General features: G+C 62.9%; 107 protein-coding genes (2 of these 107 only partly in view). 52 read left to right on the top strand and 55 right to left on the bottom strand.

The features are described from left to right. Together AC57B1_RS26765 and AC57B1_RS26760 are read right to left on the bottom strand one after the other, a co-directional pair. Window positions 1–154, bottom strand: partial view of a hypothetical protein gene (locus tag AC57B1_RS26765; RefSeq protein WP_496419170.1) — the 5' portion only. 293 nt of this gene lie to the left of the window's left edge; 154 of the gene's 447 nt are visible here — the first part of the coding sequence; its start codon is at window positions 152–154; the stop codon falls past the left edge of the window. A 227-nt stretch (window positions 155–381) separates the two neighbouring features. Continuing rightward, the gene (locus tag AC57B1_RS26760; protein WP_496419169.1) at window positions 382–546 is read right to left on the bottom strand and encodes a hypothetical protein; all 165 of its coding nucleotides are present in this window, start codon (window positions 544–546) and stop codon (window positions 382–384) included. Between the two features lie 130 nt (window positions 547–676). Here AC57B1_RS26760 and AC57B1_RS26755 point away from each other — a divergent pair, with 130 nt between their 5' ends. Genes AC57B1_RS26755 through AC57B1_RS26725 form a run of 7 tightly spaced genes read left to right on the top strand, consistent with a single transcriptional unit; the run spans window position 677 to window position 8693 of the window. Beyond that, a complete protein-coding gene (locus tag AC57B1_RS26755) occupies window positions 677–1510 on the top strand; it encodes a fused MFS/spermidine synthase (RefSeq protein WP_496419168.1) in 834 nt (277 codons plus the stop codon). Window positions 1511–1530: 20 nt separating this feature from the next. Continuing rightward, window positions 1531–3540: a hydrogenase 4 subunit B gene (gene hyfB, locus AC57B1_RS26750; RefSeq protein WP_496419167.1), complete on the top strand. Its 2010-nt coding sequence runs from the start codon at window positions 1531–1533 to the stop codon at window positions 3538–3540. Then, window positions 3537–4487 carry a respiratory chain complex I subunit 1 family protein gene (locus AC57B1_RS26745; RefSeq protein WP_408348169.1) on the top strand — a complete coding sequence of 317 codons (951 nt, stop codon included), beginning with the start codon at window positions 3537–3539 and terminating at the stop codon, window positions 4485–4487. Before hyfB ends, AC57B1_RS26745 begins: the two co-directional genes overlap by 4 nt. Then, entirely contained in the window at window positions 4488–5147 is a 660-nt protein-coding gene (locus AC57B1_RS26740) for a formate hydrogenlyase (RefSeq protein WP_496419166.1), read from the top strand. It abuts the gene before it with no gap. Further along, window positions 5140–6600 carry a hydrogenase 4 subunit F gene (locus tag AC57B1_RS26735; protein WP_408300865.1) on the top strand — a complete coding sequence of 487 codons (1461 nt, stop codon included), beginning with the start codon at window positions 5140–5142 and terminating at the stop codon, window positions 6598–6600. Before AC57B1_RS26740 ends, AC57B1_RS26735 begins: the two co-directional genes overlap by 8 nt. 3 nt (window positions 6601–6603) lie before the next feature. Continuing rightward, window positions 6604–8166 carry a hydrogenase large subunit gene (locus AC57B1_RS26730; RefSeq protein ID WP_496419165.1) on the top strand — a complete coding sequence of 521 codons (1563 nt, stop codon included), beginning with the start codon at window positions 6604–6606 and terminating at the stop codon, window positions 8164–8166. Continuing rightward, window positions 8166–8693, top strand: coding sequence for an NADH-quinone oxidoreductase subunit B family protein (locus tag AC57B1_RS26725; RefSeq protein WP_408348161.1), 528 nt, complete (start codon window positions 8166–8168; stop codon window positions 8691–8693). Before AC57B1_RS26730 ends, AC57B1_RS26725 begins: the two co-directional genes overlap by 1 nt. Window positions 8694–9147: 454 nt before the next feature. On the opposite strand, the gene AC57B1_RS26720 is transcribed toward AC57B1_RS26725, so the two are convergent. Beyond that, on the bottom strand, window positions 9148–9642 hold the full coding sequence (locus tag AC57B1_RS26720; protein ID WP_496419164.1) for a universal stress protein: 495 nt from the start codon (window positions 9640–9642) through the stop codon (window positions 9148–9150). Window positions 9643–9989: 347 nt separating this feature from the next. On the opposite strand from AC57B1_RS26720, the gene AC57B1_RS26715 reads away from it, so the two are divergent. Continuing rightward, window positions 9990–10322 carry a hypothetical protein gene (locus tag AC57B1_RS26715; protein WP_091808781.1) on the top strand — a complete coding sequence of 111 codons (333 nt, stop codon included), beginning with the start codon at window positions 9990–9992 and terminating at the stop codon, window positions 10320–10322. 148 nt (window positions 10323–10470) lie between these two features. Here the strand turns inward: AC57B1_RS26715 and AC57B1_RS26710 are convergent, their stop codons facing one another. Together AC57B1_RS26710 and AC57B1_RS26705 are read right to left on the bottom strand one after the other, a co-directional pair. Continuing rightward, window positions 10471–11832 (bottom strand): ATP-binding protein, encoded by a 1362-nt coding sequence (locus AC57B1_RS26710; protein WP_496419163.1) that lies wholly within the window; start codon window positions 11830–11832, stop codon window positions 10471–10473. A 2-nt stretch (window positions 11833–11834) separates the two neighbouring features. Continuing rightward, window positions 11835–12494 carry a response regulator gene (locus AC57B1_RS26705; RefSeq protein ID WP_091802624.1) on the bottom strand — a complete coding sequence of 220 codons (660 nt, stop codon included), beginning with the start codon at window positions 12492–12494 and terminating at the stop codon, window positions 11835–11837. Between the two features lie 142 nt (window positions 12495–12636). Between AC57B1_RS26705 and AC57B1_RS26700 the strand changes: the two genes are divergently transcribed. The 4 genes from AC57B1_RS26700 to AC57B1_RS26685 all read left to right on the top strand — a co-directional run bounded on the left by AC57B1_RS26700 (window position 12637) and on the right by AC57B1_RS26685 (window position 16887). Further along, entirely contained in the window at window positions 12637–13104 is a 468-nt protein-coding gene (locus AC57B1_RS26700; protein ID WP_496419162.1) for a PepSY domain-containing protein, read from the top strand. A gap of 108 nt (window positions 13105–13212) precedes the next feature. Beyond that, a complete protein-coding gene (locus AC57B1_RS26695) occupies window positions 13213–13683 on the top strand; it encodes a DUF2271 domain-containing protein (RefSeq protein WP_496419161.1) in 471 nt (156 codons plus the stop codon). An 8-nt stretch (window positions 13684–13691) separates the two neighbouring features. Then, window positions 13692–15908, top strand: coding sequence for a PepSY domain-containing protein (locus AC57B1_RS26690; RefSeq protein WP_496419160.1), 2217 nt, complete (start codon window positions 13692–13694; stop codon window positions 15906–15908). Further along, the gene (locus tag AC57B1_RS26685) at window positions 15889–16887 is read left to right on the top strand and encodes an FAD:protein FMN transferase (protein ID WP_496419159.1); all 999 of its coding nucleotides are present in this window, start codon (window positions 15889–15891) and stop codon (window positions 16885–16887) included. Before AC57B1_RS26690 ends, AC57B1_RS26685 begins: the two co-directional genes overlap by 20 nt. On the opposite strand, the gene AC57B1_RS26680 is transcribed toward AC57B1_RS26685, so the two are convergent. Continuing rightward, window positions 16859–19519: a cation-translocating P-type ATPase gene (locus AC57B1_RS26680; protein ID WP_496419158.1), complete on the bottom strand. Its 2661-nt coding sequence runs from the start codon at window positions 19517–19519 to the stop codon at window positions 16859–16861. The genes AC57B1_RS26685 and AC57B1_RS26680 overlap by 29 nt on opposite strands. Before the next feature lie 244 nt (window positions 19520–19763). Between AC57B1_RS26680 and AC57B1_RS26675 the strand changes: the two genes are divergently transcribed. Next, on the top strand, window positions 19764–20822 hold the full coding sequence (locus AC57B1_RS26675; RefSeq protein ID WP_496419157.1) for an AI-2E family transporter: 1059 nt from the start codon (window positions 19764–19766) through the stop codon (window positions 20820–20822). 82 nt (window positions 20823–20904) lie between these two features. On the opposite strand, the gene AC57B1_RS26670 is transcribed toward AC57B1_RS26675, so the two are convergent. Further along, window positions 20905–21855 carry a universal stress protein gene (locus AC57B1_RS26670; RefSeq protein ID WP_496419156.1) on the bottom strand — a complete coding sequence of 317 codons (951 nt, stop codon included), beginning with the start codon at window positions 21853–21855 and terminating at the stop codon, window positions 20905–20907. A gap of 659 nt (window positions 21856–22514) precedes the next feature. Between AC57B1_RS26670 and AC57B1_RS26665 the strand changes: the two genes are divergently transcribed. Together AC57B1_RS26665 and AC57B1_RS26660 are read left to right on the top strand one after the other, a co-directional pair. Continuing rightward, window positions 22515–24086, top strand: a complete 1572-nt coding sequence (locus AC57B1_RS26665) for an AMP-binding protein (protein ID WP_496419155.1) — start codon at window positions 22515–22517, stop codon at window positions 24084–24086. 63 nt (window positions 24087–24149) lie between these two features. Next, window positions 24150–27065, top strand: coding sequence for an AMP-binding protein (locus AC57B1_RS26660; protein WP_496419154.1), 2916 nt, complete (start codon window positions 24150–24152; stop codon window positions 27063–27065). Window positions 27066–27286: 221 nt separating this feature from the next. Here the strand turns inward: AC57B1_RS26660 and AC57B1_RS26655 are convergent, their stop codons facing one another. Next, window positions 27287–28324, bottom strand: coding sequence for a LysR substrate-binding domain-containing protein (locus AC57B1_RS26655; protein WP_408348152.1), 1038 nt, complete (start codon window positions 28322–28324; stop codon window positions 27287–27289). Window positions 28325–28425: 101 nt separating this feature from the next. Here AC57B1_RS26655 and AC57B1_RS26650 point away from each other — a divergent pair, with 101 nt between their 5' ends. The 6 genes from AC57B1_RS26650 to AC57B1_RS26625 all read left to right on the top strand — a co-directional run bounded on the left by AC57B1_RS26650 (window position 28426) and on the right by AC57B1_RS26625 (window position 34782). After that, entirely contained in the window at window positions 28426–29502 is a 1077-nt protein-coding gene (locus AC57B1_RS26650) for an ABC transporter ATP-binding protein (protein ID WP_091802646.1), read from the top strand. Between the two features lie 75 nt (window positions 29503–29577). Continuing rightward, window positions 29578–30291 (top strand): HAD-IA family hydrolase, encoded by a 714-nt coding sequence (locus AC57B1_RS26645; protein ID WP_091802649.1) that lies wholly within the window; start codon window positions 29578–29580, stop codon window positions 30289–30291. A 4-nt stretch (window positions 30292–30295) separates the two neighbouring features. Continuing rightward, the gene (locus AC57B1_RS26640) at window positions 30296–31633 is read left to right on the top strand and encodes an NAD(P)/FAD-dependent oxidoreductase (RefSeq protein ID WP_496419153.1); all 1338 of its coding nucleotides are present in this window, start codon (window positions 30296–30298) and stop codon (window positions 31631–31633) included. Next, on the top strand, window positions 31630–32538 hold the full coding sequence (locus AC57B1_RS26635) for an ABC transporter permease (RefSeq protein ID WP_408348146.1): 909 nt from the start codon (window positions 31630–31632) through the stop codon (window positions 32536–32538). The genes AC57B1_RS26640 and AC57B1_RS26635 overlap by 4 nt, the downstream gene beginning before the upstream one ends. After that, entirely contained in the window at window positions 32535–33329 is a 795-nt protein-coding gene (locus tag AC57B1_RS26630; protein WP_408182148.1) for an ABC transporter permease, read from the top strand. The genes AC57B1_RS26635 and AC57B1_RS26630 overlap by 4 nt, the downstream gene beginning before the upstream one ends. Window positions 33330–33354: 25 nt before the next feature. Next, entirely contained in the window at window positions 33355–34782 is a 1428-nt protein-coding gene (locus AC57B1_RS26625; protein ID WP_091802660.1) for an aldehyde dehydrogenase family protein, read from the top strand. 107 nt (window positions 34783–34889) lie between these two features. Here AC57B1_RS26625 and AC57B1_RS26620 read toward each other — a convergent pair whose 3' ends face one another. The 4 genes from AC57B1_RS26620 to AC57B1_RS26605 form a co-directional block, all read right to left on the bottom strand. Continuing rightward, the gene (locus tag AC57B1_RS26620; protein ID WP_496419330.1) at window positions 34890–36569 is read right to left on the bottom strand and encodes a GMC family oxidoreductase; all 1680 of its coding nucleotides are present in this window, start codon (window positions 36567–36569) and stop codon (window positions 34890–34892) included. 119 nt (window positions 36570–36688) lie between these two features. Further along, entirely contained in the window at window positions 36689–37747 is a 1059-nt protein-coding gene (locus tag AC57B1_RS26615) for an ABC transporter substrate-binding protein (RefSeq protein WP_408182155.1), read from the bottom strand. A gap of 328 nt (window positions 37748–38075) precedes the next feature. Next, window positions 38076–38492, bottom strand: a complete 417-nt coding sequence (locus AC57B1_RS26610) for a rhodanese-like domain-containing protein (protein WP_408348468.1) — start codon at window positions 38490–38492, stop codon at window positions 38076–38078. Window positions 38493–38624: 132 nt separating this feature from the next. Beyond that, window positions 38625–38930 carry a hypothetical protein gene (locus tag AC57B1_RS26605; protein ID WP_496419152.1) on the bottom strand — a complete coding sequence of 102 codons (306 nt, stop codon included), beginning with the start codon at window positions 38928–38930 and terminating at the stop codon, window positions 38625–38627. 151 nt (window positions 38931–39081) lie between these two features. On the opposite strand from AC57B1_RS26605, the gene AC57B1_RS26600 reads away from it, so the two are divergent. Continuing rightward, a complete protein-coding gene (locus AC57B1_RS26600) occupies window positions 39082–40383 on the top strand; it encodes an NRAMP family divalent metal transporter (protein WP_496419151.1) in 1302 nt (433 codons plus the stop codon). A gap of 64 nt (window positions 40384–40447) precedes the next feature. Here AC57B1_RS26600 and AC57B1_RS26595 read toward each other — a convergent pair whose 3' ends face one another. The 3 genes from AC57B1_RS26595 to AC57B1_RS26585 form a co-directional block, all read right to left on the bottom strand. After that, window positions 40448–40885 carry a response regulator gene (locus AC57B1_RS26595; protein ID WP_496419150.1) on the bottom strand — a complete coding sequence of 146 codons (438 nt, stop codon included), beginning with the start codon at window positions 40883–40885 and terminating at the stop codon, window positions 40448–40450. A gap of 367 nt (window positions 40886–41252) precedes the next feature. Then, the gene (locus AC57B1_RS26590) at window positions 41253–41765 is read right to left on the bottom strand and encodes a phasin family protein (protein WP_408348135.1); all 513 of its coding nucleotides are present in this window, start codon (window positions 41763–41765) and stop codon (window positions 41253–41255) included. A 176-nt stretch (window positions 41766–41941) separates the two neighbouring features. Next, window positions 41942–42826 (bottom strand): manganese catalase family protein, encoded by an 885-nt coding sequence (locus tag AC57B1_RS26585; RefSeq protein ID WP_091802678.1) that lies wholly within the window; start codon window positions 42824–42826, stop codon window positions 41942–41944. A 527-nt stretch (window positions 42827–43353) separates the two neighbouring features. Here AC57B1_RS26585 and AC57B1_RS26580 point away from each other — a divergent pair. Together AC57B1_RS26580 and AC57B1_RS26575 are read left to right on the top strand one after the other, a co-directional pair. Then, a complete protein-coding gene (locus tag AC57B1_RS26580; protein WP_496419149.1) occupies window positions 43354–45423 on the top strand; it encodes a putative bifunctional diguanylate cyclase/phosphodiesterase in 2070 nt (689 codons plus the stop codon). A 121-nt stretch (window positions 45424–45544) separates the two neighbouring features. Continuing rightward, window positions 45545–46351: a hypothetical protein gene (locus AC57B1_RS26575; RefSeq protein ID WP_496419148.1), complete on the top strand. Its 807-nt coding sequence runs from the start codon at window positions 45545–45547 to the stop codon at window positions 46349–46351. A gap of 109 nt (window positions 46352–46460) precedes the next feature. Here the strand turns inward: AC57B1_RS26575 and dapA are convergent, their stop codons facing one another. After that, window positions 46461–47384, bottom strand: coding sequence for a 4-hydroxy-tetrahydrodipicolinate synthase (gene dapA, locus AC57B1_RS26570; RefSeq protein ID WP_496419147.1), 924 nt, complete (start codon window positions 47382–47384; stop codon window positions 46461–46463). A 381-nt stretch (window positions 47385–47765) separates the two neighbouring features. Here dapA and AC57B1_RS26565 point away from each other — a divergent pair, with 381 nt between their 5' ends. After that, complete coding sequence (locus AC57B1_RS26565) at window positions 47766–49058, top strand: aspartate carbamoyltransferase (protein ID WP_091802691.1); 1293 nt, start codon at window positions 47766–47768, stop codon at window positions 49056–49058. A 51-nt stretch (window positions 49059–49109) separates the two neighbouring features. Here the strand turns inward: AC57B1_RS26565 and AC57B1_RS26560 are convergent, their stop codons facing one another. Next, window positions 49110–49961, bottom strand: a complete 852-nt coding sequence (locus AC57B1_RS26560; protein ID WP_408348124.1) for an alpha/beta hydrolase — start codon at window positions 49959–49961, stop codon at window positions 49110–49112. A gap of 181 nt (window positions 49962–50142) precedes the next feature. After that, window positions 50143–51024, bottom strand: coding sequence for an aldo/keto reductase family oxidoreductase (locus AC57B1_RS26555; RefSeq protein WP_496419146.1), 882 nt, complete (start codon window positions 51022–51024; stop codon window positions 50143–50145). A 104-nt stretch (window positions 51025–51128) separates the two neighbouring features. Between AC57B1_RS26555 and AC57B1_RS26550 the strand changes: the two genes are divergently transcribed. Together AC57B1_RS26550 and AC57B1_RS26545 are read left to right on the top strand one after the other, a co-directional pair. Further along, window positions 51129–52031, top strand: coding sequence for a LysR family transcriptional regulator (locus tag AC57B1_RS26550; RefSeq protein ID WP_408348118.1), 903 nt, complete (start codon window positions 51129–51131; stop codon window positions 52029–52031). A 149-nt stretch (window positions 52032–52180) separates the two neighbouring features. After that, window positions 52181–53398: a sensor histidine kinase gene (locus AC57B1_RS26545; RefSeq protein ID WP_091802703.1), complete on the top strand. Its 1218-nt coding sequence runs from the start codon at window positions 52181–52183 to the stop codon at window positions 53396–53398. 145 nt (window positions 53399–53543) lie between these two features. Here the strand turns inward: AC57B1_RS26545 and AC57B1_RS26540 are convergent, their stop codons facing one another. The 3 genes from AC57B1_RS26540 to dld form a co-directional block, all read right to left on the bottom strand. Beyond that, window positions 53544–53891 (bottom strand): hypothetical protein, encoded by a 348-nt coding sequence (locus AC57B1_RS26540; RefSeq protein ID WP_408182180.1) that lies wholly within the window; start codon window positions 53889–53891, stop codon window positions 53544–53546. Between the two features lie 11 nt (window positions 53892–53902). Next, the gene (locus AC57B1_RS26535) at window positions 53903–54916 is read right to left on the bottom strand and encodes a hypothetical protein (RefSeq protein WP_408182182.1); all 1014 of its coding nucleotides are present in this window, start codon (window positions 54914–54916) and stop codon (window positions 53903–53905) included. 261 nt (window positions 54917–55177) lie between these two features. Continuing rightward, complete coding sequence (gene dld, locus AC57B1_RS26530) at window positions 55178–56917, bottom strand: D-lactate dehydrogenase (protein WP_496419145.1); 1740 nt, start codon at window positions 56915–56917, stop codon at window positions 55178–55180. Between the two features lie 156 nt (window positions 56918–57073). On the opposite strand from dld, the gene AC57B1_RS26525 reads away from it, so the two are divergent. Then, window positions 57074–57973 (top strand): LysR family transcriptional regulator, encoded by a 900-nt coding sequence (locus AC57B1_RS26525; protein ID WP_496419144.1) that lies wholly within the window; start codon window positions 57074–57076, stop codon window positions 57971–57973. A 211-nt stretch (window positions 57974–58184) separates the two neighbouring features. Here the strand turns inward: AC57B1_RS26525 and AC57B1_RS26520 are convergent, their stop codons facing one another. The 9 genes from AC57B1_RS26520 to AC57B1_RS26480 all read right to left on the bottom strand — a co-directional run bounded on the left by AC57B1_RS26520 (window position 58185) and on the right by AC57B1_RS26480 (window position 67864). Further along, window positions 58185–58769 (bottom strand): hypothetical protein, encoded by a 585-nt coding sequence (locus tag AC57B1_RS26520; protein WP_408348105.1) that lies wholly within the window; start codon window positions 58767–58769, stop codon window positions 58185–58187. Window positions 58770–59295: 526 nt separating this feature from the next. Continuing rightward, complete coding sequence (pcaF, locus tag AC57B1_RS26515; protein ID WP_091808795.1) at window positions 59296–60498, bottom strand: 3-oxoadipyl-CoA thiolase; 1203 nt, start codon at window positions 60496–60498, stop codon at window positions 59296–59298. Between the two features lie 456 nt (window positions 60499–60954). Continuing rightward, window positions 60955–61935, bottom strand: coding sequence for a D-erythronate dehydrogenase (gene denD / locus AC57B1_RS26510; RefSeq protein ID WP_496419143.1), 981 nt, complete (start codon window positions 61933–61935; stop codon window positions 60955–60957). Between the two features lie 17 nt (window positions 61936–61952). Next, a complete protein-coding gene (gene otnI, locus AC57B1_RS26505; protein ID WP_496419142.1) occupies window positions 61953–62741 on the bottom strand; it encodes a 2-oxo-tetronate isomerase in 789 nt (262 codons plus the stop codon). Between the two features lie 69 nt (window positions 62742–62810). After that, a complete protein-coding gene (locus tag AC57B1_RS26500; RefSeq protein WP_496419141.1) occupies window positions 62811–64145 on the bottom strand; it encodes an MFS transporter in 1335 nt (444 codons plus the stop codon). Between the two features lie 72 nt (window positions 64146–64217). Then, a complete protein-coding gene (gene otnC / locus AC57B1_RS26495) occupies window positions 64218–64880 on the bottom strand; it encodes a 3-oxo-tetronate 4-phosphate decarboxylase (protein WP_408348090.1) in 663 nt (220 codons plus the stop codon). Then, window positions 64877–66187, bottom strand: a complete 1311-nt coding sequence (gene otnK, locus AC57B1_RS26490; RefSeq protein WP_496419140.1) for a 3-oxo-tetronate kinase — start codon at window positions 66185–66187, stop codon at window positions 64877–64879. Before otnK ends, otnC begins: the two co-directional genes overlap by 4 nt. 14 nt (window positions 66188–66201) lie before the next feature. Next, a complete protein-coding gene (ltnD, locus tag AC57B1_RS26485) occupies window positions 66202–67092 on the bottom strand; it encodes an L-threonate dehydrogenase (protein ID WP_496419139.1) in 891 nt (296 codons plus the stop codon). 67 nt (window positions 67093–67159) lie between these two features. Further along, a complete protein-coding gene (locus tag AC57B1_RS26480; RefSeq protein WP_091802741.1) occupies window positions 67160–67864 on the bottom strand; it encodes a FadR/GntR family transcriptional regulator in 705 nt (234 codons plus the stop codon). Between the two features lie 207 nt (window positions 67865–68071). Between AC57B1_RS26480 and AC57B1_RS26475 the strand changes: the two genes are divergently transcribed. Further along, a complete protein-coding gene (locus tag AC57B1_RS26475; RefSeq protein ID WP_408348080.1) occupies window positions 68072–68896 on the top strand; it encodes an IclR family transcriptional regulator in 825 nt (274 codons plus the stop codon). Between the two features lie 54 nt (window positions 68897–68950). Here AC57B1_RS26475 and AC57B1_RS26470 read toward each other — a convergent pair whose 3' ends face one another. Together AC57B1_RS26470 and AC57B1_RS26465 are read right to left on the bottom strand one after the other, a co-directional pair. Then, a complete protein-coding gene (locus tag AC57B1_RS26470) occupies window positions 68951–70252 on the bottom strand; it encodes an MFS transporter (protein WP_496419138.1) in 1302 nt (433 codons plus the stop codon). An 83-nt stretch (window positions 70253–70335) separates the two neighbouring features. Beyond that, entirely contained in the window at window positions 70336–71526 is a 1191-nt protein-coding gene (locus tag AC57B1_RS26465) for a M20 aminoacylase family protein (protein WP_408182208.1), read from the bottom strand. Between the two features lie 134 nt (window positions 71527–71660). Between AC57B1_RS26465 and AC57B1_RS26460 the strand changes: the two genes are divergently transcribed. Then, on the top strand, window positions 71661–72569 hold the full coding sequence (locus AC57B1_RS26460) for a LysR family transcriptional regulator (RefSeq protein WP_091802750.1): 909 nt from the start codon (window positions 71661–71663) through the stop codon (window positions 72567–72569). A 6-nt stretch (window positions 72570–72575) separates the two neighbouring features. Here the strand turns inward: AC57B1_RS26460 and phnN are convergent, their stop codons facing one another. Genes phnN through phnF form a run of 3 tightly spaced genes read right to left on the bottom strand, consistent with a single transcriptional unit; the run spans window position 72576 to window position 74535 of the window. Next, window positions 72576–73055, bottom strand: a complete 480-nt coding sequence (phnN, locus tag AC57B1_RS26455) for a phosphonate metabolism protein/1,5-bisphosphokinase (PRPP-forming) PhnN (RefSeq protein WP_496419329.1) — start codon at window positions 73053–73055, stop codon at window positions 72576–72578. 5 nt (window positions 73056–73060) lie between these two features. Beyond that, the gene (locus AC57B1_RS26450) at window positions 73061–73780 is read right to left on the bottom strand and encodes a DUF1045 domain-containing protein (RefSeq protein ID WP_496419137.1); all 720 of its coding nucleotides are present in this window, start codon (window positions 73778–73780) and stop codon (window positions 73061–73063) included. Further along, the gene (gene phnF, locus AC57B1_RS26445) at window positions 73777–74535 is read right to left on the bottom strand and encodes a phosphonate metabolism transcriptional regulator PhnF (protein WP_496419136.1); all 759 of its coding nucleotides are present in this window, start codon (window positions 74533–74535) and stop codon (window positions 73777–73779) included. The genes AC57B1_RS26450 and phnF overlap by 4 nt, the downstream gene beginning before the upstream one ends. 181 nt (window positions 74536–74716) lie before the next feature. Between phnF and phnG the strand changes: the two genes are divergently transcribed. From phnG to AC57B1_RS26410, 7 genes are all read left to right on the top strand, one after another. Then, window positions 74717–75214, top strand: a complete 498-nt coding sequence (phnG, locus tag AC57B1_RS26440; protein ID WP_496419135.1) for a phosphonate C-P lyase system protein PhnG — start codon at window positions 74717–74719, stop codon at window positions 75212–75214. Then, a complete protein-coding gene (gene phnH / locus AC57B1_RS26435) occupies window positions 75214–75837 on the top strand; it encodes a phosphonate C-P lyase system protein PhnH (RefSeq protein ID WP_408348062.1) in 624 nt (207 codons plus the stop codon). The genes phnG and phnH overlap by 1 nt, the downstream gene beginning before the upstream one ends. Continuing rightward, entirely contained in the window at window positions 75837–77015 is a 1179-nt protein-coding gene (locus AC57B1_RS26430; RefSeq protein ID WP_496419134.1) for a carbon-phosphorus lyase complex subunit, read from the top strand. Before phnH ends, AC57B1_RS26430 begins: the two co-directional genes overlap by 1 nt. Next, window positions 77012–77935 (top strand): alpha-D-ribose 1-methylphosphonate 5-phosphate C-P-lyase PhnJ, encoded by a 924-nt coding sequence (locus AC57B1_RS26425; protein ID WP_408348056.1) that lies wholly within the window; start codon window positions 77012–77014, stop codon window positions 77933–77935. Before AC57B1_RS26430 ends, AC57B1_RS26425 begins: the two co-directional genes overlap by 4 nt. After that, complete coding sequence (gene phnK, locus AC57B1_RS26420; protein WP_496419133.1) at window positions 77932–78702, top strand: phosphonate C-P lyase system protein PhnK; 771 nt, start codon at window positions 77932–77934, stop codon at window positions 78700–78702. Before AC57B1_RS26425 ends, phnK begins: the two co-directional genes overlap by 4 nt. 8 nt (window positions 78703–78710) lie before the next feature. Continuing rightward, a complete protein-coding gene (gene phnL, locus AC57B1_RS26415; protein ID WP_091802773.1) occupies window positions 78711–79475 on the top strand; it encodes a phosphonate C-P lyase system protein PhnL in 765 nt (254 codons plus the stop codon). A 96-nt stretch (window positions 79476–79571) separates the two neighbouring features. Continuing rightward, a complete protein-coding gene (locus tag AC57B1_RS26410; RefSeq protein ID WP_408299651.1) occupies window positions 79572–80705 on the top strand; it encodes an alpha-D-ribose 1-methylphosphonate 5-triphosphate diphosphatase in 1134 nt (377 codons plus the stop codon). A 69-nt stretch (window positions 80706–80774) separates the two neighbouring features. Here the strand turns inward: AC57B1_RS26410 and AC57B1_RS26405 are convergent, their stop codons facing one another. From AC57B1_RS26405 to AC57B1_RS26385, 5 genes are all read right to left on the bottom strand, one after another. Continuing rightward, complete coding sequence (locus AC57B1_RS26405; protein WP_408182226.1) at window positions 80775–81221, bottom strand: lytic transglycosylase domain-containing protein; 447 nt, start codon at window positions 81219–81221, stop codon at window positions 80775–80777. Window positions 81222–81279: 58 nt separating this feature from the next. Further along, window positions 81280–81621, bottom strand: a complete 342-nt coding sequence (locus tag AC57B1_RS26400; RefSeq protein WP_496419132.1) for a hypothetical protein — start codon at window positions 81619–81621, stop codon at window positions 81280–81282. An 11-nt stretch (window positions 81622–81632) separates the two neighbouring features. Then, on the bottom strand, window positions 81633–81941 hold the full coding sequence (locus AC57B1_RS26395) for a hypothetical protein (RefSeq protein ID WP_408299690.1): 309 nt from the start codon (window positions 81939–81941) through the stop codon (window positions 81633–81635). Window positions 81942–82263: 322 nt separating this feature from the next. Then, entirely contained in the window at window positions 82264–84075 is a 1812-nt protein-coding gene (locus AC57B1_RS26390) for a diguanylate cyclase domain-containing protein (protein ID WP_408348047.1), read from the bottom strand. Next, the gene (locus tag AC57B1_RS26385) at window positions 84075–85211 is read right to left on the bottom strand and encodes an ABC transporter substrate-binding protein (protein ID WP_408348044.1); all 1137 of its coding nucleotides are present in this window, start codon (window positions 85209–85211) and stop codon (window positions 84075–84077) included. The genes AC57B1_RS26390 and AC57B1_RS26385 overlap by 1 nt, the downstream gene beginning before the upstream one ends. A 502-nt stretch (window positions 85212–85713) precedes the next feature. On the opposite strand from AC57B1_RS26385, the gene AC57B1_RS26380 reads away from it, so the two are divergent. The 3 genes from AC57B1_RS26380 to AC57B1_RS26370 all read left to right on the top strand — a co-directional run bounded on the left by AC57B1_RS26380 (window position 85714) and on the right by AC57B1_RS26370 (window position 88523). Then, window positions 85714–85956, top strand: a complete 243-nt coding sequence (locus tag AC57B1_RS26380; RefSeq protein WP_496419131.1) for a hypothetical protein — start codon at window positions 85714–85716, stop codon at window positions 85954–85956. Window positions 85957–86377: 421 nt separating this feature from the next. Next, window positions 86378–87160 carry an ABC transporter substrate-binding protein gene (locus AC57B1_RS26375; RefSeq protein ID WP_091802793.1) on the top strand — a complete coding sequence of 261 codons (783 nt, stop codon included), beginning with the start codon at window positions 86378–86380 and terminating at the stop codon, window positions 87158–87160. Window positions 87161–87407: 247 nt separating this feature from the next. Continuing rightward, entirely contained in the window at window positions 87408–88523 is a 1116-nt protein-coding gene (locus AC57B1_RS26370; protein WP_091808806.1) for a succinylglutamate desuccinylase/aspartoacylase family protein, read from the top strand. 86 nt (window positions 88524–88609) lie between these two features. On the opposite strand, the gene AC57B1_RS26365 is transcribed toward AC57B1_RS26370, so the two are convergent. After that, window positions 88610–89416, bottom strand: a complete 807-nt coding sequence (locus AC57B1_RS26365) for a MetQ/NlpA family ABC transporter substrate-binding protein (protein ID WP_091802796.1) — start codon at window positions 89414–89416, stop codon at window positions 88610–88612. 296 nt (window positions 89417–89712) lie between these two features. Here AC57B1_RS26365 and AC57B1_RS26360 point away from each other — a divergent pair, with 296 nt between their 5' ends. From AC57B1_RS26360 to AC57B1_RS26325, 8 genes are all read left to right on the top strand, one after another. Further along, entirely contained in the window at window positions 89713–90876 is a 1164-nt protein-coding gene (locus AC57B1_RS26360; protein WP_408348038.1) for a porin, read from the top strand. A gap of 186 nt (window positions 90877–91062) precedes the next feature. Beyond that, window positions 91063–91629 carry a TetR/AcrR family transcriptional regulator gene (locus tag AC57B1_RS26355; RefSeq protein WP_408348035.1) on the top strand — a complete coding sequence of 189 codons (567 nt, stop codon included), beginning with the start codon at window positions 91063–91065 and terminating at the stop codon, window positions 91627–91629. A 157-nt stretch (window positions 91630–91786) separates the two neighbouring features. Continuing rightward, window positions 91787–92215: an organic hydroperoxide resistance protein gene (locus tag AC57B1_RS26350; protein WP_408299641.1), complete on the top strand. Its 429-nt coding sequence runs from the start codon at window positions 91787–91789 to the stop codon at window positions 92213–92215. A 46-nt stretch (window positions 92216–92261) separates the two neighbouring features. Then, entirely contained in the window at window positions 92262–93281 is a 1020-nt protein-coding gene (locus tag AC57B1_RS26345) for an alpha/beta hydrolase (protein ID WP_091808809.1), read from the top strand. A gap of 154 nt (window positions 93282–93435) precedes the next feature. Next, entirely contained in the window at window positions 93436–94116 is a 681-nt protein-coding gene (locus AC57B1_RS26340; protein WP_408348032.1) for an alpha/beta hydrolase, read from the top strand. A gap of 160 nt (window positions 94117–94276) precedes the next feature. Continuing rightward, window positions 94277–94666 (top strand): DUF6232 family protein, encoded by a 390-nt coding sequence (locus AC57B1_RS26335; RefSeq protein ID WP_496419130.1) that lies wholly within the window; start codon window positions 94277–94279, stop codon window positions 94664–94666. Window positions 94667–94844: 178 nt separating this feature from the next. Further along, window positions 94845–95186 carry a hypothetical protein gene (locus tag AC57B1_RS26330; RefSeq protein ID WP_408348026.1) on the top strand — a complete coding sequence of 114 codons (342 nt, stop codon included), beginning with the start codon at window positions 94845–94847 and terminating at the stop codon, window positions 95184–95186. 251 nt (window positions 95187–95437) lie between these two features. Then, entirely contained in the window at window positions 95438–96529 is a 1092-nt protein-coding gene (locus AC57B1_RS26325) for a hypothetical protein (RefSeq protein WP_496419129.1), read from the top strand. A gap of 108 nt (window positions 96530–96637) precedes the next feature. Here the strand turns inward: AC57B1_RS26325 and AC57B1_RS26320 are convergent, their stop codons facing one another. After that, window positions 96638–99091 carry a glycogen/starch/alpha-glucan phosphorylase gene (locus AC57B1_RS26320; RefSeq protein WP_091802822.1) on the bottom strand — a complete coding sequence of 818 codons (2454 nt, stop codon included), beginning with the start codon at window positions 99089–99091 and terminating at the stop codon, window positions 96638–96640. Window positions 99092–99824: 733 nt separating this feature from the next. On the opposite strand from AC57B1_RS26320, the gene AC57B1_RS26315 reads away from it, so the two are divergent. After that, a complete protein-coding gene (locus tag AC57B1_RS26315) occupies window positions 99825–101192 on the top strand; it encodes an MFS transporter (RefSeq protein ID WP_496419128.1) in 1368 nt (455 codons plus the stop codon). A gap of 99 nt (window positions 101193–101291) precedes the next feature. On the opposite strand, the gene ltaE is transcribed toward AC57B1_RS26315, so the two are convergent. From ltaE to AC57B1_RS26300, 3 genes are all read right to left on the bottom strand, one after another. Further along, complete coding sequence (gene ltaE / locus AC57B1_RS26310; RefSeq protein WP_091802825.1) at window positions 101292–102299, bottom strand: low-specificity L-threonine aldolase; 1008 nt, start codon at window positions 102297–102299, stop codon at window positions 101292–101294. Window positions 102300–102449: 150 nt separating this feature from the next. Beyond that, window positions 102450–103220 (bottom strand): peptidoglycan DD-metalloendopeptidase family protein, encoded by a 771-nt coding sequence (locus AC57B1_RS26305; protein ID WP_408348014.1) that lies wholly within the window; start codon window positions 103218–103220, stop codon window positions 102450–102452. 175 nt (window positions 103221–103395) lie between these two features. Further along, the gene (locus AC57B1_RS26300) at window positions 103396–103707 is read right to left on the bottom strand and encodes a cupin domain-containing protein (RefSeq protein ID WP_408348011.1); all 312 of its coding nucleotides are present in this window, start codon (window positions 103705–103707) and stop codon (window positions 103396–103398) included. Window positions 103708–103953: 246 nt separating this feature from the next. On the opposite strand from AC57B1_RS26300, the gene AC57B1_RS26295 reads away from it, so the two are divergent. Beyond that, entirely contained in the window at window positions 103954–104274 is a 321-nt protein-coding gene (locus tag AC57B1_RS26295) for a hypothetical protein (RefSeq protein WP_011491138.1), read from the top strand. Between the two features lie 214 nt (window positions 104275–104488). Here the strand turns inward: AC57B1_RS26295 and AC57B1_RS26290 are convergent, their stop codons facing one another. The 8 genes from AC57B1_RS26290 to AC57B1_RS26255 all read right to left on the bottom strand — a co-directional run bounded on the left by AC57B1_RS26290 (window position 104489) and on the right by AC57B1_RS26255 (window position 110067). Next, complete coding sequence (locus tag AC57B1_RS26290) at window positions 104489–104806, bottom strand: DUF4148 domain-containing protein (RefSeq protein ID WP_091802832.1); 318 nt, start codon at window positions 104804–104806, stop codon at window positions 104489–104491. A 265-nt stretch (window positions 104807–105071) separates the two neighbouring features. Continuing rightward, window positions 105072–106481: an NADP-dependent phosphogluconate dehydrogenase gene (gene gnd / locus AC57B1_RS26285; RefSeq protein WP_091802836.1), complete on the bottom strand. Its 1410-nt coding sequence runs from the start codon at window positions 106479–106481 to the stop codon at window positions 105072–105074. Window positions 106482–106626: 145 nt separating this feature from the next. After that, entirely contained in the window at window positions 106627–107259 is a 633-nt protein-coding gene (locus AC57B1_RS26280; protein WP_496419127.1) for a DUF938 domain-containing protein, read from the bottom strand. A 14-nt stretch (window positions 107260–107273) separates the two neighbouring features. Beyond that, window positions 107274–107879: a pyridoxamine 5'-phosphate oxidase family protein gene (locus tag AC57B1_RS26275; RefSeq protein WP_408483158.1), complete on the bottom strand. Its 606-nt coding sequence runs from the start codon at window positions 107877–107879 to the stop codon at window positions 107274–107276. A gap of 42 nt (window positions 107880–107921) precedes the next feature. Then, on the bottom strand, window positions 107922–108791 hold the full coding sequence (locus AC57B1_RS26270; RefSeq protein ID WP_091802846.1) for an NAD-dependent protein deacetylase: 870 nt from the start codon (window positions 108789–108791) through the stop codon (window positions 107922–107924). Window positions 108792–108841: 50 nt separating this feature from the next. Beyond that, complete coding sequence (locus AC57B1_RS26265) at window positions 108842–109066, bottom strand: oxidoreductase-like domain-containing protein (RefSeq protein WP_408299625.1); 225 nt, start codon at window positions 109064–109066, stop codon at window positions 108842–108844. Between the two features lie 78 nt (window positions 109067–109144). After that, complete coding sequence (locus tag AC57B1_RS26260; protein ID WP_496419126.1) at window positions 109145–109909, bottom strand: SDR family oxidoreductase; 765 nt, start codon at window positions 109907–109909, stop codon at window positions 109145–109147. A 23-nt stretch (window positions 109910–109932) separates the two neighbouring features. Continuing rightward, window positions 109933–110067 (bottom strand): hypothetical protein, encoded by a 135-nt coding sequence (locus AC57B1_RS26255; RefSeq protein ID WP_496419125.1) that lies wholly within the window; start codon window positions 110065–110067, stop codon window positions 109933–109935. Between the two features lie 255 nt (window positions 110068–110322). On the opposite strand from AC57B1_RS26255, the gene AC57B1_RS26250 reads away from it, so the two are divergent. Further along, window positions 110323–111180: a polysaccharide deacetylase family protein gene (locus AC57B1_RS26250; protein WP_496419124.1), complete on the top strand. Its 858-nt coding sequence runs from the start codon at window positions 110323–110325 to the stop codon at window positions 111178–111180. A gap of 84 nt (window positions 111181–111264) precedes the next feature. Here AC57B1_RS26250 and AC57B1_RS26245 read toward each other — a convergent pair whose 3' ends face one another. Together AC57B1_RS26245 and AC57B1_RS26240 are read right to left on the bottom strand one after the other, a co-directional pair. Then, window positions 111265–112677, bottom strand: a complete 1413-nt coding sequence (locus tag AC57B1_RS26245) for a DUF2252 domain-containing protein (protein WP_496419123.1) — start codon at window positions 112675–112677, stop codon at window positions 111265–111267. A gap of 98 nt (window positions 112678–112775) precedes the next feature. Next, window positions 112776–113789, bottom strand: coding sequence for a hypothetical protein (locus AC57B1_RS26240; protein ID WP_408347988.1), 1014 nt, complete (start codon window positions 113787–113789; stop codon window positions 112776–112778). 421 nt (window positions 113790–114210) lie between these two features. Here AC57B1_RS26240 and motA point away from each other — a divergent pair, with 421 nt between their 5' ends. After that, window positions 114211–114447: the 5' end (the start) of a flagellar motor stator protein MotA gene (motA, locus tag AC57B1_RS26235; protein ID WP_408182281.1), read on the top strand. It continues 633 nt past the right edge of the window; the window shows 237 of its 870 coding nt (coding positions 1–237); it begins with the start codon at window positions 114211–114213; its stop codon lies beyond the right edge, outside the window.

Genomic DNA, 114447 nt, shown 5'->3' with positions numbered 1-114447 from the left:
TGTCGCAGATGTCGGAGAACCGGTACAGCATCTGGAATCCCCGCTCGCCCGCCCTGCCCACACCAATGACAATCAGTCCGTGACGGCCCATCAGGTCTCGCAAGAACCGGTGCGTGTAGTCGTGGGACAAAAGCGAAATACTGGTGTCAATCACGTCAATCTCCCCTCAAACGCAGCGCCCCCGTCTCGCACGATCCCCGCATTCAGGTTCGAAAACACAAAGGGCGTGCCGGTCAATAACCAGCATTATTATTGTAACGCACTCTAATGATGATCTTATTATCATAATATGTGCGTCCGTGTCAGGCAGACCGTTTCCATCCTGATGGTGGCTTCGGGCGCGGCGAGCGGGGCGTCACGAAGCCGCAGCCAGCTATTGCGCTAGCGGTCGAGCCAATAGATCCGTCCGCGCAGATCGTCGATCAGCGGCACGATCGCCAGCGCGATCGACAGTGCCGCGAGCGGAAATAGTCTGCTGGCATCAGGTATCGACTCCTGTTTGCATGCATCGAGCCGTGCCGGCGCATGCAGGAGCCGGAGCGGCATCGGTGGAACCATCTCAACAAAGCTGCTAGGATGATAATGACATTATCATAAACTGGTAACCCGATGCACCTTCCAGCCTGGCAGATTCAACGCACGCACCCGGCCCAGGCAGTTTCCGGAGACGATTGATTTGTCGGCCAATCACCATCACTTCAGGCAGGCGCTGGCGGAACTGTTGAATGGCCCGCCCGGAAATCCCGTGCCCGTGGTAAGCGACGGGTTGCGCACACGGTCGCTGCGCTTCGGTCCATTGGGCATACAAAGCTCGATGCGCAGGCGCGACCCGTTCGAGCTCGACCTCCCGTACACACGGGCCATGATGATCTTCGGGCTCTTCCACCACGCCCCACGAGACATCCTGATCGTCGGGCTGGGCGGAGGATCGTTGTCGAAATACTGCTTCCAGAAGTTTCCGTCGGCGCGGGTCACTACGGTCGAAATCGACGCGAATGTGATCGCGTTGCGTGAATTTTTTTTCGTCCCGCCCGATTCGGAAAGATTCCACATCGTGCATGCCGACGCGGCCGCGTATCTTTCACACAGGACGGGAATCGCCGACGTGATCCTGCTCGACGGCTTCGACGCAACGGGTCTGCCCGCTGCGCTGTCCAGCCAGTTGTTTTACGATTCCTGCCGTGCGGCGCTGCGCGACAAAGGGGTTCTCGTGTCAAACCTGCTGAACAATGACGCCCGGCTCGCCACGCACCTCGCCCGGATGCGCCGGGCGTGCGACGCAAACCTGCTCCGCACCACGGCGCAGTGCGGGGCAAACGTCATCGCCGTCGGCTTCAAGCGGAGAACCGTGCCGGGGTGGGACGACCTCCATGCCCGCGCGAAGGTCTTGACGACATCGCTGGGTCTCGACCTGTGTCGTCACGTCAAACGAATGGAACATCATCACCGGGAGGAGTCTGATTCGGAGTACCCTTCGTCCGGCGAGCCTGCCGTCGAACACGACATCTGACAGCCCCGGAGACAACGGCGATGGAACACCTGCTGGTCATCCACTACGTGCTGCTGGTCGTCGCGGGCTGGCTGATCGTCAGCGTTCTGGGACTCGCCAGCCTGCGACGGACACGGGTGGTTGCGCACGGGCTGTTTCCGGTCGGCGCAGTGTTTGGCCTGGCTCTGTTCGGGCTGGGCCTGACCGGCGTTTTCGCCGGTCCTCAGGAAATCATCCTGCCGCTCGGGTTGCCCGACCTCCCCTTTCATCTTCGGCTCGATGGACTGTCGGCGTATTTCCTGGCTGTGCTCGGCGTGGTAAGCACGGGCGTCAGCGCGTTCTCCGCCGGTTATTTCCGCAAGGGTGAAGGCACGCCGCCCGGCTTACTCTGCTTCGAATATCACGTGTGCCTCGCGAGCATGGCGACGCTGTTACTCGCGGACGACGCGTACAGCTTCATGGTCGCATGGGAAACGATGACCGTGTCGGCAGTTTTTCTTGTCATGACCAATCACCGCATCGCGGAGATCCGTCGAGCCGCTTACCTCTACTTCCTGATCTCCCATGTCGGCGCGCTGGCGCTCCTGTTGTGTTTCGGCCTGCTGCAAGCCAATACCGGCGACTATACGTTTGCCAACATGCGCGAACAGCACCTCGACGTATTCTGGGCCTCCGCCGCATTCCTGCTGGCGCTATTCGGCTTCGGCGCAAAGGCGGGTGTCTTCCCCTTGCATGTGTGGCTACCCGAGGCCCATCCGGCTGCGCCGTCACCCGTGTCCGCCCTCATGAGCGGCTTTATCCTGAAGGCGGGCCTGTACGGCATTCTGCGCACGGTGTTCGACTTGCTGCATGTCCAGTTGTGGTGGTGGGGAGTCTTCGTGCTGGCGCTCGGACTCTTCACCGCCCTGTTCGGCGTCGTGTTCAGCGCGATCCAGACAGACATGAAACGGCTGCTCGCCTATTCGTCGATCGACAACATCGGGCTGATGTTCGTCAGCATGGGACTGGCGATCCTGTTTCGCGCGTACGGAATGAACAGTCTCGCCGCGCTCTCGTTGACTGCGCTGTTCTACCAGATCGCCAGCCACGCAACGTTCAAAAGCCTGCTGTTTCTCGGCACGGGTTCCGTGCTGCATGCCACCGGCGAACGCAATCTCGGCCGTCTGGGCGGATTGATCCGCGTGATGCCGTGGACCGCATGGGTGGCGCTCGTGGGCGCATTTGCGAGCGCCGGACTGCCGCCGTTGAGCGGGTTTGTCTCCGAATGGCTGTTGCTGCAGAGCTTTCTGTTCACGCCGGGCTTGCCGAACCCGTTCCTGAATATGGTGGTGCCGCTGGTCGCGGCGCTGATCGCGCTCGTGGCCGCGCTGGCAGGCTATACGATGGTGAAGTTCTTCGGCATCGTCTTTCTGGGTCAACCGAGAGAGACGAAGCTGGCGCAAGCACGCGACGCGAGCCATTGGGAGCGCATCGGCTTCGTCTGGCTGGCGGCGATATGCGTATTGCTCGGGCTGCTGCCGGTGCAGTTCGTGGCCGTGCTGGACCGCGTCACCCGAACGCTGGTGGGAACCGGTATCGGCGAGGCCGTCGCGCGCAATGGCTGGCTGCTGCTCGCGCCCACCAGCGTAGGCCGGGCCAGCTATATGCCGGCGGTTTTTCTGCTGTTCTTCTGCGCGTGCTGCGGGCTCGCCTGGTTACTGGTTCGTCGTCTCTACCACGGGCGCCTGAGGCGCGCGGCGCCGTGGGCCTGCGGCTATCCGTTCGTGACCGCGCGGATGCAGGACACCGCGGAAGGGTTCGGGCAACCCATCCGCGAAATTTTCACGCCGCTATTCAAGATCGAGCGCCGGCTTCCTTCGCCGTTCGACCAACACCCGGAGTACAGCGTCACCGTGACGGATCGCGCGTGGAGCCTGATCTATGCTCCGCTGGAACGGCTGATCATGCGCATCGCGGCATTGGCCGGACGGCTTCAGACCGGCCGCATTGCCATGTATCTGATGCATAGCTTCATTGTGCTGATCGTGCTGCTGATGCTGGTGAGACGATGATCACGCTTTCCGGACTGATCTCGCAGGGGCTCGAAATCCTGCTCGCACTCGCGGCCGCTCCGCTGCTCACGGGCTGGGTCAACATGTGCCGCGCCCGCTTACAAAACCGCCGCGCGCCGAGCATCTGGCAGCCTTACCGGATGCTTCACAAGCTGTTCAACAAGGAGTCCGTGGTCGCTAGCCATGCAAGCCCGATATTCCGTGGCGCGCCTTATGTTGTCTGGGCGTGCATGACGCTCGCCTGCGCGATCGTGCCGACGCTCTCGACCGACCTGCCGCTCTCGCCTGCCGCGGACGCAATCGCGCTGGTCGGCCTCTTCGCGCTGGCACGTGTGACGCTTTCGCTGGCCGCTATGGATATCGGCACCGCGTTCGGCACGCTCGGCGCGCGCCGCGAGATGCTAGTGGGTTTCCTCGCCGAGCCCGCCTTGCTGATGGTCCTGTTCTCGGCATCGCTCATCACGCAGTCCACCTTGCTGACCAGCATCGTCGCCACGCTCAGTCACCGCGAACTGGCAATCTATCCGAGCCTTGCTTTCGCGGGCATCGCGTTCACGATGGTGTCGCTCGCCGAGAACGCGCGTCTGCCGGTCGATAACCCGACTACCCATCTCGAACTCACGATGATCCACGAGGCATTGATCCTTGAATATTCGGGCCGGCATCTCGCTCTGATGGAATGGGCCGCGAGTCTCAAGCTGTTCGCGTACTCCTGCATCGGCGTTGCCCTGTTTATTCCGTGGGGCATTGCCGAAGCCGGCAATCCGACTGCGCTGCTGTTCTCCATCCCCGCGCTCTTCGTCAAGCTTCTGGTGGGCGGCGCGGTGCTCGCGATAGTCGAGACGAGCAACGCGAAGATGCGCATTTTCCGCGTCCCTGAGTTTCTCGCCACGGCCTTCCTGCTGGCCGTCATCGGGATGCTCGTTCATTTTCTGCTGGGGGCATGAATGCACGGATTCGCCACGCAGATCATCAACTTTCTGGCCGCCATCCTGCTGCTATTGTCGTTTGCGATGTTGAGCCAGCGCCGGATCCTGTCACTGATCCACCTCTACACGCTGCAGGGCCTGACGCTCGTATCCGCCAACCTGGTGCTCGGATACGTGACCGCCGACTCGCACCTCTACATTTCCGCGATGCTGACCCTCGTGCTCAAGGTCGGCCTGATCCCCTGGATTCTCTACAAGCTCGTGCAGCGGCTCAATGTCAGGACGGATGTCGAACCGCTCCTCAATATTCCCGCCACACTGCTGGTGGGCATCGTGCTCGTGATCATCGCGTTCAATCTCGCCTCGCCGATCAGCCAGCTCGCCTCGTCGGTCGCGCGCGGCACGCTCGGCATTGCGCTCGCCTGCGTGCTGCTGTCGTTCATGATGATGATTACGCGTGCGAAAGCAATCCCTCAGGTGATCGGCTTCCTGTCGATGGAAAACGGCCTGTTTTTCGCCGCGGCCGCAGCCACTAACGGCATGCCGATGATCGTCGAACTCGGCATTGGACTCGATGTGCTGGTGGGCAGCCTGATCCTCGGCGTGTTCATGTTCCAGATCCGGGAGCAGTTCGACAGTCTGGACATTCATCACCTGGAAAAACTCAAGGATGACTGAAGCCTGGGTACTGCTGCTGGTTTTCGGGATCCCGCTTTTCGCGGGCGCATGTCTGGCGCTCGTGGGACAACACCGTGTCGCGGCGGAACTCAACGTCGGGTTCAGTTTCCTCACGTTCGCGGCCGCCGCGCTGCTTGCCGTGCAAACCGTGGCACACGGGCCTGCGTTCGCGCTGGGCAAACTGTTCTTCGTCGATCCGCTCAATGTGTTCCTCGTCGCCCTGACGGCCTTTGTCGGCTGGACCACTTCGATCTTTTCGAGGCCGTACATGCGCATCGAGCGGGACCGGGGCAAGATGACCGGCCCTCGCATGCGCCTCTACCACAGCATGTACCAGCTGTTCATCTTTGCGATGCTGCTCGCGCTGCTCACCAACAACATGGGCATTCTGTGGGTCGCCATGGAAGCCGCCACGCTCGCGACCGTGCTGCTGGTCAGCGTATATCGCACCGCAGCCAGCCTCGAAGCCGCGTGGAAGTACTTCATCCTGTGCGGTGTCGGCATCGCCCAGGCGCTGTTCGGCACGATCCTGCTCTATCTTGCCGCGAGCCGGCAACTCGGCGGCGACGAGGCACTGCTCTGGACGAGTCTGAATGCGGTCAAGGGCAGTCTCGACCCGACCATCATTTCGCTCGCGTTCGTGTTCCTGCTGATCGGCTACGGCACCAAGGTCGGCCTCGTGCCGATGCACAACTGGCTGCCCGACGCGCATGCCGAAGGCCCCACACCGATTTCCGCCGTGCTGTCCGGCCTGCTGCTCAATGTTGCACTCTATGCGGTGCTGCGCTGCAAGGTGCTGGCCGATGGCGCACTCCATAACGGCCTGCCGGGAAACCTGCTGGTTGGCTTCGGATTGGTCTCGGTGCTGGTCGCCACCTTTTCGCTGTTCCGGCAAAAGGACGTCAAGCGGCTTTTTTCGTATTCGTCGATCGAGCACATGGGTCTGATGACGTTCGCCTTCGGACTCGGCGGCCCCATTGCGACCTTTGCGGGGCTGCTCCACATGACGGTGCATTCGTTGGTGAAGTCGGCCATTTTCTTTACCGTGGGGCATGCGGCCCAGAAGGCTGGTACCCAGGCGATCGACGACATCCGAGGTTTGTTGCGTGTGAGCCCAACCGTCGGCTGGGGCATGATGCTCGGCGCGCTCGCGATCCTCGGCATGCCGCCATTCGGCGTCTTCGCGAGTGAGTTCCTGATCCTGACCACCGCGATGAGCAAGCTGCCGTGGGCCACGCCCTTCCTGTTGCTCGCGCTTGCTGTAGCCTTCGCGGCTATCTTCGTGCGCGTGCAAGGCATGGTGTTCGGCGACACGACGGCCAAAGTTCTTGAACACCCACCGGCGTTGCTGCCCGTGTTCGTCCATCTCGGCGTCGGGTTGATGCTGGGAGTCTACATTCCGCCCTATCTTGCAACGTGGTATCGGCAGGCGGCGGCCATGATCGTGGGGTGACACATGCGCATTGAGGCATTCGGGTTTTCCGACCTGGCTCGCCTGTCCGTGTTTGCGGGCAGGTCCTCGGCTTTTCTCGCACGTGTCGATTTTGACACCTGGAGCCGCACCGCCGGCACCGTGCGCGAGACGGGTGGCCGTCTGATCTCCCTGTGGGGTGCCGAAGAGACTCCGGGCACATTCACTATCTCTGTCGCTTACGCGCTGGAAGACGGCATCTTGTGGCTTAAGTTGCCGGTAGGCGACGGGCATGGGGGCAGCGACGGATACCCGGATATATCGGCGCTCTTTCCGTGCGCGACACGCATGCAACGGACCGTCTATGATCTGGTCGGGCTGCGCGCGATCGGCGCCGACGATACACGGCCGTGGCTGAATCACGGCAACTGGCCTGCCGATTACTTCCCGTTGCAGAAATTGTCTTCCGGGACCGAGCAGTTTCAGATCCAGGAAGCGGACTATCCGTTCGTCCGCGTCGATGGTGACGGTGTCCACGAGATTGCCGTCGGTCCGATTCACGCCGGCGTCATCGAGCCCGGACACTTCCGCTTCTCGGTCGTCGGCGAAAAGGTGTTGCGCCTCGAGGAGCGGCTGGGCTATGCGCACCGGGGAATCGAGCGGCTATTCGAACACATGCCCGCGCTCGACGGACACCGTCTCGCAGGACGCATCGCCGGAGACACCACGGTCGCCTTTACGTGGGCCTATTGCATGGCGGTCGAGCGCGCGTTGAATGGACGGATTCCGCCACGCGCGCAGTGGCTGCGTGCGCTATTGCTCGAGCGCGAGCGCATTGCCAATCACCTGGGCGATCTTGGCGCGCTCGGCAACGACGCGGGGTTCGCGTATGGTCTCTCGCAGTTCTCCCGTCTGAAGGAAGACTGGCTACGCCTGAACAATCTGGCTTTCGGGCATCGCTATCTAATGGACCGGATCGTTCCCGGGGGCTTGTCAACGGACCTCGATGCGCGCTTCGTCACCTCGATGCTGACGCAGTGCGATCAGATCGACACACAAGTCCGCGTCATGCAGCGCATCTACGAGGATCAATCGGGACTGCAGGATCGCTTTGCAGGTACGGGCATACTTTCCGCAAAATTGGCGGAGCACTTCGGTGTGTGCGGGCCGGTCGGACGTGCGAGCGGCCGGAAAATCGACGTGCGTATCGATCACCCTTACGCGCCCTACCACGAGGTTCAGGTGCAGATGGTCAGCGATGACCGGGGCGATGTGGCAGCCCGGACCGCCGTCAGGTTCAACGAAATCTACGAGTCCACTCGGTTGATCCGGACCCTCCTCGCCGATCTGCCTGGTGGTGACATCGTCTCCCGGGTCGAATACAGTGGCTCGCCATCCTGCGGGGTCGGTTGGATCGAAGGCTGGCGGGGTGATGTATTCATCGCACTCGAGACCGGGCCAGACGGAACCATTTCGCGCTGTCACTGCCATGACCCGTCGTGGCAGAACTGGCCGGCTCTGGAGCACGCGATCATCGGCAATATCGTTCCGGATTTCCCGCTGATCAACAAGTCGTTCAATCTGAACTACGCGGGACACGACCTGTAATGTGGCAACTTCTCAAACAGATCGCGACAACCGGCACACCGACTCAACGCCTGCCCGAGGGCGATGAAGCATGGCGGTCCGAAGGCCACCGTATCCAGCAGGAAATACTCGACGTGCTGGGTCGGGCGCTATGCATTCGCGAGATTGATGCGGGCTCCTGCAACGGCTGCGAACTGGAAATCCATGCGCTCAACAATCCGTACTACAACATCGAAGGTCTGGGTATCAAGTTCGTCGCGAGTCCCCGTCACGCCGACATGCTGCTCGTCACTGGCCCGCTGACACTGAACATGAAGGAAGCAGTGCTGCGGGCCTACGAGGCAACGCCGCATCCGAAGCTGGTCGTCGCAGTTGGCGAGTGCGCCTGCACCGGAGGCATGTTCAAGGAAAGCTACGCCGTGTGCGGACCGCTCTCGAAACTTTTTCCTGTCGACGTCACGGTGCCGGGTTGTCCGCCGCCCCCCATCGATATCCTGAGAGGCATTCTCGCCGCGCTTCGTGTGAAACGCACGTTGCTCAAGCCATGATCACCAGCCGTGACATACGCCGCTGACAGTGTTCGTGGTTGAGGGTTCCGCGCGGGATCCATGTGTGATGACGACTCCAGTACGCCACGCTGATGTTTATAAGGACCGTGGAACAGCAGTCGAAGCCCGCACCCGGTGCGCTTTTGCATCGGGCCCGCCATACAGAAGTAACTTCAGATCCAGCGTTGGCATGGTCAAGCGTCTTGACCCAGTGGGGCTCCTGCGCGATCTTTCTGGTAATTGTCGCGGTGTGGGGGCTGGGCAGCGCACGTGCCGACTGAATCCCGAACCCGCGCAGCGCGTCAGTCGACGTTTCCCGCGCATGGGTGAAAACCTGAAGTCCACAGTCACCGTAACCGGCCATCGCAGCGGTTCAGGCTATGGGGAAAACACGCACCGGGAAGGCTGCGACCAAGGCATGGGCTACGATGTACGTCCGGAGCGGAGAAGGCTTTTATTCAGACGGCTGCCTGCTGGATTCCACAACATGGCCCGCACCGGTCTGCGTCGGCTCCCGGACGACGAGGACCGGGATCCGACAGTGCGTCAGCACCTTCAGGGTCTCACTGCCGAGCAATAAGGCACGCATGCCGCCTCGGCCATGGGACGCCATGACAATGAGATCACAGCTTCGTTGCGCTGCCACGCTGACAATCGCCTCATACGGGTGAGCGTGGTTTCTGGTAACCGTATCGCACTCGACACCGGCCTGGGTAGCCGCTTTTGTGACGGCCAGCAGATAGTTATCCGCATGCTGTCGGGTAACCTGAATGACCCGATCCTCCGTGTCGGCGATCATTTCGGTGCCATACGCGAGGACATGGAATTCTGGAATGACATGGAGCCCGGTGATCTTTGCGCCGCTTTCCGTGGCAAGCGTCACCGCCATCTGGATGGCAGCGTCAGAAAGTGTCGAACCATCGGTTGGCACCAGCAGATGCTTGAACATACGTTTCTCCCCGCGGCCAGGTCTGCTCGTCTTGAAGTCCTGCCAGAGCACACCGCTTGAGCCGGGCACACCTGAATCGAGGTGACTCCTTTCAGTATAGTCAGCTTTAGGAAGCCTGCCAGGTCGACTGATTCTGTGGCAAAGTGCCGCGCGACGACCTTACCGAAGTCAGATACATTCGACAGGCATCCGGCGTCGTTCCGGGTTCGCTCAGCGCGCACCAGATGCTCGGCCTGCGGCTTGTCGCAGGCCGTCCCGCCACTCGGCTGCTTCCTGCCGATGCGATGCACCAGATCAAACGTTGGGTCAGCCCGGTCGTGGCTCAAGCATCTTCCCGAAAATCTGCAATGACGCCCATCAAGTTCATACTCCGCTACACGGCTGTGCCGTTCATGGCAATCGTCGCCGTCGTATCTTGGGCCTCACTTCACTCGTCTGCCGAAATCGATGCCCGACAGTACGCGGCATTATCGGGCGCCTATGCAAGCTTCCCGGTGGATCTCCGACGAGATATCAGACAGGCGCTGCAATCGGGGAAGCTGAGCAAGTGGGATTATTCGTCGCTGGTACGGGAATCCCTCAACGATGGAGTTGTTCTCGACTGGCCGTCCGACGATAAGGAGGACGTCGCTACCGAGCGGGAAAAGCTGGCTGCGCTCGTCAAGGCGGACCGACCCTGAACCGCGCCACCCACTGACTTATCAGTATAGATACACCACGCTCGTTGTCTGGGATGGCACCCCGTTTTATTGATAAGGCATCCATATTTATAGAAAGTGGCTTGGCCAGACCTGCTGTTTGCAGCAGTGGCCTTGATTTCAGCCTTGGCTAGCGGACTCTCTCGCGAAAGACTGGTGGCGAATCAGGTATTGCCAGTCCCTCCACGACGGCTTCAAAGCCGTCCGGCATGCCGGCGGCTGGCGAACCTAGCGTGAGTCGTGCGCCCGCCGCCTGGGCGATCGCATTGACGATCGCTAGCCCGAGGCCGCTTCCCTTCGCTGTCGTGGTCCCGCGTTCGAACGGCTGGCTCAGGCGCGCGAGCGTCTCCGAGGGTACGACAGGCCCTCGGTTCCGGACGCTCAAGGTGCCGCCGCTCGTGAGCATGATACGAACGGCCGTTGCGTCCGTACCGTGCTTGACGGCGTTTTCAATAAGGTTGCGCGCGAGAATGGCGAAAGCGTCCTGGTCGATGCGCGACAATACGGGTTCATCGGGCAGGCTCAGTGCGAGTTCATTAGATCGTGCAATGCGCCGGACATCGTCGACCACGAGTTGAAGGACGGGCCGCAAGTCTTGCGCGATATCAGAGAGGACGCGGGCGCCTTCTGCCCGGGCCAGTTGCATGAGCTTTTCGCCGAGTCGCACGAGCGTCTGCAAAGTGATCTCGACGTTTCGCGCACGTTGCTCGATTGGCGTGCCTTGTGCCTCGGCTATCAGGCGTTGCGTTTGCGCAAGTGCTGCGGCAATCGGCGTGCGAAGCTCGTGTGCGCTGTTGGCCGTGAAGCTGCGCTCGGCGCTCAGTGCCCGGTCAAGCCGCTGCATCAGGTCGTTGACCGCGTCAGCTATTGGCTCGATTTCCGTAGGCATGCCGGCCTTGGCGAGCGGAGTGAGATCGTCGCGACCTCTAGAGGCAACACCCTCGCAAAACCGGCTGATCGGACGCAATCCTGTCTTCACGATCAGCCACGTGCCGACGAGGCCAAGCAAGATGAGAACAAGGAGCGGCTCGATCACCGCAAGTGCCGCCCGGGTGCTGACGTGACGGCGCTCAACCAGGGGTTCCGCAATCGCGAGCAGGACCGTTCCTTGCAGGACCGTTTCCGTATAAATCCGGTGGCTGGCCGTCGACGTGAAGCCTGCCTTCAGATCAGCCGGGAAGACCCCAGGGTCCGCATCATGAGACTGCAGGACGGTCTTGCCGGTTTGGTCGCGCACGATATAGGTGAGCAACTCGTCGTGCGCGCGTACGGCCGCTACGCGCTGTCCGGTGCTGCCTTGCGTACTTAGATCAAGGATATCCGTGACGGCCAGCGGCACGAGCCGCTGCGCCGTCTCCTGCAAGGCGCTATCCGAGATCCGGTCGATTTCGTCTTGCAGGACATGAAACGCCGCTGCTCCTACAAGGAGCGACAGTGCGGCCAGGCCAACGGCAAGCGCTACTGCGAGGCGCGCCTGGAGGCTGTGCAGCATCGCTAGCACTGCCTGAGTTTGTAGCCGAGGCCACGCGCCGTCTCGATTAGGTCGCCCCCCAGCTTCTTGCGCAGCCGGCTCATGTGCACCTCGATGGTGTTGCTGCCGATTTCGGCGTTAAACGAGTAAAGACGCTCTTCCAGCTGCGCCTTTGAAAGAATCATGCCCTGTCGCTGAATGAATGCCTCGAGCAATGCCCATTCGCTGGCGGTAAGGGAAATGGAACGGCCTTCTCGACGGATGCTGTGGGCGGCCAGATCGATCTGCAAATTGCCCAGTGTGACAAATGGGTTGGGATTACCTGAATATCGGCGCGCAACGGCGTTGACGCGCGCGGTGAGCTCGGATAGATCGAATGGCTTGACAAGATAGTCGTCGGCGCCAGCGTTTAATCCGGCGATGCGGTTGGCGACCTGGTCGAGCGCAGTCAGGATCACCACGGGTACCGAAGAGCCGGATACACGCAATTCACGCAGAAAATCGATTCCCTTGCCGTCCGGCAGCAGCAGGTCCAGCAGGATCAGATCGTAGTTCGCGGCTTGCACGTAGCGCCGGGCGTCGCCCAGGGTCGTGACGTAGTCGGTGGAATGTCCGTCCCGCGTGATCTGATCCCGAACGGCTTGGCCGAGCAGCGGATCGTCCTCGACAAGCAGTACTCTCATGCGATAGTCCCGGCGGTTGTTATCGCAAACTGTGCTACGCCAAGCTTACGCCAGGCTGAAGAAAAATCTTTTCGTTCGCAAGGCTGGCTTCAGGTATGGGCCGCATTGTAGAGCCTGTCAGGACAAAACCACACGCCCCGTCATGAAACGACCACCGCTCCGAAGAAGCATTGCCATCGTATCCCTTGTCGCGCTATGCGCCGGCGTCGCCCAGCTGGCGCAGGCGGACGACGACTGCACCGCACCGCTCACGAATTGGAAACCGGTCAGCGAGATCGATGCGCTCGCCAGAAAACAAGGCTGGAACGTGAGTCGGGTCAGGACGGATGACGGTTGCTACGAGATCCGTGGACTCGACGCGCAGGGGCGGCACTTCAAAGCCAAAGTCGATCCGGCCACGCTCGCGATCATCCGGCTGAAGACCGATGGCGACGCCCGGGACGAGCGCCACGGAGAAGACGACGGTGAGCACGAGGACCGGAGCGGCCCGCGACCGGGTGCGGCAGGACCGCGCACGCCCAACGATAAACCGGGTAACGCGGCAAGCGGCGCGCAGCCATCCAATGGGCTATTGACCCCGGGGAGCCGGCCGCAGGTTCAGATCCGCTGACCTGCGAAAACCGTCGTCGCAACACACTTTCGTCATACGCAAATCAACGCTGACGCAGGGTAAGTGCGCCGTCTCGCCCGGCGTAGCCACTATTGAAGAGGACAGGTCATGAAATACACATTCCCTATTGCTGCGCTTGCCGGTGCACTCGCGATTCCCTCGCTGGCGTTCGCCCGCCCCGTCACGATTGAAGCGCAATTGACCAATTACGGCGGTGACGGTGCGTACGTGGTGATGTACGTCACCGACCGGGCTGGCCGTTATCAGGGCACGCTGTGGATGGCAGGCGAGAAGGCGAAGTACTACAGGCACCTGAGCGCCTGGTACCGGATAACGGGAAATGGCGCGGCAAGGATCGACGGCATTACGGGTGCGAGCGTTGGTGCCGGCAGGACGCTGAAGGCAACGCTCGATCTTGCCGATACGCTAATCGACGCCGGCTACGAAATTCACGTGGATACCGCAGTGGAGAACATGAACGAGAACCCGTCCGAGGTGGTCGTTCCATTGACGACATCGGGAACCGGAAAGTCCGTCAGAGGGCGCGGCTATGTGAAAGCGTTTCGCTACACGTTGTGAGGAATGACATGCTTCGCAAGCTTCATTCGTTGCCCGGACTGATCGCCGCCCTCGTCCTGATGGTCACGGCGATCTCCGGTGCGATGCTGTCTCTGAACCCTGCGATTGAACGCGCAGGTGTAGTTCAGGTTAGCCAGCATTCGCTCGACGCCGCGACGCTCGCCGCACGTGTGAAGGCCCATTACCCCGGCCTCGAGAAAATCGTGCGAAAGCCCTCGGGCGCCGTCATTGCCTATTACTCTTCAGGCGGCGAGTCTGGCGCCGCCAGCATCGATCCCGTGACAGGTGACGGTATCGAACCTTATACGCCATCGACCACCATGCGCTGGCTGACCAATCTGCACCGCAAGCTGCTCATAGGCGATGCCGGGCGCGTCGCAACCGGCGTCGGGGCAGGTTTGATGGTGCTGCTGGCCGCATCCGGCCTTGCGCTACTCGAACGCCGTATGGGCGGATGGGCGAAGCTGTCCGGCCGCATTCGGGGTAGCGGTCTGCAGCGAATCCACAATGAGGTTGCCCGCGTCGCCATTCTCGGGCTGACGCTCTCGGCTGCAACAGGGCTCGTCCTGTCGTTGACGACCTTCGAGGTGATCCCCGAACGAGCCACGGCGCAACTTCCGTTTCCGGCCTCCGTGAGCACCGGCGCCCCGCTTGCAGTGAATCGCGTTGCTGCGCTCAGGAACGTCGATGTAACCGACCTGCGTGAACTGATGTTGCCCTCCCCCCAGAACCCGGGCGATGTCTACGCGTTGCGGACATCGAGCGGCACCGGTTACATCGACCCGTCGTCAGGGAAATGGCTCGCGTGGCAGCCCAATGACGCTTGGCAGCGTTTTCACGAGGTCGTGTTCATGCTGCATACGGGCGAGGGACTGTGGTGGCTCGCGCTGATCCTCGGGCTTGCGAGCGCGTCGGTGCCGGTTTTGGCGATTACTGGAGTATGGCTATGGGTGCGGCGTCGCCGCGCGACGGTAAAAGTTCCAGACAAAGTGAGCGCGGGTCAGGCCGATACGGTCATTCTCGTGGGAAGCGAAGGAAACAGCACCTGGGCGTTCGCTGCCGCAATTCATCAGGCGCTGACGCGCGCGAATTTTCGCGTGCATATAGCGCCGATGAACGATCTTTCGTCACGCCACTGCAAGGCGCAACGCCTGATCGTACTGACTTCGACGTATGGCGATGGTGAGGCACCGTCCAACGCCACGCAGTATTTGAGCAAGCTCGCGAGCATGAACGACTATGTTCCACCAACGTTTGCCGTCCTCGGTTTTGGAGATCGCCAGTTCCCCCATTTCTGTGGTTATGCGCAAACCGTGCACGATGCGTTGATCGCCAAAGGCGGCCAGGCGCTCATCGAGTGCAGCAGCGTTGACCGGCAGTCGGAGAGCACGTTCAGGACGTGGAGCGAGCGACTGGGTATCGCACTCGACATGCAACTCGACGTGCGCTACCAGCCGTCGCTACCGCGCACCGTCTCCCTGACGCTTGTGGAGCGCAAGGACTATGGACTCGACTCTGGAAGTGTCACGTCGGTGTTGCGCTTTGTCCGCGGCACACCGCGCAATCGGCGGTGGCACACCCCGCTGCAAAGGGCTCTGCCGTCATTCGACGCGGGCGACCTGCTCGGGGTGATCCCGCCCGGCGACACCGTGCCGAGGTTCTACTCGCTCGCGAGCGCTTCGCGAGATGGTTTTATCGAAATCTGCGTGCGCAGGCATGCGCATGGGGCCTGCTCTGGCTATCTGACAGCTTCGCAGCCCGGCAACGCGATTCAGGCGTTCATTCGCCGGAACCCTGCGTTCAGACCCGCGGCGGGAGAGGCGCCAATCATTCTTATCGGCGCCGGGACGGGCATCAGCCCATTCGTTGGCTTCATCCGGCAAAACTCGGCGGGGCGGCCCATGCATCTGTATTTTGGCGCCAGACGCTCAGGCGAGGCGTTCCTGTACGACGAAGAGTTGCAGAACCTGGTCGGCAACCGCCGGCTGACAACTTTCAAGACCGCCTTCTCGTGCCCCGTACGGAAGACCTACGTGCAGGAGCGACTTATGGCCGACGCGCCAACGCTTCGTGAACTCGTCGCCAGCGGAGCGCAGATCATGGTGTGCGGAGGCAGAGACATGGGCAACGGCGTGGCCCGAGCGTGGGAACACATTCTGGATGGCTCCGGCCTTTCCGTGAACGAGATGAGATTGAAGGGAAGATATGTCGAAGATGTCTATTGAAGGACCGATGGCCGGTTGTCCCGAGCGCTATACGTTCAACGGACCGACGATGGGCACCCGATACAGCGTGCAATGCTACGCGCCGGCGGGGTTGGACCGCGCCCTGATCGCTTCTGAACTGGATGCGGCGGTACGAGCGGCGGACGAGGAAATGTCGAACTGGAAGGACAGTTCCGATTTGACACGGTTGAATAGAGCCGAGCCCGACGTCTGGGTGCCGATATCCCGCAATCTTGCGACGGTGCTGGTGCGCGCGACGGAGATGGGGCGCGAGACAGACAATGCGTTCAACGCAGGTGTCGGCGATGTGGTGGATCAGTGGGGCTTCGGCCCATCCAACGCGCCGCGGCCAACCATGCGGGAAGCCTCGCGGGAACGACCCCGACGCCCGCTGGTCGAACTGCTCGACGTCGACGTCGAGCAGTGTCGCGCTCGCAAGCAGGCGCATGTGAGCCTCGACTTGTGCGGTATCGCCAAAGGCTTCGGCGTAGACGAATTGGCGCGTGTGCTGGACAGTCATGACGTTCGGTCGTGGCTTGTCGGAATCGACGGTGAGATGCGTGCGCGAGGCACAAAGCCTGGCCAGGCATTGTGGGCAATCGCAATCGAGCGTCCCGACTATGAACGCCGGGAGGCGCTCGGCGTGATCGAACTCACGGATATCGCGGTCGCAACTTCGGGGGACTATCGTCACTGGAGCGAATGCGAGGGCAAGCGCATCTCGCATGTCGTGGATCCGCGCGCAGGTGAGCCTTTATGCAACGGGGTCGCGTCGGTCACAGTGCTGGCGAGGTCCTGCATGGACGCGGATGCTTATGCAACCGCGCTCATGGTGTTGGGGCCTCAGAAAGGCCTGGATTTCGCACGCCGCAAGCAGCTGGACGCACTTTTTCTGCTGCGCGATGGCGCACACATACTGGCGATCGGCACGGGTTTGTTTGATGCGGGTTTCAACGGTATAGAAGTCCCCGGCGGATAAGGTGTTTCTCGAGCTCGACCAGAACGAACACCACACTGGAGAGCAGAACACACATTGCCAACTCAGTCATATTAAGCGCTGTCGTCCGGAAAACGGTGTTCAACATGGGTACATAGATCGTCGCCAGTTGAAGCGCAAAGGTGAGCAGCACCGCGCCCACAAGGGGCATGTTTGAACGCGCTCCCCGCGCGAAAAACGACTCTTGCTCCGATCGGATGGCAAGTACGTGTCCCATCTGGGAGAGCGTGAGCACCGTAAAGGTCATGGTCTGCCAATGTGCCGAAGCGACGTGAATGGCGTATGCCTGCGTGAGCAGCGTGACACCGGCCATTGCGAGCCCAACCCATACGATGTGCTGCCACATGCCGCGGGCAAAGACGCTTTCCCCTGGGGGCCGTGGTGGCCGTAGCATGACGCCCTTCTCCGCCGGTTCGGCCGCCAGTGCCAGCCCCGGCAGTCCATCGGTGACCAGGTTAATCCACAGGATGTGTATGGGAAGCAAGGGAATCGGCAGGCCGAGAAAAGGCGCGAGAAAAATAGTCCATATCTCGGCCGAATTGCACGTCAAGGCGTAGCGAATGAACTTGCGTACATTATCGAAGATTCGCCGCCCCTCTTCGACGGCACCGACGATGGTGGCGAAGTTGTCGTCCAGCAGCACGATACTGGCCGCATCCCGCGCAACATCGGTGCCTTTTTTCCCCATCGCAATGCCGATATCCGCGCCGGCGAGCGCCGGCGCGTCGTTCACGCCATCACCGGTCATCGCGACGAACTGGCCATGCGCCCGAACGGCCTCGACGATCCTGATTTTTTGCGCCGGGTCCACCCGGGCAAACACGCGGGTATGCACAACCTGCGCGACTAGCGCTTCATCCGTGAGACGACTGAGTTCCTGGCCGGTCAACACGGTGTCCCCGGGGGCGAGAATGCCAAGTTCGCGGGCGATAGCACACGCGGTTACAGGGTGATCCCCCGTGACCATTACGGGTGTGATCCCTGCCGATCTGCAAGCCTTGACTGCCTGCCGTACGTCGGGCCGCGGCGGATCACGCATGCCAGCCAGGCCAAGCAAAGTGAGGCCGCATTCGATTTCTTCTATATCGTGACCGGCAGGCAGACTGTCCCACTTCCGGCTCGCGACGGCGAGTACACGAAGACCACTATCCGCCATCGCCTCCGCCGCCGCCAGCACGCGTTCGTGGTCCACAGCGACCATCCCATGATCTGACAGGGACGCGTTGCAACGTTCAATGACCGTCTCCGGTGCGCCCTTCGTGTAAGCAATAAATCCGGTTCCGCTGCGGTGAATCGTTGTCATCCGCTTGCGATCGGAGTCAAACGGGAACTCCAGGAAGCGCGGGCTCGTGACTTCGAGCGCGCTCTTGTCGAAGCCAGCGTCAGCGGCCACTCTCCACAACGCAACCTCGGTCGGATCGCCAGCGACCTCCCCGCCCGCAGCGCGGCTAACGTTGTTGCATAACGCCAATGCCTCCAGCAAGCATCTCGTCGCGGGCCTTTTTGTATCGAACGATACGATGGGTAACCGCACGCCATCAGCGTAGAGCTCAGTTGTGCACATCTCGTTCAGGGTCAATGTGCCAGTCTTGTCGGTACAGATCCAGCTCACGGACCCCAAGGTTTCGACCGCAGGCAAACGTCGCACCAGGGCATTGTGTCGTGCCATATTGCGCGCACCAAGGGCAAGCATCACGGTCACCACTGCGGGTAAAGCTTCAGGGATAGCGGCGACGGCAAGACTCAGGCTCGTGAGAAGCATGAGCAGCACTGGCTCGCCCCGCAGCACACCTGTCGCAAAGATGATCGCGCAGATCACAAGAATCATCATGGCCAACCGGCGCCCAAACGCTGCAAGACGCTTTTGCAGCGGCGTCTGGACTACAGGTGCCGCTTCGATCATCCCGGCAATCTTGCCGAGTTCGGTGGCCATGCCGGTAGCAACGGCAATACCTCGTGCTCGACCGTAAGTGACAACAGTGCCCTTGAAAGCCATATTTGTCCGGTCGGCGAGTTGTAGCGAAGCGTCGTCAAGCGACGCGGTGCCCTTCTCTGCCGGCACCGACTCCCCAGTGAGAACTGCTTCGGCGATCTTCAGCCCGGACGCCTCGGCAAGACGAAGATCGACGGGAACGGTAGAACCGGTATCCAGCAAAACGACGTCGCCCTGCACAATGCCCGATGCCGGGACCGTTTGACATTCGCCTTCGCGAATGACTGTCGCCTGCAGCCTGGCGAGTTGTGCGAGCGACGCCATCACACGCTCGGCGCGATAGTCCTGGATGAAGCCGACTGTGCCGTTAAGCAACACGATCGCGACGATCACGAGCGCGTCCGCAGCCTCGCCGATCAGGCCCGACACGAGAGCCGCCGCCAACAGAGCGACGATCATGAAGTCCTTGAACTGACAGATCAGCATGTCAAGGACGCCCCGGCGACGCTGCTCACGAATCTCGTTCGGCCCGTCTTTGGCGAGGCGCCGGTGCGCCTCTGCCAGTGTCAGGCCATCCTCGCAATCGGTGCCCAGTTGCATGGCGATGGCCGCGACCTGCATTGCGTGCCATGTGTTGGAACCCTCTGCCCCAGGGCAAATCGTGCGCGTCGGAGTCAACATGGACCGATCCTTCTGTACGAGAGTCGACGAACGTCGCATTGAAGCGGTACGCGGCAAGTGCCAGTATCGGTGCGGGTCAGACTCGCTGATTGACCTTTATCAAGCAGTAACGTGCGGGTAGCGACAGATCATATGGTCTCCGGTCTCGCATCTGGATGCATTGTTTCGGCCTGCGATGACTGCCCGGATACAGAAACGCCGAATCCACGAACGGGAGCGCTCAATGCGATCGGGAAAGCATGTCGTGCTAGCACTGCTTCTGGCTGGTCTGGTAGCTTTGGGGTTCATGGTTCTGCGCCCTTTTCTAGTTCCGGTCGCGTGGGCGCTGATTATTTCGTATGTCACCTGGCCCGCCTACAGCCGTTTGCGACGCCTGCTCCGCGAAAGCGCGGGTACTAGCGCGCTGCTGATGACCCTTCTCCTGACGTGTGCGTGCATACTGCCAGTCGTCTGGCTGATGAAGCCGTTGACAGAAGATCTAAGGGACGCCAGCCGGGCTATCGTCGCCTACTTCTCCGATCGTCCTCGCGACATACCCGATTTTCTGGCGCGCATCCCCTGGATCGGGTCCTCGTTGCAGGCGTTTCTCGATCATGTGGAGATTGATCCGCCTGCCATTCGCTCCCAACTCTCAGGATGGGCGAATCGCTGGACAAGCGAAATTGGTGACCTCCTCGGAAGTGCGGCCCGAAACGCCACAAAGCTGGGGTTTGCTCTGGTGACGCTGTTTTTTGCGTATCGCGATGGAGAAAGTCTCCTGAATCAGATACGGCAGGCTTTGCGGCCTTTCCTTGGCGAGCGCCTTGACGACTATCTCACCGCGATCGGCAGCATGACCCGATCCGTCGTCTACGGCATTGTGCTGACAGCGATCGCGCAGGCAGTGTTGGCCGGGCTGGGTTATTGGGCCGCAGGCGTAACTGCGCCCGTCACGCTGGCAGGGATCACTGCTCTCGTAGCATTGATCCCTTTTGGCACGCCACTGGTGTGGGTACCGGTGGCGGTCGGCCTTTTATTTGCGGGCCGCACGGTGGCCGGAGTCGGGTTATTGCTCTGGGGAATGCTGGTCATTAGCTGGGTAGACAATCTGATAAGGCCGTTTGTGATTAGCAGCAGCGCACGCATTCCATTTCTGCTCGTCATGTTTGGTGTGCTTGGTGGACTCGCCGCATTCGGTCTGATCGGATTGTTCCTTGGGCCCGCCATACTGGCTGTTCTGATGGCGCTGTGGCGCGAATGGCAGACAGAGGCGACACGGCAACACGTGCGGCAACCGGTTCAGCGGAATGACACGCCTAAGTAGTGGATCGCGAGCGGTGCCGGCACGAGCTCAGGAATACAAGGAAATCATTTCGCCCAAACTTTCACCGCGACCGGAGCCTGTTTCAGGCTTCGAGCGGGCGCACGAGCAACACCGGCACGTGGGTGATACGCAGTACGCGACTCGCCACGCTACCCAGCAGCCAGCGCGAGATACCACGCCGGCCGTGTGTGCCCATGACGACCAGATCGGCGCTCCAATGATCTGCCTCCCTCACGATGGCGTGGGGCACATCGTCGCCGGTTCTTTCCGTGCTGATCATCGCGGATTCCGCCTCGATTCGTAATCCGGCCAGCAACTCCGCTGCCGCCGCAAGTGCTGCGTTGCCCTCCTTGACAAGTGCATCTTCAAGCAGAGGAAGTGGCACAAAATCGCTCATCCTCACCGCCTGATCAAGAATGTTTACGATACGCAAGGACGTCTGCTTCGTGGCGAGTTTTAATCCGTATCGAAGGGCATGCCGCGATGGTGAGCTACCGTCGACGGCGAAGAGCATTCGCTTCGGACCGCCGCAGGTATCTCTTTCATAAGAAGCTGGAACAACTAGAATCGAGCACGGGCAGATTCGCGCCAGAGGTTCAGAAACGGTTCCTTCCAGCCAGCGTAGCAGCCGACGGTTCTGTCGGGTGCCAACCACGAGGAGATCGGCTCGCCACGTCCGCGCTGCTTCAAGCAGTGCATAAGCTAGATCCCGACCCTGCATGGAAAGATCGATCACCTCCGTGTCGACAACCGTCTCGCCGCTCGAAAATATGGTCTGTGCCTGAGTGACCGCATCTGCGGCACCGCGCAGCAACTCGTCGCGCACCGAACTGAGATCCACTCCGACAAGTGGATCCAACGGGATCAGCCTGCGTGGATCTTCAGCCACACTGATGATTCGCACGTGTGCCCCTCGCGCCGCAATGCCTTGAACATAGGCCGCAGCGCGCAAAGAGGCGGGCGAAGCGTCTACAGCAATGAGAATGCGACCGACTTCGTCGTGATCAAGGAGGGTTGAACTGGTAGTGCTCATGACGAAGTCTCCAAGGTGTCCGCATGGTGGGTCCGTTATGTTTCCTCAGACGGTTTGTCGAGCCTTCGCGCGCGACGACACTCTCATGCGCCCTGCCCACGGGCTGTCCGGATAACAACGCCCCAGTAAACTCTATTCGCCGGCTCATCCCCCAGATTGACCTGACTCAACCCATCCGCCCCACGAGTTATCACTGTTGCTCGAAGCCGTCTGAACAGGACACTTCATGTCTCGCATTGCGGTTCGGATTCCAATAGCAAATGATTGCGCGCTCCGACGGACCATTCATTGCGACCAATGCATTGCTCTGGCTGAGAACAGACATGATGAGCCTCCATCGCATTCGATCCGTTGGACACACCGGTCGTCTTGACACACGTCAATCTCTCATGGCGAACGAGTCCTATGCTCGATCCATAGCGACACAAATCAGGCGCTGAAGTGAATATGTCGATGAATACGTACTCGTTGACCTTTTAACGCCTGCCAAGCCGGCTACGCACACGTAGTCCTTAGGTGCGCAGACCTGACTGTCATCGCGTCTCCTCTATACGACAAAGGCCCGATCGACCATGAAGTGCCCGAAAGCGATGGACGCTCCCTCGTCCGAGCCGCCTGTCGCAGCGATCGATGCCAGAAGCGTTAGAACGTTGCCTGAAATGTTCGAGGCTGCCTGTACGCGTTACGCAGGACGCCCCGCGTTCAGTTCGTTCAGTCACACGCTCGAATATCGGGACGTTGCGCTATACGCGCACCGCTTTTCCGCGTTTCTTGTCAACGAATTCAAACTTGCGCCGCTCGAGCGTGTCGCACTCATCTTGCCGAATGGCTTACCCTATGTCGTCGCCTTTTATGGCGTCCTCGACGCCGGGCTCGTCGTCGTCAATATCAATCCGCTGGCTACGCCTCGTGAGATTCAGATCCAGCTCGCCACGGCGGCTGTTTCAGCGATCGTCATACTGGAAAATTTTGCCTGCAAACTGGACGAAATCCTGGATGAGAATCAGGCGAAGGCTGTTATATCCGTCGCGGTGGGCGATCTGCTTCCGCTGCCCAGGCGCGCCGCAATGGATTTTGTACAGCGCGTCGTGCGTGACTCGATTCCGCCTGCAAAAAGGGAATACTGGACATTCAGTGCGGCCTTGTCGTGCCGGCATTCGATCGAGCGAGATCACATCCGCCCCAGTCTCGACGATGTCGCGCTGCTGCAATACACGGGAGGAACGACAGGCACTCCCAAGTGCGCGATGCTCACGCATCGCAACCTTAGCTCGAACGTCGCACAGATTCGTGCATGGCTGGGTTCGGCGTTCTGTTCTTCGCCTCAGACCATTCTCACGCCGCTGCCGCTCTTTCATATATTCGCGCTGACCGCCAGTCTGCTGACTTTCTTTGAAATCGGCGGGCACAATGTCCTGGTAACGGATCCTCACGACCTTGCCGCGCTCGTCAGAACCGTGCGCCACGCACGGCCCACCGCGCTGCTAGGCGTGAATACACTATTCAATGCCCTTCTCACCGCACCGCATTTCGACGCTGTGGACTGGTCACACCTGCGTCTCGTGATCGGCGGCGGCGCAGCGATTCAGGCTTCGGTTGCCGCGCGATGGCAGTCAGCAACGGGAGTGCCGATTATCGAAGGGTACGGGCTGACCGAAGCGTCGCCAGTCGTCTGCGTGAATCCGATGGATGCAAAGCACTTTTCCGGATCAGTCGGTCATCCGTTGCCTTCAACCGAGGTTAGCATCCGTGACGACAACAACGCAGCTGTCGCCGCGGGTGTCATCGGAGAAGTCTGGGTCCGGGGCCCGCAGGTCATGCGCGGCTACTGGATGAACCCCGTCGAGACCGCGGAAGTGATCTCGCCCGAGGGCTGGCTTCGCACGGGGGACGTTGGTTATCTCACGCCCGCGCAGATGCTCGTCCTGGTGGACCGCAAGAAAGACGTGATCGTCGTGTCCGGTTTCAAGGTTTACCCCTCGGATGTCGAAACCGTGGTCTGCGCGCTTGCGGGCGTAAGCGCCGCTGCGGTAGTCGGCGTGCCGGATGAAAGGACCGGACACGCCGTCAAACTATTCGTCGTCCGGTCCTCGGCGGATCTTACTGCCGCCGCCGTGCTGGAGCACTGCCGCGCTAATCTAAGCGCCTACAAGGTTCCCCGGTCAATTGAATTCCGTGACACCTTGCCGCTGAACCAGCTCGGCAAGGTACTCCGCCGAACGTTAACCTGACCGAGCCAGGGATGCGATTGCAGGGTAACGGCGCGTGATTGCGCGCGAGGCGCAATTCAGCAATTGACAACGATCAAGCGCCCTCCTCCCCGTCGCGCCTATGCTGAAATCCCGACACGGAAGCGGTCGTGCGATATGAACGAAGACGTCACCCGCCGCCGATCGAGCGACGCCCAACGGTTGCTCGATATAGCCGATGCTTTCGCCGCTGAAGTCGGCCCACGGGGATACAGGCCACATGGCGTCACGCTGAACAGCGAGTTCGAACGTGACCTTGGCCTCGACAGTCTCGCGCGCACCGAACTGCTGGCTCGCATCGAGAAAACGCTCGGCGTGCATTTTCCGGTTGCGTTGTTCGAGCAGGCGAAGACGCCCGGCGATTTACTGCGCGCACTTGAAGGAGAAACATCGGTGCAACCGGGGTGCGCAATCGGCACCGCTGAGCTTCCAGCGCCGACCGACACCCTTGACCCGCCGATCGCCGCACAAACGCTGGTCGAGGCATTGCAGTGGCACGTATCCCGGCGACCTGAGCACACGCACATCGTATTTCTCGACGAGGAAGCGTCGTCACACACAATGACCTACTCGGCGCTGTACGAGGCGGCCCTACGGGTATCGAGCGGGTTGCACAGGCTCGGCGTGAACCCCGGCGACACCGTCGCACTGATGTTGCCGACCGGTAACGACTATTTCGCCAGCTTTGCGGGAATCCTGCTTGCCGGCGCAGTAGTCGTGCCGGTGTATCCGCCGGTGCGATCGGCACGGATCGACGATCACCTGAAGCGACACGCGGCCATTCTGCTGGATGCGCGCTCACGCGTCATGATCGTGCCGTCACACGCACTCGTAGCAAGCCTTGTGGCAAAGGCGCGGATACCGACGTTGCGTGAGATCGTGACGACGCATCAGCTCATGGGCGAAACGGACAATGAGCGGTATATCCCTCGCGCACAAGACGTCGCGTTGCTTCAGTACACTTCCGGCAGCACAGGTGCGCCAAAAGGCGTGGTGCTCACACACGCCAATCTGCTCGCCAATATCCGGGCAATGGGAGAGACTGCCCGGATCGAGGAACACGACATCTTCGCAAGCTGGCTCCCTCTGTACCACGACATGGGCCTGATTGGAGCCTGGTTCGGGCCGCTTTACTTTGGTATCCCGTTGATTCTGATGTCCCCGCTGACGTTCCTCGCACGTCCAGCGCACTGGTTGCAGGCGATCGGCCACTACCGCGCCACCATTACGGCGGCACCCAACTTTGCCTACGAGCGATGCACGCGCCGGATCGACGACGCCGATCTCGAAGGCGTCGATCTGTCTTCATTGCGCCTCGCATTCTGCGGCGCAGAACCCGTCAGCGCGCCGACCATGCGAGCATTCGCCTCACGCTTTGCCGATCATGGGTTCAGGGAGACCGCCCTGACCCCCGTCTACGGTCTGGCGGAAAACACGCTTGGACTGGCGTTTTCGGAGCCGGGCCGCGGGGTGCGAACAGACTGTATCAGTCGCATCCGACTGGCTGAGTCACAGCGTGCAGCAAAAGCGGAATCACCTGATGACGTACTCGAGCTGGTCTCGTGCGGACGCGCATTACCCCGCAACCAGATCCGCATCGTTGACGTCGACGGCAATGACGTATCCGAGAGAACGGTCGGGAGAATTGAATTTCGAAGCCCATCCGCGACGCGCGGGTATTTTCAGAATGCGGAGCTGACCGCGCGGCTAATTCATGTTGGCTGGCTCGATACCGGCGATCTGGGATATATGGCCGATGAAGAACTGTTCATCACGGGCCGCGTAAAGGATCTGGTGATTCGGGCCGGGCGTCACTTCTTCCCCTATGAACTGGAGGCGGCTGTCGGGCATCTGCCTGGCGTGCGCAACGGTTGTGTCGCAGTGTGTGGAACGCCCGACATTGAGACCGGTACCGATCGCCTGATCGTCATTGCGGAGACTCGCGAAACGGCACCTGAGGCACTCGCGGCGATGCGCACTGGCATCAACGAAGCCTCCGTGGCTCTGCTGGGCGCTCCGCCGGAAGAAATCGCTCTGGTCCCGCCGCATAGCATTCTGAAGACATCGAGCGGCAAGATTCGTCACGCGGCTACGATGGAGATGTACCTGCGTAGTCGCGGGAATCTCCTGCCACGCCCTGCGTGGCTTCAGTGGCTCGACGTCGGAACGAACACCGTACGGCCAATCGGCCGGCGGGTTCGAGCCGCCGCCAGGCAGATCGCGTACGGCGCATGGTGCTGGCTGGTCGTAACCCTGATCGCCATACCGACATGGTTGATGACCGTATCGCATCCGGATGCCAGGCGAAACTGGGCGATTGCATCGCGCGCGGCACAGCTAGCCCTCATGCTTGCAGGCATTCGTGTGACGGTACGCGGCGCCGAACTCATCGACATGGCGCGGCCGGCGATCTTCGTTGCAAATCACGCGAGCTACCTTGACGGGCTGGTGTTGCTGGCGGCCATCCGCATGCCGCTTGCCATCGTCGCCAAGCGTGAGTTGGCCGGCGGATTGCTGATGGGTGCCTTCCTTCGGGCAATCGGCACCCGCTTTGTCGAGCGCATCGACTATGCGCGCATGACCGAAGACGAACGCGAACTGGTGAAGCAGGCGACGGCTGGAACCTCGCTGCTCCTCTTTCCTGAAGGAACATTCGTCCGATCCGCGGGACTGCGGCAGTTTCGTCTCGGCGCCTTTGTGGCCGCCTGCGCATCGCACCGGCCTGTCGTACCGGTCGCAATCGCGGGCGCACGCGTTGTGCTTCCGGATGGACAGTGGTTGCCAACGCGAGCCGACGTTACCGTTACCGTGCTCCCCGCTCTGGAACCAACAGGAGACGACATGAAGGCTGCTGCGGCCCTGCGTGACACCGCACGCGATGCAATAGCAGGCCATTGCGGGGAACGGATTCTGAGTGAAATTTCCCCGCTGGAAACCCCCACTCGTCACACCGAGATCTAAGCCTGCGCTATTTGAGGGTTCACCCGGTTCGACACCAGAATGCCCATGCCAGGACGGACACTAACTGCGCCGCTCCGACATCTGCCCGGGTGCCATGGGCGGGGACGCCGGAATGGCGACGATCTGATTAGCCTTGACATGGTCCGGAGCACTGGTCCGTGCTGAAAACGAGTTTCGAACAGCCGCCAACTTGACAGCGCCCATGGACACGGCACGGGTGCTTATCTCACCGTGGCCGACGGGTTGACTGACTGGACCGCCGCCTCGCTTCGCGCCTCGCCCCGGGCCGGGCCGATCACCAAGCCCGCCTGCGCCAGCAGGCGCCGCAGTCCCAGTTTCGGGTATTTACGGTCCACCGCGCGCACGTCGGCGCGCGTCTCCTCGATGATCCAGTCGCGCACTTCCGCGGCAACCGGCCGCAACGGCCGGTTCTCCGGCCACACCAGACAGCAGCGCCGGTCCGTCATGACCAGTTCCTCCTCCGCGGGCAGCAGCGCGCCCTCGAGAAGCCAATGCGACACCACGTTGAGCCAGCCGAGTGCGACACCCTGCCCAAGCAATGCCGCCTGCACGACGATGGCGTAGTCGTTGAAGCTCAGCATGCTCGCGGCGTGCCGCCCCTGTGCCGCAAACGCGGCGAACCTGTCATGCCAGCCGCGCTCGCCGTCGTCCATCACGATCACCGTATCGCCGTGCTTGCGGCCCGCCTCGGTCGCGGCTGTCTCGTGATAGCGCCGGTTGCACACCGGCAGCAGCGTCTCCGGCATCACGAGCACGCTGTTCTCGCCGATCTGGTCCTCGCGCAGGAAGCGCATGCCGAGATCCACATCGACGAGCGGCCCGCCGATTCGCCCCGAGATGAGCTGAAACCGCAAGTCGACATTCGGAAACGCCTCGTTCAGGCGACTCATGCGCGGCATCAGCCAGTGTGTGGTGAACGCGGTGGACACCGACAGCGTGACCGACTCGACACCGGTTGCGCGCGCTTCGATCTCGCGTATCGCGCTTTCTATGCCGTCGAAGCCTTCGGATATCTTCCGGTAAAGGATCCTGCCGCTCTCGGTCAGCTCGATTCCGCCCCGCACGCGCTCGAACAGGCGCACGCCGAGATGGTCTTCCATACGCGAGAGCATGCGGCTTACCGCCGGCTGGCTGACATATAACTCCTGCGCCGCACGCGTGAAGTTGCCGCAGCGCGCGGCCGCCTCGAAGACGAACAGCGCGTTGGCGCTCGGCAGTTTTTTGCGAAGGTTGGGCATGACCTGATGTTATGCCCTATCCAACAATTTGGGAATTGCCGCCAAAAATGGCTCGGCCTATATTTTCCCTAACGCAGGCTTCTACAGCGAGACAGGACGCAATGGACGCACGAGCGAAAACAGGTGTTTCGATCCGATCGGCAGCGAAACGTTATGGCCACGTCGTGGCCCTCGACGACGTTTCACTCGACATCGCCCCCGGCGAATTCGTGTCGCTGCTCGGCCCCTCGGGTTCCGGCAAGACCACCCTGCTCGGCATTCTCGGCGGCTTCGTGCAACCGAGTTCGGGAGCGGTCTGGGTCGGCGAGCGCGACATTACATTTGCGCCGCCGCACAAGCGCGACATCGGCATCGTCTTTCAGAACTACGCGCTCTTTCCGCACATGAGCGTGGGCGATAACGTCGCCTTTCCGCTGCGCGCGCGGCGTCAACCAAAAGCCACGTGGGCGAGGAAAGTCGCCGACGCGCTCGCGATGGTCGAACTCTCCGGCTACGAGAGCCGCGGCATCGGCCAGCTGTCGGGCGGCCAGCGCCAGCGCGTGGCGCTCGCCCGGGCCATGGTGTTCGAGCCGCAACTGATCCTGATGGACGAACCGCTCTCCGCGCTCGACAAGCAACTGCGCGAAACCATGCAGATCGAGCTACGGCGGCTGCATCGCAAGCTCGGCGCGACGATCGTCTACGTGACGCACGACCAGCGCGAAGCGCTCACCATGAGCGACCGCGTAGCCGTGCTGAAGAACGGCCGGCTCGTGCAGATCGACACGCCCGAGCGGCTCTACGACCGCCCATGCGACGCGTTTGTCGCGAGCTTCATTGGTGAGGCGACACTGCTTGCCGTGACGCGCGCCGGCGACGACGCCGTGCGGCTCGGCGACACGGTGCTGCGCACCGCGCACCCGCTGCCACGCGGCGACAAACTGCTGCTCGCGGTGCAGACCGAAAAACTCGTGATCGATAGCGGCGACAGCCGCGACGGCGTCAATCGGCTGGCATGCCGCGTCACCGAGGTGCTGTATCAGGGCGAAAGCTTGCGCGTGTTCGCAACCCTCGCCGACGGCACCGCCATCAGCCTCAGGCAACCCGGCGGGCACGACTCGCGCCGCCGCATTCCCGAGCCGGGCGCGCCGATGAGCGTCGTACTCGATCCGCAGGACACGATCGTCGTGCCCGCCTGATTCCATTTTGCTATTTCCCGCCCTCGCCAGGGCAAACCCTCTCCCGATTCACAGCACACTGCAAAGGATGATTTCATGAAGCTCACCGATTTCAAGGTCCTGACGTTCGACGTCGTCGGCACGCTCATCGACTTCGAGCGCGGCGTACTCGCCTCCGTGCGCCGCCTCGGCGGCCCGGCCGCGAAAGACCTGACCGACGACCAGATTTTCGAGCCGTATATGCGCGGCCGTGCGGCCTACCCGGGCCGTTCGAGCCATGAAATGGCGAACGTCTACCTGTCGCTGGCAAAGGAACTCGGTCTGCCCGACGACGCGCAATCGGCCGCCGCCTTCCAGCGCGACGTGCTCGAATGGCCGGCGTTCGCGGATTCGGTCGCGGCGCTCAAACGTCTGCGCAAACACTTTCGCCTTGTGGCCATGACCAATGCGGACCGAGTCGCGCTGTCGGCCTACGCACACACGCTCGGCGACCCGTTCGACGACACCGTCTGCTGCGACGAAACTGGCGTCGCCAAACCCGATCCGCAATTCTTCGCGTACAACCGCGGCCGTCAGGCGGCGTTCGGCTACAAGTTCGGCGAAATTCTGCACACCGCGCAGAGCCAGTATCACGACATCGGCGTCGCCACCAGCCTCGGCTACGCGACCTGCTGGATCGAACGCCGTCAGGGCGCGAAGGGCTTCGGCGCCACGCCCGTGCCGGAAGCCGTCACCACGCCGACCTTCAAGTTCGCGACGCTCGGCGCGCTCGCCGACGCCGTCGAAGCCGAAGCGCGCCTCGCCGCCTGAGCCGATGCTCGCGCCGACGCCACCCCACACGCCCGCGCCTGATTCGCTGTGGCGGGCGCTCCTAGCCGCCTCGCCCGGCGCCGGTGCGACGCTCAGCACCGGCGTGCCGCTCACGCGCGATCTCGAGGTCGAGGTCGCCGTGATCGGCGCGGGCTACTCGGGCCTCGCCGCCGCGTATGCGCTGCAAAAGCGCGGCGTCGACTGCGTGGTGCTCGATGCGAATCCGGTGGGCTGGGGCGCGAGCGGCCGCAATGGCGGCGTGGTGTCGTCCAAGTTCAGACTGTCGTTTCCCACGATCGACAAGCTGCACGGCCTCGATACCGCCAAACGCATGCACCGGCTCGCGCACGAGGGCGTGCGGGTCGTCGAGACGCTGGTCGACGAATTCCAGCTCACGCGCGCCCGCTTCGAGGCGACCGGCAGCCTGCGCTGCGCCCACACGGAGGCCGCCTTCGCCGCGATTCGCGCGGAGGCCGACTGGGTCCGCACGCAACTCGGCGATACCACGATGACCGTGCAATCGCGCGCCGAGATCGAACACGAGACGGGCTCGAAAGGTTTTGTCGGCGGCGTGCTGAGCGCGGACGCCGGCACGATCCTGCCGCTCGAATACGTGTGCGGACTCGCGCGCGGCCTCACACTACGCGGCGTGCCGATCTACGAAACGACGCCGGTGCGGCAGATGCACCGCGCGTCCGCCGAGCCGCGCGTAACGCTGCGCACGCCCGCCGGCACGGTGCGCGCGAAGCAGGTGATCGTCGCGACCAATGCCTACTCCGATCTCACGCCGGCCACCGCGGCGTATCAGCGTGAACTCGTGCCGTTTCGCAGCGCGATGATCGCCACCGAGCGGCTTCCCGCCGAGCTCGACGCGCGCCTGATGGTCGAGCGCCGCAGCTACACCGAAACGCGGCGCATGATGAAGTGGTTCCGCAAGGTGGACGGCCGCATGCTGTTCGGCGGACGCGACGCGTTCGGCAAGGAGGGGCAAACGACCGGCTTCGACGCGCTGCAGCGCGCCATGGTCGCGCTCTTTCCGGATCTCGCGGACGTGCGCGTGGACTATCGCTGGTCGGGGTATGTGGGCATGACGTTCAATTCGTTGCCGCATGTCGGACGCAGCGATGACGCCACGACCTTTTGTCTGGGGTATAACGGAGCAGGCGTCGCGATGGCGAGTCTGCTCGGCCAGCATGCCGCCGCGCTCGCGCTCGGCGAGACGCCGGAGCTCTCGCTGCTCGGCGCGCCCGGCTTGCGGCCCGTGCCCTTTCATTCGCTGCGCGCGCCGGGTGTGAGACTCGTCGCGGCGTGGTATCAGTTTCTCGACGCCGTAGGTGCATGATGACAACCGCCAAGCGGATGCTCCAGGGAACCACCTTGACGCAAGCCACCGAGTCCGATCCCGCCACGCGCTATCAGCGCCGCGAGGATCGCACCATGCTGCTGCTAATGACACCGGCGCTCCTCGTGATCGTCGTGCTGCTGGTCGTGCCGCTCGCGTGGCTGTCGTGGCAGTCCATCTATCACGACGGCTTCACGCTCGAAAACTACCGGCGCATGTTCACGGGCGCTTACCTCGAAACGTTCTTGCTGACCTTCAAGCTCAGTATCATCGTGACCGTCATCACGTTGCTGCTCGGCTATCCGGTCGCCTACTTCGCCGCCTCGTTGCCGCCGAAGCTGAGCGCGCTGGTGCTCGGCATGGTGATTCTGCCGTTCTGGACCAGCGTGCTGGTGCGCACCTACGCGTGGCTCGTCCTGCTGCAGCGCACGGGGCTGGTCAACAAGGCGCTGATCGCGTCGGGCCTCGTCGACCGGCCGGTGCAACTCGCCTATAACCAGTTCGGCACGGTGATCGCGATGGTTCACATCCTGCTGCCGTTCATGGTGCTGCCGCTCTATTCGGCAATGCAGAAAATCCCGTCGAATCTTTCGCAAGCCGGCGCGAGCCTGGGCGGCTCGCCGCTGCACGTATTCCTGCGCGTGTTCCTGCCGCTGTCGATGAGCGGCGTGTTCGCAGGCGTGACGCTCGTGTTCGTGCTCTGCCTCGGCTTCTACATCACGCCTGAGCTGATGGGCGGCGGCAAGTCGATCATGGTGTCGATGGTCGTGAGCCGCAACATCGAGATCTACAACAGCTGGGGCGCGGCGAGCGCGGTGAGCGTCGTGCTGCTGATCTGCGTGTTCGCGATTTTCTATGCCGCGAGCCGCGTGGTGCCACTCGAAAAGACCCTGGGCGCGAAATGAGCAAACTCCCGTTCGGACGGATCGTCCTCGGCGCGATCGTCGTGCTGATCCTGCTGTTCCTGATGGTACCGGTGCTGATCGTCGTGCCGCTGTCGTTCTCCGATACGCGCTTCATGACGTTCCCGCCGCCGGCCTACTCGCTGCGCTGGTATCACTCGTTCTTCGACAATCCCGCATGGATCGACGCCGCGCGCGTGACGCTCACCGCGTCGATTTGCGCCGCGCTGATCGCCACGCCGCTCGGCGTGGCCGCCGCCTACGCGATCCAGAACGGCACGCACTGGATCATGCGCTATCTGCGCACACTGCTGATGTTGCCGCTGATGGTGCCGATCATCATTGTCGCGGTGGGCGTGTTCTTCGTGTACTCTCAGGCCGGCTACGTGAACACGCTCGGCGGCCTGATTCTGGCCGATACGATGCTCGGCCTGCCTTATGTGCTGATTTCGGTCGGCGCCGATCTGCGCACCTTCGACCGCACGCAGGAAATGGTCGCGCGCAGCCTCGGCATGAATCGGTTTCGCAGCTTCATGACGGTTACGCTGCCGCAGATCAAGGCAAGCGTCATCTCCGGTGCGGTGTTCGTGTTCATCCAGGCGCTCGACGAAACGGTGGTCGCGCTCTTCGTGTCGGGCGGTTCGAACCAGACGCTGACGCGCCGCATGTTCGTGACGCTGCGTGACGAGATCGACCCGACCATCGCCGCGATCAGCACGATGCTGACCGCGCTCACGCTGTGCCTTGTGATGATCGTCGTGGTGAGCCGCCGTTCGGGCGCGGCACGCGCCTGATTTCTTTCCTCAAGATACCTATTACATGGTCAATGCACTGAAGTTCTATATCGACGGCGCGTGGGTCGAGCCGTTGGGCAACGCACGCCGCTCCGTCGTCGATCCCTGTACCGAGGAAGCCTTCGCCGAAGTGGCGATGGGCACGCCCGCCGATGCCGATCGCGCGGTAGCCGCCGCGAAACGCGCGTTCACGTCGTTCTCGCAGACCACGCCGGCCGAACGCCTCGCGTTGATCCGCCGCATTCTCGAGGTGTTTCTCGAACGTCACGACGAGATGGGCGACACCATTTCGCGCGAACTCGGTGCGCCGCGCGCCATGGCGCATGCGTGGCAGGCCGGCATAGGCCGGCGGCATCTCGAAGAACTGATCCGCACGTGTGAGACGTTCGCCTGGCAGCGCAGGAAGGGCACGACGCTCGTCAATCACGAACCGGTGGGCGTGGTCGCGCTCATCACGCCGTGGAACTGGCCGATCAATCAGATCGTCTGCAAGGCCGCGCCCGCCATCGCGGCGGGTTGCACGATGGTGCTCAAGCCCAGCGAAGTCACGCCGCTGAACGCCCTGCTGTTCGCGGAGATACTCGACGCCGCGGGCGTGCCGCCGGGCGTCTTCAACCTCGTCAACGGCGACGGGCCAACGGTCGGCGCGGCGCTCGCGGCGCACCCCGACGTCGATATGGTGTCGTTCACCGGATCGACGCGCGCGGGCGTTGAAATTGCGAAGCTCGCGGCGCCGACAGTCAAGCGCGTGCACCAGGAACTGGGCGGCAAGTCCGCGAACATTCTGCTGGACGACGTCGATTTCGAGGCGGCGGTCACGGCCGGCGTCAACTCGTGCTTCAACAACAGCGGGCAATCATGCAATGCGCCGACGCGCATGCTCGTCCCCGCGGCACGTCACGACGAAGCCGTGGCGATCGCGCGGCGGGCGGCGCAAGCGCAGCGCGTCGGCCCTGCCGACCACGAGCGTACGACAATGGGTCCGGTTGTCAGCGGCGTGCAGTTCGAGCGCGTGGAGCGACTCATCGCGGCCGGTATCGACGAAGGCGCGCAGGTCGTGGCCGGCGGCCTCGGGCGTCCGCCGGGTCTTGAGCGTGGCTTCTACGTGCAACCCACCGTGTTCGCGGACGTGCGCCCCTCCATGACGATCGCGCGCGAGGAGATCTTCGGCCCGGTGCTCGCGATCATGCCGTACCGCGACGAGGAAGAAGCCATCGCGATCGCCAACGACAGTCCCTTCGGACTCGCGGCCTACGTTCAATCCGCCGATCTGGACCGCGCGCGGCGCGTGGCGTTCAGGCTCCGTGCCGGCAGCGTGTATCTGAACTACCCGTCATGGGACGCGGGCTCGCCGTTCGGCGGATACAAGCAGTCGGGCAACGGCCGCGAGTACGCCGAATGGGGACTCGAGGCGTTTCTCGAAGTGAAGGGCATTGTGGGGTTTGGCGACTGACTGTGTTCGGGCCTTGCTGGGCTAAATGCCCGGAGGTAGGCAACACATTCGCTGCTCGACACATGCGCCGGGCCGTCGCGTTGCAATGCGACGGCCCGGCATCACATTCACGCGCGTTCGCGCAACATATCCGCAATCCGCTCCGCGATCATGATGGTCGGCACATTCGTGTTCGCGCACGGAATCGAAGGCATCAACGATGCATCGCATACGTAAAGTCCGCTGACGCCATATACCGCGCCGCGCGCGTCGCACACGGCGAGCGGATCGTCGGCGGCGCCCATGCGGCAGGTTCCAGACGGATGCCAGGTGCCGCCCACCGAGCGGGTCACGAAACGCGTCAGCGCGTGATCGTCGGCAAGCAGTTCGTCGAGCGTCACGCCTTGCGTGACCACACACCGCACGAGCCAGCCGCGCAACGGTCCGGCAATGTCGAGCAGCGCGCTCAGCAGGCCGCGCTGCAATGCATTCCACACGCCCGGCACGGCCACGCTCGCCACGCGGGGTGAATAGCTCGAAGGCAGCAGCGTGTTGCGGTGCCTCGCCATCAGCGGATCGGCCAGAGTCCGGGCGCCAAAGCGCAGCGCGAGCTTCAGCCGTTCGAGATCGCGCGCGTCGGACAGCATGTTGAAGTCGACAGCGGGTTCGTCGTGCGGATCGGCCGACACGAGGCTCACGCGGCCGCGCGAGTACGACTTGTTGACCCAGAAAAAGAGCGTGCCGAGCCGGTAACCGACCGAGTGCCAACCCGATCGCGACAGGATCGCGCCGTGCATGTCGCCGGGCACCGCGCCGCTCACGCCCGAAGAAAAACGCACGATCGCCTGCTCGTGATGCTCGTCGGGATATAACGTGCGGGCGGCGCGCGGCAGAACTGCGGATACGGCGATCGACGGATGTTCCATCAGATTGCCGCCGACACCGCCGCGATCGGCCAGCACCTCGATACCGAGTGCGGTCAGCTCGGACGCCGGACCAATGCCGCTTCGCATCAGAAGGGCCGGGCTGTGAATCGCGCCCGCGCAGATGATCACCTGTCTGGCGCGCACTGCTTCGCTCACCCCGTCTTCGCCGACGAGCCGCGCGCCGATGGCGAGCTTGCCGTCGAACAGCACGCGTTCAACCAGCGTGTGCGTGCGGATCGTGAGATTCGGCCGGGCGCGCACGGCGTCGTCGAGATAGCAGACCGAGGTCGGGATGCGCTCGCCCGCTTCGCTCACTGCGATCGAACCGATGAACGTGCCGTCCTGCCACGTGCCGTTCTGGTCGTCATGCCGCGTGTAGCCGCGCGCGTCGAGCGTGTCGAGCACCGCGCGTACGAATGGCGAGATGCGCGCCCACGGTGTGCGCTGGATCCGGACGGGCCCGCTCGCGCCGTGCAACGCGCCGTCAAAGTCGCAATCGGTTTCGAGCTTGCGGAAGTACGGCAGACAGGCGGCCCAGTTCCAACCGTGCGCGCCTTGGGCGTGCCACTCGTCGTAATCGGTCGGCGCGCCGCGGTTCGCCATCAGCGCGTTGATCGCCGAACCGCCGCCGAGCAGGCGCGCCTGCTCGTAACGGCGTGTAGCGGCCGAGGCGCTCATGCGTGCCTTCAGGCGCTGCCAGATGTTCGTGGTGTCGAGATAGGCGCGGCCCGGATAGCGGCTGCGCACCGTTGCGGGCATGTCCGTTCGCGAGATATTGCGGCCGGCCTCGACAAGGCAGACGGTCTTACCCGCGTCTTCGGAAAGACGCGCGGCCAGCACGCAGCCGGCCGAGCCGCCGCCGAGAATCAGATAGTCGATCACGTTCAATGTATGCGCAGACGATGCGCCGTGCGGGACGCGCAAATAAAGCGCTGAGATTGGCGCGCGGGCTTGACATTCAACTGTTCAGCAACCCGCGCGTGCGCAACCAGGTCTTCCGCTTACTGCATGAACTTGAGCCAGCGCGCCTTCGCCTGAATGCCGGCGTCCGACGCCCACCATTCCTCCGACATCAACGCCTGCTTCGACGCATTCTCCGGTGAACTCGGCAACTCGCTCGCGCGCTTGGCGTCGATTTTGCCGGTCTTGAAGGCCGCGGGATTGCCCGGCCCGTAGTCGATATACAGTGGCAGGTTGGCCTGCAAGTCGGGCGACACGGCCGCGTTGAGAAACTTGATCGCATCGGGCAGGTTCGGCGCGTTCTTCAGCACACACAACTGCGTGTTCTGCAGAATGCCGTCGTTGTACGTGAAGTCGATGTCCGGATTGTCCTTGCGCACGGCGCTCGCGCGGCCGTTCCAGATCATCGTCATGTCGACTTCGCCGTCGTGCAGCAATTGCGCCGACTGACCACCCGAGGTCCACCAGACGGTCACGTCCGGCTTGATCTGCTGCAACTTCCTGAACGCGCGATCCACGTCGAGCGGATAGAGCTTGTCGCGCGGCACGCCGTCCGCGAGCAGTGCGGCTTCGAGCACGGTCTGCGGGTCGTTGCGCAGCGCACGGGTGCCGGGGAACGCCTTCACGTTCCAGAAATCGGCCCAGCTTTGCGGCACCTTCTTCAATGTCTTCTTGTTATAGCCGATCACTGTCGAATAGAACTCGTACGCGACCGAGTACGGCGTGCGGTACTTCTCCGGCATGGCCGCCGCATTCGGAATCTTCGCGAAGTCCAGCTTCTCCAGCAGCCCTTCCTTGCCGCCGCGCAGACAGTTGGAAGTCGGCGTGTCCACCACGTCCCAGATCGGCTTGCCGGTGGCGGCCTGAGCCTTGATCTGTGGCCACGCGTCCGGAATGCTGTCCTGGTTCACGGTAATGTTCAGCAGCTTCGCAGCCGGGTCGAGGATGGCTTTGGTCTGGGCTTCCTGATAGGTCCCGCCTTGAGAGACAAAGGTAATCTTCCCGGCAGCGAAAGCAGGCGTCAGACACGCAGGCACGAGGCCCGCGACGCCAAGAATCAGAACCGCTGCAAGCGGGCGCAACGTTGGCTTCTTGATCACGACTATGTCCTCGAAACGGTTTAGCGAAAGATATCGTGGATGTAATGCGCGTTGAGCCAAATATAGTGAATCTATTTTTTGGCGACAATGCCGCAATTGTTGTGGGGTCCATGACATCACGTTATGGCAAACGTGTGGCGTTGCGTGCCCGGCGCGCGGCACTGCCCTGCCCGACCGAATGGTCTGCATCGGCCGCCGCGCGCAGTATGAACATGCGCGGCGGCGCCCCACGGCAGCGCTTGAAATAGCTGGTACATCGGGCGGCTGCAACTCACCGGACTCAGCCAGACGCTTCGTGTTCCGTTTCGAGTCTATTGTTCACAAACAGTCAAGCCAACGCTTCATTCTCGATGGCAAGGTGGAAACCCTCGTCGAGCCAACCTGTCACGCCGCCGGTCATGACCTTGACCGGACGACCGAGGCGGGCGAGCCTGATTGCGGCGCGCGTGGCTCCGTTGCAGTGAGGGCCCGCACAATACGTGACGAAGAGCGTGTCGCGCGGATAATCGGCAAGCTTGGACTCGACGATCTTGCCATGCGGAAGATTCACGGCGCGAGGCACATGGCCGCGGGCGAAAAGTGCGGGGCCACGCACGTCGAGCAGGACGAAATCCATAGCGAGCCCATCACTGGCTTCAAGCGCCGCGTGTACGTCGGCACAATCTGTTTCGAATGACAACAGCGAGCTGAAGTGGGTGAGCGCCACGGCGCTGTCTGCTGCGGGAACGGCTGAGACCGGGGACATGACCGGGGACATATAAGGCTCCTTGTGGGTGAATCGTTGCCATGCATTCTCCCGGTCTCATGGGCAAGCGACCAGTGGCCTGATTGACATATTCCGGCAACATCACGCCACAACTGTCCGGTACGGCAAACGCTAACGTGCGCCGTTGTCGGCGGCCGCAGCGTAGGTCCTCTTATGAAGCTCGGGCCGGACGCTGAACATCGGTTCGTTGATCCAGGTCACAAAATCGTCGTGCCAGTGATCCCACTCGTAGTCGCTCAACTCGAACTCGTCCTCGATAATTCCGGAATCGTCACTGGAGACGAATGCGTAGATAACCTTACTGCCATTCCAGAACGCAATAGCGTAGCCTGTCAGGTCGGCACTGGTGCCGTAAGGAATGTCGCGCAACATCGACGCCAGTTGCGTCTTGAACTGGTCGAGGGTAAGTGACTTCATCGCGCGCTCCGCTGTGTGGTTTCCAGTCCCGTCAGCAAGCTCCGCGCCCGGCGGCCGCTATGAGAGCCACGGTGTACCGGCTTGTAAGATTGATAGGGCAGACTCTCGCGGTTCCCGCGACATCGCGGGCACGGATACTCAAGGCTCAACGATGGATATCGACATCAACCCGTCCGATAGGCCGGACCCCGAGGTTCAATCGTGGCTCGAGAAGCTCGGACCCGGGCTCATCACCGGCGCGGCGGACGACGATCCCAGCGGTATCGCGACCTATTCGCAGGCCGGAGCGCAGTTCGGCTTCAACATGCTGTGGACCGTCATCTTCACGTACCCATTGATGGTTGCCATTCAGGTCGTCAGCGCGCGACTCGGACGCGTGAGTGGCCACGGACTCGCAACCAACATCCGGCGCCACTATCCGGCCTGGCTGCTCTATGGATCGGTTTTCCTGCTGCTGGTCGCCAATACGATCAATATCGCGGCGGATCTGACCGCAATGGGCGCCGCAGTGAACCTGGTGATCGGCGGCCCGACGCACATTTACACGCTTGCGCTCGGCCTGTTGTCAGTTCTGCTGCAGGTCTTCATTCCATACCGCAGTTATGTGCACGTGCTGAAATGGCTGACGCTTGCATTATTCGCCTACGTCGGCACGGTGTTCGTCGTCGATATTCCGTGGCACACCGTCATCGTGCGTACCGTGAGTCCACATCTGTCATGGAAAAGCGACTACGTCACCACCGTGGTCGCCGTGCTTGGCACCACCATCAGCCCCTATCTGTTCTTCTGGCAGGCGTCGCAGGAGGTCGAGGAAATGCGCGCCGCAACCGGGCAGCGGGCATTGACGAACGCACCCGGACAGGGACCGGCCAGTTTGCGGCGGATCCGGATGGATACGTGGGTCGGAATGGGCTTTTCCAACCTGGTCGCTTTTTTCATCATCCTGACGACTGCCGCCACGCTCAACGCCCACGGCGTGACGGACATCCAGACCTCGTCGCAAGCAGCGCTCGCCTTGAAGCCGATTGCCGGAAAGTTTGCGTTCGGTCTGTTCAGTCTGGGCATCGTCGGCACTGGCCTGCTCGCCTTACCTGTGTTGGCCGGTTCCGCCGCGTATGCAATGGCCGGCGCCTTCAACTGGCGAAACAGCCTCGCGCTGAAGCCGCAACTGGCGAAACGGTTTTACGGCATCGTCGTGCTGTCGACCCTTATTGGTCTCGCGATGGGATTCACGCGCATCGATCCCGTCAAGGCGCTTTACTGGAGTGCGGTGATCAATGGCGTCGTGTCCGTGCCCATCATGGCGCTCATGATGTTCATGGCGGTGAATCCGAAGATCATGGGCTGCTTCATCATCTCGAGACGCCTGTCGGTCGCCGGTTGGGCCGCTACGGGAGCGATGGCAATGGCCGCGGTCGCCATGTTCTGGTTCATGCTCGCCCCCGCGAGTTAATACGCGGCGGGGCGGCGCTGCGATGTTTTTTCGCCAAGTGCGCCGAAGGGGGCGGCAGCGAAATTCAGCTGCCGCTTCGCTGCTCCGACGATGCACTCACTGATAGAGAGGATCGCGCCGGCTGAGCGTCTCCCACTGTTTCATGCCTGAGCAACCTGAAGATCATGTTCTCGAGTTGCGGCAGCTCGGCAGGCTTCCGGCAAACGGCATCGAAGCCGACCTCTTTCATTTCGCGGATGTAATCGGCGGTATCGAACGCGGTAAATGCCAGAAGGGGAATCTTTCCCGTCGCCTCGATTCTCCGGAGCGCCGCAGCGACACCAATGCCGGACAGGCCGGGCATGGCGACATCGAGAACAATGCAATCAGGCAGCCACGCCTTCGCTTCCCTCACGGCATCCGAGCCGTGGTAGACGGTTCGCACGCTCATGCCGCCGGCTTGCAGATACGCGCTAAGCGCATCAGCCGACGGACGTGAATCATCCACGACGAGCACGCGCACGGGCACCGCGCTCGAAAGACACTCGCGCTGACCTGCAGTCGAATGATCCGGGCAAGCGCGATTTTCAGAAATGGAGTTCATGGGTCTTTTCTCTCTGTTGGCGCGTCGGTATGGCGCCGTTACCCGGTCGCAGCGCAACAGCCGTTCCCACTCCCCTGCGCCGTTCGTTCGCCCCCCCCCCGGCAACGGGCAGGCGGGGACAAAACAGTTGCGTGGTCAGCAATAGTGAAACGCGTGACGGCTGCCGGCTCTTTAGCGGATGCCGTGCGAGTGGCCGAATAGCGCCATCGCACGTCAACCAGGACACGCCAACATCGACGGAATGGAGAAGGGCTCGGCCGTCAGACCCGGCCCTGGCCAATGCTACTTAATGCAAATCGCCTCGAACGTCGTCCGAAGAAACCACCCTGCCCGAACTATCCACAATGGCTACCCGCTCAGCAGAGGCGACCGTGGATTGCGCCATGCCGGGCAGGTCCAGAATGCCGCCGCGCTCCTGAACGAAGGCGTTGCCGCAAGCCATGTCGACCATTTCCGCGAGCGTATTCAAAGAACTACCGAAATGTGCCTGCATCGCGTTGAACAAGCCGATTCGCGTGTCGGCGGCAATCTCTTCCACATGCCGCCAATAGGCAAAGGTCTTCGTGACCGCAGCCGGGAATTGCTGCGACTGGAGATCGAAGACTTCACTGAGCGATTGAGCAGAAAGTGCCGCGTCCGCCAATGCCTGCTGCTCAGACATCGATGTCTTGACGGTCTGGATGTTGAGCTCGACAACTTTCTCGACCCCGGCAAGAACTTCGGTGTTGCAGTCGAAGGCAACTTCGATTGCCGTGTCACGTTGACGCGAGGAGAACTGATCCGAGATTTGAGGGTACATAAAGACTCCGTTGTGGTTCGGCGCGGGATGCGCCGCAAGGTGGCGTCGTCCGGACGCCCATCACGCCATGTGTGCTGCGCGGACGACTGAAACGAAACGCCGCGGCCCGCGTGGCGGGGCCGGCGACGGTGATTGCGACTACGAACGCTGTTACTTCGCTGCGACTTCGCCTGCTGTTACTTCGCTACGGCGGCATCCTGCCCGGCGCCGAGGTCAGCCCCGGTGACAGGGTCGGTTCCGGTCGCGGAAGCCGTTCGCGACGCCATCGCACTCAACACTTCGACCTCCTGTTCCGAAACCTGAACGCTCGCGAGACCATCGCCGCCGTCCACCGCCGGCTGCGGCTTGTCGACGAAGTCCCAACCGGGACCTTCATTCCAGGGACCGCGCGGCGCGTCGTCACCGTCGGACATGTTGTAATAAACGTTGGTAAATTCTGGAACGCCGGGCAATTTCCCCTGCGGGAAGTTGGGCTGGATAGAGTGCAAGGCTTTCTCAAACGATTTCTGATGCGCAATCTCGCGCGTCATGAGAAAGCCGAGCGCCTCCTTGATACCTGGGTCGTCGGTCACATTGATCAACCGTTCGTAGACAATCTTCGCTCGGGCCTCCGCGGCAATATTCGACCGCAGATCCGCGGTCGGCTCGCCGATCGTATCGATGTAGGCAGCCGTCCACGGCACGCCCGCCGAATTGGTCAAGGCCGGGCCGCCACCGTAGAGCAAAGCGGTAGTGTGCGAATCGTTGCCGCCTCCCGTGAGTGAACGGTAAAGCTCGGCCTCCTGCTCCACGCCTTCGGCAAGTTGACCCTTCGCGCCCTTGTTGAGCATCGCGACAATTGAGCCGACGATCTCCAGATGACTGAGTTCTTCCGTTGCGATGTCAAACAGCATGTCTCGCCTGCCGGGATCGTCCTCGCTAACCGCCTGCGTGAAATAGCGGCACGCCGCGGCCAGTTCACCTTGCGGGCCGCCGAACTGTTCAAGAAGCAGATTGGCCAGACCGGGATTGGGCATCGCTACACGGACGGTGTATTGAAGTCGCTTGTTGTGTACGAACATCGCATTTCTCCAGAAAAGATTGCGGGCGCCGCTGGAGTGCTTCACGCCATGAGAGGCGGAAGGACTGACGGAGCAGAGGGACATTCATTGAAAAACCAGGTTTGTCGGCGATGACGAACGCGTATGCGGAATGCCCCACCGTGGGTCTCAGAGCAGCCGCTCTGGCGAAATAGGGTGCGCGCGCAGGAGCGCGACGAGAAAACACCTGCGACTTCCGACTCCGCATGCACCGTGCCTGGCGCATGAGCGTTTTGATCGAGCCACGCCGCGCGCCGTTGCATCGGTGGCGGTCCTATCGGCGCGCAAACGCCATGCCGCTTACCACGACGCCTCCCGTCAGCACCACCCCTCGCGCCGTCGAGCGGCGGCAATTACCCGCTCACTCACCGAAAGTTTCGCCCCGGCACGACCCGCGCACCGGCGAAGTGGCCGAAAGCCGGGGCTAACATGTTGAAAACGAATTAAATATTTGTCGCGAACGGTCGATAACATGTTCAGCCGCTTCCCTTTCGGCGGTTGGACTAGACATGCAGAGCTCATATAACCTTTGGCTGGTGGTCATTTCGTTCGCCGTCGCGACGCTCGCGTCCTATACGGCGCTCGATCTGACCGGCCGGATCTTCCTGCTGGCCTCGCCACGTGCGCGGCGCGCATGGCGCCTGGGCGGCGCCGCGGCACTCGGTGTCGGCATCTGGTCGATGCACTTCATCGCCATGCTCGCCTTTTCGCTGCCGATTCCGCTCGGCTACGACTTCGCGACCACCGCCGCTTCGCTAGGACTCGCGACCGGCGCTTCATATCTGGCGCTGCACATCACGACCCATGAACAGTTGAGGGCAGGCCGGCTGCTGGCGGGCGGCGTGGTGATGGGATGCGGCATCGCCGGCATGCACTACGTCGGCATGGCGGCGATGCAGATGACGCCAGGCATCGTTTATCAACCGGCGTGGTTCGCCGGCTCGCTGGCCATCGCCGTCGGCGCGTCGAGCGTCGCGCTGTGGCTCGCGCGCGCGCTCAGCGACGACGACGCGCGTCACGTGGTGCGCAAGCGTATCGCCGCGGCGCTGGTGATGGGCGTCGCCATCAGCGGCATGCATTACGCCGGCATGGCCGCCGCCGGGTTTCCGGCGGGTGCCGTGTGCGGCGCGGCCAAGGGCGTGAACACCACGTGGCTCGCGACCTCAGTGATCCTGTTCACCTTTGCCATTCTGACCGTCACGCTGATACTGTCGCGTTTCGATGCGCGCACAACCTTTCTGGTTGGCTCAGTGTCGAGACTGAATGGCCAGATCGTGCAGCTCGCCACGCTCGACGCCCTGACCGGACTGCCGAACCGCAGCACGCTGACCGAGCGCATCGAACACGCGATCCAGCGCGCGCAGCGGCAGCGCTCCATGTGCGCGGTTCTCTTCATGGACCTCGACGGCTTCAAGACCATCAACGATTCGCTCGGCCACTCGGTCGGCGACCAGGTGCTGACCGCGTTCGCGCAGCGCCTGCTGCTGTGCGTACGTGCGAGCGACACGGTGGCGCGGCTCGGTGGCGACGAATTCGTGGTGTTGGCGGAAAACCTCGGCTCGCGCGAAGACGCGGGCGCGCTGGCCGATGGCGTGCTCGACCGGATGCGCATGGGCATGTGGACCGACTCCCAGCCGCTCCAGGTCATGCCGAGCATCGGCATCGCACTCTATCCGCATGACGGCGACAGCGTCGACACGCTGCTCAAACACGCGGACGCGGCCATGTACGAAGCCAAACGCGCGGGCCGCAGCACCTTTCGCTTCTTCGAGCGCAGCATGAACGAAGCGGCCATGCGCACGCTGCAGATTCAGAACGCGTTGCACGACGCGCTCGCCGCCGGCCATGTCTCGCTGCACTTCCAGCCGAAGTTCAACGGTAGCGGCGAGTCGCTCGCGGGCGCCGAAGCGTTGATCCGCCTGCATCATCCGCAACTCGGCGAGGTCACGCCGCTCGAGTTCATTCCGATCGCGGAGCGCTCGGGGCAGATCGTGCAGATCGGCTACTGGGTCGTGCGCGAAACGTGCCGGCAGATTCGCCACTGGATCGCGCAAGGCCTGCCGTCGATGAAAGTGGCGGTCAACCTGTCGCCGCGCCAGATGCTGCAGCCGAACCTCGTCGCGAGCATGCTCGAGATCGTCCAGGCCGAAGGGGTGGAATGCAGCCAGATCATGTTCGAGATCACCGAAACGGTGGCGATGCAGGACGCACCCAAAACCATCGAGATGATCCGCCAGTTTCAGGCATGCGGCTTCGAGATCGCGATCGACGACTTCGGCACCGGCTATTCGAGCCTCGCTTATCTGCAGCGTTTTCGCGTCAAGCAACTGAAGATCGACCGCTTCTTTACCAACGGGCTCGACGCGCACGGACCGGAAGGCAGCGCGATCGTGTCAGCGATCATCGCGCTTGCGCACTCGCTGGAAATGGATGTGGTGGCCGAAGGTGTCGAAACCGAATCGCAACTGGACATGCTCAGAACGATGATGTGCGATGAGATGCAGGGCTTCCTGCTCGGCAAGCCGCTCACCGCCAACGACTTCGGCAATCTGCTGCGGGAAAGAATGATCGCTGCGTGAGCATGGCGATCTGCTGAAGCATGCAGTGCGGCGTGGCCGATAGCGTCAGCGAGACCGGCTGCAGCGGCGGATCGCGATGAAGAATAAACAATAACAGGCAGCACAGGGTGTCGGAGAGTTCATGAAATTTGATGTGGCAACGCTTACTTCGTTGTGGTTGATCACGTTTTTATGCGGAGCCCTTGTTACGACCGCGCTGTCGCATATGTTCGCGCGCGTCGTCGCGTTCCGCTTTTGGGCGGTTGGTTTCTATCTGCTCGCCGCGTCTTCGGCCTGCTTCGCGTTGCATTTCACGTGGCATTACGACGCGCTCTTGATCGCCACCGCGACGCTCGCGCTGCAAAGCCGCATGCTGATCTGGGCGGGCGCGCGCGAGCTGTTCGGCATGAAGGCGCCGTGGCGTGCCGGACTTGCCGGCACGGTCGTGTTCTGCGCGCTCTACGGATGCGCTCTGCTCTTCAAGGTTCCGATGGTGTTGCGCGCCGGCCTGCTCGTGCTGTTTTTCCTGCCCGTTCGCGCGGCCACGCTGTATGAAGTGTGCCGCCGGCGCCGTCCGCACCTCGGGCCTGCTCGCCTGATCGCGATGATCGGCGGCACGATCGTCACACTCAACGCAGCCGTGCCGCTCGTTCTCGTGCTCCTCGATCGCACCAACGTGTCGCTGCTGCTCGGCAATCCGCAATACACGTCCGCGCTTTACGCAGTCGTGTTCGCGGGCGACCTGCTGCTGGCGAGCGGACTGATGGTGCTGGCGTTCAAACTGCAGATGGTCGAAATGAACATGCTCGCCACGCTCGAACGTGGCGCCATGGAACACCTTGCCACGACTCAGGCAACACGCGCGGATCGCCATACCCGGCACGCGCCCGACGATGGGTTCGGCCGGGACACGCCAGCGCAGCGCCAATCGCTGCCGGGACCGGTCTGATATTCCGGCCGTTCAGCCGGTGCTGCGCTCGTCGAGTGCACTACCGACAAGCGACGCGAGACGCCGCACCATGACCCGCACGCGGGCTCATCCGCCATGAGCGCTTCGCTCAAACCGACGCCGCGGTTTCCCGCGATTCGATGCGCTCCCGTTCAGCCAGAGCTTCGAGCCGCTCGCGCAGCGCACTGCTGGCGCGCGTCATCGGCATGCGCAGTTCGTCGCGTATCAGTCCTTGCGCGGCGAGCAATGCCTTGACGGGCGCGGGGTTCGGTTCGGCGAACAGCGTCTGGATCAGCGGCGCGAGCGCGTGGAAAATGCGCCGGCCTTCGTCGAGCCGCCCTGCCGCCAGCGCACGATATAGCGCGACAAAGCGCTCGGGCCGCAGATGCGCGGACGCCGCAATCGCCCCACTGCCACCCAGACACAGGGTGCTCAATATATTGATGTCCTCACCCGCGAGCACCCGCAGGCGGCCATCGCGAATCAGCGCGAGCGTGGTGTCGAGCGAACCGGCGCAATCCTTTATCGCCTGAATCCGCGGATGGGCGGCAAGCGTGAGCAGCGTGTCGAGTTCGAGCCGCACGCCGGTTCGATACGGAATGTCGTACAGCACCACCGGCTTCTCGCTCGCATCCGCCAGCGCTGTGAAGTGATCGACAATTCCGGCTTGCGAAGGCCGGATGTAGTACGGGGCGGCCATCAGCACACCGGCAATCGGCAGCGGATTCAGCTGCTCGATGCGCTCGCGCATGCTCGCCGTGTGATTGCCCGACACGCCGACCACCACCGGCAACGCCCGCGCGTCTTGCGCATGGCAAGCGGCGGCCTGCGCTTCGTCGAGAATCGTCGCCAGCACGGCGTCCTGCTCGGCGGCGTCGAGCGCGGCCGGTTCGCCGGTCGTGCCGAGCGCGACCAGCCCGGCAATGCCCGCGCCTGTATAGCGGCGTACCAGCGCGCGCAAGGCGGCGTGATCGACGGCGCCGTCGGCGAACGGCGTGATGAGCGGAACCCAGATACCCGAAAAAATAGACATGTCCTTACCTCGATGACGACCGTATCGATTCCGTGCAGCGTGCGAGGGAGGCAAGACAGGAAGTGCCCAAGGGGCGTTGACCGGCTGTTCCGTCGCATCTGACGGAACAGCGTGCTCCGGTCAGATGAGCGGCTGTTTTTTGGCTTTGGCGCTGACGTTCGAATCACACGCGCGTGCGACTACGGCGCTCGCAAAAGCGAGTCGTGCGAAGGTCGACAGGCGGTGTCTGAACGTTGGGCCGGAATGCATGAGACGCAGTGTAACCGCGAGCGGCGCGGCTTGGCAAAGCCGATCTCGAAATAACTTGACTTCTGGCGCAGGGAAATTAATATACGCAAAGCGTACATCTCACCCACCACCCCTCTTCCGACAGGTGCCTCAATGAGCGTCCCGCAGCAAGCCTTCCTACGCGACGCGATGCGTCGCCTGAATATGACGCGCGACACGTTCGCGAGTCGCATCGGGGTGTCACGCCGGGCGCTCGATACCTGGCTCCTGCCGGACGATTCGCAGGAATCGCGGGCCATGCCGGAAATCGTCGAGCGTTTCGTGTCGGAAATCGTCGTGCATGGTGAGCCGGGAGAGAAATATACGCAAAGCGTAGACTCGCAATCGCTCGCGAGCCAGATGCTGTTCGAAGGCAAGCCGCAGTTGCTCTCCGTGGATCAATTCTCGCGCGACTCGGTGGAAGCGCTGTTTCGCGTGGCCGACATCATGCAGCCCATCGCCCGGCGCCGCAAAATCTCCCGTGTGCTGGAAGGCGCGGTGCTCGGCAATCTGTTCTTCGAGGCCAGCACACGGACCCGTGTGAGTTTCGGCTCGGCGTTCTGCCGGCTGGGCGGCTCGGTCTGCGACACCACCGGCTTCACCTTTTCGTCGATGGCCAAGGGCGAGTCGATCTACGACACCAGCCGCGTGATGAGCGGCTATGTGGACGCGCTGGTGATCCGCCACCCGGAGCAAGGCTCGGTAGCCGAATTCGCGCGCGCGACCAACGTGCCGGTGATCAACGGCGGCGACGGTCCAGGCGAACACCCGAGCCAGGCGCTGCTCGATCTGTACACCATTCAGCGTGAGTTCTCGCGCCTCGGCAAGATTGTCGACGGCGCCCATATCGCGCTGGTCGGCGACCTGAAATACGGGCGCACCGTGCACTCGCTGGTCAAGCTGCTGGCGCTGTATCGCGGCATCAAGTTCACGCTGATTTCGCCGCCCATGCTAGAAATGCCAAGCTATATCATCGAGCAGATTTCGCGCAACGACCACGTGATCGAGCAGACCCACGACCTGACCGCCGGCCTGCGCGGCGCCGACGTGGTGTACGCCACACGCATCCAGAAAGAGCGCTTTACCGACGAATCGTTCGAAGGCTACACGCCGGATTTCCAGATCAATCAGGCTCTCGTGGATAGCGTGTGCGGCGCCGACACGCTGATCATGCACCCGCTGCCGCGCGACAGCCGGCCGGGCGCGAATGATCTGAGCGTGGACCTGAATCACGACTCGCGGCTGGCGATCTTCCGGCAAACCGACAACGGCATTCCGGTGCGGATGGCGATTTTTGCGGTGCTGCTGGGCGTCGAGAAACTGGTCCAGCATTCCATGCGCGATGCGGCATGGCGCCCGCCGGCCTATCTCGGACCGGACGACGCCGTATTTCACGGCATCGATTGACGGATCAGCGGGCGGCCTGAAACCGCCCCAAAACACGGCATGGAGCGAGACTCAAGCCGCGGCGCTCGTCGCGCTGCTCCCATTGCGCTTGAACGCCCCGGCGAAGAACAGCACCTGATACTGCACCGCATTGGCCCAGTACTTCCAGGTGTGGCCGCCGGGCCGCTCCGCATAATCGTGCGGCACGCCGAGTTCGACCAGCCGCTCGTGCAGCGTGCGGTTCGACTGCACCAGCGAGTCGTTCACCCCGCAGTCGATCGTGAGAGCGATATGCGCGTTGCCGAAACTGCGCGCATTTTCCACGATCGCCTCGTTGTTCCAGAAGTCGGCATGCCGCGTGGGATCGCCGAAAACGCGGTTGATGCCCGGCTCATCCTCGCAGCCGCGCGGATCCACCGCTCCGCTGATACTGCCCGCGGCGCCAAATTCGTCCGGACGGTCCAGAGCGATATGCAATGCGCCGAATCCACCCATGCTCAAGCCGGTAATGGCGCGCGCCTCACGCGTCGCGATCGTGCGGAAATGCGCGTCGACGTAAGTCACCACCTCCGTACCGACATAGGTTTCGTATCGGCTGCGCGGATCGACCGGGCTGTCGATATACCAGCTTTCGTGACCGCCATCGGGCATGACGAGTATCACGTGATAGCGGTCGGCCAGCTTGCCAATCTGCGAATTCGAGGTCCAGTCGGTATAGTCGCCACCCGAACCGTGCAACAGATAGACGACGGGAAAGCGGTCCGTCCCCTTGCCGCGCGCATATTGGTCGGGCAGCACGACCGTCGCTTCGAGCGACTTATGCATCGCGACGCTTGGAATGGCGACGACCCGGGCCTGGAATGCCCAGGCGGGCGTCGTTGAAAGCAGCATCAGAATGAGCCAGAACACACGAGCTTGGTTCATGGTTTGTCGCTCTTCCCTATCTAGGTGTCCGAAGAACACTGTCCGGTATCCGGCGGCAAAACTCTTCGAGAACTCTAGCAACGGCGACTTACAACCAAATTTCAGCGAAGCATACGATCCCGTCAGCTTGGGTCGGCTCCGGGCGCCGCGCGATCCTTGAGGGACCCGGCGAGAGCCTTTATCACGCCTCGCCGTTAGCGCCGCCTATCGCATCCAGCTGGGCGCACACGTCGTCGGTCAATTTCAACTGCGCCGCTTGGAGATTTTCGCGCAGATGCCCCAATGTGGACGTGCCGGGGATCAGCAGAATGTTCGGTGACCGATGCAACAGCCAGGCGAGCGCCACCTGCATCGGCGTCGCGCCGAGTGTTCGCGCAATGCCGGAAAGCGCGGTCGACTGAATCGGCGTGAAGCCGCCGAGCGGAAAGAACGGCACATAGGCAATGCCCTTCTCCGCGAGGTCGTCGATCAGCGTGTCGTCTTCCCGGTGAACGAGGTTGTAGTGATTCTGCACGCAGACGATTTCGGCAATCCTCTGCGCCTCTGTTATCTGTGTGGCGGTCACGTTGCTCAAGCCGATGTGGCGCACGAGCCCGCGCCGTTGAAGTTCGGCAAGGGCAGTCACCTGTTTTTCGAGCGAACCTTCAGCGGGTGCATGCACGTTGCCCATCATCCGCATATTGACGACCTCGATCACGTCGAGCCCGAGATTGCGCAGATTGTCGTGCACGCCACGCTCGATATCTTCCGGTTCGAGTGCCGGCAACCACGCGCCATCGCTGCCACGCACGGCGCCGACTTTGGTGACGATCACGAGGTCGTCGGCGTAAGGATGCAGCGCTTCGCGAATCAACTGGTTGGTGACGTGCGGCCCATAGAAGTCGCTCGTATCGATGTGATTGACGCCCGCCGCCACGGCCTCGCGCAGCACGGCAAGCGCCGCGTGGCGATCCTTCGGCGGCCCGAATACGCCAGGTCCGGCCAGTTGCATCGCACCGTAGCCCATGCGGCGCACAGGACGGCCGGCCAGTGGGAACGTGTCCGTAAGGATGGGATTCGACATGCTGCTCTCCTGAGTGAGTGGTTGAGCAGCAGTATGGTCGTGGTTGCGTTGTTTAATAAAGCCATCTAACGTGTACGGGTTGTTTAATAAAGTGAACAATCGACATGGAACTGAACGATCTGGCCGCATTCGTCTCGGTTGCCCGCGCAGGCGGCTTTCGGGACGCCGCGCGCATCAGCAACGTTTCGGCGTCGAGCTTGAGCATCGCCGTGCGACGTCTCGAAGCAAAGCTCGGTCTGCGCCTGCTCAACCGCACCACGCGCAGTGTGGCCCCGACTGAAGCCGGGTTGCGCCTCATCGAGAAGCTGACGCCGCTGTTCAGCGAGATGGAAGCGGCGCTGGACGTGCTGAACGTATTCAGGGACAAGCCGGCCGGCACACTCAAACTGAACGTGCCGTCGAGCGCCGCGCGGATCGTCTTGCCGACCCTCATCGCGGCGTTCCTGAAGGCGTATCCCGACATCCGCGTCGAGGTCGTGGTCGAAGATGGCTTCGTCGACGTGCTCTCTATCGGCTGCGACGCCGGCATTCGCTACGACGAGCGACTCGAACAGGACATGATCGCGATTCCCATCGGGCCGCGCGTGCAACGCTTCGCCACGGCGGCCGCGCCGGGCTATCTCGACGAGCACGGACGACCCGACCATCCGGGCGAACTGCTTTCGCATGCGTGCCTGCGCGGCCAGTTCGCAGGGGGCGCGATGCCGATCTGGTATTTCGAGCGCGACGGCGAAGTGTTGCAGTTGAATCCATCGGGACCGCTGCTGGTGCGGCCCGGCGCGGCAATCGACCTGGCCATCAGCGCGGCTGTCGCCGGCGTGGGTGTCATTCATTTGTTCGAAGACATGCTGCGCCCGCATCTGGACAGCGGAGCGTTGGAGCCGATTCTGGAGCCGTGGTGGCAACGTTTTTCAGGCCCGTTTCTCTACTATCCGGGGCGTCGCCATTTGCCGGCACCGTTACGCGCGTTCGTCGACTTTTTGAAAGCGCTCGATCCGCCTGCCTGACGCGGGTCCATAGCGAGCCATGCCTTCTACATTGACCGTGGCGGAAACCGCCGGACCCAGCGTCGCTGCAATGCTCTGCCAGCCGCGCTGGAGATGCTCCACAATGCGCGATTGCGGCGATAATGTTGCGAACTGATCCGAACCCCACCATGACCGATACACGCGTTAGCCCCCTGCGCAAATTTGCCGACTTCATTCGCTCGGAGCGCACCCGGTTCACCCAGCAGTGGATGAACGCCGTATTCGGCGACGTCGATCTCATCGAAGCGGACAAGCTCACTTACCAGCAGCTGGCGGATCATCTGCCGGAAATTCTCGAAGGCTTGTGCGCGGCGCTCGATATCGAAGATCTCGAACGGGTCGAACCGGCCATCGAGCGCGATGCGAGAAAACACGGCAAGGTGCGCTGGCGCCAGGGCTACCGTATCGAAGAACTGGTCCGCGAACTCGATCTCTTTCATCAAGTGCTCGCCGACGCGCTCGAAGAATTCGCCGTTCTCGACGACACCTTTACGCGCCGCCATGAAAGCCGGGCACGCCGCCTGATTGCCGAAACGCTCAGCATGGTCACGCTCACGTCGATTAAAGAGGTGGTGAGCGAACGGGACCGCAAGATCGACGAATACACCGGCCGGCTCGAACGCGCCAATCACGAGCTCACATTGAAACAGCGTCTGGTGAGCGACCTGTACGAGTCGCGCATGCAGATCACGCGCAGCGTGGTCCACGATCTGCGCAACTTTCTGAACGCCTTTTCCATCGCCTTGCAGTTGATCGCGCGCGCGCCCGCGAAAGCCGATACCGCATTGACGCTGGCGAACCGCCAGGCTGCCGATATGAAGCAGCTCGTCGATCAGATCGTCGAGTATTCCGTCGTGCTTGGCGACGGCGCCCCGCTCGTGCTCGAACAGGTCGATCCGCGCGAGCTCTACGATGAACTCGTCACGTCTTCACGTCCTTCGATCGAGGCCAAAGGGCTCACGTTGCGTGCCTCTTATGACCCGGCATTGACCGCGGTCACGTCCAATCGTCTCAAGCTCAAACAGATTGCGGTCAATCTGCTCTCCAACGCCATCAAGTACACGAAGTCCGGTGAAATCGAACTCAACTTCGCGCTGGCCGGCGAGTCGCACTGGTCGATTCGCGTCTCCGACACGGGCGTGGGTATTGCGCCTTCGGACGCGGACCGCGTGTTCGACGAATTCGAGCGCGCCGCAGGCGAAGATATTCCCGGCACGGGCCTGGGTCTCGCGATCGTGAAGGAGTTGTGCCGGGTGTTGAATGGGCACATCGATTTTGTGTCGCGCGAAGGTGTAGGGACCACGTTTGAAATTCGCTTCCCGCTGGTGATCGCGGAACCGCAATAAGGCTTCGGGAGACAGGTAATTGGCGAGGCTGACTGCGAATCAGCCCCACGTTCTTGCGGCAGGAAGCGGGTAGTGCGAGCTTACTTGCGCGGGAATGACGCGACCGATGGCATCAGCCGGCGTGCGCTGGGTGTCGATCTTACCGCTACTCCACTGGCTCATTGTTGGCCGCCGACACACATCCACTCATCGCGCCGCCCTTGTCGCTCAGCCCGCGCACGACCACTTCGGATGATTTGCCATCACGTCTCGCCAGCTCCGCAAGATCGAGCAGCGCCGCGTACCGGGTGGAGCAATCCCGCGACGACCCACTCGCCCTGCGCGTATCCGCTGCTGTCCCGAAGCGGCTCATTGCAATCACCAATCCTGTCGCAACGACGATCGCTGCGAGCGCACCTGGTTTGTAGAATCGCCGGGGCCGCGATTCATCGAAAGGGAGCACGCGCACTGCGCTTTCACCCTGCTCAACCGTCCCGCGTGATTTGTCTCGCATGGCAGCTCCCATCAAGACCAGTGCGCCGGCACCCACACACGCCCGACCCAATGGCCCGGCACCCAAACCACCGGACGCGGCGCCGGCGCGACATACACGACCCGCGGAGCGACATACACGGACGGCGGAGGCGGCGGTGCGTAGACAACCGGCGGCGCAACCACCACCGGCTTCGGTGCCACGACCACCGGAGCGGGCGCCACGACCACCGGAGGCGGCGCCACATAGGCCACAGGCTGCGTGACCACCACCGGCTTCGGCGCCACGACGACCGTCGTGCCACCTGTCGCAACAACACCTGTGCTTGCCACAACCGTCCCGCTCGACGTCACCGTGTTGCCGTGCGTGCCCGTCACGCTCGACGAGGTCGTCACGACACCTGGCGCAACACGTGTGGCCGAACCGGAGTGATCGACGCTACCGCCATCCCAACCGGTCACCGTGCCCGAACGCGAGCATGTCGAGCCAGCGCAGTTCGTCGACGCCGAATGGTTGACCGTATTGCCGTTCGAGCCAGTCACCGATCCGGACGACGAATACTGCCCCGGGCCGTTCTTCGTGACATCGCCTGAGGTGGTCGCGGTTTTGCCGTCAGGACCCGTGAGGGAGCCGGTATGCGAGCACGTTCCACCGGCGCAGTTGGTGTCGCCCGAGTGTTGGACCGAGTTGCCATAGCGGCCCGTCGCGGTGCCCGAATTCGAAAACTGGCCGGGTGCGGTGCGCGTGACCGTGCCGGTGTTGGTGGCGAGGCCACCGTAGGGGCCGGCAACGCCGCCTGCATGCGAACAACTGGCGCCGCCGCACGAGCCGTAACGCGCGCCGTTATAGGTGCCGTGCGAGGTGTACGCCGTGCCATGTTGCGACCAGGCGAACGCCGATGCACTGCCGAGCGCGAGCACGGCCGCGGCGGCGGAGAAAATGAGCTTGCGCAGCGCGTTGCGTGCGCATGAACGGGCCTGCTCCGAGGCGGAAACAGAGGCAACGGCGGAGACGGTGGCCGGGGCAACGAACGAACGATTCTTCACGATATGTCCTTCCTGGATTCGGGCCACTCCGGTCACTGCGGCGTGGCAACGAACGGACTATAGAAGGACGCATCGACATAATCGACAAGGAAGATATGTCGCGCTGTTTCACCACGAGGAAGCCCCGTGGGACAAGGGTTTGCGGCCTCTTTCCCGGCTGCGCGACATATTCCGACATAGATTGTTACAGGGCAATCGGTGACTCGCCGCCGCTTCACGCGAACCACGTCCGCGCTCATCATGTCGCCCGGTCGCGGCGCTTCAAACCGCCGCTTCGCGGTACTTCGCGAACTTCGAAGTCTGTCCGATTCCCGGGTTGAAGCAGTTGCAAGGATCGAGCTGCTGATAAAACGCGGCGAGTTGCGGCTTCGCGTGATACAGATGGCCGACGTTATGTTCCGCCGGATATTCCGCGCCGCGGCGATCGAGCAGCGTCCACATCTTGTGTTCGACTTCGAGGCAATCGTTGCCCTTCCTGACGATGTAATCCTGGTGAAACACGTGGCACAGGAAGTGGCCGTAGTACAGCTTGATGGAGATCGTCTGCTCGATCTCCGGCGGCAGCGTTTCGATCCAGTCGCGATCATTGCGGCGCAGCGCCACGTCGAGCGCGACGATGTCCTCCACCTCGCGCGCATGCACGGCGCGATAGCGGACCGCGGCGCCGGCGGCGGCAAAGCGCTGCAGGAACGCTTTTCTGCCCTCTTCGTCGGTGCATTCGAAATAGCCGCCGGTCGCGTGCTCAAAGTAGCCCGAAAGAAACGCGCGCGTTTCGGCGACACTGTCGGCCGCGACCTTCAGCATCAGGTGATGCTCGTACTTGTCACGATACTGCTTCATGCGCGGCGGCAGATGGCTCGGGAACAGGCGGCTCGCGGCCTGCATGACGCGGTCGGTGAAATGCGCAGGAAGAAAACCGAGGCGATCGAACAGCGCGTCGCACCGGCTTTTCAAGCCGAACAACGCCGGCAGCCGCGACGTGCCGAGATAGTTGATCGCGAGGAACATATCCTTGCCGTATTCCTCGGCAATGTCGAAGGCGTCGCGATGCAGATACTCACCCGAGATCGGCAGATGCCTGAAGTCGTGCAGCGCGTGCCGACGAATGTCGGTGAGTTCCCCCGGCAGGTTCGTGCCGATATAGAACACCTTGGCGTTCTGCTCGATCGGAAACGTGTCGAGCCGCACGCCGAACACCATCAGCTTGCCGGCCGAGCCCGACGCTTCATGGAGGCGCTGCGGATCGGCGTTGAAGCGCGCCGGTGTATCGGCATCGATCTCGCGCACGTGAGTCGCGTAACCGTGGTCCGATCCGGCGCCCGCGTCGTGCCGGACGTCGCCATCCGAAAACTCACCGCGTTCGAGCCGGCCGAGAATCTCGTCGGGCGTCTTGCCGAGTTCGATTCCCAGATGATTGACGAGGCTCAGTCTGCCCGTCGCATCGACCCGCGCAAATGCCGCCATTTCCGTATAGGCCGGGCCGCGCTGCACCAGCGCACCACCGGAGTTGTTGCAGACCCCGCCGAATACCGACGCGCCGATACAGCTCGAACCGATCACGGAATGTGGCTCGCGGCCGAGCGGTTTCAGCACTTTCTCCAGTTGATCGAGCGTTGCCCCCGGAAGGCAGACGACCTGCTTGCCGTCGTCGATGACATACACCTTCTTCATGCGGGTCGTGCTGACGATCACGATGTCGCGATCGTAGTCGTTGCCGTCAGGCGTCGAGCCGCCCGTGAGGCCCGTATTCGAAGCCTGCGTAATGACGATCACGTTCGCCGCGATGCATGCCTGCAGCACCTTCCATTGTTCGACGACGGTGCCTGGGCGCACCACCGCCAGCGCCTTGCCTGCGCCGAAACGAAAACCCGTGCGGTAGCGTCGGGTCGCGCCGTCATCGGTCAGGGTGTGCTTCTTGCCGACGATGTTGCGCAGATCCGCAACGAGGCCTTGGGCCGCGCCGGCCGGCAGGTTTGCTAGTGCTGCGCGCGCTGCTGACATCGAACTTCTCCTCGGGAAAGGGTGACTGTGACGCGCGTCGCTTCCGGCCAGTGGCTTCGGGTGCGGCCTTTAAGCGCATCGGATTGACGCCAAGGTTAGAATCAGCGCGGTCATTAGTCCAATATCTCGAAGCCACATTTTGGAGACGAAAAAGATATGGAATTTCGTCAGTTGCGCTATTTCCTCGCCGTTGCCGAGCATCTGCATTTCACGGACGCCGCCACGCACCTCGGCATTGCCCAACCGCCTTTGAGCCAGCAGATCCTGAAGCTCGAACGGGAAATCGGCACGCCGTTGTTCATTCGTCATCCGCGCCGTGTCGAGTTGACCGAGGCCGGGCGGCTGTTTCGCGAGCGTGCTCAGCGAATCGTCGAAGACGCGCGCGAGGCTTTCGTCGAAGTGCAGAATGCGGGACGCGGGGAGACGGGTCGGCTGTCGCTCGGGTTCGCGGGCTCCACGGTGTTCCACCCCACTGTCGCGCTGACGATGCAACGCTATCGGCACGCCTATGAGCGCGTGTCGATCAGTTGCGAGGAGAGCAACAGCTCGCTGCTGCTCGACAAGGTTGCCGAGCGGCAACTCGATGCCGCGCTCGTGCGTATGCCGCTGAACTGCCGGGATCTGATCGTGGAACCGCTGGTGGACGAAGACATGCTGGTTGTGCTGCCGGCGAGCCATCGTTTGAACCGGCGGCGGCGCATCGATCTGGCAGACCTTGCGCACGATCCGTTTATCTTCTTTCCGCGGCCGATCGGTCCTGACCTGTACGACTCGATTATTAGCGCCTGCCGCGAAGCCTGCTTTGCGCCCATCATCAGCATGGAGTCGCCGCAGATCTCGTCGGCGGCGAACCTCGTGGCAGCAGGATTCGGCGTCGCGGTGGTTCCCGCATCGATCCGGCAGATCCAGGTCGAAGGGGTGTCTTACCATGAACTGCAAGGCAAGCCGCTTTCAACGGGTATCGCGTTGATTCGTCGGCAACGCGAGAAGTCGCCGACCGTGCTGAATTTCGTGAGGACTTTGCGGCAGCAACGGGCTGCCTCGCGCGCAGCGTGAGGCCACCGCGCCTCGCGCAAACGGATACCCTTGCTATGCGGGGTGTGACGTGTAATGGAGGCGGCCGTCTGAGGGCAGGCATGCGGGCTCCGAGGAGCCCACATGTACCGCCTGGCATGGCGGTGTCGTCACGCCAGGATGCTTGACGTCACGGCGGTGCTTGCGTTGACCGCCGTGACTGCGGCGATTACTGCGGCGATTACTGCGGTGATTACTGCGCCGTATCTTGCGGCGTCACCTGAACGGCCGCTGCCGAGACAAAAACAGCGTGAATCGTATCGCCCACCTTGACGTCCTTCAGATCCACGTCCGGACCGACCTGGAGCGTTTGCGTTTGATACGCGCCGCGCAGCGTGACCAGACGCTTCTTGCGATCGATCTTCTGCACGGTGGCAAGCACCTCGACCTGGCGCGCCGATTCGAAGCCGCCCGAGGCGGGGGCGTACACCTGCGTGTCGACACGCGCGCGAACACCCTTGTCTTTGCCGGTGACCTTCTCGGCCTTCACGAGCAGCGCGTTCTTGTAGAGCACGTCGACCTGGTCACCTATTTTCAACTGGTCGAAACCCGCCACCTGCTGGCTCACCAGTACGACCACCGCGTTACCGCCCGGCCCCTTGAGCGTGAGCGTGCGGGTGCCCGGATCGATACCGACGATCTGTGCCTTCACGTGCACCGGCTCCACGGCGCTGACAACGCCCTGCGCCGCATTGGCCATGGCATCTTGCGCCCATGCCGGCTGAGCTGCGGCGAACGCCGCGACCATCAACGCTGCGCCAATTGTCGCTGCCTTCATATACGTGCTCCTTGGAAAAATGGTTTGATGCAGCGTAACGGCGATCTGAAACTTGGGAATGCCGATATTTAACGCCGCGAGTACCTGTACGTCTTCAGGATGATAGTTTTAAGAGGTACGACTCGGACGATTTTACATGGCTTACAGCACACCGTGATTGATCGAATTGTGATTTTCGAATCAATGCGAAATCGATGTAAATCGCCGCGACGTGGCGTCGCAGCGGCATTTTGAATATTGACAATGCTGTGACATTTCGAGGCTATTCATATTGAGCGGCGTGTCTCAAATGCAAACAGCATTAAACACATACTGCGATATCGACGAATGGGCAATCAATGTCCCGAGATATTCGGACTTAATCCCAACCTTCCATGGTCCGAATTAGATTCACAGTCGAAATATGCCCGATCTACGCATGGCAAAAAAACAGCCTCGTCGCGTGAGCGAAGAGGCTGTTTCCTTTTACTTGAACCCGAGCTTGGACCAACACGCGCGCTGGCCCCTAATCAATCACACTGCTCTATCACACCCGTTCAATCGCGATCGCAATACCCTGGCCAACGCCGATACACATCGTGCACAGCGCGAAACGGCCTTGCGTGCGATGCAGCTGATACATCGCCGTAGTCACCAGACGCGCGCCGCTCATCCCGAGCGGGTGGCCGAGCGCGATCGCGCCGCCATTCGGATTCACGCGAGCGTCGTCATCGGCCACACCGAGTGCGCGCAGCACCGCGATGCCTTGCGAAGCGAAGGCCTCATTCAGTTCGATCACGTCGAATTGATCGATGGTCATGTTCAGGCGCGCCAGCAGTTTCTGCGTGGCGGGCGCGGGGCCGATGCCCATCACGCGCGGCGCGACGCCGGCCGTCGCAATGCCCAGCACGCGAGCGCGCGGCGTGAGGCCGAAGCGCTTCGCCGTTTCTTCATTGGCGAGCAAGAGTGCCGCTGCGCCGTCGTTCACGCCCGACGCGTTGCCTGCCGTAACCGTGCCGTCCGGACGCACCACGCCCTTGAGCTTGGCGAGCGTTTCGAGGCTCGTTTCACGCGGATGCTCGTCTTGCAACACCGTGATCGGGTCGCCCTTCTTCTGCGCGATCGTCACGCCGACGATTTCCTGCGCGAGCGTGCCGTCGCGTTGCGCGCGCGCCGCTTTCTGCTGGCTGCGCAGCGCAAAAGCGTCCTGATCGGCGCGGCTGATGTTGTAGTCGGTCGCGACGTTTTCGCCGGTCTCCGGCATCGAATCGACACCGTACAGTTTCTTCATCAACGGGTTGACGAAACGCCAGCCGATGGTCGTGTCATAGATTTCGGCCTGACGCGAGAACGCGCTGGTTGCCTTACCCATAACAAACGGCGCGCGGCTCATGCTTTCCACACCGCCCGCCACCATCAACGCGGCCTCGCCCGACTTGATGGCGCGCGCGGCAATGCCGACGGCGTCCATGCCCGAACCGCACAGGCGATTCACCGTCGTGCCCGGCACGCCTTGCGGCAAACCGGCCAGCAACAGCGACATGCGCGCGACGTTGCGGTTATCGTCACCGGCCTGGTTCGCGCAGCCGTAGATCACGTCGTCGATCGCGTTCCAGTCGACGTCTTTGTTGCGCTCCATCAGCGCTTTGAGCGGCACGGCACCCAGATCGTCGGCGCGCACCGACGACAGCGAACCCGCATAGCGGCCGATGGGGGTGCGAATCGCGTCGCACAGGAATGCTTCGGTCATGTGATGTCTCCAGTTGATGTGCTGCGTGCGCCGCGCCACGACCGGATTGCCGGCGTGGCGCGGGCTGAATGCACGGATGCGGCGGCCCGGCGTCCCGCAAGAGAATTCGAACGCGACGGGAAGCGGCTGCAGAGCAGCCCTGACGCCAGATCAGCTTAACGCAGATGATGAACGACGGGTTCGACATTCGGGACATTTGTTCTATATACGAACATACGGTCATATATCGAACAACTAGCCTCGATAATAGGCGCGTGGCCGAAACCATGTCAAGCGCGGGCACGCCCGCACCAGGGAATACGTGCAGGCCGCGAAGGTGTTCGAAAAGGATCAGACGATTGACGCGCTCATGCCGGCGCGCCTGTGTTCACGGCGCCGGCACGAGGCTCGAGGACAGTTCGATGACAGCTTGGGGATCGCTGGAGGATGGCCCGGAGAGCGCTCCGGTATCCGCGACTACCGGATCTGGATGTTCTCGTCCGCGACATAGTTGCGGATCACGTCGGCAAAGCTGCGCTCGCCGCTCAACCCCAGCCCTTCGGCGCGCGACGTATCCCATCGGCCCGGCCAGCTGCCCACGATTTTTTCGACCCGCTCGTCCCGCTCCCAGACGATGCGCGCGGCGGCGGCGTCGCCCGCGACCTCGCGCAGCGCGGCGACCATCTCGTCGACGCTCACTGAAATGCCCGGCAGGTTCAGCACACGCTGGTTGCCGAGCGCGGCGGAGTCGAGTTCGAGTCCGCCGATCAGGCTCTCGATCGCCTTGCGCGGCGACAGCAGCCACAGGCGCGTCGAGCCCGCGACCGGGCACACCGCCGCTTCGCCGTTCAGCGGCTCGCGAATGATGCCGCTCGCGAACGACGAAGCCGCCGCGTTCGGCTTGCCCGGCCGCACGCTGATGGTGGGCAGCCGCAACACACGGTCGTCGACGAAACCACGCCGCGCGTAATCGTTGAGCAACAACTCCGCGATCGCCTTCTGCGCGCCATATGACGACTGCGGATTCAACGCGGTATCGTCCTGCACGACCTCGGGTAACGCGCCGCCATACACCGCCACGGAGCTCGTGAACAGCACACGCGGCCGGTGGCCGCGCTGCCGGCACGTTTCGAGCAGCAGCCGCGACGCATCCAGATTGATGCGCATGCCGAGATCGAAGTCCGCTTCGGCCTGCCCGCTCACGATCGCGGCCAGATGAAAGATCGCCGAAGTCTGGTCGTCGATCACGCGTTCGAGCACGCTGCGCTCGGCGATGTCGCCGACTTCCGTGCGTACACGCTTGTCGTCGAAATCGTTGGCTTGCACTACGTCGAGCAGCACCAGTTCGGTAATCGTTTGCGGTGTGCCCTGTTTGTCTTTCAGGGAACCGCGCGCGAGCAGTTCACGCGCGAGACGCTGGCCGAGAAAACCCGCGCCGCCGGTAATCAGTACTTTCATGATGGGTTGTGTCCTTGTTAGCGGTTCGCGTTCAGATACGGTTTGAGCCAGCCGAGACCGGCCGAGGTGCCTGCGCGCGGCCGGTATTCGCAACCGATGTAGCCCTCGTAACCGAGCGAGTCGATCAGCTCGAGCAGATACGGATAATTCAGCTCGCCCGTGTCGGGCTCATGCCGTTCCGGCACGCCCGCGATCTGAATGTGGCCGATGCCCGCCATATCGCGTTTGAGTTTCACTGCAAGGTCGCCTTCGACGATCTGGCAGTGATAACAGTCGAACTGCACCTTGAGGTTCGGCGCGCCGACTTCCGCGCAGACCGCTTGCGCTTCGTCCTGACGGGTCAGAAAGAAGCCCGGCATGTCGCGCGTATTGATCGGCTCGATCACGACCGTGATGCCTTCGGCTTGCGCGGCCTTCGCGGCATACGCGAGATTGCTCAGATACACCTCGCGATGCTTCGCGCGCGGCTGATCCGCGCCGATCAGGCCGGCCATCACGTGCAGCTTGCGATTGCCGATCACGCGCGCGTAGTCGAGCGCCATTTCGATGCCGCGCTGGAACTCGTCTTCGCGTCCCGGCAGCGAGGCAATGCCGCGCTCGCCAGCGGCCCAGTCGCCAGGCGGCGCATTGAAGAGCGCTTGCGTCAGACCGCTCGCCACGAGGCGCGATTTGATGTCGGCAGCGGGGAAATCGTAGGGGAACAGAAACTCGACCGCCTCGAAGCCGTCTTTCGCTGCGGCGGCAAAACGGTCGAGGAACGCGTGCTCGTTGTACATCATCGTGAGATTGGCGGCGAAGCGAGGCATGGCAGCAACTCCTTGAAAACGGTGTGATCCCGCGCGCGGCAGCGACTCATGCCCCACGCGCGTATCGATTTATCGGTTGACCAGCTTGGGCGGCGTGAGCCACGTGGCAATCGCGCCGATCACGAGCATGCCCGCCAGCACGTACATGCCGGTCTGCGTGCTGTGGGTGAGGTCCTTCAGATAGCCGATCATGTACGGGCTCGCGAAACCCGCGAGATTGCCGATCGAATTGATGATTGCAATGCCGGCCGCGGCGGTCGCGCCCGACATGAACGCGGTCGGCAACGACCAGAAGAGCGGCGCGCAGGTCAGCACACCGGCTGCGGCCAACGAGAGAGCCACGATCGAGACCACCGTGTTGTCCGCGAACGAAGCCGCCACCGTGAAGCCGATCGCACCGAACAGCGCCGGCACGATCAGATGCCAGCGGCGCTCACGGCGCTTGTCGGCGCTGTGGCCCATCAGATTCATCACGACGATCGCGCACAGAAACGGAATGGCGCTCAACAGGCCGATATTGAATGCGCCCGTCACACCGGTCGATTTCACCAGCGTCGGCATCCAGAACGTCAGACCGTATTGTCCGGTCACGAACGCGAAATAGATCAGCGACATCCACCATGTACGCGGATCGCGGAACACCGCGCCGACAGAATGTTTCTGCGCCTTGTCCCGCGGTTGCGCAGCGGCGATTTCATCGGTGAGCAACTGCTTTTCGCGTTCGCTCAGCCACTTCGCGCTGGAAATGCCGTTGTCGAGATACAGGACCGTGGCGATACCGATCGCGATGGCGGGGATCGCTTCGATCAGGAACATCCACTGCCAGCCCGCGAAACCCGAGCTGTTGTGGAAGGTCTGCATGATCCAGCCGGACAGCGGATTGCCGAAGATGCCCGACACCGGAATCGCCGACATGAACACTGCGATAATCTTCGCGCGCCGATGCGACGGAAACCAGTAGGTCAGGTACAGGATCACGCCGGGATAGAAACCGGCTTCGGCGAGACCGAGCAGGAAACGCAAGATATAGAACTGCATCGGGGTCTTCACGAACACGAACACCGCCGAGAGCAAGCCCCACGTAATCATGATCCGCGCGATCCAGATGCGCGCGCCGATCTTGTGCATCAGAATGTTGCTCGGCAACTCGAACAGAAAGTAGCCGATGAAGAACACGCCGGCGCCGAGACCGAACACCGTTTCGCTGAACGCCAGGTCCTGCGACATCTGCAGTTTCGCGAAGCCGACATTCACGCGGTCCAGATAGGCGACCACATAACACAGCATCAAAAACGGCACGATGCGCCAGAACACCTTCTTGTAGGTATGCTCGATTTCAGCGGCGCCGGGTTGCCCCGCAGCGGCTGTAAGCGGGCGGCTCGGTTCGGCCTGATATGAGTTCATGCATTGTCTCCTTGAATGGATGGCCCGACGCGGCGCATCGCGCGCGGCCGGGCTTTGTTTTGTCGGCTTCTTCTACCAGCGCGCACCGAACACGCTGCGCAGTTCTTCGAGTGCGGCTTCGTCGAGCGGTGCGGGCCGTGGCTGGGTCATCAACCACAAACGCGCGGTCTCTTCGAGTTCTTCGAGCGCATAGGCGGCTTGCGCCACCGAACGCTCCCACACCACAGGACCAAGACGCTCCAGCAGCACGGCGCGAACGCTATCGGCGAGCGCGGCGATCTGCTCGGCGACTTGCGGAGCGCCGGGGCGCTCATAACGAATCAGGGGGACGTGGCCCACTTTCATCACGTAATACGGCGTGATGGGCGGCAGCACGTCGGTTTCGCGCCAGACGCCCGCGAGCGTCAACGCGACCAGATGCGTCGAATGGGTATGAACGATGCCGCGCGCTTCGCTATTACGCGCATAGATGCCGCGATGCAGCGCCAGCGTTTTCGACGGCCGGCCGCCTGACATTGCGTTGCCGGCGAGGTCGACCTTGGCAATGTCGGCGGGATCGAGCCGGCCAAGACACGCATCGGTCGGTGTAATCAGCCAACCGTCGTCGAGCCGCGCGCTAATGTTGCCGGCCGTACCCACCGTGTAGCCGCGTTGATAGAGACTCGCGCCGGTCACGCAGATTTCTTCGCGAACGCGCGCTTCGTTCGTCGTGTGAACTGCGGGCGCGCCACTCATTGCACATCTCCGTCCAGATGCCGCAGCGCCTTTTCGAAGAAGTCCGTCGTACCGAAGTTGCCGGATTTCAAGGCGAGCGCAAGCGGCTCGGCGCCGGTCGTCGCGGTAGCCGGCACGCCGGGATCGATCTGCGCGCCGATCCGCAGCGTGTGCACGTCGAGCGCCTGCACGACCGCACCCGAGGTTTCGCCCCCCGCCACCACGAACTTGCGCACGCCACGCTCGCGCAAACCACGCGCGATCGACGCCAACGTGTTTTCGACCAGATGCCCCGCTTCGTTCACACCGAGCTGGCCTTGCACTGCCTTGACTTCGTCGGGCGTCGCGGTCGCATAGATCAGCATGGGCTCGGCTTTGTCGAGGTACGGCTGCGCAAAGGCCAAAGCCTGTTCGACCACGGCTTCGCCGCGCGCCGCCGCGAGCGGATCGATGCGAAACGCGGGCCGTGTGGCGCGCCACTGCGCCACCTGGGCATTGGTCGCTTTCGACGCGCTGCCGGCCAGCACCGCGGACAAGCCGTCGACTCGCTGCAACTGCGCGGCGTCCGCCTGTTCCGCCAGCAAACCCGCGCGGCGAAAGTTGGCCGGCAAGCCCAACGCGACGCCCGAACCGCCGGTGATCAGCGTGAGATCGGCGCAGGCTTCGCCGAGTACATAGAGGTCGGCGTCGGACACGGCATCGGCAATCGCCATGCGCACGCCTTCGTTGCGCAATGTATCGAACCTTTCGCGCACCGCCGACACGCCTCGCGCCACGGCGTCATAACGCACGAGACCGACTTTCGATCCGGTCTGACGTTGCAGCACGCTCACGAGGTTCGCATCGCGCATCGGCGTGAGCGGATGGTTTTCCATGCCCGACGCGTTGAGCAACGCGTCGCCGACAAACAGATGGCCGCGAAAGATCGTGCGGCCGTTCTCGGGAAACGCGGGACACGCAATCGTGAATGCGCCGGTCGTGCTGTCGGCGGACAACGCGTCGAGCAGCGCATCCGTCACCTGGCCGATATTGCCCGCGTCGGTCGAATCGAAGGTCGAGCAGTATTTGAAGAAGAACTGGCGGCACCCTTGCGCGCGCAACCAGTCCAGCGCGGCAAGCGATTGCGCGACCGCGTCGGCGGCGGGAATGGTGCGCGATTTCAGCGCGACCACCAGGGCGTCGGCCTCGAGCAGGTCATTCGATGCGGGCACGCCGATGGTTTGCACCGTGCGCATGCCGCCGCGCACCAGCATGTTGGCCAGATCGGTGGCGCCGGTGAAGTCGTCGGCGATGCAGCCGAGCAGCGCGCGTTTCGTAAGTGTCGTCATGGTGCTCCTCCTGCTTACTTCGCCGCCGGCACGTCGATGCCGGGGAAAATCTTGATCACCGCGGAATCGTCTTCACCACCGTGGCCGGCCGAAGACGCCATCATGAACATCTGATGCGCCGCCGCCGACAACGGCAACGGGAATTTCGAGCGGCGCGCGGTATCGAGCACGAGGCCCAGATCCTTGACGAAAATATCGACGGCCGAAAGCGGCGTGTAGTCGCCGTTGAGAATGTGCGGCACGCGGTTTTCGAACATCCACGAATTGCCCGCGCTGTGCGTGATGACCTCGTACAGCGCATCTGGATCGACGCCTTCGCGCAAGCCGAGCGCCATGGCTTCGGCCGCCACCGCGATATGCACGCCGGCCAGCAACTGATTGATGATCTTCACCTTCGATCCCGCACCGTGCCCGGAACCGAGGCGGTACACCTTGCCGGCCATCGCGGCCAGCACGTCCTCGCAGGCGGCATAGGCCGCCGCGGGGCCGGACGTCATCATGGTCATCTCGCCGGAAGCCGCGCGCGCCGCGCCGCCCGAAACCGGTGCGTCGAGCATCTGCAAACCGGCGGCCTCGATCCGCTTGCCGAGTTCGATTGCGAAGTCCGGCGCCACGGTCGCACTGGCGATCACCACGCCGCCCTTTTTCATCGCGGCGAGCGCGCCCTGCTCGCCGAACAGCACGGCTTCGGTTTGCGCGGCATTCACGACCAGCGTGACGACCACCTCGCACCGCGCGCCGAGTTCGGTCGGTGTCGCGCAGCCCACACCACCTTCAGCGACGAACGCATTCAGGATCTCGCTGCGCAGGTCGCACGCGTGAACCCGAAAACCCGCGCGCAGCAGCGAACGCGCGACACCCAGGCCCATTGCACCAAGACCGATGACACCAACATTTCTGGACATGCTTGACCTCTATGAATTCGTTGAACGCCCGGGCCTGAATCCGGGCGCTGAGTCTGAGCACTGAAGCTCAGCAAATCCCCGCTTCCGCGAGACGCCGTGCCGCGTTGTACATATGCGTTCGTGCCGCATTGCGCGCCGCCATCGGATCGCCGGCCCGAATCGCGGCGGCGATCGCGGCATGCTCTTCGCGCACCTGACGCGAAAAGTCCTCGCGCAACGCTTCGTTGCGGCGCGTGACGACCGTGCCGGCCTCGAGGTACTGGTTCAGGAACGTGAGGGTTTTGAGGAAATACGGATTGCCGGTGGCCGCGGCGATCGCGCGATGAAAGGCGACGTCTTCAGCCACGCCGTCCTCGCCTTCGGCCACCGCTTCGTCGATCTTCGCGAGCGCCGTGTCGATCGACACCATGTCGGCGTCGCTGCGGCGCATGGCGGCTTCCGACGCGACTTCCGCCTCGATCGCCCGGCGCAACGCGAGAATCTGCACCACCGAGCCCGGCTCGACCGCTTCCGCGTAGTCGATACGCAACGGCCGGATAGCACCATGCGCGGCGATAAACACGCCGCTGCCCTGGCGCGGTTCGACCACACCCTCGTTCTTCAGCCGCGAGATCGCCTCGCGGATCACCGTGCGGCTCACGCCGAACTGCTGCGCGAGCACGGCCTCGGTGGGCAGCTTGCCGCCGCGCTTGAAGGTGCCTTTGTCGATCTGCTTCAGCAGCTGTTGCGCGACCGTGTCGCTCAGCGCTCGCGCAGGAATCTTGTCGAACATCCATGCCTCGATTGATCATGTTATCGGGTCATCATACAAATTTTCGATGCGGCCTGCATCCATGCAAACCCTGGCATTTTTGAGCATCAGGCGGCGAAGTTGGCGAAACAGAAGGCTTAAGCTATCGTCACGCCTTTGCGCCGCATCGTGCCGGGTGAACCGGCGCGGCGCGTGCCCGCCCTTCCTCGAACGCACCTTTCAAGGTCCATGAGCCCAGCCCTGCCGCCGTCTTCCGCCGTTCCCGCCAGCGCCGAACCGGCCCCGGACAAACCGGGCGACTCCTACGTGCAGTCGTTCGCGCGCGGCCTCGCCGTGATCCGCGCGTTCGACGCCACGCGCCCCGAACAGACGCTCACGGATGTCGCCGCCGCCACCGGCCTCACGCGCGCCGGCGCACGGCGCATTTTGCTGACGCTGCAAACGCTCGGTTATGTGGAAGCCGAAGGGCGCCTCTTTCGCCTCACGCCGAAAATTCTCGACCTTGGCTTCGCGTATCTGACCTCCATGCCGTTCTGGAACCTGGCCGAGCCGGTGATGGAGCAACTGTCGGCGCAGGTTCACGAGAGCGTCTCGGCGGCCGTGCTCGATCGCACCGAGATCGTCTACGTGCTGCGCGTGCCGACGCACAAGATCATGACGATCAACCTGTCGATCGGCAGCCGCTTGCCGGCGTATTGCACGTCGATGGGCCGCGTGCTGCTCTCCGCGCTCGACGAAGAAACACTCGAGGCGACGCTGAGTTCGGCGCCGCTCTACGCGCACACGCCGCGCACGGTCACTGACAAGGAAGAGTTGAAGAAGGTGATCGCGCAGGTTCGCCGCCAGGGCTGGGCCATTGTCGATCAGGAGTTGGAGGGTGGATTGATTTCGCTGTCCGCGCCGATTCGCAACCGGCAGGGGCGCGTGATCGCCGCGATGAATATCAGCGGCAATGCGCAGCGCAATTCGGCCAAGCAGATGGTGAAGGCATTTCTGGAGCCGCTGCAGCACGCCGCGCAGAACGTCTCGGAGATGGTGGCGAGGCGCGGCTGACACTAATGGACTGACTGACGGGCTCCGCGCGATGCCGGCGCCCTGTCCGATCGATCAATCGATCGGCTGTTCCGCGGTTTCCTTCAGCATCGACACCGCGATCAACGACACTACGACGCAGGCCGCCACGTACCCGGCCGGCGCCAGCTTGCTGCCCGTCAGCTTGATGAGCCACGTCGCAACCAGTTGCGCGGTGCCGCCGAACACGCAGACACTCAACGCATAGGCGATCGAAATGCCGGTGGCGCGCACGCGCCGCGGAAACGACTCGCACATCAACGCGAATTCCGACGCCGAGCCCATCGAATAGAACAGCAGCATCAGCGCGGTCAGCGACATGATGACGGGCAACTGCGGAAAGCGGTTGATCAGCATGAAAGCCGGAAACAGCAGCAACACCAGCACGCCGCGTCCGAACAGGATCGGCCGCTTGCGGCTGCCGATCCGGTCCGACAGCATGCCGAACAGCGGGCACGTAACCAGCATCACGAAGCCCGAGGCGACGCCCACCAGCATGGACAGCGACATCGGCAGGCCGAGCGTGTGGATCGCGTAGGTCGGCATGTAGAAGGTCAGGATATAGGTCGAGACCGTGCCGCCCATCACCGTCAGCGTGATCAGGATCAGCGGGCGCAGATGCTGCGTGAAGAGTTCGTTCAGCACGCCGCGCTCGATCGCATGGCCGTGCGCGCTGGCCGCGTCGTCGGCCAGACGGCGGCGCAGGTACATGCCGACCGGCGCAATCAATACGCCGAGCAGGAACGGAATGCGCCAACCCCAGCTTTCCAGCGATTCCTTCGGCAACGCGCCGGACAACGCCGCGGCGATGCCCGAACCCATCAGCGCCGCGCCGCCTTGTGTGGCCAGTTGCCAGCTCGCACGAAAACCGCGCCGCGTGCCGCCGCCCTGTTCGAGCAGCGTGGAGGTGGCCGCGCCGAACTCACCGCCTTGCGAAAAGCCTTGTACGAGACGCGCCAGCACGATCAGAAGCGGCGCCGCAAGACCGATTTGCGCATAGGTCGGCGCAATCGCGATCAGGCAGGTGCTCACCGCCATCAGCATGATGGTCAGATTCAGCGCGGCTTTGCGGCCCTTGCGGTCCGCGTACACGCCGAGCATGACGCTGCCGAGCGGGCGCGTGATGAAGCCTGCCGCAAAGGTCGCCACGGAGAGCAGCAACGAAGTAGTCGGGTCCGCCGACGGGAAATACAGCTTGCCGATGATCACGGCAAAAAACCCGTACACGGTGAAGTCGAAAAACTCGAGCCAGTTGCCGATCACCGCGGCGGCAATCGCGCCGCGGCTGGTGGGTTGGCTCGCCTGAACGGCGTGGCTCGCATCGGTCGTGGTGTTCATCGCGTGGTCTACCTCGTCGTTATGATTGTGCGGCTGGCCGATTGCGGTGCGGCTTGCTGGGTCACTGCGGCGTCACTTCGGCGTTACTGCGCCAGATAGCGCTCCACCAGCCGCGTCCAGAACGCCGCGCCGACCGGCAGATTGCGGTCGTTGAAGTCGTAGTGCGGGTTGTGCACCATGCAGCCGTCTTCGCCCGCGCCGTTGCCGATCCGCAAAAACGTGCCCGGCCGCTTCTGCAGCATGAAGGCAAAGTCTTCGCTTCCCATCAGGATGTCGGTTTGCGCGACCACCTTGTCGTCGCCGACCAGTTCGCGCGCCACTTCCACCGCGAAATCCGTTTCGGCATCCGAATTGACCACGACCGGATAGCCTTCGATGTATTCCACCACCGCCTTGCCGCCATAGCTCGCCGCCTGGGTTTCGGCGAGTTCGGTAATACGCTTCTTCAACAGTGCGCGCACTTCGGGGCTGAACGAGCGCACGCTCAGCTCCAGCTTCGCGCTGCTCGAAATCACGTTGTTCGCGGTGCCCGCATGCATGGAGCCGACCGTCACCACCGCCGGTTGCGACGGATCGACATTGCGCGCGACGATCGTCTGCAATGCCATCACGATGCTGGCCGCCACCACGACCGGATCGACCGTCAGGTGCGGACGCGCCGCGTGCCCGCCCACGCCTTCGATCGTGATGATCGCCTTGTCGCCCGCCGACATGAACGGCCCTTTGCGGAACAGCAGCACGCCCGGCTCCTCGCCGGGATGGTTGTGCACGCCGAACACGGCGTCACAGGGAAAGCGCTCGAACAGGCCGTCGTTGATCATCTTCAGCGCGCCGCTGTCGATGCCGCTCTCCTCGGCCGGCTGAAAGTACAGATGCACCGTGCCCGAAAAATTGCGCGTAGCCGCGAGGCGTTGCGCCGCGCCGAGCAGCATCGTGGTGTGGCCGTCGTGGCCGCACGCGTGCATCTTGCCGTGCGTGCCGCTCGCATACGGCAGACCGGTTTGCTCGATGATCGGCAACGCGTCCATGTCCGCGCGAATGCCAATGCTGCGCTTGCCGTCGCCCACCTTCAGCGTGCCCACCACGCCCGTCTGACCGACGCCGCGCGTGACCTGCCAGCCCCATTGTTCGAGCTTGTCGGCGACCAGGGCGCCCGTCTGGTGCTCCTCGTAGGCCAGCTCCGGATGGTGGTGAATGTGATGGCGAATCTCGCGCAGGCTCTCGGCGGCAGGCACCAGGTCGGACACTTCGGTAAAACGCGCGGCTTCGCTCATCTCTATGGCTCCAGGGGATCACGGCCGCGTCAAAACGCGGCAAACAGGCGAGCACTATAGCCACGCCGTTTTGTTCGAATAAGATGCTGTTTTTTTCACCCCGATTAACAATCGTTATATACGGGATTACCCGAATGAAACTGCAGCAGTTGCAAGCATTCGTCGCCGCCGCCCATCACCGCAGCCTGCGCGCCGCCGCGCGCGAGCTTGGCGTCACGCAGCCGGCCGTCACGCATACGATCCGCGAGCTCGAAAGCGCGCTGAATGCGGAATTGATGGTGCGCAGCGTACGAGGCATCGAACTGACGGCTTGCGGGCTCGCGCTGCTGCCGCGCGCCGAACAGTTGCTCGGCGACATGCGGCGCACGGTGGAAGCCGTCGAACAGGTGAAGGGAGAACTGGCCGGCAAGGTCAGCGTGGGCACCATGCCGTCGATTGCGCTCACGGCGCTGCCGCACGCGGTCTCGAAGTTTCGCCGCGCGATGCCGCTCGTCAATCTGCATCTGGAAGAAGTGACGATACCGGACGCGGTTGCGCGTTTGCGCAATGGCGCGCTGGATATCGCGGCGATCCACCACGTGCAGGCGCTGGACAGCGACCTGGTGCAAGCGCCGCTCTACTCCACGCAGTTCGTCGTCGCCATGCGCGCCGGGCATCCGCTCGCCAACGTGACGCGCCTGCACGAGCTACTCGACGCGGAGTGGATCGTGACCGTGGGCGCCGATCATTTCCCCCATAGCGTGATGATGGCCATGTTCAACGCACATGGCTTGCCGGTGCCGAAGCGGCTGGTGCGGGCGCCGTCGTCGTTCGCGGTGACGCTCGGGCTGGTGTCGCAAACCGACGTGATCGGCTGCTTCACGCGACCGCTGGCGCAAATGGTCGCGCCGCTCGGCATCCGCGTCGCGCAGATCGAAGAGGCGCTGCCGAACTACGATCTCAGCATCATTTCGCGGCGCGATCTGTTGCCGACACCGGCCGTGCTTCAGTTCGTAGCGTGCTTGCAGGAAGCGACGCGGGAACGGATGGCGGCAGCCGGATAGTACGGCTTACTGAACGTCGGCTTCCGCTTTCAGAAACGCGATCAACGCGTGGCCCGCCTCATCCAGCGTGCCGGAATTGTCGATCGTGGTGCAGCGCGCGCCGAGCCGGGCTTCGAGAATATGCGGCGCGGCGTCGACGTGCACCACTTCCGTGTTCGGATAACGCGCCAACGTGTGCTGCAAATGCTGACGCGAGCCGTTGACGACCACCGTGCAACCACGCGCCAGCCACGCATCCAGTTCGATGCCGATGCCATAGCGCAGCGAGTGGCTGGACCATTCGAGCGCGAACAGACCGAGCACGGAGCGCGCGGCAAACTCTTCGACGCTCAACGCCACATGCGCTTCGCCGTTGCCGCTCGGCCGCGTGATATAGCGGTGCGCAAACAGAATCGGCTCGCCCATCAGCCGCTTGCGCGCGAACTCCAGCAGCGAGTCCTTGCCCGCGCCGGACGGCCCCATTACATAGATCAAACGACCTGTCATTGTCATTACACCTCGCCGGTCTGGAAGGGCACACGTTGCCACAACACGAACGGCTCTCCGGGCGCCGGTTCGACGAAGAGCGCGGCATGATCGACAATCAGCGGCCCAAGCGAGGGCGTGCGCGCTTGCCACCATGCGACCAGCGTGGCGCGTTCCTTCGCGTCGGCGAGCGAACTGGAGAGCGTCATATGAAAACGGAATTCGTCGAGCACGTACGGATAGCCCCATTGGATCAACAGCGCACGTTGCCGTTCGCTCAGCGGCGCGGCCAGTCGACGCGCGAGATCCGCGGCCAACGGCCGCGCGCGCAACGCATCGAGCGTGTGCAAGGCGCTCGTGGCCACGTCGCGAATGCTGGCTTCGCCTTCTGCATCGGCCGGCCGCAACGCAACGAAATCGCCAAGCGTTGCGGCTTCCACCGGCAGCGCGAATGCGCTTTGCGTGCGCGCCCATTCACGCGCGCCGTGCAATACGTGTGCCTGTGTCACGCCTTCGGCGAGTCGAAACGGCGCGACCAGTGTGCCGTGCCAGCCGTAGCGGCGCGGCGCTTCAGTCAACGCCGCGAGCGGACGCGTCAATTCCGGAGGTTGCGGAGCCTCGCAGCACTCGCCGCTTTCCGCGTCGCGCGCGAGCCACGCCGAACCGGCCTGCCACCACGCCGATTCACGCGCGGGCGCGTAATACACGGCGAAACGAGACTCGGCGCCCCAAGCCGCGCCGCTCATAGGTCGTGCTCCACCAGCAGTTGCACGCGGTCCGCGGCAAAGTGGGTGAAGCCGTATTTGACCGGCGTGCCTTGCAGATCCACATCGACGTTTTCGACCCACAGCACGGGCTGCTGACGGTTGATATTCAAACGGCGCGCCACCTCCGGTTCGGGCAGCACGCTGCCGATGCGGCTCCACTTACGCAGATAGTCGTTCACGCCGAATTCCGCCATGGCCTTGGTGATGCTGCCGGTACGCTCCAGCACCTCCGGCAAGTCCGCGAACCGCGCCGCGGGATACCAGTTGCGCGCGAAGGTGAAAGGCACGCCGTCGGATTCGTGCAACGATTCGATCCGGTAGACCGGCGCACCGGCCCGCAGACCCAGCGCCTTTGCAACGCTCGGCTCGGCCTTCACGCGCGCGGCCGACAACATGGTGCCGGCCGCCGCGTGATGCTGCTGGCGCAGGTTTTCCGTGAACCGCGTGCGGCGGCCGATCGTATAGTCAATCGCGCCGGGTTGCACGAAGGTGCCGCGCCCCTGCTCGACGCTGACGAGGCCCAGCGCGGCAAGACCCAGCATGGCCCGGCGCACGGTATGCCGGTTCACGTCGAAGCGTTTGGCCAGTTCGCCTTCGCTCGGCAGACGCCCTTCTTCGCCGAAACCGCTGGCGGCGATTTCCGCCGCCAGGATCTGCTCGATCTGCCGCCACACGGCAACGCCCGCGCCGCGTTCGAGCATCGTGCCCGGCGTCGCGTTGTCGTTCGATGTCATGGTGCTGTCATTCCCTTGGGTTCAAATAATCGCTATGACGTGCATTGTAGTGCGCAAGCCGTGATGGAAATATGAAACGGCGGGTATGCGCTACACGGCTCGACAAGCATACCCCTAAACGTCTAGACGTTTAGATGAATAGATGGTCAAATGTTGATTCGCCGGAACAACAGGACATTCGATGAGTGCCACTTCCACCTCGCCTTCCACCGCTCTGCTCTCGTCGGCCCGGCGCGCATGGATGGCCGTGCTGGCCCGCACGCCGCGCGCCGATCTCGAAGCCGCGCTCGAACGCGCCTTGCGGGGCATCCCCACTCCAACGTATGACTGGCTGCGTCCGCCGGAAATCGGCCTCGCCATGGTGCGCGGGCGGATCGGCGGCAGCGGCGACCCGTTCAATCTCGGCGAAGCCACGGTCACCCGCGCCACCTTGCGTTTGCGCGCGTCGGCCGACGCTGACGCGACGGTTGGCGTGGCGTGTCATCTGGGCCGCGACCGCCGCCGCGCCGAACTGGCGGCGCTGGCAGACGCCCTCTTGCAAATGCCGGCGCATCACGCCGTCTTGCATGAGCAACTGATTGAGCCGTTAGCCGCGCAGCAGGCCGCGAAACGCGCCGCGCGGCAACAGGACGCCGCGGCCACGCGCGTCGAATTCTTCACGATGGTTCGGGGCGACTAATGGGAAACTCACAGATTGCATTGTCCAGCGCGTTGACCGACTTAACGCCAGGCTTCGCCGATCCGGTGCACGACACCCAGGCGGTGTTTCGCACTTTGCTCGATGCGCTGTCGCGTCCGGGGACGGTCGGCGTGATCGAGAACGTGTTGCCCGAAGTGCGAGCCACCCGCGCGGACCTTGCCGCCTTCGCCGCGCTGCTTGCACTCTGCGACTACGCCACGCCGGTGTGGCTCGCGCAACCCGATACGGCGCTCGGTTCGTCATTGCGCTTTCACACCGGCGCGCCGCTCGTCGACGAACCCGCACAAGCCGCCTTTGCCTACCTCCACGACGCCGGCACGTTACCGCCGCTGGAGAGCTTCACGCTTGGCGCAGCGGAATCGCCCGAACAGTCGGTCACGCTGTTGATCCGCGTCGAGGCGCTAACGGGTGGCGCGCCAATCGTGCTGAGCGGCCCGGGCATCCAGCACACCGCGACGATTGCTCCAGTCGGCCTGCCCGAACGTTTCTGGCGCGAACGCGCCGCCCTCGCTCCGCTGTTTCCCTGCGGCGTCGATTGTTATCTCGTCTGCGGCGCGCGCCTGATCGGCCTGCCGCGCACAACTCAAGCGAAGGTGAACTGATGTACGTTGCCGTCAAGGGGGGAGAACGCGCGATCGAAGCGTCGTGGCGTCTGCTCGACAAGGCACGCCGCGGCGACACGCGGCTAGCCGAACTCAGCGTCGCGCAGATTCGCGAACAATTGCGCCTCGCGGTGGCGCGCGTCATGACCGAAGGTTCGGTCTACGATGAAGAACTCGCCGCACTCGCCATCAAGCAGGCCGCCGGCGATCTGGTCGAAGCGATCTTCCTGCTGCGCGCGTATCGCACCACGCTGCCGCGCTTCGGCTACACGCAGCCGATCGATACCGAAGCGATGCAGGTGGAGCGCCGTATTTCAGCGACCTTCAAGGACGTGCCCGGCGGCCAGTTGCTGGGTGCGACTTACGATTACACGCAGCGTCTGCTGGATTTCGCGCTGCTCGCGGATGGCGATGCGGATAGCGATGCGCATGGCGACACGGCGGCAAGCGCGACGTCGTCGTCTTCGAGTCGAACTGCCGGCTCTGAAGTGGAAGCCATGCCCCGCGTCGTCACCTTGCTCGACAAAGAAGGTCTGATCGAACAGGAACGCCCCACGCCGAACGCGCCGGAACCCGGCGACCTCTCGCGTGAGCCGCTCGCCTTTCCGGCATGCCGCGCCACGCGTCTGCAAAATCTCGCGCGCGGCGACGAAGGCTTTCTGCTCGCCATGGGTTACGCGACGCAGCGCGGCTACGCGCACTCGCATCCGTTCGCGGGCGAGATCCGCTTCGGCACGATCGCCGTGGAAATGGAACTCGACGAGTTGGGCGAAGCGGTTGAAATCGGCGACATCGACATAACCGAATGCCAGATGATCAATCAGTTCGCCGGCAGCGGCGCCGTGCCGCCCACCTTCACGCAAGGCTACGGTCTCGCGTTCGGTCACTCGGAGCGCAAGGCAATGGCGATGGCGCTCGTGGATCGCGCATTGCGCGCCGAGGAACTCGGTGAAACGCTGGCTTCGCCCACGCAAGATATCGAATTCATGCTCTCGCATAGCGATAACGTCGAAGCGTCCGGGTTCGTGCAGCATCTGAAACTGCCCCACTACGTCGACTTTCAGTCGGAGCTGGAACTCGTGCGCCGTTTGCGCGCGCAGCACGCCGCGCAGAATCAGGATCAGGGCATCGAGCAACGCGCGGATCAAACCAACGGTCAGCAGGAGCAGGCAGCATGAACGCGCCCGACACATCCCACGCCAATACCTCGTACGACAGCGCGGCCGACGGCTACAACTTCGCGTACCTCGACGAGCAGACCAAACGCATGCTGCGCCGCGCATTGCTCAAGGCGGTGGCCGTGCCGGGTTATCAGGTGCCGTTCGCTTCGCGTGAAATGCCGCTGCCGTTCGGCTGGGGCACCGGCGGCATTCAGGTCACCGCGGCGATCATCGGCCGACAGGACACGCTGAAGGTGATCGATCAGGGCTCCGACGAAACCACCAACGCGGTCAACATTCGCCGTTTTTTCGCGCGCACCACCGGCGTGGCGACCACGCGCCGCACGGTCGAGGCGACGATCATCCAGACCCGTCACCGCATTCCCGAAACACCGCTCACGGACAGGCAGATTCTGGTCTATCAGGTGCCGATGCCCGAGCCGCTCTTTCGCCTCGAACCGCGCGTCGCCGAGTGCAAGAAGCTGCATGCGCTCGCCGATTACGGCCTGATCAGCGTGAAGCTCTATGAGGACATCGTGCATCACGGCAGCATCGCGACCACCTACGACTACCCGGTGATCGTCAACCACCGTTATCTGACTTCGCCTTCGCCAATTCCGAAGTTCGACAACCCGAAGATGCACATGAACCCCGCGCTGCAATTGTTCGGCGCCGGCCGCGAGCGTCGCATTCACGCGATTCCGCCTTACACGCACGTGCGCAGCCTCGACTTCGACGATCATCCGTTCGAAGTGCAGAAGTGGCAGCACGCCTGCGCGCTATGTGGTTCGACTGGGAGCTTCCTCGACGAAATGATCGTCGACGATGCGGGCAAACGCATGTTCGTCTGCTCCGACAGCGACTATTGCCACGAACGCCGCGGCGACGAAGAACCCGAATTGCCGTTGCGCGCCGCGCGCGAGGGAGAACACGCATGACGCCGCTCCTCGCCGCCCGCTCGCTCACCAAACAATACGGCGGCCGCAATGGCTGCAGAAACGTCAGCTTCGACCTGTATCCGGGCGAAGTGCTGTGCATTGTCGGCGAATCAGGTTCGGGCAAGACCACGCTGCTGAACACGCTCGCGCTCAAGACCGCGGCCGACAGCGGCTCGCTTCACTACACGGCTACTCACGGCGACCAGCTCGACCTGCTCGCCTTGTCCGAACCACGCCGCCGTTTGCTGATGCGCACCGAATGGGGCTTTGTTCAGCAGAATCCGCGCGACGGACTGCGCAGCGGCGTCTCGGCCGGCGCGAACATCGGCGAGCCGTTGATGGCTGTCGGCGCGCGCCACTATGAGGATATCCGCTACGCGGCCACGCAGTGGATGGAGCGCGTCGAACTCGATTCCTCACGCATCGACGAATTTCCGGCGGCGTTTTCGGGCGGCATGCAGCAGCGTTTGCAGATTGCGCGCAATCTCGTCACCGGTCCAAGGCTCGTCTTCATGGACGAACCGACCGCCGGCCTCGACGTATCGGTGCAGGCGCGCCTGCTCGATCTGCTGCGCACGCTGACGTCGACGCTGCATCTGTCGGTGCTGATTGTCACGCACGATATCGGCGTCGCGCGTTTGCTCGCGCACCGGTTGATGGTCATGCAAGGCGGCGAAGTGGTCGAGGCGGGACTGACCGACCAGGTGCTCGACGATCCGCAGCACCCGTACACGCAAACGCTGGTTTCCTCGGTTCTGCCGGTTTGAGGTTCACAATGCGATCCATTGAAACAAGCACTGAAGCGCGCGCCGCCGAGCACGCATTCGTCGACAACGCGGCGCTGATGCTGCGCGCGGTCGGCATCGGCAAGACCTTTGTGTTGCACGGCCAGGGCGGCGTGCGAATCGAAGCGCTGGCGGGCGTCTCGCTCGAGATCGAGCGAGGCGAATGCGTGGTGCTGGTCGGGCCGTCGGGTGCGGGCAAGAGCACACTGCTGCGCTGCCTGTACGGCAACTATCTGGCGACGAGCGGCTCGATTGCGATTCGCGACCTTGGAAACGACGGCAGGTCCCTATCGATCACCGGGGCTGAGCCGCACGACGTACTGCGTCTGCGCCGAAGCGTGGTCGGTTACGTGAGCCAGTTTCTGCGCGTGATTCCACGCGTGCCGACACTCACGCTCGTAGCCGAACCGCTGCTCTCGCGCGGCGTGCCGGAAGACGAAGCACGCTCGCGCGCCGCTGCGCTACTCGCCAGATTGAACGTGCCAGAAAGGCTGTGGTCGCTCGCGCCCGCCACGTTCTCTGGCGGCGAACAACAGCGCGTGAATATCGCGCGTGGTTTGATTGCCGAGCACCCGCTGCTTTTGCTCGACGAGCCCACGGCCTCACTCGACGCCGACAACCGCGACGTGGTCGCCGACCTGATCGTCGAAGCACGCGAGCGCGGCGCGGCGATCGTCGGCATCTTTCACGACGAAGACACGCGCAACAAGGTCGCCACGCGCCGCCTGGAACTGAAGCCGCCGCTGCGTCACTGAATGACACAAATCGGGCGCGCAACGGCACTACACTGACACATGCGGCCCCAGTACGCACAGCCCACACTCAAGTCTGACTGACTACGGAGCAAGTCGATGTTGATCAGGAACGCTCGCATCGTGACGCGAGACGAAGTATTCACCGGTGTGGTTCGCGTCGAAGACGGCGTGATCCGCGAAGTCGAGCGCGGCACGACCGCGGCGCGCGAAGCCGAAGATTGGGACGGGGACTATCTGTTGCCCGGCCTGATCGAACTGCACACGGACAACCTCGAGAAGCATCTCGCGCCGCGCCCGGGCGTGCAATGGAATACCGATGCGGCCTTCGTGATTCACGACGCCCAGGTGGCCGCGGCCGGCATCACCACCGTATTCGATGCGCTCGCCATCGGTTCGCGCACGAACGTAGGATTGCGGGGCCGCGATCTGCAAACGCAATGCGCCGAAGCGCTCACGCGCTTCTCCGAGCGCAAGCTGCTGCGCGCCGAACACTTTCTGCATCTGCGCTGCGAAATCGCCACCGCCGACGTGGTAGAAGTGTTCGATTCGTTGTGCGCGCATCCGTTGCTGCGGCTCGCCTCGGTGATGGATCACACGCCCGGTCAGCGTCAGTGGCACGACCGCGAGCAATGGCGCCGCTTTCAGGAACGCAACGGCAAACTGAGCGACGAACACGTGGCGACCGCGCTCACCGAACTCTCGGTCGAACAGGCACGGTACGCCGACGCGCACCGCCGCGAGATCGTGGCGCGCTGCAACCGGCTCGGCATTCCGGTGGCAAGCCACGACGACACGCTGATCGAACACGTCGAACAGGCCAAAGCCGAAGGCATCGTGCTCGCGGAGTTTCCGACCACCCGCATCGCCGCCGAAGCCGCGCGCGAGCACGGCATTTCGACCATCATGGGCGCGCCGAATATCGTGCGCGGCGGCTCGCATTCGGGCAACGTATCGGCGCTCGAACTGGCACGAGCGGACCTGCTCGACATCCTGTCGTCGGATTATGTGCCGTCGAGCCTGATGACCGCCGTGTTCGAGCTGGTCGATGAGGCCGGCTGGACGTTGCCGCGCGCAATGGCAACCGTCTCCGCCGAACCGGCGCGCACCGCCGGCTTGCACGACCGGGGCGCGATCGAACCGGGCTTGCGCGCGGACTTCGTGCGCGTAACCATGCTCGACAGGCTGCCGGTGCCGCGCGCTACATATCGCGGCGGCGCACGGATCGTTTGAAGGGAAGGCGCTCAAGACCTTGATGGCTCGCCGGACGCGCAGTCCGCGCCTGGTGCCTGGTGAGCGGGTTCAGCGCGCGGACGGCAACTGCCCCCACGCCACCAGCACCTTCTGAATTCCGCGCGCATACGCGTCGCGCTGTTTCGGCGTTTCCGAATGGTAGGCGCCGATCGCGCGCCACGTATTGCCGTGCTTGACCATCTTCTGTTTCAGCAGCCAGGCCGCCACATACACGTTCACGCACGGATCGACCAGCGCGCGATGCGGCACCCCTTCGCGCGCGAGGTCGTCGAAGTGAATCGAGTTGATCTGCAACTGACCCACGTCGATCGAGCCATTTGCGTTCTGCCGTATCGCGCTCGCGTCGCCCTTCGATTCGTACCATGCGAGTGCCCGCAGCACCCACGGATTCACGCCCTGATAAGCCGCTGCTTCGTTGAAGCAGTCGTCGGCTGCTTGCGCGGCGCCGCATACCGACAGGCAGGCAAGTGCTGAGAAGACAATCTTCAAGGACATGACGCATCCTTCCGTTTGATAGTGATGCAGCGTGACCCGCGTCGAAGCGCCGGCCGGTTTATTTGGCCAGCGCCAGATCGATCTGCCGTTGCACCGAGTCGAGATACGCATGCGAGGCGTCGGACACGACGATCCGCACGACCGGGGCGGGCGGGCTTCTGCGCTCCTGCGCCTGCGCCGCCACATGCGTTTTCTTTCGATGCGTTACCGGCTTCACCGGCAATTCGTCATCGCCCGCGCCCGGCGGCGGCAGCATGGCCAGCGACGGCAACGGCGGATACACCTTGTCCGCCGCGGCGGGAAACGCGCCGGCGGATTGCAGGTCCGCGCCAGGCTGGCCGGCGAAGGCCGGCGCGCTGAGGAGCATGGCCAGCGCCAGCAAAGTGATGCGAACGGTCACGGTGCCCTCCTTCATTGGACCGTCCTGATCGATACGCTATACGGCTGACCCAATCCGGCGGTGCGGTTCTCGAAGTTCACCCGGGCCGCGCGCTGGGCCGGCACGCCCTTCCACACGGCCTGATTCACGTACGCGAAGTCCTGTCCCAGCGCCGTCACGAGAACGACCGTGGACTGCGGCTGCGCGGCGGCGAGTGCGCCCGCCTTCGCGAGCACGGTGGTGAGTTGCGGATCTCGCGCGCCGAGCGCGTCAGGCGGAATGTCGAAACTGAGCACCTCGTTCGGCGCCTTGTCCGTATGGGCCGCGCTCGGCGGCGGCATCTGGGCGCAGCCGGCGAGCGCGAACACGGCAGCCAGCAACCCTATCTGTCGCTTCACGGAAATCTCCCGTCGATTCATTGCTATAACGGAGTTTTCGGCAACCTCGAGGGAAAGTTGATACGGCGGAAACGCTTCACCGAAAATCAAAAAGACTTGTCTCAAGATCGGCGCAAACGATTGCTTCAACGCTCGGCGAAGCGAAGATCGAGGCAAAGTTGCCTCGTGATTCCGGCAAGAAAAAAGGAGCAGGCGCAGCAGACGGAAAGCAGATCGAAAGCAGCTGGAAAGCTGGCTGGAAAGCAGGATGCGCGTTTTGGCTGCATCAGGCCGTCGGTTCGGCCTCGTGTCCTTGCGTTGCGCCCTCGCCGGCCTGCGCGTGCGCCTCGACCTGCTCGCGCCGGCGCGCGTCGAGCACATCCTGGTAACGCATATACGCGCAACGTCCGCCGGATTTAGCCGCATACATCGCCGCGTCGGCGTTGAGCAGCAATTCTTCCGCCGTGCCGCTGTCGTCGGGAAACTGGCTAATGCCGATGCTCGCGCCCACCGTCATGTTCTGCCCTTCAACCCGGACCTCTTCGTTCAGCGCCTCCATGATGCGCGAGGCGATCGCGGGCGCCGCCTCTGCCGCGCGCGGCCCTTCGATCAGCACGATGAACTCGTCGCCACCCAAACGCGCCACCAGGTCCGCGGAACAGAGCACCTGCTTCAGGCGACGCCCCACGGCGGCGAGCACCGTGTCGCCGACGGAATGGCCGAACTGGTCGTTGATCTGCTTGAAACGGTCGAGGTCGACGAACAGCACGGCGAGGCCTTCCTCTCGCCGCGTGGCTTCCTCGATCGCGCTTTCGAGCTTCTCCATGAACAGGACGCGGTTCGGCAGTCCGGTCAGTCCGTCATGCGTGGCGAGATGCACGAGTTCACGTTGCTTGGCGTGCAGCACGTCCATTTGCGATTTGATTTCGCGGCGCAGCCGGTCGAAGCAGCGCGCCAGCACGCCGATCTCGTCGGTCCGGTTGAGCGGCAGCGTAGGCATGGCGTGTTCGGCGAACAGATGTGTTGCCGCATGCGCGAGCATGTGCAGCGGCTTGGTCAGCGCCCGCGCGAACAGAATGGCGAGGAACAGCGCCAGCACACTGAAAATCAGCACCATGCGCACGATACTGTTGCCAAGCAGATTCGCGCCGGACAGGACGTCTTCGAGCGGCTTGGCGAGACCGAGCACGATGAAGCGGTTGCCCGCCAGATCACCGAAAGGCCTGCGCACGAAAGCGAGTACCTGGCCGGCGGCCTGTTTCGGCCGCGCAAGACCGTCCACCAGCACCTCACCTTGCGACTGTTCGAAGAGCGGCCTCGTGACGGAGAAACTGTCCTGCATCAGCACGCGCCGGCCACGATCGAAGCCGAAGGTTTTCGAGGCATCCGGATGAACGAGGAAATCGCCCCATTCGTTGGCGAGGTAAACCCGATAGTCGCTCGGCAAATCGCTTTGCAGTCGTTTGAACAGCGCCTCCAGATCGATATCGATCACGACGACGCCCACCACGTCGCCATGCGCGTTCGACACAGGCGTGCCGAGCCGCAGCGTAGGCTTGCCCTGGGCTGCATGCGAGCCGTACTCATGGTTCACCGAGATCGGCGAAATGTAAATGCGGCCCGGCGCAAACGTCAGCGTGTCGAATACGTAGGCAAACTGACCTTTCTCCTGCAGGTTCTTCCCTTCGACCCGCACGAGGCCATCCGCGTCGCGGTCGAAGCGGACCAGTTCGAGCCCATAGTGCTGGCGCGTAATCAGCCGGATTTGCAGGTACTCGAGGTGATGCACCATGAAACTGGAATACACCTGCGCCAGCCGTTCGCGGGCCGCGTTGGGGCCGACGCCGTCGTCGGTCTGCGCGATGTCCGCCGTGGACGGCATGCTCGCGAGCACCAGCGCGTCGGAGCCGACATCGTCGATCGAGGCGGAAAAGCGCTGGCCCAGCAATTCCGTCGACGTGAGCAGGCTGCGCCCGGCTTCGTTCACGAGCATCGTGCGGTTCGCACGATACGCGTAATAGCCGGTCGCGCCCGACGCGAGCACGCCGATGCACGCGAGCAGCACGGATAATTTGAAGGTCAGCCCGGGGCGTATCATCAAAAACGCTCCGACCGGTCCCCGGACACGATTCTGGCCCACAGGTCCTCGCGTCGCTGAGTATTTTCCACCGGACCGATCCACACGATACGCGCGTTATCGCTGTTTTCCACGGGCGCCGTCAACGTATTGGCGAGCCCCTGGCGTTGTGTCAGCAATGCGCTGACGTCCGGTTCGAGCATGTAATTGATCCACGCGAGCGCAAGCGGCTGATCGGCCGCCGCGCGTGTCATCGACCAGCAATCCAGCCATGCGAGCGCGCCCTCGTCGGGAATCACATAGCCCACGTCGGCGCCCGCCCGGCGCAGCAACTCGACCTGCTGGGTGCCGTAGTTGCCGAACATCAACGCAACCTTATGCTGGATGAAAAACGCGGTCGCCTCCTCGGGCAACGTGTAATAGGTCAACAGATTGCGGCGCAGATCGACGAGCTTGTGAGCAATCGTGCGCATTTGCGCGGCATCGAGTTGAAAGGGATGGGAATAGCCCAGCGCCAACGCAGTGAACGAGAAATTGTGCTGCGCACTGTTGAAGTCGAGCACTTTGCCGCGGTAACGCGGATTCCACAATTCGCGCATGGAGCGCGGCGCCACGGCGACCTGCTTGCGGTCGTAGATCAAGCCCATCGACGAGTACGTGAACGGAATGGCGTATGCCTTGCCGCCCGACGTGATGCCGCTAATCGAGGCAAGCGCCTGAAAGCGCGGCAATTGTTTTCTGGTGTTCGGCAACCTGGCGAGGTCGAGCGGCGCCAAAAGATTCGCCTCGGTATAGCGCTGGATTTCGGCGGTGTTGGCGGCGAGCACGTCGAAGGGCGGCGTCCCTTTCGCATGCATCTGCGCCCATAGCGCCTCGTCGGAATCGACCAGCGTGACTTCCACGCGGGCCTTGTAACGCGCCTCGAAACGCTTCACCACGTCGGCGTCAGCGTAGCCTGGCCACGCGAGCACGCGCAGGACGTTGTCGTCGGCTTTGACCGGCGCGGCCGCACAAAGGCCGACGGAAAAAACCACGCCGGGTAGAAATGTCAAAAGTCCCAGACAAACGCTGCGACCCAATAAATAGGCGCGCGCAAAAACGCCGATTCGTGATTGAAAGAATCGTTTACAAACGCGCTTTTCATCTGCTGCAAACATTATGTGCATACACAACCGTCTAGCAGAAGACCTGATGGCGAGCGTCGACGCACGGAATCGATCCGCGGACTGTCGTCCGGCGACATTCTTCAGACAGATACGCTCTGCGTGAGGCGTTGGGCCGGGCGCGAGGAGCAACGATGATAGCGCTAAGAAAACCATTTTTGGTTGTCGGCTTCGCCGAGTCGAACAAATTCCTTCAAACGGGATACAGCAAGCGCGCTCATCTGCATTTAACGGCAGTTTATGCGGAATCTTTAACTCGACTACCGCCGTTTGAAACACATGAACCCGTGAAGCACGAGCGATCTGCGTAACAACACGTAAGAGTCGCGGCTAAATTGTGCGAGGACAAACCCGGCGACACATTGCTAAAGAAACGCCGCACGAATGCCGATAAACGTTCGCCTGCCCAGTCCGCCGCCGGCGGTCGACGGCAGCGTCGCGCGATGGCGCGCGGCCTGTCTTCCGGGCAGTCGACGAGTCGGACAAGAAACAGACAATGCGCCTGAGCAAAATAGAGTGGGTATGGGTGGCCGTGGCGGCCGGATCGATTGCGTGCTTCGGCAGCTGGCTTCAGGGCGAAATGAATCGTGCGGCACTCGAGCGCACCCGGCGCGAAGCCCAGGACATGCGCGGCACCTGCGCGGGTATGTCCGCACAGGACGCGCAGATGATGGACAAGGGCGCACTGTGGTGCGGTGAGGTCGGCGCAGAACGCGCGGATTCGCTCGCCAAGGAGTGAATCGCCGTCTTGTGCTCTGCCTGCGCTGGCGCGCGTGAGAACGCGTGGGACCGCGTGGAATCGCGCACCATCCAGGCAGCCGCGACAACCGCGACGTGACGCACGCACGCACGCAAATTAGCCAACTTCATTACTGCGGCATTACGTGCGCGACACGTACGCGAGACGAGCGGACCTTGCCACCCGATACGCATCAGCGACGCTTTCGCATCTCCACCACATTCACGCATTAGAAGCCAGCCTCTTGCGCCATCCGGTGTTTCACTAGCTACCCAATCTTTTTGAACTGATAAGCTTGGCGCGCGCTGCTGGCCGCCCCGGCTGGCAGCTTCAACCCAAGCCCGGTCGTGAGTCGCGCCGGGTGCCCCGCAGCGGCACAACCGCATGCGGGCGTATTTGAACTACACCGAGGAGTAAAACAGTGAAAAAACTGCTAGCGGCTTTGACGGTTGCTCTGCTTGCTACCGTCTCGATTGGCGCACACGCTAAAGATTGGTCGACCATCCGTTTCGGCGTTGACGCCAGCTACCCCCCGTTTGAGTCGAAGGGCTCGGACGGCAAGCTCGTTGGCTTCGATATCGACCTCGGCAATGAAATCTGCGCGCGCCTGAAGGCCAAGTGCGTGTGGGTCGAAAACGACTTCGACGGCATGATCCCGGCCCTGAAGGCGAAGAAGTTCGACGGCGTGCTGTCGTCGATGTCCATGACGCCGCAACGCGCCGAGCAGATCGCTTTCTCGAACAAACTGTTCAACACCCCGACGCGCCTCGTGGCGAAGAAGGGTTCGGGCATCCTGCCGACGGCTGACTCGCTCAAGGGCAAGACGGTTGGCGTGGAACAAGGCACGATCCAGGAAACGTACGCGAAGACGTACTGGGAAGCGAAGGGCACGAAGGTCGTGCCGTACCAGAACCAGGATCAGGTCTACGCCGACTTGCTGTCGGGCCGTCTGGACGCAGCGCTGCAAGACGCAGTGCAAGCTGAAATCGGCTTCCTGAAGACGCCGCGCGGCGCCGGCTTCGACTTCGTCGGCAAGAACCTCGACGATCCGAAGATCCTCGGCAACGGCGCAGGCATTGGCATGCGCAAGGAAGACACCGATCTGAAAGCGAAGGTCGACAAGGCAATCGCCGACATCATCAAGGACGGTACGTACAAGAAGCTCGAGAAGAAGTACTTCGACTTCGACGTGTACGGCGGCTAAGCTGGCCATGCGCGTCTGACGACGCGCCCTGCCGGTTTGCAGAAACGGGCTCCGCCACAGGCGGAGCCCGTTTCATTTACGGCGCCGCATAAAACCACACACTGCGTCATATCGGCTAAGATCGTGCGATCGAGGCGCCCGCAAAGCGCCGCCCGCCGGCCCGAGACTGACCGGCTATCAAGCAAGTTTCCCCACTGTTATCAACGAGATAGCGCGGCACGCCCAGTTGGCCGCGGATTTGAAAACCATGCAAACCCAAACCCATCCGCTGATTGCTCCGACGCTCGGCACCGCCCGCAACCTGACGAGTTTCCACTACGGTCCGGGCGGCGGCCAGAAGATTTACATCCAGTCGTCGCTGCACGCCGACGAACTGCCCGGCATGCTGGTCTCGTGGGCACTGCGCCGCAAGCTGACGGCGCTGGAAGCGGCCGGCAAGATTCGCGGCGAAGTCGTGATCGTGCCGGTGGCCAATCCGATCGGCCTGAATCAGCACTTTCTCGGCCATCTGACCGGGCGTTTCGAAACCAACACGGCCCAGAACTTCAACCGTAATTTCCACGATCTGTCGGCGCTGGTGCAGCCGGTGATCGAGTCGCGCCTGACCGACAATCTCGACGCAAACCGCACGGCGATCCGCACGGCCATGCGCGAGGCGCTCGACGCGCAAACGCCGCAGACCGAACTCGAATCGCAGCGCCTCGCGCTGCAAAAGCTTTCATACGACGCCGACGTCGTGCTCGATCTGCATTGCGACTGGGAAGCGGCGATGCACCTCTACACGAACCCGGACCTGTGGCCGGAAGTCGAGCCGCTCGCCTGCTACCTGGACGCCAAGGCATCGCTGCTCGCGCTCAATTCGGTGGGCAATCCGTTCGACGAAATTCACAGCTTCTGCTGGTCGGATCTGCGTGGCCGCTACGGCGACCGCTTCCCGATTCCGAACGGCTCGATCTCGGTCACGATCGAACTGCGCGGCCAGCGCGAAGTGTCGTACGAGTACGCCGAGCATGACGCGCAGGCGATCATCGAATACCTGACCTCGCGTGGCGTGATCGACGGCACGGCTGCCGCGCTGCCGCCGCTCGAATTCGCCGCCACGCCGCTCGCCGGCGCCGAGCCGATCGTCGCACCGATCAGCGGCGTGCTGGTGTATCGCTGTGAAGTCGGCACCTGGGTCGACGTGGGTCATGAGATCGCCGATATCGTCGATCCGCTGACGGAGCAAGTCGTCACGCTCAAGAGCAGCGTGGCCGGCGTGCTGTACGCACGGCATTTGACGCGCTTTGCGACGGCCGGTCTGGAATTCGCGCGCATTGCCGGTGCGAAGGCGTTCCGCAGCGGCTCGCTGTTGAGTAACTAAGCCAGCAATCTCGGTTGTGCCGCAATGCAAATCGCCCGCTGAAACAGCGGGCGATTTGCATTTATGCGGCATCAGTCAAACCGTGCTCAGAAAGCCGGGATGATCGCGCCTTTGAATTGCGTATCGATGTACTTGCGCACTTCGTCCGATTCGTACGCCGCCACCAGCTTCTTCACCCACGGCTGATTGCGATCCTGCTCGCGCACCGCGATCAGATTCGCGTACGGGCCTTTCAGGTCTTCGATGGCGATTGCGTCTTTGGTCGGTTGCAGGCCGGCCTTGACCGCGTAATCGGTATTGATCGAAGCCGCGTCGAGGTCGCCGAGCGCACGCGGCAATTGCGCGGCATCGAGTTCCACCAGCTTGATCTTCTTCGGATTTTCAGCGACATCGAGCGGCGTCGCGTTCACGCCGTTCGTGCCGACGCCCGGCTTCAACTTGATCACACCGTACTTCTGCAAAAGCAGCAGCGCGCGATTGCCGTTGGACGGGTCGTTCTGGATGCCGACCTTCGCGCCTTCCGGCAAGTCCTTGAGCGACTTGAGTTTCTTCGAATAGAAGCCCATCGGCGACACATAGGTCAGGCCGACGTTGACGATTTTGTAGCCGCGCTGCTTGATCTGACTGTCGAGAAACGGCTGGTGCTGAAAGCCGTTGGCGTCGAGGTCGCCAGCGTCGAGCGCGGCGTTCGGCTGCACATAATCGTTGAATTCGATGACTTTGACGTTCAGACCTTCGCGCGCCGCCACTTTCGTCACGACCGACCAGATTTGCGCGTCCGGGCCGCTCATCGTGCCGATCTTGAGTTGTTTGTCGTCCGCGTGCGCGAACGTGGCCGTCAGCGAAAAGGCGGCGATGGCGAGCAGGTTCTGGAGGATTGTCCGGCGTTGCATGCGTCGTCCTACATGTGATGTGTTGGTAGGCGCGCATCGTCGCATGCGGCTGTGACGGCGGAAAACCAATCGTTTTTCACACGCTTATATGCACGAGCGGGAAAAAGCTTATACGCGCGTGCCCTGCTCGATTTCAGCTGGCGAAGCTATGTGAGTGTCGCGCGCACACGACAGATTCGGAAAATAAGCAAAGCTGTCACATACCTTACTCTGCGTTCCCTTAAATTTCGGGCCATCGCACGACCCGGCCAAAGAGCCCGGCTTCGCGATCGCTTAATTTTTAATCGGAGAAAGTCTTGAACAAAAAAGTATTTGCCGCCGCTACTCTCGCCGTCTTCGCCTCCGCTGCTCACGCGCAAAGCAGTGTCACCCTGTACGGCCTGATCGACGCCGGTATCAGCTACGTGAACAACTCGAAGACCGCAACGGGCCACGACAACCTCTTCAAGTACGACGACGGCGTCGCACAAGGCAGCCGTTGGGGCCTGCGCGGCACGGAAGACCTGGGTGGCGGCCTGAAGGCGCTGTTCGTGTTGGAGAGCGGATTTAACAGCGGCAACGGCACGCTCGGCCAGGGCGGCGCGCTGTTCGGCCGTCAGGCGTTTGTCGGTCTGTCGCAGAACGGCGTCGGCTCGCTGACGTTCGGCCGTCAGTACTCGTTTTCGACGGACTATCTGGGCGGCAACTACTCGACCGGCGGCCAGACCGTCGCGGGTAACTACGCTTACCACATCAACGACGTCGACCAGTTGACGTCGAGCCGTATCAACAACGCAGTCAAGTTCAGCAGCGCGAATTTCGCGGGCCTGACCTTCGGCGCGATGTACGGCTTCTCGAACCAGGCTGGCGCATTCGCCGGCGCGCCGGCAACCGGCACGACCGCTGCACCGGTCGCGGGTTCGTCGCGCGCTTACAGCTTCGGCTTGAACTACGCAAACGGCCCGTTCGGCGTTGGCGCGGCATATACGGACATCCGTTATCCGGGTCAGGCAACCCCGACGTTCTCGACGGCCATGGCCAACGTGACGACGGGCACGGTCCGCGATCTGCGCACGTTCGGCGTGGGTGGCCGCTACTCGATCGGCGCGGCGACGCTGTGGGCGTTGTATACGAACACGCGCTTCGAACCGATGTCGGGCAGCTCGACGACGTTCACCGCGTACGAAGCGGGCGCGAAGTACGCGTTCACGCCGGCACTGACGGCAGGCGCGGGCTACACGTACATGCACCTGAGCGACGCGAGCACCGGCCACTGGAACCAGGTGGACCTGAGCGTCGACTACGCGCTGAGCAAGCGTACGGACGTGTATGCACTGGGTATCTATCAGATCGCCGCCGGCCGCAACAAGGGCCAGGATCTGCAGGCGCAGATCGGTTCGAGCACGAGCTACTTCAGCACGTCGGGCACGGGTTCGGACAACCAGCTGGCGTTCCGCGTCGGTATCCGTCACAAGTTCTAAGCGGTTTTCTCTCTGCAGGGAACGCGAATTCCTTGCTGGATTGAGAGTCTGGAAAAACGCCCTGCGGGGCGTTTTTCTTTTGGGACGACACAAGGACGTTCGCCGTACCCCACCCCACACCCCACTTCTTCTTTAGATGCAAAAAATCCGCTTGACTATCTATCTAGTAGTAGATAAAGTTCACTCATGGAAACGACCCCGACAGTCCGCGAGCAGATTCTCGATCACGCCATCACGTTGATGATGCAGCATGGCTACAACGGTTTCAGCTACCGCGATCTGTCCGAACTGGTCGGCGTCAAGACTTCGAGCATCCACTACTATTACCCGTCGAAAGACGATCTGGTGCTGGAGGCGGTCAACGAATACAGCAAGGAAGTGCTAGCTGCGCTGCACGCGATCGACGCCAAACTGCCGGCCAATACGAAGCTCAGCAAGTACACCCGGCTGTTTGGCAAAACGCTCGGCGACGGCGACCAGATTTGTCTGTGCGGCATGCTGGCGTCGGATATCGCGTCGTTGCCGGAGAACATTCGTGAGGCGATTCAGGCGTTTTTCAAAGCCAACGAAAAGTGGCTGGCGCAAGTGCTCGCACAAGGCGCGCAGGAGCGCACGCTGGTAGTGAACGGCAAGCCCGAGGCCGCCGCGCGTGCGCTGTACGCCGCGTATCAAGGCAGTGTGCTCGCAAGCCGGTTGTTCGGAACGAAGGCCCGGCTGGAAGATGTAGAAGCATCGTGGAAGAAATCGCAGTAGAACTGTTACGGAGGTGGGCATCCGCCTCTTTATTTTTATCTTGCAGTCTACCTATAAGTAGATAGACTGCAAGCATGAGTTACCGGCGCGGATCACGCGTCCTTTTTTAGCCTCATTTATCTATCTAGTAGTAGATACCCAACTGAAGGAGTTGACCATGACCAAGATCGACAACGTGCTGTACCGCGCTCACGCCAAGGCAACCGGTGGCCGTGACGGCCGCGCCGTGGTGCCCGAAGGCAACCTCGACCTGAAGCTGACCACGCCGAAGCAACTCGGCGGTGCCGGTGGCGAGGGCACCAACCCTGAGCAACTGTTCGCGGCCGGCTACAGCGCGTGCTTCGTCGGTGCGATGAAGTTCGTCGCGGCGCGCGAGCGCATCGCGATTCCCGCTGACGTTTCCGTCGAGGGCAGCGTCGGCATCGGCGCGATCCCGAATGGCTTCGGAATCGAAGTGGAGTTGAAGATCTCGCTGCCCGGCATGGCGCAAGACGCGGCGCAGGCGCTCGTCGACAAGGCGCACATCGTGTGTCCGTATTCGAACGCTACGCGCAACAACATCGCCGTCACGCTCACGCTCGTCTAATCCCAAGCCCTCTTCCTGACTATTGCGCTCACCGGAGTTCATCATGATCAAGTTCGTCCCAGTGCTGCTGGCCTCTGCCCTCGCCTTCGGTTCCGCTTTTGCGGCAAGCCCCGCTGCACAAGCCACCCCTGACCGCGTAACGTCCGGCTTGCTGAGCGCGTTAAACAGCGGCAAGGGTCCCGCGATCAATACCTTGCCGCCTGCCCAGGCACGGCAAGTCCTGGTCGATGCACAGAACGGCGTGAAAGTCGATCTGTCGGGTATCGACGTCTCCAACCGCACCATCGAGCAGGACGGCATCAGCGTGCCGTTGACGATCGTCCGTCCGCACGGCGCAAGCGGAACGTTGCCCGTGTTCATGTTCTTCCACGGTGGCGGCTGGATACTCGGCGACTTCCAGACTCACGAGCGTCTGGTGCGCGATCTGGTGGTGCAATCGGGCGCCGTCGCGGTCTTCGTGAACTACACGCCTTCGCCGGAGGCTCGCTATCCGGTCGCGATCAACCAGGCCTATGCCGCCACGAAGTGGGTTGCCGCGCACGGCGACGAAATCGGCGTGGACGGCAATCGCCTCGCCGTGGTCGGCAACAGCGTCGGCGGCAACATGGCGGCGGTGGTGAGCCTGATGGCGAAAGACAAGCAAGGCCCGGCAATCCGTTTCCAGGGATTGATGTGGCCCGTCACGGACAATAATTTCAACGACGGTTCGTACAATCAGTTCCAGCAAGGCCACTTTCTGACCCGGCCGATGATGAAGTGGTTCTGGGACGCCTACACGAAGGATCCGAAGCAGCGCAACGAGATCTATGCGTCGCCGCTGCGCGCAACGACGGAGCAGTTGAAAGGCTTGCCGCCGGCGCTGATTCAGGTCGCCGAATCCGACGTGTTGCGTGACGAAGGCGAAGCTTACGGCCGCAAGCTCGACGCAGCCGGTGACGAAGTGGCCACTGTCCGTTACGACGGCACGATTCACGACTTCGGCCTGCTCAACGCGCTGGCTGAAGATGCGCCGACCAAAGCGGCCACGCGGCAACTCGCTAACGAACTGAAGCAACGTCTGCAGTAAGGCCCGCAATAACGCCCGCAGTAATGGCCTTTGGCAAGCGGCTGCGGCGCGGGTATCGTCGATACTCGCGCCGCGGCTGATCCGGCTCGCACGCTATGCGGTATCGTGCTGGTTCCGATCATCCGACCATGCCGACGCCAGGGAGCAGCACGCCATGACCACCACGCCGCAGACCATTGAAATCGAAACCGCACCGAATCCTGAATTTGCCGTGATCCTCCTGCATGGTCTCGGTGCCGACGCCAACGACTTCGTGCCGCTGGTGCCGGAATTGCGTCTCGCCAATGGACCCGCCGTGCGTTTTGTGTTTCCCAACGCGCCGGAGATGGCGGTGACCGCGAACAACGGCTACGTGATGCGCGCGTGGTACGACATCCGCTCGTTCCAGTCGATCGAGCGCCAGGTCGACGAGGCGGGCATCGAAGCCTCTTGCGCATCCGTGCGGCAACTGATCGCCGGGCAGAACGAGCGCGGCATTCCGACCTCGAAAATATTTCTCGCCGGCTTTTCGCAGGGCGGCGCGATGACATACACAGCAGGACTCACGCATGCGGCGACGCTTGGCGGGTTGATCGTCATGTCAGGTTACTTGCCCTCCAGATCCTTTATCCAGCGTCACCTCGCACCCGCGAACCACGCAACGCCGATCTTTGCCGCGCACGGCGAATATGACGAGGTATTGCCGATCCAGCTCGGCGAGGCCGCGCGCGACTTTGCGCTGGCGCAGGGCAACAAGGTCGAGTGGCATGCTTATCCGATGGAACATTCCGTGTGCGGTGAAGAAGTCGCCGCACTGCGCGCGTGGCTCGGTGCGCGTATCGCGGCACTGGCGTAGAGCGCCGGGGCGCGCCGGACTCTTTCAGAATCTTGCGGCGGCAGCGGCCGGTCGCCCGCACCGCCTCGCGATCCACCTGACCGACGTCAAGAAATCCCGCACCTTCAGGCATTTGAAGTCTGGTACGCTGCGCCCTTTGCTACCGCTTGAATTGGACTCGATGGAAACCCCTTTCAATGATCGTGGCGTGTCGGTCACGCGCAATGCACTCTCGGCCGCCGGCCAGGTCTTTCCGCTGCGCGATATCGTGAGCGTGCAGGTCGTCACCGTGCAGAAGAACAAGGCCTTGCCACTCGCGATTTCGCTCGTCGGCCTCGCCGGCGCTATTGTCGGCGGGATATTGCGCTCGCCAGTCGGCATGGTGTGCGGCACGATGCTGGCCGTGGTCGGCTGGCTCACCTGGGCAACTCAGGACATCACCCATCGCCTGATGGTGCAAACCGCGAACGGCGAGTGCGAAGCGCTGATGAGCACCGATCGCGATTTCGTCGAGCGCGTCGGCGCGGCCGTGAACGAGGCGAAAAGCGCGGCCGCGGCGCCACAGGTCTGAAGCCGGGCTCAGCCGGACAGTACGCCGTGTGCGGCATGGGATGCGTCAAGTTGCCGCCCGGCGCGTTAACACAAAATTGATTCGCTTCGCAGCAGCTTTTGCGCTTCCTTGAGGCGTGCGTCGTTAGAGTGGGCTGGTCTCAACAACGCGCGCCGCCCGCCGGGTCGGCGCAATCACGATGTTCACTTCCGTTGCAACGTCCGATCCCTCCGCCACGCGTAACTCGCGCACGCCGCGCATGGCGCGCCGCACGCATGTGGTCGTGCCGCTCGTCATTATCGAAGTCACCGTGCCCGGCACCTCGTCGGCCAACGGGCGGCGCGCGCTACACGCCGCGCTCGGCGAAGATCTGCGTCTCTATGTCGTCACCGTCGACCAGCAACGCGAGCGCGTGACGTTTCGCGTGGAAGTGACCTCCCGCACCCTCGACGACGTGATCGGCCTGCTGACCGTCGCGCTCGATCGCGCTACGCTTGGCCGCGCGCAGGCAACCGTGATCCGTCGTCCGCGCGAACATTGACGTAGATCGAAACTTGCATGCGCCGCTTTCCCGCCGCATGCAAACCTTCACACATCTTTGCAATTGCACTCGAGTGGCCATGTAGAGTCGCCGCTCCTGTTATTGCGTGTTCCTTCCCGCAGGCCTGCACGCGTCGCGGTTTCACTGTCCACGCAGGGGCAATCCAGTGAGATTGCTCCCGCGTGCTGTCCGCCTCGCTGCTCGCGATGCCTCGCCTTCGTCAGGGACCGCCTTTTTGCAAAGCGTAATCTATGCTCCTGTCGTCTCCTCGCGCCGCGCGCCGGCATTTGCGCCTCAGCGGGCGCCGTTCTGGCGCGGCCGCGCTCGTCATCACAACAGCGCTCGTCGCGCTAAGCGGCTGCGCTGTCACCTTCCCCACTCCCACGCCGCCTGCGCCCGCTGCCACGCTGCTCAACGGCGGCAACGACGGCCTGCTGATTCCGCTGCAGGTGGATCGCGCCGACAAAGACCAGGCGCGCCTCGGCGTGCCGATCCAGCTCGACGGCAAGGCGGTCTACATGGCACTCGACACGGGCACGCAAGGCGTGCGCGTGCTGAAGTCGGTCTTGCCCGCCACCGCCTATCCGAACGCCGGGCCGGTGAGTTCGCTGCCGTTGACGAACGGCGCACAAGTCTCCGGCGCCGCCGTGAAAATACCGATGAGCATTGCGGGGACGAAGCCCGCGCAGATCGACGCGCAAGCCGTGGACGTGGTGAACTGCCAGTCCACCTCACGGCACTGTGTGGGCATGGACGGTTACACCGCTGAATTCGGCTGGGCGTTTTCCGGCCTATTCGGCATCGGCGCGGCGCAACCGGACGACACCTGCTGCACGCAACCGCTGCGCGCGCTGCCCGGCAACATCGGCCAACGCTACCTGGTGCATGCGAACTTCACGAAGCCTTACCTCGTGCTGAGTCCGTCGAACGCAATCACGAAGGACTACACGATGGTGCCGATGACCGTCTTGCAGGACGGCACGGCGCAATGGCCGAGAGGTTGCGTCAACGTTGGCGACAAGATGACCTTCTGCGCGCCGCTGGTGTTTGCCACGGCGAGTAGCGACATGATCCGCATCGAAATGGACAAGGCGCCGAACTGGACCGGCGACGACGACATCGGCAAGGTGCTCAATCAGGGCAACTACAATGCGGCGGTGGGATCGGGCAAATGGGTGCATCGCTATGAAGGCGCGCAGGTCACGATCGTCAAGGCGAAACCGGGCGCCGACCGCATCGTGATCGGCCTGATGGGCATGCAGAATATCGACGTGCTGTTCGACTTCCCGCACGGCCAGATAGGCCTGCGTGCCGCACGCGAGGTCGAGAAGCTCGCGCAGTAAGCACCGCGGCGGCGAGAGCCACTGCCACAGCCAGCGAAATGAAAAGGCCGCGCGACACACCATCGCGCGGCCTTTCCGCTTAAGCCTCGCACCGGAGCGCTCAGTTCGCTAATCGATCTCGAGCGGACTCACATGCCAGATGTTGCGTGCATATTCGCCGATCGTGCGATCCGACGAAAACTGCCCCATGCCCGCCACATTCTCGATCGCGCTGTCGGTCCACGCGCGCTTGTCGACGAAGCGCGCGTCCACTTCGTTCTGCGCCTTCGCGAACGCGGCAAAATCGGCCAGCACCATGTAGTGATCGCCCCAGTCGACCAGGGTGTGGAAAATATCCGAGAAGCGCAGCGGATCGTCCGGCGAAAAGAAACCCGTGCGGATCTGGTCGAGCGCCATGCGCAGCTCGGGGTTCTCTTCGTAGATTTGACGCGGCCGGTAGCCGGTGGCGCGCAGGCTGTCCACTTCGTCGGCGGTATGGCCGAAGATGAAGATGTTCTCGCGCCCCACCGCATCGCAGATCTCGATGTTCGCGCCGTCCATCGTGCCGATCGTCAACGCGCCGTTGAGCGCGAGCTTCATGTTGCCGGTCCCGGATGCTTCCGTGCCCGCCATCGAAATCTGCTCCGACAGATCAGCGGCAGGAATGATCAGTTCTGCCACGCTTACGCCGTAGTTCGGCACGAACACCACTTTCAGGCGGTCGCCGATCAGCGGATCGTGATTGACCTTCTGACTGACATCGCCGATCAGCTTGATGATGGTCTTCGCCATCCGGTATGCGGACGCGGCCTTGCCGGCGAACAGCACCACGCGAGGCACCCAGTCACGCTCGGGATGCGCGCGAATCTGGTTGTAGCGCACGATCACGTGCAGCACGTTGAGCAGTTGCCGCTTGTATTCGTGAATGCGCTTGACCTGCAGATCGAAGAGCGCATCCGGATCGAAACGCAGCTTGGTGTGATGGGCGAGGCGATGCACGAGCCGCAGCTTGTTCTGCCGTTTCGCTTCACGGAAGGCTTCAATAAAGCCGCTGTCGTTGCGCAGGTTACGCAGTTGCTCCAGCTCGAACAGATTGGTGCGCCAGTGCTTGCCGATCTGCTGGTCGATTAGCGACGACAGCGACGGGCTCGCCTGGGCGAGCCAGCGGCGCGGTGTGATGCCGTTCGTGACATTGGTGAAGCGGTCCGGGTAGATGCGCGCGAAGTCGGCGAAAATATCGCGGGTCATCAGTTGCGAATGCAGCTTCGACACGCCGTTCACCTTCTGGCTCGCAACGATCGCCAGATAGGCCATCCGCACGCGGCGCTGCCCGTATTCGTCGACGAGCGAAATGCGGCGGATCATCTCGCCGTCATGCCCCGAATGCTCGCTGACATGCTTGAGAAACTGCGCGTTGATCTCGAAGATGATCTCGAGATGCCGCGGCAACAGGCGCGCGAGCATCTCCACGTCCCACGTTTCGAGCGCTTCGGGCATCAGCGTGTGATTCGTGTACGAGAAAATCTGCGTGACATGCTTCCACGCCTTATCCCACTGCAGATGATGGACATCCACCAGCAAACGCATCAGCTCGGGAATCGCCAGCACGGGGTGCGTATCGTTCAGATGCACCGCCACCTTTTCGGAGAAGCGGCCGAACGTGCTGTGCGTGCGCTGATAGCGGCGAATCAGATCCTGCATGGTCGCCGAAACGAAAAAGTATTCCTGACGCAGACGCAGTTCGCGGCCGGCCGGCGTCGAGTCGTCCGGATACAGCAGGCGCGAGACGTTCTCTGACATGTTCTTCGTGTCGACTGCGTTGCGGTAGTCGCCGCGATTGAACGCGCCCAGATCGAGCTCTTCGGTCGCGCGCGCCGACCACAGGCGCAGCGTGTTGGTCGCGTCCGTGTCGTAACCGGGAATGACGGTGTCGTAGGCGGTGGCGTTCACGTGCTCCGTGTCGATCCATTCGACATGCTCGCCACGCTGCACCGTGCGCCCGCCGAAGTGAACCATATACGTGACTTCCGGCCGTGGAAACTCCCACGGATTGCCCGCGCGCAACCAGTAGTCCGGCGCTTCGACCTGCTCGCCGTTGACGATCTCCTGACGGAACATGCCATATTCGTAACGGATGCCGTAGCCGAAACCCGGAATGCCGAGCGTCGCCATCGAATCGAGAAAGCAGGCGGCGAGCCGGCCTAGGCCGCCGTTGCCGAGCGCGGCGTCCGGCTCGATATCGGTCAGCGCCTCCATATCGACGCCCAGACTCGCAAGCGCTTCCTTCATCTGGTCGTGGATGCCGAGCGCCAGCAAGGCATTCGTAAAGGTCCGGCCGATCAGGAATTCCATCGACAGGTAGTAGACGCGCTTCACGTCCTGTTCGTACTGCAGGCGCGTGGTCTTCATCCAGCGCGCGACGAGCCGGTCGCGCACGGCAAGCGCCGCGGCATGCAGCCAGTCATGCGGATGCGCGGTGACGGCGTCCTTGCCGACACCGTACATCATGCGGTTGGAAATTGAGCGCCGTAGCGCGTCGACGGTACTGTTGAGCTGGTCGAATTCCAGATCGACGGCTGTCATCGAAGCCTCCGGGGAAAGAGCGACGCGGCATACGCGAACCGCACAGATGACGGACGGGAGGCGCGTGCCGGTCAGGCGGGTTAAGAATCAGAGTAGGACATTCTACGGCCACCGGGCACCGGCGAGCGCGAGCGCTTGCTCACGCACATGCCATGCCCGCCGACACACGGTAGCACACCGCTTTTTCGCACACGGGCGGTGCAACGCGCGTGTGGATGGCACTGCGCGCGTGCATCGGCTGCGCAAAACAGGCAAACGATTGCGTATCTCCAGATGCGCGGTGAGTGAAAGCAATGCCATTATTTTTTCGCGGCATGACGCGCGGATGAATGCGGCTATGGACCAGGTGTGTGGTGGAATGAGAGCGCATCGTCTGCCAGGCGGTTGTGCCAGAAGGCGTGTCACAACGTGCGCACCGGTCAGTTCGTGGACGCCGCCCGGGCTTGACCGTTAGTTGCAATATAAACCGTGAGATCGATGCGCTCCGCGCCGTCGTCTTCAGCACGATTTCCGCGCCTCTGTAACAATCGCTACATTCGCCGCGCGCCCTGCCCTGATACGCTTCAAAACCGCCGGATTCAGGCTACGCGCGCCTATCGCCACGCAACCCCTGCCGTTCGCGCACCACGCTTCTCGACTCGTGCTGCGCGTCGGCATGCCTAACCCGACGAGCCACGCCTTGTCCGACAAACCCAGCGCAACCGCAGCCCAGCCCTTCCCCGCAGACGCCCCGATGTCCGCCGCCAACCGCCGCGCAATGGCCGCGATCATGCTCGCCGTCGCGCTCGCCACGCTCGACACCGCCATCGCCAATACCGCGCTGCCCGCCATTGCCGCCGACCTGCATGCGGCGCCCGCGGCGTCGGTGTGGATCATTAACGCGTATCAACTCGCGATGGTCGCGACACTCCTGCCGCTTGCCGCGCTCGGCGATATCGTCGGGCATCGGCGGATCTATATCAGCGGCATTGCGCTGTTCACGCTGGCATCGCTGGCGTGCTCACTCGCGTCGACGCTGCCGCTGCTCACCGCCGCGCGCGTCGTGCAAGGCCTCGGCGCGAGCGCGATCATGAGCGTGAATACCGCGTTGATCCGCTATCTGTATCCGCCCCACCGGCTTGGACGCGGCCTCGGCACCAACGCGCTGATCGTCGGCGTGTCGTTCGCGGTCGGGCCGACGGTGGCTTCGTTGATTCTGTCCGTCGCCGCGTGGCCCTGGCTGTTCGCCGTCAACGTGCCGCTCGGCCTGCTGGCTTTGGGCTTCGCATGGCCGGCCTTGCCGCACACCGAACGCGGCAGGCACAACTTCGATCCGGTTGCCGCGCTCCTGAATGTGGTCACGTTTGCCGCGCTGATCTTCGCGCTCGGCGAGGCGGCCCAGCGAGCCTCGACGCAACTGGTGCTGAGCGCCGCGGCGATCGCGCTCGTGTTCGGGCTGTTGCTGATTCGCCGCGAAGCCGGCCACCCGGCGCCGATGCTGCCGGTCGATCTGTTCCGGCGGCCGGTATTCGCGTTGTCGGCGGTGACTGCGGTTTGCTCGTTTGCCGCGCAAGGGCTGGCGTTCGTCTCGCTGCCGTTCTACTTCGAGGACGTGCTGCATCGCAGTCAGGTCGAAACCGGCTTTCTAATGACGCCGTGGCCGGTGGTGGTCGCGCTCGCCGCGCCGCTGGCGGGCAATCTGTCCGATCGCTATCCGCCGGGGCTGCTCGGCGCGATCGGCCTCGCGGTGATGTCGGCCGGGATGGCTTCGCTCGCGCTGTTGCCGGTTCATCCGCACGTGCTCGACATCGGCATTCGCATGGCAATTTGCGGCGCGGGCTTCGGCTTCTTCCAGTCGCCGAATCTGAAAGCGTTGATGGCGAGCGCGCCGCCCGAGCGCAGCGGCGGCGCCAGCGGGATCGTTGCGACCGCGCGGCTGCTCGGGCAGACCACCGGCGCCGCGCTGGTCGCGTTGAGCTTCGGGATTGCGGGCCGGCACGGCCCGACGCTGGCGCTCAGCACCGGCGCCTTCTTTGCGGGCGCGGCGAGTCTGGCAAGCGGGTTGCGTTTGCTGGCGCCGTCACATCGGTCGGGTGTGCATGCGAAAGCGTCGATGAAATGAACAAAGCGGGCGCCCTGGGGTGACAGTGCGGCCGCTTTGTTTTTGGTGCTTTACTTCTGGTGCTTTGCCTACCCAACCGCGCGCCACACCGCCAGCCACTTACCGCGCCGCGAAATACGCCTTCACCGCAGCGATGAACGTATCGATATCTCCGCGCGACACATCCTTATGCGTCACGAATCGCGACGCATACAGCATCTGCGTGAGAATACCGCGCTCCTTGAGCCACGCTTCGAGCGGCGCGCAATGCTGCTGCGGAAACTGGGCGAAGACCATATTGGTCGCGACCGACTGCACCTTGACGTGCTCGATGCCTTCCAGACCCGCTGCCAGATGCGCGGCGTGCGCGTGGTCGTCAGCGAGACGCTCGACGTTGTGATCGAGCGCGTACAGGCAAGCGGCCGCCAGGATGCCGGCCTGACGCATGCCGCCGCCCAACACCTTGCGCCAGCGGTGTGCCACGTCGATCAGCGCCTGGCTGCCGACCAGCACTGAGCCGACCGGCGCGCCGAGTCCCTTCGAAAAACAGATCGAGATCGAATCGAACGGTTCACACAATGCCGCGACCGGCTTGCCCGACGCGACGGCCGCGTTGTAGACGCGTGCGCCGTCGAGGTGAACGGACAGCCCGCGTTGACGCGCAAGCTGCACTGCCTCCGTGACATAAGCAGCCGGCAGCACCTTGCCGCCGATGGTGTTTTCCAACGCCAGCAGCCGCGTGCGCGCGAAATGGTTGTCGATGGGCTTGATCGCGGCGGCGATCTTCTCCAGCGGGATCGAACCGTCCGCGGCATTCTCGAGCGGCTGCGGCTGGATGCTGCCGAGCACTGCGGCGCCGCCGCCTTCGTACTTGTAGGTGTGAGCCAATTGCCCGACGATGTATTCGTCGCCGCGCGCACAGTGCGCCATCAAGGCAGCGAGGTTGCTTTGCGTGCCGCTCGGGAAGAACAGACCCGCCTCCTTGCCGGCGCGTTCGGCAGCCGTGGCCTGCAGACGCAGCACGGTGGGGTCGTCGCCCCAGACGTCGTCGCCCACTTCGGCGGCCGACATGGCCGCGAGCATCGCCGGACTCGGACGGGTTACGGTATCGCTGCGCAAATCGATCATTGTGTGTCCCTGTGCGTCTATGAATGACAGCCTGCGACGGCCGGTCGCCACACCGCTGCGTCGCTGCCGACGGGCGAGCCCGCCGCAGGCAGTTCAGCCACACAGTATATTCAATTAACGCTGCGCTGAAATCGCGCTAAACAGGAAGCTTCATCCGCCCGGCTTCGGCAGCCAGGCAAGCGGATCGACGGGCTGGCCGTTCTGACGGACCTCGAACTGGATCGACGCGACGCCGCGGCTGTCCACCCCGACTTCGCCGATGGTTTGCCCTTGCGCGACCGCGTCACCTTCCTTGACCAGCAGCGTGCTGTTCTGCCCGTAGGCGGTAATCAACGAATCGTCGTGTTTGATGATGATGAGCGGGCCGTACGCTTCGATACCCGAGCCCGCGTAGACCACGCGGCCGGTGGCGGCCGCCTTGACCGGATCGCCCGGCCGTCCGCCGATCACGATGCCGTTCGACTTGCCCGGCGCGAACGCTCTGAGCACCGGCCCTCGAACCGGCCATTGCAACACGCCTTGCTGTGGCCCGGCGGACGCCGTGGGCGCGCCGGGCGCCGTAGCGGGACCATTCGGCGCGACGGCGACTGGCGGCGTCACCACACTGCCCGAGGCCATTGGCGGAGACACCCGCAGCACTTGCCCCGGATTGACCGCGGCGTTGGCCGCGAGGCCATTCCACGCCGCGATTTCCTGAGGTTTATGGCCGTAAGCCGACGCAATTGCGCCGATCGTGTCACCCGGATTGACCCGGTAGAAACCGGCGGGAACAGGAACCGTGCTGAGCGTGGTCGGCCGGGACGGCGTGCTGCTGTAAAACGGCGTGCTGTCCCACGGCATCGTCGTGCAGCCGCTGAACATCACGCCGAGCGCGGCGACTGTCAGCCACCGGGTCCCCGTCAATTGCCATGGTCTTGTCATGTGATTTTCCTCGACTCTTTGTTCAATCAATCGGATTCAATCGATGGCCAAGCATTTGCCGTGCCGCGCGTCGCGCGCGCTCTCCCACGCCCTCGCAGGCGCCGCGGCGGCTCTCCATTATGCCGCCGCGCGCGACGATCACCGCGCCGGTATGGCACCGCCCTTCCGCCAACCTTCAGACGCTGCCCTCCGACTCGACTACCAGAATGCGCGCCGCGCCGATCGGATGTGCCACATGTTCGGTACCCACCGCGGCGTAAAACACGTCGCCCGTTTCCAGAACGGCCGACTTTTCGACTCCGCCCTCGCGATAGCGCATCTCGACGCGGCCATCGAGCACGGCGAACACTTCCTCGCCGTCGTTGACATGCCACTTATAGGGTTGATCGGTCCAATGCAGCCGCGTCGTAATGCCGCCCATGTTGGCGATATCGAGCGCGCCCCAGGCGCGCGTCGCGGTGAAATCCTTGCTGCGAATGATCTTCATGGTCACCAGACAGTTGAGAAGAAACAACGCCGCCAGTCGCGGCCCGTCGGGCGCGGCATTCTGGCCCGACCGGTGCGAGCCCCGCGGCGGCAGGCCTCATTATAGGTGTGGCAGGCGGGCTGCTCGCCGCCAACGGGCCGTGCGGCCGATTCGTGTGACCATTGAATCATTGGAGCCCTGGCCTATACTCAGTCTTGCTGTCTGCACGCCATAAGCTAACGTCTGAAATCTGCGAGGGAGTTGAGGATGAACAAAGCCACTTTTCTGGCCGTGCAACTCAACGTCGACGATATCGCGGCGTCGCCGGGTCTGGTCGAGCTTTTGAACACGCACCTGGTTTTCGCCGCCGACGTGGCCGAAGCCGCCGACGCGCTGGTACAACTGGCCAGCGTCGCCGGGTTGTCGAGTGGCGTGGAAGCGAGCGTCGAGATTCCGGCTGTGGCGATCGAGCGTTTGCGCGAGGCGCTCGACAATCTGAGCGGCTACGACGAATCCTGGCTGCTGGCCCTCGAACCCAGCCGCGCCTTGTTCGATGAAATAGGCCGCCGGCATCGCTCGCTGCATTAAGACGTACTCCCCGCCCACACCCGCCGTGCCACGACCCCGGCGCGCATTCGCGGGCGCCGCTGGTCCGCCGCTTTTTTCACCGCCCGGCCCGCCACAGATGCGTGCGCCCCCAAGCCGCGCCGTAAACGACAAACGCCGCCCGGCAATCCGGACGGCGCTTCCATTTGCGCGTCGCCTGTCAGCCAGGCGACCTTTCCATCACATTCGGCACGAATTAGTTGCCGAAGTAGACCGAGTTACGGTCGTTGCTGCTCAACGGACGGCCGGCTTGCGAACTGCCGGCGATAGGTGCGCCGTAGCCGCTATTCACTGCTTGGGCAGTACCGTTCTGGGCATCGACGCGAGCCTGAGCGGCCTGCAGGTTAGACGGGTAGTCGGTATGATCGCCCACCGGGTTGTAGCCGGCCTTTTCCAGTTGAACCAGTTCAGCGCGGACTTGAGCGCGCGTAACCGGCTGGTTCGATTGAGCAAAAGAAGCAACAGGAGCAACCAGAGCGGCGGCAACGACGACTGCAGAGATAAGGGACTTCATGATGTAAACCTCCAGAACTTGTTTTAATGCGCCTGGGACTTGGTGTCCCGCAGCGGTTAAGTAGAAGTTTAGGAGTGTCGACACCTAGGGGAAACCCCTAAAACGACGAAACTCTATTTCAAAAATAGCAATAGTAGACGGCGCATCGCTCGTCCAGCCTGCCTCTGCGCCGCCCTTCAGCAACAATTTCCTGTCCCGAAGTTAAAGCGCCTGCGCAGCCCGGCACGTCTTGCCGCAAGGACACGCCGGGCTGCCATTCAAACGCTCAGCTCCAGTTCGCGTGGAAGCTGCCCGGCTTGTCGGTGCGTTCGAAAGTGTGCGCGCCGAAGAAATCGCGTTGTGCCTGCACCAGGTTAGCCGGCAGGCGTTCCGAGCGATAGGCGTCGAAATACGCGATTGCCGACGCGAAAGCCGGTACCGGCACGCCCGCGTTGATCGCCGCGATCACGACTTCGCGCAAGGCCGACTGGTAGTTCTTCGCAATGTCGCGGAAATACGGATCGAGCAGCAGATTGGCGATCGCTTTGTCCTTCGTATAAGCGTCCGTGATCTTTTGCAGGAAGCGGGCGCGGATGATACAGCCGGCGCGGAAGATCTTCGCGATCGTGCCGAAATCCAGATCCCACTTGTACTCTTCCGAGGCGGCGCGCAGTTGCGCGAAACCTTGCGCGTACGAGATCACCTTGCTGAAGTACAACGCGCGGCGCACCGACTCGATGAACGCCTGACGCTCGGCGGCGAGCGGCTTGGCCGCCGGGCCCTCCAGCACTTTGCTCGCGGCCACGCGCTGCGTCTTCAGCGACGACAGCACGCGCGCGAAGACGGCTTCCGTAATCAGCGGCAGCGGCGCGCCGAGGTCGAGCGCGTTCTGGCTGGTCCACTTGCCGGTGCCCTTCTGCGCGGCGCGATCGAGGATCACGTCGACCAGATCCTTGCCGGTTTCTTCGTCTTTCTTGCTGAAAATCTTCGAGGTGATTTCGATCAGATAGCTGTCGAGCTCGCCCTCGTTCCACTCGGTGTAGACCTTGCCCAACTCTTCGTTCGAGAGTCCGACCACCTGCTTGAGCACCGCGTAGCTTTCCGCGATCAGCTGCATGTCGCCGTATTCGATGCCGTTGTGCACCATCTTCACGAAGTGGCCCGCGCCGTCCGGTCCCATATAGGCGACACACGGTTCGCCGTCCGGCGCCTTGGCGGCGATTTCGGTGAGGATCGGGGCCACGAGGTCATAGGCGTCGCGCTGGCCGCCCGGCATGATCGACGGACCTTTCAATGCGCCTTCCTCACCGCCCGAGACGCCGGTGCCGATGAAATGCAGGCCGGACTTGGCGAGATCCTGATTGCGGCGGATCGTGTCGGTGAAATGCGTGTTGCCGCCGTCGATCAGAATGTCGCCCTTGTCGAGGAGCGGCTTCAACTGGTTGATCGTGGCGTCGGTGCCCTCGCCTGCCTTGACCATCAACAGAATGCGGCGCGGCTTTTCCAGCGACTCCACGAATTCTTCCAGCGTAAAGGCCGGCACCAGCTTCCTGTCCGGATATTCGGCGACGAGTTCGTCGGTTTTTTCGCGGCTGCGGTTGTACACCGACACCGCGTGGCCGCGGCTCTCGATGTTGAGCGCCAGATTGCGGCCCATGACCGCCAGCCCCACCACGCCGATTGCCTGTTTGCCCATGTGAATTCTCCAGAGTCCAAAAAATGTCGTGACGCCGCGCCGGAAGGAACGTCGGCGGGCGTCGAGGGTGAAAGAATAAAAGAATTGCCGGCTTGCCGCTCGCCGGCAGGCAGCGGGCGGCGCAATTCAATGCGTCGAACGTTTGTCAGACCCGCGCCGAACCCGCGCGTTTCCTCAACACCAGACTGAAATTGTTGGCCGGCATGGCGACCGGCTCGTCGCAGACGAATCCGACCGAAGCGCCCAACGCCACCACGGCCTCCATGTCGCGCACGCCCCATGCCGGGTCGCGGCCGCGCAACTGCTGATCGAACGCCTCGTTGCTCGGTGAAGTATGCGCGCCGCCGCGTTTGTAAGGACCGTAGAGATACAGCACGCCGCCCTCCACGAGACGGCGGCTCGCCCCCGCGAACAACGCCTGCGTCGCGCTCCACGGCGAGATGTGAATCATGTTGATGCAGACCACGGCGTCGAGCGTATCCACGCCCCAATCCGGCTGATGCACGTCGAGCGCGAGCGGCGCGCGCACGTTCGTGAGCCCCTCGTGCGCGATCCACGCCGCGATCGACTCGCGCGCTGTGGCATCGGCATCGCTCGGTTGCCAGTCGAGCCCGGGCATGGCGCGCGCAAAGCAGATCGCGTGCTGGCCCGTGCCGCTCGCAATTTCGAGCACGCGGCCCGAGGCCGGCAGCGCTTCGCGCAGCACGGCGAGAATCGGTTCACGGTTGCGTTCGGCGGATGGCGAACGTTGCCGCAACGCCGGATGGGAGTCTGTCATGGTCAGCTTCGGTTTCAATACAAGGCCGTGCGCACGCGTTCGGCGAGTTCGCGATCGTAGGTCGCCGCGTCGAACTGCGCACCGTTGATACGCCGATGAATCTCGCCGGCGCTCGGCAGGCGCGAGCGCTCGACGTAATGCGCCGGATCCCACAATTTCGAACGCACCAACGCTTTCGAGCAATGAAAGTAGACGCTGTCCACGTCGATCAGCAGCACGGTGCGCGGCAGTTTACCTTCGACAGCGAAACTGTCCAGCCATTGCGGATCGTCGGTAATGCGGCCGCGCCCGTTCACGCGCAAGCTCTCACCCACGCCAGGAATGATGAAAAGCAGCGCCAGACGCGGCTCAACGATGATATTGCGCAGACTGTCGAGGCGATTGTTGCCAATGCGATCCGGCAGCGCGAGCGTGCGTTCGTCGACGATACGCACAAAGCCCGGCGCGTCCCCGCGCGGCGAACAGTCGAGGCCTTCAGGGCCGGCGGTGGCGAGCACGGCGAACGGCGCGACTTCGATGAACGCGCGATAGTCTTCGTTGATAAACGAAATCTCTTTACGCACCGCGCGCTCGTGCGGCTGACCGTAGAGGGCTTCGAGCTGTGCGATCGTCGTCAACATGAATTTTCCTTTCGGGTTGCGTTCTTTTGTCGGGCCGACCGTTCAATCCAGCGCCAGCCGGCCGGCCAGCGCGGTCAACGTCTCGGCGCACGGCGCCGCGATTTTCAGCGACAGCAAAGGATCCGCGCGCGTGCGCCCCAGGTTGATCGCAACCACCGGCTTGCGCTGCTTTTGCGCCCACACGCAAAAGCGGTAGCCGGAGTAGACCATCAGCGACGAGCCGACCACGAGCACGGCGTCCGCCGCGTCGAGCGCATGCGAGGCCGCCTCCACGCGCTCCTTCGGCACGCTTTCGCCGAAGAACACCACCGCGGGCTTCAGCAGGCCGCCGCAGTTCGGGCAGGCCGGAATGCGAAACCCGCCAAGGTCGTGCCACTCGAGATGCGCGTCGCCATCCGCGGCGGTTTCGGCCGTCACGTTCAGGAGCGCGGGATTGTCCGCTTCGAGGGTCTGCTGGATCGACGCGCGCGAGTGCTGCATGCCGCAGTCCAGACACGTCACACCGTTGATACCGCCATGCAGTTCGATCACCTCGCGGCTGCCCGCCCGCTGATGCAGGCCGTCCACGTTCTGCGTGACCAGCGTCGGCACATGGCCGGCCGCTTCGAGCCGCGCGAGCGCGGTATGCGCGGCGTTCGGCTCGGCATGGGCGACCACCGGCCAGCCGACCATGCTGCGCGCCCAGTAGCGCTGGCGCATGGCCAGCGTGCCGAGAAACTCCTGCAGCGTGATGGGCGGCGAGCGTTTCCATTCGCCGTTGTCGTCGCGGTAGCCGGGAATGCCCGAGTCGGTGCTGATGCCGGCGCCGGTCAGCACGAATAGCCGCGGATAACGCTGCACGAAGCGATGCAGGTCGTCCAGCGTGTGCGATTCATTCAGGGGTTCGAGAGGCGCGGACTGAAGGTCGGTCATGACGGGGCTGGGTGAGAGCTGCGGCCTCGAGGCAAAACCTCGAGCGCCGTTCAACGGCGCGTGCGCGGCTTGCTCCGCCGCGCCGCCGTCACGTGCTGCGCTTGCCGCACTTGCTGCCGCGCCTGCCACTCGGCGAGCGCGGCTCGATAACGTTCGAGCGCTTCGTCATAGCGATCGAACACACACGGATTGCAGCCGCTATGACAACAATCGTCGAGATCGGGCGGCACGGGCGGCACCGGTTGCGGGTCGTCCTCAGGTGTGGCTCGGGGCACGGCGAAGCGGGTTCCATCGAGGCGGAAAGCGCCCAGTATAAGTTGATCCGGCGCGGCTTGCTGCTCGCGCTCCGGCCATCACCCCCGGCCGACGAACGGCATCTTGCTCGCCATGATGGTCATGAACTGCACGTTTGCCGTGAGCGGCAGTTCGGCCATGTGCAGCACGGCGTCGGCCACATGCTGAACGTCCATCAGCGGCTCGACGGCGATTTCGCCGTTGGCCTGCGGCACGCCGCGCGCCATGCGTTCGGCCATCTCGGTCGCCGCATTGCCGATGTCGATCTGCCCGCAGACAATGTCGTATTTCCGGCCGTCGAGCGACACGGCTTTCGTGAGGCCGGTGATCGCGTGCTTGGTCGCGGTATAGGCAATGCTATTGGGCCGCGGCGCATGCGCCGAGATCGAGCCGTTGTTGATGATGCGGCCGCCGCGCGGGCTCTGCGTTTTCATCAAACCGAAGGCCGCGCGCGTGCACAGGAACACGCCGGTGAGGTTGGTGTCGACCACCGAGCGCCATTCGTCGATCGAGAGCTCGTCGATATCGACGGGCGAACCATTGCGGCCCGCGTTGTTGAACAGCACGTCGAGCCGGCCGCGCCGTACGCGGATCGTGTCGAACAGGGCAGCGACGCTGTCCGCATCCGTCACGTCGCACGCCACGGCCAGCGCGTCGCCGCCGAGTTGCTGCGCTTCCTGCACGAGCGCGTCGAGCGGCGCCTGCCGGCGGCCGGCCAGCACGACGCTATAGCCGTGCTCCAGCATCTTGAGCGCGCACGCGCGGCCGATTCCGCTGCCCGCGCCCGTCACCAGCGCGACCTTCTTGATTCCCGTTCCCGTCACGGCACGTCTCCTCGTTGTGCAGATCATGCAAACTGGTTGCAGGCTTCATGAACCGCGGGATCATCCTCGCGGAACCTGCAACCCTGTACGTCGAACATCGGCGAGGTGCCGACGATCACATCATCGTCGGCCAGTTGATAGGCGCTCGTCAAACCCATCACGCCTCAAGGAAATCGTTCGCCGCGAGCCTGGCGCATCGCAATGCGCGCAGTAAAAGAGCAGATGTGCGGCTCCATCACCCAGCGGACCCGATCGTCACGAGGCACAACGTCTTTCAGCGTGCTTTCACATTTTACCGTTCCTGTCGGCGGGCACGTCGAGGCGCGCATCAATGGTATCGTTTGCTGTTGCGCGTCGCGCGCGCGATGCAAGGCCTTCGCAGGACGAAGGAAGGAAGACAGGAAGCACGCTTGATGAAAGAACTCTCCACGCCGCCGCATGGCGCCCACCACACGCCGCCGCGCCGCTGGCCGCGCACCGGTTATCCCGCGATGCTCACGGCCACCGCCGCATGGCACGTTTTCGTGCTGGCCGGATGGCTGCTCGCGCCCGCCGCATGGCCCTGGTGGCTCGCCGCGATCTTTGTGAATCACGCCATTTTCACGGTGGCCGGACTGCTGCCGCGCACCACGCTGCTCGGCCCGAACTGGACGCGCCTGCCCGCTACCCCGCGCAACGCCGACGCGATCGCGCTGACCATCGACGACGGTCCGGACCCGGTCGTCACGCCGCAAGTGCTCGATCTGCTCGACGCCTTCGGCGTGCGCGCCACCTTCTTCTGTATCGGCGCCGAGGCGCAGCGCTACCCGGCGCTCACGCGGGAGATCGTCGCGCGCGGCCATGCGCTCGAAAACCACTCGCAGGTTCACGTACACACGTTTTCCGTGACGTTTCCGGGCGCGCTCACGCGTGAGATCGATGCCGCACAGTGCACGCTCGAAACATTGAGCGGCGAGCGTCCGATGTTTTTCCGCGCACCGGCCGGCCTGCGCAACATCTTTCTCGAACCGGTCTTGCGCAAGCTCGACCTGCGCCTCGCGGCGTGGACGCGGCGTGGCTACGACACGCGCGAGCGCGATCCGCACGTGGTGACGCGGCGCCTGCTCGACGGTCTCGCGCCGCGGGACATTCTCCTGCTGCACGATGGCAACGCAGCCCTCACCGCCGACGGCACGCCATTGATCCTCGCGGTGTTGCCGAGTGTGATCGGCGCAGCGCGGCAGCGACAGCTGCGTTTCGTGACATTGCGCGAGGCGCGTGCCGACGGCTGAGTCTGCGTTTCGTGACGTTGCGGAGGCGCCGCACGGCCCGCCCGCCACCCAGCCCGGCGAGCCGCGCGATCGCAAACGCATCCGCTATACGCGGAAATCCGCCGCCATATCCTCGTCCGTGCGCGCTTCCAGCTCGCCGCCGCGGCATGCCTTCAGGAACACGTCGTAGTCGCGTTCCACCTGGTCCGCGTAGACCATCGCGTAGCCGGTGAGCGCTTCCGCGAACTGATCGCCGCGGCCGATATACGCGCTCACTTCGATTGCCTGCCCGCTCGCCTTGGCATGCGCCCGCGCCATGATCCAGCCGCATAAGCGCGCATAACCATCCAGCAGGTCGGAGTCGAACAACTCGATGTTTGCCGACAGCTTCATGTCGCGCAACTGACGAAAGTAGAAATGCCGCCCGAGCGGTCCCGTCGCCCAGCCGAGAAAGATATCGCTAGCGGCCTGCAGCATGCGTTGCCCCTGCACGACGCGTTCGCCCTCGTGCTTGATGGCCGGCGACTTGTAGAACTGCGCGATCACCGAGGGTCGCGCCTCCTTGATTTGCAGGAATAGCGGCTTGCCCATGTGATCGACCAGCAGCATCACCATGCAGCGCGTGCCGACACTGCCGACGCCGACCACTTTGAACACGAGGTCCTGCATGGTGAAATGGCCCAGCAGTTCGCGCCGGTCGTGCGACAGCGTTTTCTCGTATTCGCCCCACATGCGTTCGACCATCTTGCGCCAGTTCCCGCTTCTGAATGCTTCGGTCTCTTCCGGCGTGAACAGGGTGTTGGCGCCGAGCACGTGGAACAGAGCCGGCGGCGCGTCGCGAATGGTCCAGTGATCGCCGTCGTGCTCCGCCATTTTCTCGAGCAGATTTTCGTGCGTCCGGCTCGCGGCCTTTTCCATGCCGCGCCGCACGGTGCGGCGGCGTTCGGGCGTCAAGGCGGTTTCCGCCATCAACTCGAAGCTGATGCGGTCGTACCAGAGTTCGAGCGCACCGCATTGCGCATAATGTGCCATGCGGTCACGATATTCGGTGACCGCCGTCATCACCAGACTTTCCGCCGTGCCCCGGCTCAGACGCATATGACGCGCGGCGACGACGAGGCTCGCGGTCAGTCGTTTCAGGTCCCATTCGAACGGTCCGACCGACACCTCGTCGAAGTCGTTCAGATCGAAGATGAGTTGCCGCTCGGGCGTGGCGAAACCGCCAAAATTCATCAGATGCCCGTCGCCGCAGATCGGCATGGTCAGGCCCGTGTCGCTCACTTTGCTGAGATCGTGCGCCTGCAGGATCGCGGTGCCGCGAAAAAACGCGAAAGGCGAGGCGGCCATGCGTCCGTAGCGCAGCGGCACGAGGTTGTGCACTCTGCCCTCGCTGCTTTGCTTGAGCAACTCGATCGGATTGCGATGCAGTTCGCCTACCGCTTTATGGCTTGAACGTTTCGAGTGCTCACGGGCGGCGCGGCCCCGGGCCTCCCGCTCGGCGATGGTGCTGGCTTTCATGCTGTTCTCCGTTTTTCCGAGTCTTGACTTGCGGTTCGAGAGACTGCTTCTGCTTGCATGACAACACTTGACGCCTGGCGCGTGGGCCTTCACCCAATTCACCAACGATAGCCCAGCCCGCCGAAAATCACATCCGAATCGCGATCATAGCGGGTCACGACGCGGTTCCATTCGAGCCGCGCGTCCCAATGGTCGCTTAGACGATACGAGCCCGCAATCGTGACGAGACCGGAGAACTTGCCCGCGCCCGGCCCAGGTGATGCGCTGTTTTCGTTCTCGTTGATCGCGTAGTAGGCGCCGAGGCCGAGCGCGAGCGCAACCTTGTCGTTGAGAAACGCGCGGGTGGCCCATAACTGGCTGGTGAAACCGTCGCGGCGCGCCACCTTGCTGCTGCCTTCGTGGAGATAGCCGACCGTGACGTCGAGATACTTCGCGAGGCCGCGCCGGTACTCGATTGCGCCGCCGAACGCGCTCGGCGAACTGGTCGAATTGACGATGGTTTTGCCGAGATACACCGCCACTTCGTTATTAGTGACCTTGTGCGTGCTGCCGCTCGCCCAGTCGCGCGGACCGGGCGAGTCCGGGGCGTCGAGCTGATAGCCGACGCCGAACATCACGCTGGTCGCATCCGGCCCACGCTGAACGTGCACGCGATTCAACTGGAGCTGCGTGATCCACCGGCTCGACGCGTAGTATGCGGCGCGCACGCTGTACACCACGCCCCAGCCGTGAGTGTCGGAATAACTGCCGCCTTCCACGGCGGTGGTCGTATCGAAGTAACGGTAAGGGCCGACGCCCGCTTGTAGAACGAATTGCGGGTTGCCCACGGGAATGCGCCCCCACAACTGGATCATCTGACCGTCGCGATGGTGGTTCGGAATATGCCCTTCGTTAAGCCACGTGAAACTGCCGGCGAAGTATTGACCCAGGCCTTCCTGATAGTTGAAGGCCCACGTATAGGTGTTCGTGCTGCCCGCACGCGAGCCGCCACCGAACAGCGAAAACTCCTGGGCATGACCGAGGGTAGAGATGAATAGCAAACTCACGCCTGTGATACAGGCCGCCGCCTTGGGAATCAGTCGACTTTGAACAGTAGATTCTGGTTTTCGCATGCGGCATTCCCTTCCCGGTTGAGTCATTGGCACTGCCGGTGTCAGTTGCCGACGGGAGCGTGACGCGACAGGGCGCCGCCTTGACGGCCGTCGGGACAAATCGATCGTCATGCTACCAGAGCGATCGGTAAAAAGTTACCTATCAGTGAATAGCAGCGGCATCTTGACTCGGTTTGTGGCTGGACCGGAAAAACACGAATTGCAATCCGAAAATCGCAAAATGCGGACAGATTTACCGGCCCATATCAAGAACTAACCGATTGGTGAATTTATTTCGCACTTTAAGCAGATCAGCACTTCAGCATCACCGGATTCAGCCGTTTACCGGTACATACGGAAGATTTGTGACGCGCGAGAAAAGCCTTTGAAATAAGGGCTTTTCTAATCGAACGCGGGGCAGCGCAAGATAATCGGAGAAAGTATGTTTGTTGCAATCGGCTGGGTTTTAGTGATCGGTTCGGTGATTGGCAGTTTTATCGGCGTGGGCGGCCATCTGCCGGCGCTGATTCAACCGTTCGAACTACTGTGCATCTTCGGCGCGGCAATCGGCGCGTTTGTCGTGAGCAATCCGACTTCCACACTGAAGAAAACCCTCAAGGCGATTCCGTCATGCTTCAAGGGCGGTGGCTACACCAAGGAGAAATATCTCGAGCTGATC

The sequence above is a fragment of the Paraburkholderia sp. BGA-UO-ETr-F21 genome (assembly GCF_059567925.1).
This window is presented reverse-complemented; position numbering and strand designations above follow the sequence as displayed.

Coding starts and splice junctions, on each gene's coding strand:
- AC57B1_RS26665 (WP_496419155.1), top strand. CDS start 22,515: ATGTTCGAGGCTGCCTGTACGCGTTACGCAGGACGCCCCGCGTTCAGT.
- gnd (WP_091802836.1), bottom strand. CDS start 106,481: ATGGGCAAACAGGCAATCGGCGTGGTGGGGCTGGCGGTCATGGGCCGC.
- phnH (WP_408348062.1), top strand. CDS start 75,214: ATGGGAAACTCACAGATTGCATTGTCCAGCGCGTTGACCGACTTAACG.
- AC57B1_RS26565 (WP_091802691.1), top strand. CDS start 47,766: ATGAGCGTCCCGCAGCAAGCCTTCCTACGCGACGCGATGCGTCGCCTG.
- AC57B1_RS26465 (WP_408182208.1), bottom strand. CDS start 71,526: ATGAGCGAAGCCGCGCGTTTTACCGAAGTGTCCGACCTGGTGCCTGCC.
- AC57B1_RS26365 (WP_091802796.1), bottom strand. CDS start 89,416: ATGCAACGCCGGACAATCCTCCAGAACCTGCTCGCCATCGCCGCCTTT.
- AC57B1_RS26555 (WP_496419146.1), bottom strand. CDS start 51,024: ATGTCGAATCCCATCCTTACGGACACGTTCCCACTGGCCGGCCGTCCT.
- AC57B1_RS26305 (WP_408348014.1), bottom strand. CDS start 103,220: ATGACAAGACCATGGCAATTGACGGGGACCCGGTGGCTGACAGTCGCC.
- AC57B1_RS26695 (WP_496419161.1), top strand. CDS start 13,213: ATGAAATACACATTCCCTATTGCTGCGCTTGCCGGTGCACTCGCGATT.
- phnK (WP_496419133.1), top strand. CDS start 77,932: ATGACGCCGCTCCTCGCCGCCCGCTCGCTCACCAAACAATACGGCGGC.
- AC57B1_RS26700 (WP_496419162.1), top strand. CDS start 12,637: ATGAAACGACCACCGCTCCGAAGAAGCATTGCCATCGTATCCCTTGTC.
- AC57B1_RS26575 (WP_496419148.1), top strand. CDS start 45,545: ATGAAATTTGATGTGGCAACGCTTACTTCGTTGTGGTTGATCACGTTT.
- AC57B1_RS26470 (WP_496419138.1), bottom strand. CDS start 70,252: ATGAACACCACGACCGATGCGAGCCACGCCGTTCAGGCGAGCCAACCC.
- AC57B1_RS26355 (WP_408348035.1), top strand. CDS start 91,063: ATGGAAACGACCCCGACAGTCCGCGAGCAGATTCTCGATCACGCCATC.
- AC57B1_RS26270 (WP_091802846.1), bottom strand. CDS start 108,791: ATGACCGACCTTCAGTCCGCGCCTCTCGAACCCCTGAATGAATCGCAC.
- AC57B1_RS26725 (WP_408348161.1), top strand. CDS start 8,166: ATGTGGCAACTTCTCAAACAGATCGCGACAACCGGCACACCGACTCAA.
- AC57B1_RS26630 (WP_408182148.1), top strand. CDS start 32,535: ATGAGCAAACTCCCGTTCGGACGGATCGTCCTCGGCGCGATCGTCGTG.
- AC57B1_RS26545 (WP_091802703.1), top strand. CDS start 52,181: ATGACCGATACACGCGTTAGCCCCCTGCGCAAATTTGCCGACTTCATT.
- AC57B1_RS26560 (WP_408348124.1), bottom strand. CDS start 49,961: ATGAACCAAGCTCGTGTGTTCTGGCTCATTCTGATGCTGCTTTCAACG.
- AC57B1_RS26300 (WP_408348011.1), bottom strand. CDS start 103,707: ATGAAGATCATTCGCAGCAAGGATTTCACCGCGACGCGCGCCTGGGGC.
- AC57B1_RS26405 (WP_408182226.1), bottom strand. CDS start 81,221: ATGTCCTTGAAGATTGTCTTCTCAGCACTTGCCTGCCTGTCGGTATGC.
- AC57B1_RS26315 (WP_496419128.1), top strand. CDS start 99,825: ATGTCCGCCGCCAACCGCCGCGCAATGGCCGCGATCATGCTCGCCGTC.
- otnC (WP_408348090.1), bottom strand. CDS start 64,880: ATGAGTGGCGCGCCCGCAGTTCACACGACGAACGAAGCGCGCGTTCGC.
- phnL (WP_091802773.1), top strand. CDS start 78,711: ATGCGATCCATTGAAACAAGCACTGAAGCGCGCGCCGCCGAGCACGCA.
- phnN (WP_496419329.1), bottom strand. CDS start 73,055: ATGACAGGTCGTTTGATCTATGTAATGGGGCCGTCCGGCGCGGGCAAG.
- AC57B1_RS26600 (WP_496419151.1), top strand. CDS start 39,082: ATGGATATCGACATCAACCCGTCCGATAGGCCGGACCCCGAGGTTCAA.
- AC57B1_RS26480 (WP_091802741.1), bottom strand. CDS start 67,864: ATGTTCGACAAGATTCCTGCGCGAGCGCTGAGCGACACGGTCGCGCAA.
- AC57B1_RS26735 (WP_408300865.1), top strand. CDS start 5,140: ATGACTGAAGCCTGGGTACTGCTGCTGGTTTTCGGGATCCCGCTTTTC.
- AC57B1_RS26245 (WP_496419123.1), bottom strand. CDS start 112,677: ATGAAAGCCAGCACCATCGCCGAGCGGGAGGCCCGGGGCCGCGCCGCC.
- AC57B1_RS26720 (WP_496419164.1), bottom strand. CDS start 9,642: ATGTTCAAGCATCTGCTGGTGCCAACCGATGGTTCGACACTTTCTGAC.
- AC57B1_RS26540 (WP_408182180.1), bottom strand. CDS start 53,891: ATGCGAGACAAATCACGCGGGACGGTTGAGCAGGGTGAAAGCGCAGTG.
- otnK (WP_496419140.1), bottom strand. CDS start 66,187: ATGACGACACTTACGAAACGCGCGCTGCTCGGCTGCATCGCCGACGAC.
- AC57B1_RS26340 (WP_408348032.1), top strand. CDS start 93,436: ATGACCACCACGCCGCAGACCATTGAAATCGAAACCGCACCGAATCCT.
- AC57B1_RS26410 (WP_408299651.1), top strand. CDS start 79,572: ATGTTGATCAGGAACGCTCGCATCGTGACGCGAGACGAAGTATTCACC.
- otnI (WP_496419142.1), bottom strand. CDS start 62,741: ATGCCTCGCTTCGCCGCCAATCTCACGATGATGTACAACGAGCACGCG.
- AC57B1_RS26580 (WP_496419149.1), top strand. CDS start 43,354: ATGCAGAGCTCATATAACCTTTGGCTGGTGGTCATTTCGTTCGCCGTC.
- AC57B1_RS26395 (WP_408299690.1), bottom strand. CDS start 81,941: ATGCCGCCGCCGAGCGCGGCCCATACGGACAAGGCGCCGAACGAGGTG.
- AC57B1_RS26640 (WP_496419153.1), top strand. CDS start 30,296: ATGCTCGCGCCGACGCCACCCCACACGCCCGCGCCTGATTCGCTGTGG.
- AC57B1_RS26475 (WP_408348080.1), top strand. CDS start 68,072: ATGAGCCCAGCCCTGCCGCCGTCTTCCGCCGTTCCCGCCAGCGCCGAA.
- AC57B1_RS26590 (WP_408348135.1), bottom strand. CDS start 41,765: ATGTACCCTCAAATCTCGGATCAGTTCTCCTCGCGTCAACGTGACACG.
- AC57B1_RS26370 (WP_091808806.1), top strand. CDS start 87,408: ATGCAAACCCAAACCCATCCGCTGATTGCTCCGACGCTCGGCACCGCC.
- AC57B1_RS26460 (WP_091802750.1), top strand. CDS start 71,661: ATGAAACTGCAGCAGTTGCAAGCATTCGTCGCCGCCGCCCATCACCGC.
- AC57B1_RS26670 (WP_496419156.1), bottom strand. CDS start 21,855: ATGAGCACTACCAGTTCAACCCTCCTTGATCACGACGAAGTCGGTCGC.
- AC57B1_RS26295 (WP_011491138.1), top strand. CDS start 103,954: ATGAACAAAGCCACTTTTCTGGCCGTGCAACTCAACGTCGACGATATC.
- AC57B1_RS26635 (WP_408348146.1), top strand. CDS start 31,630: ATGATGACAACCGCCAAGCGGATGCTCCAGGGAACCACCTTGACGCAA.
- AC57B1_RS26760 (WP_496419169.1), bottom strand. CDS start 546: ATGCCGCTCCGGCTCCTGCATGCGCCGGCACGGCTCGATGCATGCAAA.
- pcaF (WP_091808795.1), bottom strand. CDS start 60,498: ATGACCGAAGCATTCCTGTGCGACGCGATTCGCACCCCCATCGGCCGC.
- phnF (WP_496419136.1), bottom strand. CDS start 74,535: ATGACATCGAACGACAACGCGACGCCGGGCACGATGCTCGAACGCGGC.
- AC57B1_RS26715 (WP_091808781.1), top strand. CDS start 9,990: ATGACGCCCATCAAGTTCATACTCCGCTACACGGCTGTGCCGTTCATG.
- AC57B1_RS26425 (WP_408348056.1), top strand. CDS start 77,012: ATGAACGCGCCCGACACATCCCACGCCAATACCTCGTACGACAGCGCG.
- AC57B1_RS26745 (WP_408348169.1), top strand. CDS start 3,537: ATGATCACGCTTTCCGGACTGATCTCGCAGGGGCTCGAAATCCTGCTC.
- AC57B1_RS26610 (WP_408348468.1), bottom strand. CDS start 38,492: ATGTCCCCGGTCTCAGCCGTTCCCGCAGCAGACAGCGCCGTGGCGCTC.
- AC57B1_RS26710 (WP_496419163.1), bottom strand. CDS start 11,832: ATGCTGCACAGCCTCCAGGCGCGCCTCGCAGTAGCGCTTGCCGTTGGC.
- AC57B1_RS26240 (WP_408347988.1), bottom strand. CDS start 113,789: ATGCGAAAACCAGAATCTACTGTTCAAAGTCGACTGATTCCCAAGGCG.
- AC57B1_RS26350 (WP_408299641.1), top strand. CDS start 91,787: ATGACCAAGATCGACAACGTGCTGTACCGCGCTCACGCCAAGGCAACC.
- AC57B1_RS26385 (WP_408348044.1), bottom strand. CDS start 85,211: ATGTTTGCAGCAGATGAAAAGCGCGTTTGTAAACGATTCTTTCAATCA.
- AC57B1_RS26275 (WP_408483158.1), bottom strand. CDS start 107,879: ATGTTGACGACGATCGCACAGCTCGAAGCCCTCTACGGTCAGCCGCAC.
- ltnD (WP_496419139.1), bottom strand. CDS start 67,092: ATGTCCAGAAATGTTGGTGTCATCGGTCTTGGTGCAATGGGCCTGGGT.
- AC57B1_RS26520 (WP_408348105.1), bottom strand. CDS start 58,769: ATGAAGGCAGCGACAATTGGCGCAGCGTTGATGGTCGCGGCGTTCGCC.
- AC57B1_RS26430 (WP_496419134.1), top strand. CDS start 75,837: ATGTACGTTGCCGTCAAGGGGGGAGAACGCGCGATCGAAGCGTCGTGG.
- AC57B1_RS26525 (WP_496419144.1), top strand. CDS start 57,074: ATGGAATTTCGTCAGTTGCGCTATTTCCTCGCCGTTGCCGAGCATCTG.
- AC57B1_RS26740 (WP_496419166.1), top strand. CDS start 4,488: ATGCACGGATTCGCCACGCAGATCATCAACTTTCTGGCCGCCATCCTG.
- AC57B1_RS26290 (WP_091802832.1), bottom strand. CDS start 104,806: ATGAAGTCCCTTATCTCTGCAGTCGTCGTTGCCGCCGCTCTGGTTGCT.
- AC57B1_RS26585 (WP_091802678.1), bottom strand. CDS start 42,826: ATGTTCGTACACAACAAGCGACTTCAATACACCGTCCGTGTAGCGATG.
- AC57B1_RS26605 (WP_496419152.1), bottom strand. CDS start 38,930: ATGAAGTCACTTACCCTCGACCAGTTCAAGACGCAACTGGCGTCGATG.
- AC57B1_RS26280 (WP_496419127.1), bottom strand. CDS start 107,259: ATGACAGACTCCCATCCGGCGTTGCGGCAACGTTCGCCATCCGCCGAA.
- AC57B1_RS26655 (WP_408348152.1), bottom strand. CDS start 28,324: ATGCCCAACCTTCGCAAAAAACTGCCGAGCGCCAACGCGCTGTTCGTC.
- AC57B1_RS26680 (WP_496419158.1), bottom strand. CDS start 19,519: ATGTTGACTCCGACGCGCACGATTTGCCCTGGGGCAGAGGGTTCCAAC.
- AC57B1_RS26500 (WP_496419141.1), bottom strand. CDS start 64,145: ATGAACTCATATCAGGCCGAACCGAGCCGCCCGCTTACAGCCGCTGCG.
- AC57B1_RS26550 (WP_408348118.1), top strand. CDS start 51,129: ATGGAACTGAACGATCTGGCCGCATTCGTCTCGGTTGCCCGCGCAGGC.
- AC57B1_RS26250 (WP_496419124.1), top strand. CDS start 110,323: ATGAAAGAACTCTCCACGCCGCCGCATGGCGCCCACCACACGCCGCCG.
- AC57B1_RS26335 (WP_496419130.1), top strand. CDS start 94,277: ATGGAAACCCCTTTCAATGATCGTGGCGTGTCGGTCACGCGCAATGCA.
- denD (WP_496419143.1), bottom strand. CDS start 61,935: ATGAAAGTACTGATTACCGGCGGCGCGGGTTTTCTCGGCCAGCGTCTC.
- AC57B1_RS26330 (WP_408348026.1), top strand. CDS start 94,845: ATGTTCACTTCCGTTGCAACGTCCGATCCCTCCGCCACGCGTAACTCG.
- AC57B1_RS26625 (WP_091802660.1), top strand. CDS start 33,355: ATGGTCAATGCACTGAAGTTCTATATCGACGGCGCGTGGGTCGAGCCG.
- AC57B1_RS26325 (WP_496419129.1), top strand. CDS start 95,438: ATGCTCCTGTCGTCTCCTCGCGCCGCGCGCCGGCATTTGCGCCTCAGC.
- phnG (WP_496419135.1), top strand. CDS start 74,717: ATGAGTGCCACTTCCACCTCGCCTTCCACCGCTCTGCTCTCGTCGGCC.
- AC57B1_RS26705 (WP_091802624.1), bottom strand. CDS start 12,494: ATGAGAGTACTGCTTGTCGAGGACGATCCGCTGCTCGGCCAAGCCGTT.
- AC57B1_RS26320 (WP_091802822.1), bottom strand. CDS start 99,091: ATGACAGCCGTCGATCTGGAATTCGACCAGCTCAACAGTACCGTCGAC.
- ltaE (WP_091802825.1), bottom strand. CDS start 102,299: ATGATCGATTTGCGCAGCGATACCGTAACCCGTCCGAGTCCGGCGATG.
- AC57B1_RS26650 (WP_091802646.1), top strand. CDS start 28,426: ATGGACGCACGAGCGAAAACAGGTGTTTCGATCCGATCGGCAGCGAAA.
- dld (WP_496419145.1), bottom strand. CDS start 56,917: ATGTCAGCAGCGCGCGCAGCACTAGCAAACCTGCCGGCCGGCGCGGCC.
- hyfB (WP_496419167.1), top strand. CDS start 1,531: ATGGAACACCTGCTGGTCATCCACTACGTGCTGCTGGTCGTCGCGGGC.
- AC57B1_RS26690 (WP_496419160.1), top strand. CDS start 13,692: ATGCTTCGCAAGCTTCATTCGTTGCCCGGACTGATCGCCGCCCTCGTC.
- AC57B1_RS26255 (WP_496419125.1), bottom strand. CDS start 110,067: ATGGGTTTGACGAGCGCCTATCAACTGGCCGACGATGATGTGATCGTC.
- AC57B1_RS26390 (WP_408348047.1), bottom strand. CDS start 84,075: ATGATACGCCCCGGGCTGACCTTCAAATTATCCGTGCTGCTCGCGTGC.
- AC57B1_RS26645 (WP_091802649.1), top strand. CDS start 29,578: ATGAAGCTCACCGATTTCAAGGTCCTGACGTTCGACGTCGTCGGCACG.
- AC57B1_RS26450 (WP_496419137.1), bottom strand. CDS start 73,780: ATGAGCGGCGCGGCTTGGGGCGCCGAGTCTCGTTTCGCCGTGTATTAC.
- AC57B1_RS26685 (WP_496419159.1), top strand. CDS start 15,889: ATGTCGAAGATGTCTATTGAAGGACCGATGGCCGGTTGTCCCGAGCGC.
- AC57B1_RS26730 (WP_496419165.1), top strand. CDS start 6,604: ATGCGCATTGAGGCATTCGGGTTTTCCGACCTGGCTCGCCTGTCCGTG.
- AC57B1_RS26380 (WP_496419131.1), top strand. CDS start 85,714: ATGCGCCTGAGCAAAATAGAGTGGGTATGGGTGGCCGTGGCGGCCGGA.
- dapA (WP_496419147.1), bottom strand. CDS start 47,384: ATGTCTATTTTTTCGGGTATCTGGGTTCCGCTCATCACGCCGTTCGCC.